We start from the raw sequence: 89,995 nt of genomic DNA, 5'->3' as shown, positions 1-89,995 counted from the left end.
ATAACACTACCCTACTATAAATAGTAAGTGGCGTCCCCAAGGGGATTCGAACCCCTGTTACCGCCGTGAAAGGGCGGTGTCCTAGGCCTCTAGACGATGGGGACACTAAAAAGTGTCACTAGGACAACTGAATGGTTTGACTCGTTTCAGGCGAGTTTTATTAATAACACTACCCTACTATAAATAGTAAGTGGCGTCCCCAAGGGGATTCGAACCCCTGTTACCGCCGTGAAAGGGCGGTGTCCTAGGCCTCTAGACGATGGGGACACTAAAAAGTGTCACTAGGACAATTGATAAGTTTAACTCATATCATGAGGTGCTAAGGTAATACGTTTAATACACATAAAGACTCGAGCTTTAAGTGTTACGCTATTCTCTTGGTAAAACCACGCCTAACTATTTGTTAGATGGCGTCCCCAAGGGGATTCGAACCCCTGTTACCGCCGTGAAAGGGCGGTGTCCTAGGCCTCTAGACGATGGGGACACAGAAAACTGCTACCCTAGGACATGCACAAAGACTTGGTGGAGCTATGCGGGATCGAACCGCAGACCTCTTCGCTGCCAGCGAAGCGCTCTCCCAGCTGAGCTATAGCCCCAAACCTTTTAATACCTAACGCGTTTAACACGTTGTGTATCGCTGAGTGCGGGGCGCATTCTATGCACCCCCCAAAATAAAGTCAACAGTTTTTTATGCCACTTTATTTAAATGGTTTAATTTTCAACAAACTGACTATCAGACATGCAAAAAAATACAATTTCGACAAAATTTGGCCTGTACTTCATCTCACAGTACTATAAACAGGTTAATTATCTATTTATACCTCGTTGATGAAGTAATAATGTTTAACATAAAAGGTATACATTTATATGCAAATTGAGTTGGGGTTAAAAAAGTACTAAAACCAAGGCTAAACCCCGCATTTAAGTGTGTTATTAAAATGCGAGGGCTCTATTCGATAGCCTTATTATTAAATGCTCAACCCCTCCCTTTTTAAGTTGCTTGTACACACATATAAAAATTGAAGTGAATTAGGCCGTCGTTAAAAGTGCTAGCAAATAATTCGTGCTGTTTTTAAACACTATGTTCCAGTTTGGGTAATAGGCTCTGTTTTGTTGTCATTGTGCCAAAACCCATGGCGTTAATTAAAGTTTATTCGCACTAATGGCAATACAGATAACTGCTTATGCCCTTTAACGTGTTCGTACCTTTTAAAAAGTACCGTAAAAAGTACCGTATACCAGTTCAATAATTTAAAACCTTATATAGTCATAAATCTTCTTTTTGATAAAACGTCACGCGTACTGTATCAATTTCAACATCGCCTTTTATTAGCTTATTTAAGCAATGCTTTTTATTGTAAGTAAAAATAAGGCAGTCACTTAGTTCAGATTCAGCTGTTAATTTACCCTAACAACTTAAATTTGATGATAAAGTAAACGCCAACCACCCTACGCTGTTTATAAAACCTTCATTCAGCACATTTTTATCATTCAAGTGTTGACACATTTGCAACTCTATCTATAATAGCGCCCCACAACAACGCAGCAATGTAATGTTGTTTAGATGTGGGTGATTAGCTCAGTTGGGAGAGCATCGCCCTTACAAGGCGAGGGTCACTGGTTCAAGTCCAGTATCACCCACCACTTTATTAAGTGTACACATCTAAAATTCTATATGAGTTGTTAGCTCAGTTAGAAAAGAGAGCGTCACTGCTTTAAGTAAAAGAAGGTGAGGTTCACTGGTTAAAGTCCAGTACTATTATTTAATAGTAGCGTTTTAATTTATATGTGGGTGATTAGCTCAGTTGGGAGAGCATCGCCCTTACAAGGCGAGGGTCACTGGTTCAAGTCCAGTATCACCCACCACATATAAATCTATTATTATATTAATAGACGCGTTTTAAAATTGTAATATGGGTCGTTAGCTCAGTTACAAGAAAAGAGAGCATCACCGCTTTTTATAAAAGATGGCGAAGTTCACTGGTTAAAGTCCAGTACTATCTACACAGGTAGTAGCATGTAATATGGGTCGTTAGCTCAGTTGGGAGAGCATCGCCCTTACAAGGCGAGGGTCACTGGTTCAAGTCCAGTACGACCCACCATTCTTAGAATGGTGCATATTACACAAATCTAAATGGGTCATTACTCAGCTAGAAAAAGAGAGCATTACCGCTACTTCCAAGTAACGGCGAGGTTCACTGGTTAAAGTCCAGTACTATTTATTTAATAGTAGCGTTTTAATTTATATGTGGGTGATTAGCTCAGTTGGGAGAGCATCGCCCTTACAAGGCGAGGGTCACTGGTTCAAGTCCAGTATCACCCACCACATATAAAGCCTATTATTATATTAATAGTCGCGTTTTAAAATTTAATATGGGTCGTTAGCTCAGTTGGGAGAGCATCGCCCTTACAAGGCGAGGGTCACTGGTTCAAGTCCAGTACGACCCACCATTCTTAGAATGGTGCATATTAAATATATAATTTGGGTGATTAGCTCAGTTGGGAGAGCATCGCCCTTACAAGGCGAGGGTCACTGGTTCAAGTCCAGTATCACCCACCAAATTATACAAAACGTTAAATTGATAAAGTCATACCTATTATATGTGGGTGATTAGCTCAGTTGGGAGAGCATCGCCCTTACAAGGCGAGGGTCACTGGTTCAAGTCCAGTATCACCCACCACATATAAACACTTCAAAATACCTAAGTTAAAAACTTCCATAAATATCACTCTTGATTTGTCTTTTGCAAAACGATTAATCTATACGCTATAAAATTATATAAAGGTAATTAACTCAGTTATAAGAAAAAGAGAGCATCGCCGCCCTTTACAAATAATGGCGAGGGTCACTGGTTCAAGCCAAGTAATCACCCACCACATATAAACACTTCAAAATACCTAAGCTAAAAACTTCCAAAAATATCACTCTTAGTTTGTTTTTTGCAAAACGATTAATCTATACGCTATAAAATAATATAAATGTAATTAACTCAGTTATAAGAAAAAGAGAGCATCGCTGTCCTTTACAAATAATGGCGAGGGTTACCGGTATCAAGCCAAGTAATCACCCACCACATATAAACACTTCTAAAGCATCTAAACTCTTCTGAATAATTATTATAAAAATCCTATTTGGGTAATTAATCTAGCTGTAAGAAAAAGAGAGCATCGCCGTCCTTTACAAATAAAGGCGAGGGTTACCGGTATCAAGCTAAACCATCTCCCACCACATATAAAGACTTCTAAAGCATCAAAACTCTTCTGAATAATTATTATAAAAATCCTATTTGGGTAATTAATCCAGTTGTAAGAAAAAGAGAGCATCGCCGTCCTTTACAAATAAAGGCGAGTGCCACTGGTTCAAGTCCAATATCACCCGCCACGTACAAACACTCCACAAAAACCTAGATTATTTTAACTATTATTTAGAGCTGCTTTTTACCTATTAATTAAACATTGATTTTAAATCGCTAAGGCAAGGATAATATGAAGCCATCTAAACGTATGAAAATAACTTAATCTTCTAATAACCTCGGCTAATAGTTAAATTCCCTTGTAAGCAGCTAAACTGTTGATTATAGTCTGTGATAAATCAAACAACATGTAAGCCAATGCCAACTAAGATCTACGCCAAAGCCAAAATACTGATAGTGGAAGAGCAGCCCCTCGCTCAAAGCTATATGAAACAGTCGCTAGAAAGGCTTGGCTTTCGGCAGTTGCACTTTGCCGATCATGCAATTGCAGCAAAAGAGCAATGTTTGGCTGAGCAATTTGATTTAATTGTATGTTCATTTAATTTAAGCAAACACCAAGACGGCTACCAACTCTACGAAGAACTCCGTGTTAAGCAACTGATAAAAAACTCCACCGCGTTTATTTTTATTTCTGCAGAAACCAGTGGTGCGCTAGTGCATAGCGTTTTAGAGCTTCAACCCGACGACTTTTTGGTAAAGCCATTTACGGTACAAGAGTTAAAAACGCGGATTGAGCGTATTCTAAAACGTAAAAATGAGCTTCAGAGCATTTATACATTAGTAGATGATGGCAACGACTCTAAAGCAATAAAAGTAATCGATGCCGCTTTAAATAAAAAAAACAATATATACAGCCCTATCCTCCTTCGCTTAAAAGGAGATGCATTGCTTAGGCTAAACCGCAGTGAAGAAGCTAAAGACTTTTTTACCTCGGTGCTAGACATACAAAAATTTGCCTGGGCCAAAGTTGGTTTAGTAGAAGCCCTGATTGCTAATAATGAGCATATTCTTGCTCAACGCATGTTAAAAACCATGCTTGAGCGCCATGAAACACGTTTAGTTGCACTGGATTTACTCGGCCGATTAGAAATAAAACTAAACCAATTTGAATTGGCACAAGATTTTTTAAGCCAAGCAGTCGATATCGCGCCACGTAATATCCAAAGACAAAAATCGTTAAGCAATGTTTCGTTAATAAACCACGATTACGAAAAAAGCTACTTAACCCAAAAAGACATAGCCAGCTATGCGCGTCATTCTATTCATGACAGCCCCGACATCTATCTCAATGCAGCCCGTGCCGGTATAGACTTTGCTTTAACCACAGATCAAACAGACCAAATACAACGTATTTCGCGTCAAACTAATAAATACATAAATGATTTAAAAAAGCAGTTTCCTAACAACGCAAACCAATCTCAAATTGATGTACTTAATGCGCGTTTGCACTATTTAAAAGACGAGCATCAAAAAGCCAAGCGCTTGATAGAGCAACTCGACGATGACGATACGTTAATACGCTCTGTAGATGGGGCGCTTGATAAAGCAAAAGCGTTTCACGAGCTGGGTTTTCATCAAAAAGCACAAACATTATTTAGCCAAATAATTAGCCATTGTGAGCGCCACCCCAATATGAGTGATACAACTTACCTGCGTTACATTCAACAGCAGCAAAGTGAGCGTCGTGACATTAAAATGGGTCCTAAAGAGCTTAACAACCATGCAGTAACTCAATTTAATAGAGGGCAATTAAATACGGCGTTAGAGGCGTTTACGCAAGCATTTAGAGTAATGCCGCGTAACCCAAGCATTGCGCTTAATTTATTACAGTGTTTGTTTGATTCGACAAAACAAAAAGGCGGCACTTTTAACTTGGTTATTGCTAAAAAGTGTTACGCCCTTTTGAGTAACTCTACACTGCAGCCAGATCAGTCGCAGCGATTAGATAAAATTTTGCATATGGCAAAAGAAATGAAACTCGATATTCAATCCCCCTAGCGCTAACTAGCGGCTAAAATAGCTGTTTTATCTAGATTGAAGGCTAACTATATAATTAAAGCTTTTTCATTGCAGCGGCATTTACACAATAGCGCAAACCCGACGGTGCTGGCCCATCAGGAAAAATATGCCCTAAGTGTGCATCACACACATTACACACCACTTCAACGCGCTGCATACCATGGCTTAAATCGTTCACATAACCAATTGCATCGACAGTTGCAGGCTGCGTGAATGATGGCCAGCCTGTGCCGCTATCAAACTTTTCATCGGCATCAAAAAGTAAATTATCGCAGCATACACACGCGTATTTACCCGGTTCTAGTAATGTGCAACTTTGTGAGCTGTGAGGGCGTTCTGTGCCCTTTTTACGTGTCACATAATATTGCTCATCACTTAGCATTGCCTGCCATTGCGCGTCTGTTTTTACAACCTTTTCGCGTGGCGTAGGATTGCCATTATTGGCAAAATTTATAACATCATTCCAAGTAAGCATAATAGCCTCCTTCGGTATTAATAAGTGATTAGGGTCTGTTGATCTTTTAAGGTTAAATTTGCAGCAGTCTGTTTGGTATTTAGGCAAAGCAGAGCCTATGCAGTGTGGTTATTCCCCATAATTGGGCGATAACGTAGCATTAATGCCAAACAGGCGCTGCCCAACGGGTTCTTCCTAGGGGCTATTTACTCTTTGTTGCTCAGCTTTTACTTAGCCCACTAGGTTACAAACTTCGCGCCGCGATTAAATAGCCCCTAGTTTGAACAAACTTTAATCCGCAAAGTTCAACAGCCCCTAACTAAAGCGAATAGTTTGCTTTTCGTGATCTGAAAGTATGCGCTTCATGTAGGCGTCTATGTCATTTTTTTGTGCGGGTAAAGTTACACTAAATTGTCGCTCGTTATTGCTATAAATAATAAGCTCATCGTTCTTACTTTCTATATGTTCAATGTTGCCAATAACAAGCCATTGCGGGCCAAATTTTTTATCAAAAAAACCTGCCAAGCTAAATAACATTAAGTGCTGTGCATCGCGCTGAATAAAATTATCAAGCGTATTGCGCTTTTTAAAGGCGGGTGTCAGCCTGTAACAACACGAACAAAACACAAATAACCATAATCCTATTACGGCAGAAAACCAAATATGATCAGTTAACGATGTAAACAACACTAAAGCGCCTAAAATAATGCCAATACCAAGCACTACAATGGCAATTTTTTTATTAATGTTATCCATTTAGCTCCCTTTTATTTAGCGTTTTTATCATCTGCTTTTTCGGTAGGCTCTGGCCAATCGTTAAAAAACACCTGCAAATAACGACTCTTTGCCAAGTACCACATTACCCAAAACACAATCACCATTTGCACAGCTAAAAATAGTGAAAACCTGTAATGACTATGTGCAGCTTGTATTGTTAACCAGCTTAAGTCAGTTATTGCGCACACCAGTAACGGCCAGCGCATGTAGCGCCACACCATCGCTAAACGCGCACTTTGTTGATGAGAGTCGCGCGGGCGTCTTAAGCAAAATAAAAAAGTGGGCACTATCGCAATAGCGCCAATCGAAATTGCGATAAAAAAATCGTTTTTAGATTTAAAAAATAGCGACATTAAATCAAGCTCAGGGCGACGACTCAGCGCCGCTATAACCCAAATAAAATACGCACGTAGTAACACCAATAAACTCAGATGAAATGCAATTGGCGTACGGTAGCTTCCGTATTTATCCCAGTACTCGGGTCCATATCGGCTCATTTTATTACCCTAAGCATTGTACTTATCAAACAGTGCAATTAAGTCATCTTCGCTAAGTATGTCTATGCCTAAATCTTGTGCTTTAGTTAATTTAGAGCCGGCTTTTTCGCCCGCCACCAATGCATCTGTTTTAGCCGACACACTACCGGCTACTTTTGCACCTAACTGTTGTAAGCGTGCTTTAGCATCGTTTCGGTTTAAAGTATTAAGAGTGCCAGTTAATACATAGGTTAGCCCAGCTAAGGGTTGCTCATCCTCTGAAGGCGGCGTTAGCGCTGGCCAATTAATGCCTTGTTCAATTAAAGCATTAACTACATCTACATTATGTTGCTCATCAAAAAAGCCACGAACATGAGTTGCTACAATAACCCCTACATCGCTCACTTGTGTAAGGCTTTCAATACTGGCTTGGGTTACCTTTTCAAGTGTTAAAAAATGATTTGCTAAGTTTTGCGCTGTGGCCTCGCCAACCTCACGAATACCCAGCGAATATAAAAACTTTGCAAGCGTAGTTGTCTTTGCAGCTTCAAGCGCATCTACTAAGTTTTTAGCCGACTTAGGGCCCATACGCTCAAGTGACTCAAAGTGACCTTGTTTTAATATAAATAAATCTGCGGGGGTTTTTACCAACTCTCTATCAACCAGCTGATCAACTATTTTGTCGCCTAAGCCATCTATATCAAGCGCTTTGCGTGATGCGAAATGCTTTATCGCTTGTTTACGCTGAGCTTGGCACACTAAGCCACCGGTACAACGAGCCACGGCCTCGCCTTCTACTTTTTCAACGTGTGAGTCACAAATGGGGCAACTGGCAGGAAATACAATGTCGCGTGCATCATCTGGGCGGCGCTCAAGTACTACTTGTGTAATTTGCGGAATAACATCGCCGGCGCGGCGTATAATTACTGTATCGCCTACCTTTACGCCTAAACGGGCTATTTCATCGCCATTGTGCAGCGTTGCGTTTGATACCGTAACGCCGCCTACAAATACAGGCTCTAAACGCGCTACCGGCGTTATAGCGCCTGTGCGGCCAACCTGAAATTCTACATCAAGTAACTGGGTTATTTCTTCTTGCGCAGGAAACTTATAAGCAATTGCCCAGCGCGGCGCACGTGCAACAAACCCTAAACGCTCTTGTAAGGCTTTTTGGTTTATTTTAATTACTACACCATCAATTTCATATTTAAGCTCGCTTCTGCGCGTTAAAATATCACTGTAGTAATCTAAAGCCGCTTGCGTACCTTCAACTAACTTTGTTTCTGGGCACAGCGGTAAACCCCAGTCGGTTAATTTTGCCAATTGTTGGTAGTGATCCTCAGGGATTGTGCCATCGGCCACCAGCCCAGTGCTATACGCATAAAACATTAGCGGGCGCTTAGCGGTAATTTTTGAATCAAGCTGGCGTAAACTACCTGCGGCTGCATTTCGTGGATTTACAAATACTTTTTCGCCACGTTTTTCGGCTTCGCTGTTTAGCTTTTCGAACCCTGCGCTATCCATAAATACTTCGCCACGTACTTCAAGCTCTGCGGGGTAATCGCCACGCAGCTTAAGAGGCACGTTACGGATTGTTTTTACATTTTGTGTAATGTTCTCGCCAGTAAAACCATCGCCACGAGTTGCGGCCTGCACAAGCACGCCATCACGGTAAATAATTGACACAGCCAAGCCATCTAACTTGGGTTCACAACAAAAAGTGAGCTCATCTTGGCTCATTAAACGCTCTTTAATACGGCGGTTAAAGGCGCTAAATTCTTCTTCACTAAAGGCGTTATCAAGCGATAACATAGGCACTTGGTGAGCAACTTGTTCAAATTTACTCAGCGCAGCGCCTCCTACCTTTTGAGTGGGTGAGTCAGGCGTTAAAAATTCTGGGTTTTCTCTTTCAAGGGCGCTTAACTCGCGCAATAGTCTATCGTATTCTGCATCAGGAATACTGGGTGTATCAAGGACATAATAATTGTAGTTGTGTTGCTCTAACGTACTACGAAGATGATTAATTTGCTCACTAATGCTGCTAGACATTTAAACCTCAAAAAACATAAAAAAAGCCACTTTTAGGTAAGTGGCTTAATAAAAATAATGTGTGCGTATAAATTACGCAGAAAATGCACGAACCTGCTCAACATATTGACGAACGCGATCAACGGTCATTTCTTCACGCTCGGCATCTAAAATTTGTGCACCAAATTCATCGGCAATTTTCTTAGCTGCGCTATGTAACATATTAAAAGCAGCTAGCCCGTCGCCTTCACAAGGTAAAGTCATAAATAAGCTAACCCCTGCGGTGCTAAACTGTTCCATATTATCAATATCAAACGTACCTGGGTTATACATATTTACTAATCTAAATAACACTGGACCTTGCCCTGCAGGGTCTATGTGGCGATTAAAAAAGCCTTCTTCTGAATATTTAAATCCTAAGGTATTTACTGCAGGCAATAACTTACTGCCTTGCATGCTTAGCCCCTCAGGCATTTGAATATGCACAATAACAAAGTCAGACACATCTGCTGGCGCTTCTTTTTCGCTCTCTGGCTCTGGTTCTAGCTCTGGCTCTTGAACTACTTGCAGGTCGTCTTCAATGGGTGTTTGCGCCACGCTAGTATCTATTTGCGGCTCGTTTGCATCAAAGTTTAGCTCACCAAATTGCGGCTCATCTCGCTGGGCAACAACCGGCTCTTTAGGTTCAACTGGTGTATGCGAAGGTGTGTCTTGCATTGGTTCAACCCGCTCTGAAGGCGCTACCTCTGGGCTGTCTTTTTTTCTAACTGACCATAAACCATGTACTAATAAGCCACCTATGACAAGTACACTGATCACAATTAAAACCAATCTTAGTTCTTCGGCCATCCCCTCACCTTTTATTATTTGTTATGCCTAAACCCGTGTATTAATTAATACTAATACGCTTAAAATAAACTGTTATGTGTGTGCAAGTTGCACTGCTTGTTCTATATCTACTGCTACCATGCGTGATACGCCTGGCTCTGCCATAGTAACGCCAGTTAAACGCCCTGCCATTTCCATTGCAATTTTATTATGACTAATATAAATAAACTGCACCGATTGTGACATTTCTTCAACCAAACGGCAAAAGCGTACCACGTTAGCATCATCAAGCGGCGCATCTACTTCATCCAGCATACAGAATGGAGCTGGATTGAGCCTGAATATAGAAAACACCAATGATAATGCGCTCAGCGCTTTTTCTCCACCACTTAACAGATGAATTGTCGAATTTTTCTTGCCTGGTGGCTGTGCCATTATACTAACACCACTTTCGAGTAAGTCGTCACTGGTTAATTCTAAATACGCGCTACCACCGCCAAATACTTTTGGAAATAGCTCGGCAAAGTCGTTGTTCACTTGATCGAAGGTAGCTTTAAAGCGTGTTTTGGTTTCGCTGTCAATTTTACGAATCGCCCCTTCAAGCGTATTTAACGCTTTGGTTAAATCCTCAAGTTGATTATTAAGATAATCACTGCGCTCTTTAGCTTGTTCAAACTCATCTATTGCGGCTAAATTAACTGGACCTAGCTTATCTAATTGATGCACAAGCCCACTGATCTGATTTTGCGCTGCATTTAAACTCAGTGAATCAGGCAGTGTATCTAAAACACTTTTTAAACTTTGCTTTAATTCTTCAAGCGGCTCAAGTGCTGCCTGCGCTTTTATAATTAGGCTTTGCTCTTCAATACTTAGCTTTTGATGTTGTTCTTGCAAACCTGTCAGCTCACCTTGAGAGTGCTTAAGGCTGGCTTGTTTACTTATAAGTGTTTGCTTTGCCTCGTTAAGCTTTTTTTGTAACGCAACCAAGCTAGCTTCGCCCTGCTGATGTTTTATTAAAAGCTGTGCTATTTGCTCAGTGAGCTCTTGCTCGGGTATAAGCAACGCTTCCATTTGCGATTGCAGCTCTTGCGCTTCTTCTTGCGCACTAATGAGCTCTTGCTCAGCATGATTAAGCTTTGTTTGACTAAGCTGCCACTCACTGTGTGCTTTTTGCTCTTTTAACGTGGCCTGATGCGCTTGTGTTTTATATTGCTCAAGTGTAGCTGCAGCTTGGTTGTATGTAGTATTACTGCGTGTGCAAGCAGCGTCGGCGCTTGCCAGTTCGTCAGCTAAATTACGTTGCTGTTGCTGTAACACTTCAAGCGCACTGTTGTGCTCATCGCGCGTTTTTAATAATTGTGATTGCTCAGTGGTTAATGCACGCTTTTGTTGCTGGTACTTTTCTAGTTGCTGTAAAAATTGTGCTACTTGCTCTTTTAACATGTCGCTGCGCGTAGTGGCCACGGCAATGTTTTGTGCTAATTGATGAATTGCATTTTTAAGTACTGCTAATTCATCACTCAGCTTTTGCTGCTGTGTTTTTAGCGCATTAAGATTCTCAAAATTCCTTGCAAGGGTACTTTCGGCCTCTACTAAGCTCGCTGTTTTTTGCTTTAACTGTGTGTGTTTTAAAAGTTGTGAGTTTTCGGCGTTTTTGTCTGCGCTACGGTGCCAGTTTCGAGCATGTAAAGCACCGCTTTTATCCATAACCGCAATATAAAACGTATCATTTAACGCAGCGAGTTCGGCGTTTTCGCTGTACGCAATACGGGTCAATAAATCTGGGTAAACACCCTCAGTAATCAACGCCGCAACGCTATTTACTGGTATTTCACTTTTGTGAGGCCACACACTATTGTTGCTTTGCACATCAGCTACGTTTAGGTGCTCAAGCGTTTGCAGTGCCTGTTCAACTATATGTTCAAACCCTGGCTTTACTTTTAATTGATTAAATAAAGTGTGCTGCTTATTGTCATCTTCAATCCCTAAACTGCTTTTAAGTCCAGCAATGCGAGCTTTTAGCTCATTAACGTGCTGTAAGCTTTGCTGATGCTGTTGCTCAGAGTCATTTACTAAATCGGTTTGCTCTTTAAGCGCTGCGGTGCATTGTGTTTGCGCCGTTTGCTTACTGGCAAGCTCTTGAGTTAGGGTTTGTTTGTATTTTTGTTGCTCGGCTAGTTGCTGTTCTAATTGGCTACTTTTAATATCGTCAATTTGGCTATTTAGTTGGCTAAGCTGTGCGTTTACATGGGCTAAGGCTTGCTCTGTTTGCTTAACACTATTTTGCTGAGCCTGTACTTTATTATTAAGCGCGTGCTGTTGTTGATTAAGGCTTTGCCATGCGTTTGTGTGCTTATTTTTTTCATCAGCTAAATCTGCAAGTTTAAGGGTAAGCTCTTCAACTTGTTCGCTGTACTCTAAACTGTACTCGCTTATCTCTTGGTGGCTCATAGATAACTGCTCACACACATTTTGTTGCTGTGTTTTTAGCGCTTCACTTTGCAGCTTTCGCTGCTCAAGCTTAACCACACTTTGTTTAAGTGTTTGCGTTTGCTGTTTAATATTAATGTGTTGTTGTTCGGCGCGGGTCAACTCTGTGTGGGTAACGTGTTGCTGATGCTGCGCATCGTTAAGCGCATCTTGCTCTGCATTTACTTGAGCCTCTAGGCTTGCAAGCACATCGTCGTGGCCTGAGTGGGCCGTTTTAAAAAAGGCGATTTGCTCATTAAGCTTTTTGATTTGCTCACTTTTTTCAAGCTGTTGTTGATGCAGCTTTTGCCATTTTAATACAGCTACTTGGCCTTTTAAGGTACGCTCTTGCGCTTTTAAATCGCGGTATTTTTTCGCATCAACCGACTGCACAGCCAGTTTATCTAGTTGCGCTTGCAACTCTTTACGCACATCAAGTAAACGCTCAAGGTTTTCGCGGGTACTCTTAATTCGGGTTTGCGTTTCGCGGCGGCGTTCTTTGTATTTAGACACACCCGCGGCTTCTTCTAAAAATACGCGCAGCTCTTGAGGTTTGCTCTCGATTAAACGCGAGATCATCCCTTGCTCTATAATTGCGTAACTACGCGGGCCAAGCCCGGTGCCTAAAAATATATCGGTAATATCGCGCTTACGGCATTTGCTCCCATTTAAAAAGTACAACGATTGGCCATCGCGTGTTACTAAACGCTTAATTGCTATTTGGTTTCTGTCGGCAAATGTATTAGGTAAATCACCTTGAGTGTTATCAAAAATAAGCTCTACTGAGGCTTGCGAGATTGGTTTACGATTAGTTGAGCCATTAAAAATAACATCGGTCATGGCATCGCCACGCAAGTTTTTAGCTGAGCTTTCACCAAGCACCCATCGCACAGCGTCAATCACGTTTGATTTGCCACAGCCGTTAGGCCCAACAACACACGTCATTTGATCAGGGAATGGAATTTTAGTGGGCTCTACAAACGATTTAAAGCCCGCTAATTTAATAGTGCTTAAGCGCATCTTATTGTTATTACCGATTATTATTGTTATTACTTACAAACAATTTAACTCATAAACAGTTAAAAAGTTAAGCTTGGCGTTTAAAGTTATCTAAAATAATACCTGTAGCCATTGCCACATTAAGTGACTCTGCCTCACCAAAAGCCGGTATGGTTATTTTGTCGCTTACTAATTTTGCACACTGCTCGCGTATGCCATGCGATTCACTGCCCATAAGCAATACACCCTTTGCACTAAGGTCCGTTGTATGTACGCTTTGCCCATCTAAAAATGCCCCATAAATAGGCATATTTAATGTTTGTAAGTATTCAGGTAGCTCTACTTGGCTTACCGACACTCTGACAAATGAGCCCATGGTAGCGCTAATTGTTTTAGGGTTGTAAGCATCGGCGCTGTCGGTACTTGTTACTATATGTTGAATGCCATACCAATCGGCAACTCTGATAATAGTACCTAAATTCCCCGGATCAGAAACCCCATCAAGCGCCAATATTAAGCCGGTATTATTAGGTAAATCAGCCTTTGGCATATCAACCACTGCAATGGCCGCGTTATTACTTACTAAGGTACTGGCTTTAGTCAGCGACTCTTCTTCTGCTGGCGTAAAATCTACTTCTGGAAACTGGTTTTGGTGAGTATTTATAAACGCCTGTGTTGCAAATATATCAACCGCCTTTAATGGGCTGTTTAACAACTCAAGTACGTTTTTTTCACCTTGTACAAGGTATTGATTATATTGCTTCCGGTACTTTTTTTGGCCAAGTTGGCGAATAAGCTTGAGTTGGTTTTTTGAAATCATAACAGCCCCATAAAATTATCGCCCTAGTATACCAGAGATGATTTAAAGTGCAGCACCACATATATTAAAAGCAGCGCCATTGTAGGCTGTAAGGCTATTAAAGATTGAGCTTTGCACCAAATTTAGGTAAATTAACAAAAAAACAACATGGATATAATTTTAATGGAATCAATACACCCTACTCCCCCAGAAACCACCCCTGCAGTAAATGAACCTACGGCCCCTATTTTTAGCGGCAAAGTACAGTTTAGCGGTAAAGGCGGTGAGTTTTTTGGTATTTGGATAGTCAATATTTTACTGAGCGTACTTACTTTAGGTATTTACTCGGCTTGGGCAAAAGTGCGCACAATGCGATACTTTTATGGACACACTCGCATTGACGGACACAGCTTTGACTACTTAGCCACCCCGATGCAAATTTTAAAAGGCCGTATTTTAGCGGTTATTGTATTTTTAATTTACTCCTTTGGTAGCAGCTTTTTTCCTCTTGTAGGCTTACTATTTGCGGTTGCTTTTATCTTTTTAATGCCGTGGATTATTAACCAAGGCCTGCGCTTTAATATGCGTATGACCCGTCATCGAAATGTACGCTTTGCATTTAAAGGCGATTACGGCGAAGCCTTCATTAACTTTATTCTTTTACCTATTGCCAGTATTTTTACCCTTTATTTATTAATGCCGTATGTTTTAAAACGTATCGACACGTACATACATAGCAATATTAGCTACGGTGACACGCCATTAACCGTAAACCTTAAAGGTGAAACCTACTACTTAACCGCCCTTATTTGCTTTGTGGTGAGCTCTATCACTATGGTGATATTTATGGCTGTATTAGGCTTATTTGGGCTTGATTTAATGAATGTAGAAAACCAACAAGCTGCACAAGATCCAGCCAAAATGGGCATTATGTTTGGTGGATTAATGATTGCTTACGTATTTATGATTGCGATAGTAACCGCTGTGTGGGCTGCGGCTATTCGTAACCATATTTTTGATAACAGTCAATTTGAAGACGTAGCATCATTTAAATCAGAGCTTAAGCCTATTCCTTTTGCCATATTACTATTAACCAATATGCTGGCAATCGTGTTTTCTTTAGGGCTTGCCTACCCGTGGACCAAAGTGCGTACATCGAGAATGCTTGCCGAGGTTACAACCGTTAATATTTACCCTAGTGCGCTAAATTTAGTGGATACCGCGCAACAAGAGCAGTCATCGTTTGCTGAAGAAGCAGCCAATGTATTTGATATTGACCTATCGCTAACCTAAGAGCTTATTATGCACGTACAGGGACATTACTTCCCCAAGGCATCAAGCAATTACCAGCAAGGTGTCGCTAGCATTAGCGACACCTGTGTTGAGATTAGCTACGATGACCAGCTTATTTCAAGCCATGCAATAAGCGATATAACACTCACCTCTGGCCTAGCTGGGCTTGCTGATGAACTAAATTTTAATGATGGCAGCCGCTTTATTCCTACTGATGTAAATTATCGCTGGCCTTTTAAAGCAAATAAGCATGACCTACTAGAGCGCCTTGAAAAAAGTAAATGGGCTATTATCGCGGCCGTTATTTTTACACCGCTTTTTATGTGGTTAATGCTTTATAAAGTTGTGCCCGCTATTGCTGTTTACAGTGTTGATACTCTGCCGCGCAGTGTAGTAGAGCAAATGGGTGAACAAAGCTTTACCCTAATTGAAAAGCTCGCGCTTGATGACAGTGAGCTGCCTAATGAGCAACAAACTAAAGTACACCAACACTTTAATACCATGCTTAATGCGCTCTCGCTTGAGCCATCGGTTTATAGGCTATCGTTTTATAAATCAGAGGCCTTTGGGGCGAATGCGTTTGCAATGCCCCATGGACGTATTGTCGTGACCGATGAGTTAGCAAATTTATTAGCTGATAAGCCCAACGCATTAAAAGCCGTATTACTTCACGAAATTGGCCACGTAGTCCACCAGCATAGCGTACGCATGACTGCGCAATCGGCAGCCAGTACCATTGTACTTGCGGTTATATTTGGTGATTTAGAAGGCATAGCAGAAGTGGTACTAGGTACGGGGGCATCTTTTGCACAGCAAGGGTTTTCTCGTGATATGGAGCGCGAGGCAGATAGCTATGCACTCATTCAACTTGAAAACTTAGGGTATTCAAGCCACGACTTTGCCGATGCCATTGAAGCATTACAAGGTGCGCACACCAGCGAAAACGAACACCTTGAAAAGGTAAATAATTTGCTCGAATATTTATCTAGCCACCCAAGTGCACAAGAACGAATAGACAATGCGAGGAAATAACCCCGGTTATATACAAATTGCTCGCTATATTGTGGGGCTGAGTTGGATATACCACGGCTTTTTTCCAAAGCTTTATCATATTGCCCCGCTTGAAAAACTAATGACTGGCAGTGCGGGTTTTTCAGCAGAAGTGTCTGACTTAATTACACGTTCGGCGGGTATTGCCGAAATTATATTTGGCGTGTGCTTATTAGTGTTTTATAAAAATAAGCACATCGTTATTTTAAATGTTTTAGCGCTTGTAGGGCTTTTGTTAGCGGTTGTAGTAATGCAGCCACCATTACTCATTGAAGCATTTAACCCAGTAACCACTAACCTGCCGCTTATTGGCTTAAGTTTTATTTGGTTAAAAGAAATTAAGCTGCAAAATAATCGACACCTCTAAAATAAAAAAGGTATGCCAGTACATACCTTTTTGTAGTACTTAACTTATGGCGTTAATACTTATTTTTATGTGTCCACAGATGCAATAATTCACTGGCAATTGTTGCTGCAGCAATTGCGGTAAGCTCACTTTGGTCGTACGACGGTGAAACCTCTACCACATCCATACCCACCATATTTATGCCTTTGAGTGCGCGCAGTATTTTAAGCACTTTATCAGATGTTAAACCACCGCATACAGGTGTGCCTGTACCTGGTGCAAATGCTGGGTCTAAACAATCTATATCAAACGTTAAGTAAACGGGTAAGTCGCCTACTCGCTCACGTATTTGCGCTGCTATTTCATTAGCATGCAAATCGTTAGCTTGCATTGCATCAATCACTGCAAACTCATGCTTTGATTGGTCAAAGTCGGTACGAATACCTATTTGGATACTATGCTCTACATCAATCAGCCCTTCCATGGGTGCATGATAAAACATAGTGCCGTGATCAAAGCGCGAGCCATTGCTGTAAGTGTCGGTGTGCGCATCAAAATGAACCAGTGCCATTTTGCCATGTATCTTTGCATGCGCGCGCAATAGCGGAAGCGTTACAAAGTGATCGCCACCCAAGCCTAACAGCGTTGCCCCTTGGCGAAGTATTTGCTCTGCAGCCATTTCTAGCTGTGCCGTAAAATACTCAGGATCGCCTACCGGATAAGTAAAGTCCCCTGCATCTGCAACCGTTAAACGCTCAAACAAAGGAAATGTCCACGGGTATTTAGTGTCTTCCCATGCTAAATGTACCGACGCACGGCGTATGGCATCGGGCCCTAAGCGTGCACCGGGGCGGCCCGAAGTTGCTAAGTCAAAGGGTAAGCCTAGTACAACGACATCTGCATCAATGGCATTAATGTTTTGCACCATAGGACGACGTAAAAACGTCATCCCGTTTGAATACAATGAGTGGTCAACATGACCAAACAAGCTAGACATTGCTTATAACTCTTCTAAATAAGTGTAGCCATTAAGGCCGCTCTGCAACTCGTCTAAAACGCTTTGCTGTTCATTTTTATCTATTTTTGCAGACACTAACTGCGCGTACGAATGTTGAAAGCTCTCAACATCTAAATGTACATAGCGCATCATATCGGCTACCGTATCACCTTGGTTTATCTCACTAATACTGGCAACGCCTTGCTCATCCATATTGATAATAGCGCTGTGCGTATCGCCAAATAAATTGTGCATATCACCTAAAATTTCTTGGTACGCACCCACTAAGAAAAAGCCCATTAAGTAAGGCTTATCTGCACTGTACTCAGGCACGGGTAAAGTGCTTTCAATGCCTTGGCCATCAACATAGTGCTCAAGTGCGCCGTCTGAATCACAGGTAATATCAAGTAATACAGCACGTTTTTTTGGTGCTTCGGTTAAACCACTTAATGGCAATACCGGAAACACTTGATCAATCCCCCACGCATCAGGAAGCGATTGAAAAAGCGAAAAGTTTACAAAAAACTTATCGGCTAAACGTGCGTTCAACTCGTCAATAATCGGACGATGAAAACGGTTTTTGTTATCCATGTGTTTGTTAAGCTCATAACAAATACGTAAGTTAACTTGCTCTGCCCACGCACGCTGCGTTAAATCTAAAAGCCCAAGTGCAAACTGGTTATGCGCCTCAGCTAAATCCCCTTGGCTGTCGTGGTAAATTTCAATCAGTGCGCGGTCGTCAGTTAAATCGGTTAACTGCACAAACGATGCCCACATATTATTTAATAAAAGCGGTGCATCGCCAGCAGGCGCTACTAACTCTTCTGGCGTGTAACTTTCAGTACCAATAACATTAGAAATAAGCACGGCATGGTGCGCCGTTAGTGCACGCCCCGACTCAGAAATAATCGTCGGCATGGGCTGCGCGTACTGCTTACAAGTATCGCCTATGGTGTACACAATATTATTTGCATACTCAGCTAAGCTGTAGTTCATTGAGTTATGTGATTGGCTGCGGGTACCATCGTAATCAATAGCTAAACCGCCCCCTACATCTAAGCACTCAATGCTTGCACCTAATTTGCGTAGCTCACAGTAAAAACGCGCGGCTTCGCTCACACCTAAACGCACATCACGAATGTTTGCCATTTGCGAGCCTAAGTGAAAATGCACAAGTTGCATTAAATCAAGTTGGCCTGCCTCTTTTAAACGGTTTACTACATGTAAAACTTGCGACGCTGATAAACCAAATTTAGATTTTTCACCGCCACTTGCTTGCCACTTACCTTTGCCTTGCGATGCTAAACGAACGCGAATACCAATACGTGGTTTAACATTTAGCGCCTTTGCTTGGCTAAGTACCATGTCGAGCTCAGAGAGTTTTTCAAGCACTATGTATACTTTGTGGCCTAGCTTTTCGCCAATCAGTGCTAAGCGCACATATTCTTTGTCTTTGTAGCCATTACATACAATCACTGCACTGGTTTTTTCTGCCATTGCCAAAACAGTTAATAGCTCTGGCTTGCTGCCCGCCTCAAGGCCTAATTGTTTTTTTTCTAATTCGGCTTGGCTTGCTACTATTTCTTCAACCACTTCGCGTTGTTGGTTTACTTTAATTGGGTAAACTAATAGGTAATCTTTTGGGTAACCATAGTTTTCAATCGCGGTATTAAATGCACCACATAAACTGTGCACACGATGATGTAAAATTTGTGGAAAGCGCACTAAAGCCGGTAAGCTTAAGCCTTTTTCTTGAAGTTGTTTTGCAATATCTGTAAGTGCAATAGTTTGCTCTGGGGCGTGAGCCTTTGGGGCAACATACACATCACCTTGATCATTAATACCAAAAAAACCTTGGCTCCAATGACGAACATTGTAACTCGTGCGAGCTTGTTCTAGTGATGTTGTCTCTTTCATTTATCTTTCTCTTGTATTTAATGAATGCCGGTTCGGCTAGTTACGCGCATTAAAAGAAAAATAGACTTTTAAGTCCAACAAGTATTTTTACTCGTAACGAGTGATTTTTAGTGTTGAGAGAAAAAACACCTACACCTTTACTTTTACAGCTAACCGCCTTTAGTAAAGCAAGCTGGTTATGCGGCTAAAAAAATAAGTACAGTTGTACTTATTTAAGATAAAATAGAACAACTGTACTTATTTGGTATAAACATGAAACAAATTTATTTTAATCAAAACAAGCCACCTAAATTTTCTAAAATAACAAAGGCTGCCACTTTTGGTTTGACCAAAACATTTCCTAAACTCAGTGCCCGCCTTGCCATGAAGGTATTTTGTAACCCACATAGCCGACGCCAATACGAATTTAGAACATGTATACAGCCAATTAATATTAAACTTACTACCGAGCTTGGCGCTGTAAACCTGTACTATTTTAGCCTAGCCGAAAACACTAAAACGGTATTTTTATCTCATGGCTGGGCCGATAGCACTAATCGGTTTACTGCTTTAATAGATGAACTACTTGAAAAAGGCTTTAATGTTTACTCAATTGATCACATAGGCCATGGCTATTCGCACGGCAATACCTCGCACTTATACGGGTACATGCAGGGGCTAACAGCGGCTTTTGAGTACTTTAATGGGCAAAATATTACAATTAATAGAGTCGTTACACACTCTATGGGCGGTGTTGCTTTGTTAAACTTAGCGCCTCATTATTTAGAGAATAAAAAAATTGTGATGATCTCTGCCCCTGCACAAATATTTGAAGCCATGTTTGCTAAGGTCAGGCAAGTGGGTATTTCTGAGCTCATGCTAGAAAATATGCTTAATAGGGTGTCAGACAAATATGGTATTAGCTGGCAAAACCTTCACCCTGATCATTCTAAAAATAAAATTAACGAAAACATGTTGTTTATTCATGATAAAAATGACTCAGTGGCAAGCTTTGAGGCAATAAAATTATTAACTGAGAACACACCTGCAACACTTGTGGCCACACAAGAGCTGGGGCACGTGCGCATTTTAAAAAGCCAATACGTGTACGACCAAATAACACGCTTTATGGATTAACGATGAAAAAAAGTGAGAGCACAAAACGCAATATTTTGCACAAAGGAATGGCCTATGCGGCTGCACATGGTTTATATAGCTTGTCGATAGGAAAAATAGCGGCAGTGACTAACATGTCGCGTACTGGGGTGATCTCACACTTTGCCAATAAAGAAGATATGCAAGTGGCTATTTTGGCCTACACCGAAGAAGAATTTAGAAAACAGGTTGTTGATATATCTGTTGATGAAGATGCGTTAATTCATTTAAATAATTTTCAGCAACGTTGGCTTGAGTGGCTCAATTTTTTAGATACGGTATCGCCTGGTAAGCAGGCAAGTTGCCCGCTCATTAAAGCGTCGGTAGAGTTTAAAGCAAGCCCGAACTGTTTGGTAAGGCAGTTTATGCAAGACCAACACTTAAAAATGATTAACTACCTCACTAAACTTGCAGTTAACTGCCAAGCACAAGGCTACTTTAGCCAAGACAAAGAGCCGAGCATTTTTGCGTATGAGTTTTATGGCTTATATACCGGGCATGTTGTACAAACAAGCTTAATAGATAATCCAGCTTTAACGCTTACTTATAAAAAAGTGGTTGGCAATTTAATTGCGCGATATATGCGTTAACAGTGGCCTGTAAGGCGTTTTTTACCTTTAATATGGCTTAATTTTTATGCGCTTTTAGGTGCAAAAATAATAATAGCCATGCCCAGTAAGGCAACCGCCCCGCCCACTACATCCCACATTGTAAGCTTTACGCCATCAACTGCCCATAACCACAGTAAAGCCACGCATATGTACACACCGCCATACGCGGCATACACCCGTCCAGCGGCTGCTGGGTGTAACGTTAGCAACCACGCGAATAGCGCTAAACTGATTGCTGCAGGTATTAAAAGGAATATGGATTTATCTTCTTTAAGCCAAAGATAAGGTAAGTAACAGCCAATAATTTCTGCCAGTGCGGTAATAATAAATAGCGCGATAGTTTTTACTTCAAACATAAAACCTCACGTGATTTAAATAACGAGAGCATAATAAAGCTAAGTAACTGCAAACTAGTTACTTAGCTAAAATAGTGCGAATTCTGGGTAAAAAATTTTTACCCATATTTAAGTAAAACAGGTTACTCAGCTAGGGCCGCGTCGGCCAGCTTCATTGTACTTTCGAACGATTTAGTACCGGCTATAAATAAACCATTGTGGCAAAATACGGCGTCGTCTAAGCCTGTTTCAGCTTGAAACTCTTCATCAGATAAACCGGCCCACGCTTTAGGCAGTGACTTTCTGTCTTCAAACGAGCCAGGCTCTACTGGTACAGTTTGAATAATCCATTGGCCGTTTTGCGAAGGGTAAACCATAAATAAAGCGTCGCTTGATAAATGGTGTACTGTTTTTTTCCATGGTGTGTATTTTTCTAAAATAATCACGCGGGGATCTTTTGCCTCTTCTATTGCTTTTGCAACAATATCTTTGGCGTTAATGCTTCCTTTTGCTGAGGCAATAAAACGGGTTAATAAACGCGCAGCAAACTCAACGGCTTCATCAAAGCATTCATCAAAGTTGCCTTCCTCTTCCCATGTTGGATTAAACATAGAAAGCGTTTGGCTAAGCGTTATGCCCTCAACCACACCTTTAACGTAACCACAATCTATGGCATCAATTGTAGAGACTAAACCAGCGTCTACTCTATCAGCCACCGCTTGGTTATTATCACACAGCGCTAAACCATACTTTTTCCAAATTAAGCCAAATGACGAGTATGGCGTGCCATTTTCGCGCTCGCCTGCGCCGCCGCGTTGGTGGTGATCAAAGCGTCCTGTGTCAGGGTTGTATTCACCACCTACATCAACAACAATATCGGCACTTTCTATTACTGCTTTATCGCGGGTTCGTACCAAGTTAAAGGCAGGCAATACATGCTTAAGTACCGCAATACTAAACACGTCATCGGCATGGAAATTACCACTGTGGGTTACTACTGTTAAATCGCTCATTGGTTTTGGGCTACTTTTAAAAAAGATAAAATTCTCACTTATGAAGTGCTAAATAAAGGTTTATACCCGTTTGCTTAATCAAGTAATTTATTTTTATGCAAAAAAGCTTGTTTATAGCCAGGGTTTGCCTCTTAAAATCATTAAGTATTACTGTGCACAGGTATTAAATATACGTGGCGAATTTTATACGAAGATAGCAGTGAAAAACAGTGAAGTATTTTTTGCGCCTACAGAGTCAGCTATAGGCACACAGTAGTAAATAGCTTATTTATTCTGGCTCAGGGCTCAGGGCAAGCTCCATAAATACACTTTGTGGGTTATCTTGATACGAGCCAAAGCTTGCACAGCGCGCAAAACCTAAATCTTCATATAAACTAATTGATTCGGTTTGCTTTGGGCCTGTTTCTAATCGGATAAGTGGAATTTTTGTTTCGCCGGCGTAATGCAGTAGGTTTTGCATTATGCGTCTTGAAAAACCTCTACCACGGTAACTTGGTTTTACGTATAAACGCCTTATTTCGCCATATAGCGCGCCGTCATTTTGCTTAACAATAGCGCCACAGGCAATAATGCCATCTTCGTTTTTTAAACCAATTGCATAAACGTTGTCTTTGCTTAATTCTTCTAATTTGAGAGATTGGGCTGTAGCCACGGGGTATAAGGAGTTTATCAGTCTATCTATATCTGCAAACACATTAACTACATCAGGATCCTTAGGGGTTAATTCGACTAACTGCATCTCTTGTCGTCCATTTTATTATTTTGAATCGTTATAGTGACTTCATAATATATACTTAATACGCGTGTTCCTAGTGTTGTTTAAACAAAATGTTTTAATAAGGTAAAAATGGCTTTATTAAAACGTTAGCTTAATTTACAAAAACGACGCACAGCCTGCTAAGCACTTAGGCTTTGCTTTTTTAATTGATGGGCATGCCACTTAATATAATTACTGGCATTCATAGGTTTTGCGACTAAATAGCCTTGTATGCAATCTGCATTGAGCAAGTTTAGTAACTCAAATTGCGCCTCTTGCTCTACACCTTCAGCAACAACGGTAATGTCTAAACTTTTGCCTAGGCTTATAATCGTATTAACAATATTAAAGCCTTTGCCTTTATCTAAAATCTTATCGATAAAGCTTTTATCAATTTTTATTTCCTGTACGGGGAAAGCATTTAAATGAGCTAAACAGGAGTACCCTGTACCAAAGTCGTCAATAGAAAACACAAAACCTTGTTCTTGTAGCTCCGTCATTTGCTTTATTGTGCTGTCAATATCGCCCGATAGCATGGTTTCGGTGATCTCAAGTTTAATATGCTGCGGCTTTATGTTGAACTCTTTAATTGTAGAGCAGAGCTCACGGGTAAGCTGCGCAGAATTAAACTGTATGTGACTAATATTTATAGATACGCTAAAGTGCTCATCTATCATGTTTTTTTCATTAAGTTGATTAATAAGGCTGCATATATTGCGAAGCACTATGTTTTGCAGTTTTTGAATCAGCCCATATTGCTCTGCAATAGGAATAAACTGATTAGGCGCAATAACCCCTTTATTAGGGTGTATCCACCTTATCAGGGCTTCTGCACCTACTATCTTTCCTTGCATACTAATTTGCGGCTGAAAATACGCACAAAATTCGTTATTAGCGATTGCTCTTACAATATCCGTTTCTAATTCGGCTTGGTTTTCGAGTAAAGTTTGCAGTTTAGGGTCATAAAAGCTGCAGCTATTGCCACCTTTTGCCTTAGAGCGGTACATGGCGGTATCTGCAAATTTTAATATGTTATCGGTGGCTGTGTGCTCTTCGTTAATTAAGCAAATACCTATACTGCAGCTAACTTGAAATGCCAGCTCCCCTATTGCAAACTTATCATTAAACACGCCTTGTACTTTTTTAGCGACTATTTCAGATTCAATACAGGCTTGGTGATTATGCTCGCCAATGTATTCGAGTAAAATAATAAATTCATCACCGCCCACTCTAGCTAAAGTATCAGATGATCGTATTACGCCACCTAAGCGTTTTGCTAATTCTATTAATACTTGATCTCCGGCGCCGTGGCCTAATGAATCGTTTATTCTTTTAAAGTTATCAACATCTAAAAACAGCAATGCGCCCGTTTTTTTGGTGCGTTTAATACGCTCCACACACTTTGCTAGGCTGTCGCTGAGCATTCGTCTATTAGGGAGCCCTGTTAGTGGATCAAAAAACGCAAGCCGTTGAACTTCTTGCTCGGCTTTTTTGCGAAGGGTCACATCTCTTGCCATCCACACTACGTGCTTAAGTTCTGGTTTTTCTGGCTGATAGTTAGTAAGTGCAGCCGCTCTTCCTTCAAAGGTTATGTGGCCTTTGGGCACGGCTAAATCGTACTCAAATATTTGCATTTCATTGGTGAGAATGGTTTTTTTAATAATCCCCATGATCATGTCGGCATCTTTTTCTGGGAACAAGTCTTGCACATTTTGACCAATTAAATCGGTGGGCGATTCAAGTAATAAGTCACTCGAGGTTCCGTAAATATCGGTATAGACGCCCTCTTCGTTCAAAATCAAAATAAGATCGGGCATCACTTGCGTAAATGCTTTAAATTTTTCATTACTTTTTTGCAGGTCTGCCACTAGCTGCCTAGCTTTGAGCGACTCTGCGTTTTTTTCTAGTGCTATGCTAGAAAAGTGTACAAAATAGTCAATGAGTTCTAAATCTTGCTGTGTAGGTGCTTTAGGGGTGCCGTGGTAAATAGCAAAAGTACCTAATATTTCATTGGTGGTTGAAATAACCGGGGTTGACCAACAAGAATATAAACCGTACCTGTGCGCTAAATCTTTGTAATCTTCCCACAAGGGCGAAAGGTCAATATTTTGCGCAATAACTCGCTCATTTTTATAGGCTGCGGTGCCACAAGACCCTACATTAGGGCCTATAAACACACCATTAATTGCCTTTAAATATTCATCGTCAATATTTGGGGCAGCACGATGAAATAACTGATTACCTGTTAAAGACAGTATTGAGCATCTTGCAGAGCTGTCTTCAATAACTTGCTCTATAGCTAAACAAATATCTTGTAAAACATCGTCTAAGGCAATGCCTAACGCGATTTTAGATAATATATCCTGCTGGTGAGATAACAATTGTTTTAGTTTTGCAGTATTCATACTTCACCATGCATCTAGGTACTTTTATGTTGCTACGCACTTTAAAAAAGTGCAGTGCATCAACAAATTCCTGCTCTTAGTTCATATATTTAAAATGAGTATAGTTAATAAACTTACAGCGCGAGTTTTATTATTACGATTATGGAAATTGTTTTTTAATAAAATAGCTAAAAAACAACTTTAGTATGCGTTAAGCCTACATTATTTTGCAACAAAAAATAAACATCCATAACAAAAACAATCCAGCCAACACACTCTAAAACTTTTTAAAAATTTTGCAGGTTTAACACTTTGTTACTTAAAAAGGCTGTTCAAAATTATCAGTCTAATTATACTGCATGCAGATATGAGTCTTTTTTGAGGTTACTGTGCAGATCATACAAGGTATGGAATATTTTTTTTCAGGCTTTAAATTAATTAGCCAAAAAGGCCTTAAGCGCTTTGTGCTTATTCCACTTTTACTTAATATTTTATTGTTTGGTAGTTCATTATTCTTTTTATTTGGTTGGTTAAGCGACAGCTTTAATTATATAAACAACATGTTACCTGAGTGGCTAAGCTGGCTTGAATGGTTAATGTGGCCTATTGCCGTGCTTGTGGTGCTATTTAGTTACAGCATGCTATTTACGGTCATAACCAACTTTATTGCGGCCCCTTTTAACGGACTACTCAGCGAAAAAGTAGAGCTTTATTTAACGGGTCAAAAAATAAATGACGACGGTTTTGCTGATTTAGTAAAAGACATTCCACGCATGGTAGGCAGAGAGTGGACAAAGCTTTGCTATTACTTACCCCGCGCTATTGGCTTTTTTATTTTGCTGTGGATTTTACCCGTTATTGGACAAGTGTTATGGGTTTTATTTACATGTTGGATGTATGCTGTGCAATACAAAGATTTTGCCTTTGATAACCATAAAGTAGGCTTTAAACAAATGAAAGACGATTTAAAGTCTAAACAAGGTTTATCTTATGGCTTTGGCTTTGCTGTTATGCTGCTCACTGCAATCCCATTTATTAACCTAATTGTTATGCCCGTTGCTGTGTGTGGCGCTACTCGTTTGTGGGTAGATAATTATCGCTCTAAATACCGAGCGGGCTAACAAACACTATGGCAAATAATAAAAGCACCTTTTGGTGCTTTTATTTTATCTATATCAACTTAAGTGCAGTGTAATTTAGTCTAGCGCGCCTTGGCAGTGCTGCATTTTTTTCATCTTGTAAAGTAAACGCTGTGATCACTATCGAGAATAACTGCTTTTTAAAAGTAATATTAATGACTTCGCCTATTTTAGTTTTATAAGTGTGTTGCTGATTAAACAGTTTAAGTTCACCGTTTGCTAATTGCTCAACATACAAATAGGGGGTGTGCAAAGGCAGTTTTAACCTTATAACATTTAAACTGCTTTGCTCCTGTACTGCTACCCACTCCCCATCTTTATAAAGCGTATTAAAACGCGTTATGCCCTCGGGCTGAAGTACAGAGTCGTTTTGTATTGAACACGTGCTACACCCGTTTACTCGCCTTTGCTGCCAATTTACTGGCTTGTTATCATAATAAAGCGCATCAGTTAGTAACCATTCACTACTATGGCTACTACTGGCTTTATTAATAGCGCCTTGGCTACAGGCAGCAACTAAACAAATAATAGCTCCTTGTAAAAGTGCAGCATTTATAAATCGGTAGCTCATTTAGCGCTCTTTAATTGCTTTAATTTGGTTAATTATAGCCTCGCTTGGCGCTGCTTCTTTTATATAGCTAGGCAATGAAGTAGAAACAGCGTGAACACGCTGCTGTTGATACAGCTTATGGCTCATCGTATTTGCCACACCAAATCGGTTACCTGCACTTTGTGAGTAAAACTGTAAGTTAATCATGCTCCACTCATCGGTATCCGTTAATACAGTAATTTGCGAGTCTTGGTTTGCATCAAAGTTAGTTAATGTATCGCCTAAAATTGCATTACAATTATAATCGACCGCCTCAGAGCCAGGCCTGTTTAATCCTGCGCTTTCATCAATAGCACTTTCATTTATATTTGCAGCGCTGCCGTTTGAATAATCAATGATAAAATCATCCGTTGATCCTGTTTGATTATTGGTATTTGGCACAAGGTCGCAGTTAATGTTGTTGGTATAAAACCGGTCGTAATAACGATCACCTTCGTTATTACCTATGCTTGCAAGCCCCGTTAATTGATATAGATAATTCATAGAGCTTAAATGATTTGGCTTAAAGTTCACTTCTTCGTCGCCGCCATGATAAAGCCCTAAATTATGCCCCAACTCATGAAAAATAGTAGACGCTTGGTAATTATTCGTCACATTTTGTGATGTTTGATCATCAACCGATAACCCCCATCCGCCCATAGTCAGCATTAGGTCATTACCATTTATTTCGGCAATACCTGAGCCACTAATGCTGCCATCTTCGTTACCACTGTTTGCCATTAATAAATAATGAAAAATTGGGCGGCGCGTTGTATCGGCATATTCCATTTTATAGGCAAATAAATTAGCAGTACCTTGGTCATATTCAAAGGGCGTGTAGCTGTTAAACGGTACGGTTGTACCGCCTCCTAAATCAAAGTTAGCGGTGGAAATACCTGTGCTTTGGTCAAACAAATCGCCTACATCAAAATGCACTGTGTAACCGTTACTTGCAAATACGCTCACTACTTTTTCTAATGCTGTACGCTGTGGCGTAATACCTATATCGGTACTGTCCATATAATCAATTTCTATAAATATATCTTTTTGATTTTCCCGTGCGCCCCATTCATATAAAGGCAGCCCGCCAAATGTTGTGCCTTCTTGCTCACTGCAATCAGGGATCCCATCTAAATCTGTATCGGTATCACAGCTAATATCATTTTGCCCTGCCGGCGTATTAAACACTGAGTAAACCCAATCACTTGCTTGATTAGTATCTGTTGCATTAAGCGCACGTTTTAAGCTTGACCCTTGTTCGGCCTGCATTTGAGGTGCGTTATCGCCTTGCCATTGCGTGGCACTAACCGGTTGCTGGGTAGAATTACCAAATTTAACAAAGTCGATTGTTTGTGTGGCGGCGCTATTTAATAACTCTGCAAAGCCATTTATATACCAATAAGGACGTAGGGCATCGCTTTGGTTACCCACCAGCACAATTTTAGGGTTATTAAGTGCCGCACTTGCTAAAAACTCATCACCAAAACGACTTTGCAGTAAAATATAACTGCCGTTTTCTAATACTTTGTTGGGTAATGTAAATACTTGCTCTGCGCTCACTGAGCTATCAAGCATATTAATTGCGCGCGTTTTTAATGAATAGTTTTGTAAATTAACAGCCTCTCCAGTGCCGTTATAAATCTCTACCCAGGGCGTATCATTAGTAAATTGCACCGATATGAGTTCGGTTATTTTTAAATCTTGGGTTGAGGTGGTAAATTCACTCACTTGGCCTGCTGTCGCAGCAGTACCAGAAAAATTAACTAATTGATCATTTACACGCACTTTGTAAAGCGTGTTTTCTGAAAAATCAGCGCTTAAGTTAACGTTTTTAAAATAGTCACTCGTCTCATCAGGCGCTCCAGATACGCTCTCTACATTAAGTGCAACACAGCTTGAAAAATCATCACTTGATACCTGAACACTGCCTTCACAGCTCCCCGCGCTACTATTTACGGTTAACGAACTGCTCAGCATCACATCTGAAAACGTAATGCTGATGGGGGTGTCAACCAATACCGGTTCATCTGCCCCATTAGGCGTTATTTCTGTCACCGTTGCAGCGCTGGTATCAATAATTGTCGTATTAAGCAAAAAGTTGGTGCTGTCTTTACCATCACTAGCAGTCAGTGTGTAGCTTTTTGCAGAAATACTATTTACAGGCGGTGTATAGCTAAAGCGCAGCGCTTGGGCATCAATAACGCTCACCTGCGCCCCTTCTAGGTCATTTGGAAAAGTAATTTGTACCGTATCGCCATCGGCATCATTTACCGTCAAATTAAATTCAGCACTTAAGTTATATTGCACCTCAACGGTTACATCATCTGCCACAGGCGGATTGTTAGGCGGCACCACAATCACCGTTTTTTGGGCGCTATTAGTTGCATCGTCGTTATCTCTAACGGTGGCTAAAAAGGTAATATTGGTATTTTGAGCAACTGTTGGAGCATTAAACGTAATGCTGGAGTCGGTTTGCGTAAATTCGACCACGGGGCCGTTTGTTTGCTGCCAGCTTAGCTCGCTAATGGTGCCATCGCTGTCCTGCGCTGTAGCTGTTATTGTCACTGACTCATTTTGCATTGCCTCGTCAGGCCCAGCTAAGGTAACACTAGGTGCGCTATTTAATTGCGTAATAAGTACCGTGGCACTGCTTTGTACAGTGCCCCCGGCATTGTCGGTTACAGTAACACTAAAACCAAGCGTTTCATTTTCACTTACATTTGGGGCGGTAAAGCTTAATTCACCTTCAGTTTGGCTAAATTCGATGGAGGAGCCAGCAGATTGTACCCACACTATGGCGCTAATTGTGCCATCTATGTCTTGTGCATTAGCAATTAAACTCACTTGGGTATTAGCCAGTGCACTGCTTGGGCCTGTAATATTAACTGTGGGAGGGGTGTTTTGAACCGTGATAGTCCCAGAGAACACTTGCTCTGTAGTGGCGCCGTCATTATCGGTTACTAGCACCGAAAAACTAAAATCAGTGTCGCTTTCTACACTGGGGGCCGTTGCTGTGAGTATGTTGCCATTGGCAGTAAAGGTAAATTCAGGCCCCGACAGCTGCTGCCATTGATAACTAGACACCTGCCCGTCACTATCGCTTGCCTGAGCCGTAATAGTAAAGGTTTGGTTAGCAACAATAACGCTGCTGCTTACATCAACACTCACAGTAGGGGCGGTATTGCCAGTTGAGCCACTATCGGTGGCGTCACTATCGCTGCCACCGCCGCCGCAACCGGCTATTAAAAGTGATAAAAAAAGTAATCCTAGCCATTTATAAACATTATTTAATACCACTTTTATGCCTCTATGATTTAGCTATACAAATTTTGGGGCACCTTAACAACGTTTAAATGAACGGTGATTTCCTCACGATCATGATACAAATGCTTAGCTTGCAACTCATAGGTTATACCGTACTCAGTAAGCTCTTCTTTGATCATCGTTAGGCATTCATAAACACTATCAAAGCGTTTTTTCATAGGCAGCTTTAAATTAAATATCAGCTCTTTGGCGTATGCGTTTACTGCCCAGTCAATCATTAGATTAGTCACTTTGGTTGGTTTTTCCACCATATCGCACACTAACCAGTTAATATTTCTTTTTTCTGGGCGGTATTTAAAACCATCGGCTCTAAAGTGTTTAACTTGGCCTGTTTCCATCAAACTATCGTTCATTGGGCCATTATCTATTGCGCTAACAAACATCCCTCTGCGTACTAATTGATAGGTCCAACCGCCTGGGCAAGCGCCTAAATCAACCCCTCGCATGCCTGGTTGTACTCGCGCTTCTCGCTCTTTTTCAGGGATAAAAACATTAAAGGCTTCGTCAAGTTTTAACGTTGAGCGGCTCGGTCCGTCACTTGGCATACGTAAACGTAAAATGCCCATAAAAAACGGCGAATTATTATAACTATACGAATACCCTACATACGCGGCATTGTTTGCTAAAAATAGTACATGCATTACCGGGCGGTTTACCTTTGGCTCACGTAATACCGTGTTTTGCTTTTCGAGTGTTTTTTTTAACGGCGTTGATATTTTTTTACAAAAGGTCAGTAGCTCTTTACCTTCGTTAGTATCGGGGGTTTCTACGCGCAATTCACTACACAAAGGAAAATCCTTTGCGGCTTCTTTTAATGCAGTGACCCTATCTTCTACCGGCATATTTTCGATTAACGTGCCAGCAAACCACTGCCGCGCAAATACCATATTTTTAAAGTCGACCTTTTTGATTATTTCGTCGCTGTGTTGCGCTTCAAAACATTCATAAATCACGTAGCCGGTATTTGGTTTGGCTTTTACATAGCCGGCAAAACCTTGCTCGGCAGCATGAAACGTTATTTCAGCAGCCGCATCGTTTTCAAAACCACTACGACAATAAATCACAACACTAGACATATTAACCCTTAAACTCTTTAAAACTTAAATCGTGCAACTTGCACTAAAATAACAACCCAACCAATTATAAAACATAACCCACCTAATGGGGTTATTGGGCCTAACCACTTCATGCCGCTTAGGGCTAGTAAATATAAGCTGCCACTAAAAAGCAGTGTACCGGCAATAAAAAAACCTCCCGCCACGGTTAAATTAATACCCCACTTAATAAGAATCGCCACGGCTATAAGCGCTAAACCATGCACCATTTGATACTCAGCTGCGGTTTTAAATACCCCGAGAGAATACTCAGTTAGACGGCTTTTTAAGCCATGCGCGGCAAATGCCCCTAACATAACCGACAGCATGCAAAAAAAGCTGCCCGTGAGTAAAAATAATTTAATCATAATTGCTCCACTCTATTGGCTATAAATTTACCTGCTTCAAGCGCTGCAGTTTCACGATTTTGCAGCTCGCTCACACCACTTTTTTTGCGTGGTTTGAGTGAATGGTCGCCATCGCTAAGCCACACATAGCTTGGCTGTTTTGGCATAGAAAGCGTTTTAAGCTCTTCACGGGTGCCAAAGGTATCTCGCTCGCCTTGTAAGACTAAAAACGGGCAAGGTATGTCTGCAAAATGATCGGTGCGTAGCTTTTCTGGCTTACCGGGCGGATGAAACGGATAGCCAAACGCTAATACACCTGCAATCGGTTGTGTAGAGCTACAAGCAAGCATAGAAGCCATACGCCCGCCCATCGACTTGCCGCCAATAAATAACGGTAAATTAGGTTGCGCATTTGTTAGTACTTGCTCGTAATAAGCTAACAGTTTAGGGGCTCGCTCTGGCGGTCTACGTTTTTGTGTTTTTTTAGCAATTTGCATGTATTCAAAATCAAATAAACCTACATCAATACCCTGCGCACTAATGAGTTTAGCCATATGCTGCATAAAATCAGAATCTGATCCAGCTCCGGCACCATGCGCAAATATAAACTGTGCAATAGCCGGCTGCGTTGCGCTTTTAAACCATTCAATCATTATTAATACTCTTGTTCTTGTTCAACTAAGCTCAGCATCCAATCTTTAAACGAGACTATTTTACCCAGCTCTGTTTGCGACTCTCTAATCACTAAGTAATACGCGTTTTTACTCTCTAAGCTGTGGCTAAATGGGATCACTAAACGGCCCGCGTCAATATCGGGTTTAGCAAGCACACTATTGCCTATTGCTACACCTTGACCGTGCACCGCGGCTTGGAGCACCATTGATGAGTGGCTAAATATAGGGCCTTGATTCACTTGTACATTACGTACACCCGCCGTTTTCATCCAGGTTTTCCAGTTACGGCGCGTGGTATCGTGCAACAAAGTGTGCTGAGCTAAGTCACTCGGTTGATTAAGCGGTTTATGCCCGCTTAATAACAGTGGGCTACATAAAGGCACTAAATACTCGGTGTGCAATTTGTAAGTTTGAACCCCACTCCAGTGCCCTCGGCCGTAGTAAATGGCAATATCTACATCATCGGTTAACGAGTTTTCGTCTTGGTCTTGCGCTTTTATACGCACATCTATTTCGGGGTGGAGTTCGTTAAATAAACTTAATCGAGGTACCAACCACTGAATTGCAAAACTCGGGGTCAAACTTACGGTAAGTGAGCCTTTTGCACCGCGAGCAAGTAGCTTTTCGGTGGCATCTATCAGCTGGGTAAAAATCTCTTTAATATCTAAAAAATAGCCTTGGCCTTCTTCGGTTAATAATAACGAGCGATTTTTACGTAAAAACAATTTTAAGCCTAAATGCTCTTCAAGGGTTTTAATTTGATGGCTCACTGCCGCTTGCGTTACATACAGCTCTTCTGCTGCTTTAGTAAAGCTTAAATGGCGTGCCGCGGCTTCAAAAGCTTTAAGTGCGTTTAATGGGGGGACTCGTCTTGACATAGTAACCAAGCTTAGAATTAGTTTTTCTTATGCGTAAGATTATATACAGCATCGTTGTGTGTGTATATTAATGGAATAAAAAAAGCGACCTAAGTCGCTTTTTAAACATTACCTAAATAGGTGTTAAATTATAAATCGCTTGCGCTTGTATCAAGTGGTGCAAAGCTTTTAATTAAGTCATCTACTGCTTTCATTTGCGATAAGTACCCTTCAAGCTTGCTAAGTGCTAATGCACATGGGCCATCACACTTTGCTTCATTAGGGTTAGGGTGCGCTTCAATAAATAGGCCCGCAATGCCCAGTGCCATGCCGCTGCGAGCAAGCTCGGCAGCTTGTGCACGGCGTCCATCAGCAGAGTCTGCTCGCCCGCCTGGGCGCTGTAGTGCATGAGTGGCATCAAAAATAACTGGTGCCATGGCTTTCATGTCATCCATACCTAGCATATCAACAACTAAGTTGTTGTAGCCAAAGCTTGAGCCGCGCTCACACAGTGCAACATTATCATTACCTGCTTCATTAAATTTAGTAATGATATGACGCATTTCGTGCGGCGCTAAAAACTGTGGTTTTTTCACATTAATAATGGCACCCGTTTTTGCCATAGCTACCACTAAATCGGTTTGGCGTGCTAAAAATGCAGGTAACTGAATTACATCAACCACTTCAGCAACAGGCGCTGCTTGGTGTGGTTCGTGCACGTCGGTTATAAGCGGGATATTAAAGGTATTTTTAATCTCTTCAAATATTTTTAAGCCTTCTTCCATACCTGGGCCGCGGTAAGAATTTATTGATGAGCGATTCGCTTTATCAAACGAGGCTTTAAATACATAAGGAATATTTAATTTAGACGTTACTTCTACATAGTGCTCTGCAATACGCATTGCTAAATCGCGCGACTCTAAAACATTCATACCACCGAATAATACAAATGGTTTGTCATTTGCCAGCTCAATGTTATTAATATCAATTACTTGGTTGTTCATTTAAATTCCTTAAGGTGCAACTGCTTGCATCATTAATCCACAAATGTAGGCCATATATGTACCTACACCATACCCTAGTACAGCTAATAAAACGCCCACTGGCGCAAGCGAAGGGTGAAACGCAGAAGCCACCACAGGCGCCGACGCAGCGCCGCCAACGTTAGCTTGCGAGCCCACCGCCATATAAAATAACGGGGCTTTTATTACTTTGGCTACAATCAGCATTAAACTTGCGTGTGTTAGCATCCAAATAGCCCCAATTAAAAATAACCCAGGGTTACTAAATATAGCGGTTACGTTCATATGTAAGCCAATTGATGCCACTAAAATATATAAAAAGCTTGAAGCAACTTTTGATGCGCCAAACGCTTCTATTTGCCTTACTTTAGTAAATGATAAACTAATACCAATAGTGGTTGAAATAACAATTAGCCAAAAGAATTTACTGTTTAAGCTGTACTCTTTAGCCCACGCATAATTGTTTGCAAAAAACGGCCCTAAAAAGTCGGCACAAAAATGAGCTAGCCCCGTTATACCAAATGCTATGGCAATAATGGTCATGTAATCATTGAGTGTCGGCATGCGGGCATGCTCTGCATGGTATTGCTCAACACGGTTTTTTAAATCTTCTATGGCGGTTGTATCAGCCCCTGTTGCGGCATCAATTTTTTTATGGTTTGCGGCCATTAGTAATAAAACAGCCATCCAAATATTCGCCACAATCACATCAACGGTCACCATAACCGAAAATATATCGCCGCCCACTTCAAACATTTCTTTCATTGAAGCTTGGTTAGCGCCGCCGCCAATCCAGCTGCCGGCAACCGTTGTCATACCACGCCAAACAGCATCAGGGCCGTGGCCGCCTACTAAATCAGGGCTAAATACACTAACCACTAAAATAGATAAAGGCCCACCAATCACAATGCCCAACGTACCCACTAAAAACATAATTAGCGCTTTGGGGCCTAAATTAATAATCGCTTTTAAATCAATACTAATAGTAAGTAAGATTAAACATGCTGGCAGCAAATAGCGCGAAGCAACATAGTAAATATTTGAACTATGACCATCTACAATGCCAAACGTATTGAGTAAAGAAGGTAAAAAGTAACACAGCAATAATGCTGGTACATATTTATAAAATGCTTTTAGTTTGGGGTTTTCGCTGCTAGAGGTTTTAAAAATGAACCCTAAAATTACAGCAAGCAAACCCAGTACAACAGCATCATTGGTAATTAATGCAGTGTGAGTATCAGCCATATTTGTTCCTATTCTTAATGGTGTGTTTTATTATTATCTTCAAGTTCTTCTAGTTGATGCTGAATAATTTCGATTGCCGGATCGTCCGGGCACTCATCAATAAAAAACTGTAAATCATCGCGTGCCATTTTAGGACAATCTAACTGATTGAGTAAGTAACCTCTGTCGCGTCTCTCGTACGGATCATCGCCTAATAGCTCCATTAGCAACTCAACACATACCAGCGCGTGGCCAAATTTATTTTCGCTAATAAACGACCATTTTTGCTGCGCTAAAAACAATTTATAAACTTCATCGTTATAAATAAGCTCAAGTGGCTCTTGCTCTTGGCCATTTTCTTCATCCGCATTTTCAGGAATGATGTACCAGCTCTGTTGCCCACTGCTAGGCTCAATAATGTAGCCTTCTTCATCACTTATTGCGACATGCACGCTAATATCGCCCTGATTAATACACACACTGGCATCTAATTGCGCTTGCTCAAGCAAATGGCTCAATAAAATACCTAATGTGGTTATAGAGCCGCTGCGCATAGTGAGTGTATAGCTTAAGCTATTTATTTTATGCTCTGGCACCTTTAGCCCAGAGGCGCTAAATAGCCATTTGCTATAAAAAATATCAAGAAGGGCTTCTAATCTATCGTGTGGGTCTTTTTGCTTTGCGCACATAGCAGTGATCTGCTGCTCAAAGTCAGTTAATACAGAAAAAGTTGGTGCTAAATCTATTTGAGGGTCCCATTTCGATTCTGCATTAATACACCGATAAAGTGGCGGTGGAGTAAATTCATCATATGCATCATCTAAATAAGATTCGTCGTGTTCGTCATACCCGAGGGTGGTCATCAATACTACAACATTTATTAAAAAACGAAGGCGTAGTTTACCTAATTTTACGGATAGTTACCAATACAGCGAAGCTCCCACCCATAATTATACCCCAGAGGTGTGCTTTATAGTAAAAGGAGTAGGCCAGCCTGGCTGAAAAATGGTGAAGGCTATGAGACGGGCAAAGGTGTATTAACTGTATTAACTGTTACTCAAGTTCCTTGGGGGTTTAAGTCCCATACTTATAAGTATCGTGCGTGTTTAAAAAGCATATACACGCACCGACACTTAACTTGCAACAGAGTAGCTATTATAAAAGTAGCGGCGATTTTGCCGTTGCCAAATACCCTATCGCTAAAATCATAACCGTGTTAACTACCACATACATAATTTTTGGCAGCGTATTAGTTTGTTTAGAACTAATAATACCTATCGCAATATAAATCACTACAAGCACTATTTTTTCTAATAACCATAGTTGCTCAAAGGGGTTTATTTTTGCCATGAACACCAATGTTATTGCAGAAATAAGTAATAAAGTGTCAATGCTGTGACTGCCAATAAAAACCAGTTTATTTTTGGCAAGCTTGCCACTGCCCATACGCGAAAAAGAGCGGATGTAAAATAAGATAACGCTTAGCATAGCAATTGCCATGTGTGAGTGTTTTACTGCTAAATAATCCATAAGCCTCAGTACTTTTTGTTTTGTTAAATTTAGTTAAGTGCGTTTAATACCAATCCGCTTAATTAAGTGATCTATTTTGAGGATGGAAAAACGTGTTGATAGCTAGGCAAAAAATTTGCTATTTAGTTGTTCTAAATGAGAATTTTTTAACGCTGATAGCAACACGTTTAGCCCCCTCAAAATGATTAAGTATTATTGCTGCTTGGTATAATACCAAGTACTACGCACTGCTTTGGCTATTATGCCTCACAAACTAAAAAGCACATAGTCGCAAGGCTATGTGCTTTTTAAATTTATAGTAACGATTAACGTTGTTGTCGTTGCACGTTCTCAAATGCTAGTTGTACATTTTGCGAAAAAATCTCAATTAAATTACGTTGCGTATCGGTTATATTTTTAGGGATCCCCGATATAAATAACATCGAATTGTGATTGTACTCGCTGCTACAATAAGCAAATAAATAGTTATCTTTATAAATTATGCTTTTATCTTTAAGTGCTTGATGACACGCCTCTAGTTGCTCGTTTTGCAGCACAGCATCTAATTCTTTACCCTCGCTTTGCTCAAACTCACCCGTACCAGAGCGTACTATTAGCTTATCATTACTATTTTCTTGCGTATTTTGCGCCACTAACGTAGTGGCATACACCGCTTGATCAGCAATGCCTAATAACGAGGTAAGTTGCTGCATCACCCCTTCAATAAACTGCTCTATTGAACGTGTGGCAAATATATCGCGCGAGGCAACAATAATTTTTTCAAGCCCTTCGCGAGATTGCTCTATAGAAATAATATCGCGATACGAGCGTAAGCTCGACATAATCACAGTAAACAGCTTTTGCGCTGTCAGCTCTGTTTTCGATTTATAGTCGTTAATATCGTAATTAATAATGACTTGGCGCTCAGGCGCCTGCCCAGGCTGACCGGTTCTTAAAATAATGCGAATATGATTATTTTTAGCTTCTTCGCGAATAAATTTAGCAACCTGTAGCCCAGCGTCATCTGTTTCCATTACCACATCTAGCAGTACAATAGCGGCATCTGGGTGCGCATTTATTAATTCTTTTGCTTCAGCGCCCGAGTATGCGCTTAAAAATTCTAAACGTTTGTTCTGAAATTCAAAATCACTCAACGCAAGCTTTGTAACAGCATGAACTTCAGGTTCGTCATCAACGATTAATACTTTCCAAGTGCCAAGCTCTACTTCACTTTCTAACTCATCTGGCTCATCTGAAAATAAAAAATCACCCATCATATTAAAGGTTCCTTAATGCATTTATAGAACACACAATCATGGCTGTTTATTATCAAATTAAGGCCACTGTGCGAGCGTTACACGATCGTTATTTCCCAAGTCTTTTACTGTTTTAATATTTATATACGCCATTTGCTTAAACAAATGCCGAACAGCTTCACCCTGTTCAAAACCATGTTCTATTAAAAGATAGCCACTAGGGAGCAAATAGTCACGTGATTGTGTAATTATTTGTTTTATATCAGCCATTCCTGCCTCATCGGCCACTAACGCAGAAAGAGGCTCAAAGCGCACATCCCCTTCTTTTAAATGTTTATCGTCGTGTTCAATGTACGGTGGGTTGGTCACAATTAAATTAAACTGCTCATTTTTCAGTGCGCTAAACCAGTTACTTTGCTTAACTTGCACATTATTAATGGCTAAACGCTGCTGATTACGAGTCGATAAGGCCACCGCATCTGCTACTTTGTCGACTGCTGTAATTTGCCATGTTGGCATTTCACTGCCAAGTGCAAGTGCAATAGCGCCGGTGCCAGTGCCTAAATCAAGCACTTTTGCTTGCTCAGGCACGGTAAGTGCTAAAGCTTGCTCAACGAGTGTTTCAGTATCAGGCCTAGGAATAAGCGTTGTAGCATTCACCTCGAGCGCTAAGCTCCAAAATTCGCGCTGGCCAATAATATGCGCTACGGGTTCACCATTTAAACGCCGTTCACAAAATTCATCATATTGGCGCTGTTCGTCGCTGCTAAGTAGGTTATCTGGCCAGGTAAATAAGTAACTGCGGGGTTTTTGAAGAATATGTAATAGCAGTACTTGTGCGTCTAATTTAGCGCTGTCGCTAGTTGGTGCAAGTTTAGTTGCACCAACCGCTATTGCCTGCTCAAGCGTGTGGCTCACAATTACTCATCGCCCATTGCGGCAAGTAAATCAGCCTGATGCTCTTGCATTAATGGATCGATAATTGCGCCTAAATCACCAGTTACCACTTCGTTTAAGCGATAAAGCGTTAAATTAATACGGTGATCGGTAATACGCCCTTGCGGGTAGTTGTAAGTACGAATACGCTCAGAGCGATCGCCACTGCCCACTAAGTTACGACGCTCAGAGGCCTCAGCCGCATGACGTTTTTCATCTTCGGCTTGCTGTAAACGCGCGGCAAGTACCGACATCGCTTTAGCACGGTTTTTATGTTGCGAACGCTCATCCTGACACTCAACCACAACACCCGTTGGAATATGAGTAATACGAATTGCCGAGTCGGTTTTATTTACGTGCTGACCACCGGCGCCGGAGGCTCTAAAGGTATCTACTTTTATATCGGCGGTGTTTATTTCAATGGCTTCAGCTTCTGGAATTTCGGCCATTACTGCGACCGTACACGCAGAGGTATGTACACGCCCTTGCGACTCAGTCTCTGGTACACGTTGTACACGGTGAGCGCCCGATTCAAACTTAAGCTTACCGTACACACCTTCACCGCTAATATTTGCAATAACTTCTTTGTAGCCGCCGTGTTCACCTTCGTTGGTGCTCACTACTTCAACTTTCCATTTTTGTGTTTCGGCGTAACGGCTGTACATTCTAAATAAATCGCCTGCAAAAATAGCCGCTTCGTCACCACCGGTACCCGCACGTACTTCTAAAAATACATTGTTGTTATCTTTAGGATCTTTAGGAAGCATAAGCACTTGTAGCTCATCTTCTAATGATAAAATTTGCGCTTTAGCTTCTTTGTATTCTTCTTGCGCCATTTCACGCATATCTGGGTCTGAATCTTTTAGCATTTCTTCAGCAGTCGCTACATCGTCTTGCGCTTGTTGGTATGCTAAAAATGTTTTTACAATTTCTTCAAGCTCAGAGTATTCTTTTGAAAGAGCACGAAAGCGGTTTTGATCACTAATGACCGACGGATCGCTCAGTAGCGCTTGTACTTCTTCGTAGCGCTCTACTAAGGTTTCTAATTTACGATATACAGACTCTTTCATTTAACTGTTATTCCTGATCAATACCTAACATTTTTTTCAACTGAGTTAGTTGTGCCACTTCACCTTTTTTAGCCGCATCTTGAATTGCACGGGTAGGCGCGTGCATTAAGCGGTTGGTTAATTTATTGGCCAACTCTAATATAATTTTTTCTGCGTCTTTACCTGTATTTAGCTGGCTAACCGCCCGCTCAACAAGTTCTGACTTAATGGTTTGTACGTCGTTTCGGTAGTGGCGAATTAAATCAACCGAATCGAGAGAGCGAACCCACATTTCAAATTCTTTTACGCGCTCGCTTATTATTAATTGTGCTTGTTCTGCCGCCTGTTCACGCGCGGCCATATTCTCGCTTACAATGGCTTGTAAGTCATCAACGGAATATAAATAGGCTGCGTCAAGCTCGCCTACTTGGCTTTCTATATCGCGCGGTACGGCAATATCAATAAACAGCATAGGTTTATGGCGGCGCTGTTTTAATGCTTGCTCCACCACCCCTTTACCTATTATTGGTAACGTACTGGCGGTTGAGCTAATAACAATATCGGCTTTGTGTAAACGCTCAGGTAGTTGTGCCAGCGCAATCACATCGGCCGACACTTCCTGCGCTAAACCGCGTGCACGCTCAATGGTTCTGTTGGCAACCGTAATTTGTTGCGGCTCATTTTGATATAAATGTTTAGCTACAAGCTCTATTGTTTCGCCGGCACCAATTAATAACACATTGGTTTTATCAAGCTTGCCATAAATATGTTTTGCTAAATTAACCGCAGCAAACGCCACCGACACAGCACTGGCACCAATATCGGTGTCGGTACGGACCTGCTTAGCTACCGAAAAGGTTTTTTGAAACAACCTGTCAAACTTAACGCCTACGGCATCGTGTGTTTTGGCGCTATGATAAGCTTGCTTAATTTGCCCTAAAATTTGCGGCTCGCCCAATACCAATGAATCTAAGCCGCACGCAACACGCATTAAATGATTAATGGCTGCATCACCTTGGTGGCAATATATATTTTTGCTCAGTTCGTGTTCATCCAAACCATGGAAACTGGCAAGCCATGCTAGCAGTGCTTGGGAATTTGACTGCTCAAGGCTACAATAGATTTCGGTACGGTTACAGGTAGATACAATAACGGCTTCGTTAAAGTCGGCATGACCGCTTAATTGCTGGAGCGCCTCAGACATTTGCTCAGGCGAAAAAGCCACTTTTTCACGTAATTCTACGGATGCGGTTTTGTGATTTATACCAAGTGCTATGATGGTCATATTTGCCAAATATTGCTGCGCCCTACTTTAAAGGCGGCAATTTTACCAAAAATCAGCGGAATATGGAAAGTAAGGAACAACATTTGATTAGACATTATTTAATTTTATTCACTCTTTTTTTGTTTTTAGCGGGCTGCGCCCACCAAATTGATACAAAAACAACGCTTTACGATGATTGGAAACCACGCTTAGCAGCGCAAAAAACCTGGCAAGCACAAGGTAAATTAGCGTTTATAAGCCCTGATGAGCGCCAATCTGCAAACTTAAATTGGCAACAAGACGAAAAACAAAACAACTTAGTGCTCACTACGTTTATTGGTACTCGTATATTATCGCTTAAACAAACCCGCACAGGTGCGGTACTTGATTACGACGATAAAACATACACAGATACTAGCGCTGCGTTATTATTAAAACGCTTAACCGGTTTTGACCTGCCAGTTGATAACGCCGATAACTGGTTAAAAGGCACATTAACGTCGCAAACATTAAAAGTAGACGAACTTGGCCGTGCACAACAAGTTATTTGGTACGATAACAGCAATAAAAAGTGGCAAATAACGTATTCAAACTATAAACAGCAAGGTGGCTTTTGGGTTCCTAGCAATGTCACGCTAAAACATCAGCAAATTAAAATCAAAATTCAACTCTACAATTGGCAATTTAATTAAGTATGAATACTAAAACAGCTTTTTCGGTCATTGCACCGGCAAAACTTAACTTATTTTTACACATCAATGCGCGCCGTGATGACGGTTATCACGAACTAGAAACCTTATTTACCTTTTTAAATTTTGGCGACACACTCGACTTTTCAGTTAACGAAGCGCCCACTATTTTAATAACGGGTGATACGAAAGGCATAGCAGATTGCGATAATCTCATCTATAAAGCCGCGTTATTGCTTAAAAATCACTGTGGCACTTCATCAGGTGTAAAAATAAATCTCACGAAACGTTTACCTATGGGTGGCGGTGTAGGAGGCGGTTCATCCGATGCAGCCACCACGTTACTTGCACTTAATAAAATGTGGAATACACAACTAAATATTGATGAATTAGCAAACTTAGGCCTGCAATTAGGCGCCGACGTGCCGGTATTTATTCGTGGTAAAAGCGCCATAGCACACGGTATTGGCGAACAATTGGTTGACGTAGAGCTTGAACAAAAATGGTATTGCGTTGTGCACCCTAATCAGCATGTCAGTACCGCTAAAATATTCACTCACCCAGATTTAAAACGCGATACACCAAAAATTTCAGGTGATTGGCGAACCCATAAATTAACCAACGATTGTGAGCCTTTAGTTAAAAAGCTCTGCCCCGAGGTTGAAAAAACCCTGCAGTGGTTGCTAAAATACGCCCCGTCGAAGATGACCGGAACAGGTTCATGTTGTTTTGTCGAATTTGCTAGCCAAGTTCAAGCACAAGATGTACTTGATAACCTCCCCCATACTTGGCAGGGTTTTGTTGCTTCTAGCGCAAATGTCTCACCTGCTCATACGGAGCTTGCCGCCATATTCGATCAATGAAGTAACGTACAAGTAATCATAAGTTAACGCGTAGTGGGTTTTACCTATTTACCCGTTAGTCCAAAAATTCAGTGCCTGAGGAACCCTACCGTGCCTGACATGAAGCTCTTCGCTGGTAACGCAACACCTGAGTTAGCTCAAAAAGTTGCAAAACGTTTGTATATTGAATTAGGCGATGCTGTTGTTGGCCGTTTTAGCGACGGTGAGATCAGTGTTCAAATAAATGAAAATGTTCGTGGCTCGGATGTTTTTATCTTGCAATCAACCTGTGCCCCTACTAACGATAACCTAATGGAACTTATCGTTATGGTTGATGCTCTACGTCGTGCATCAGCAGGTCGTATTACTGCCGTCATTCCTTATTTTGGTTATGCACGTCAAGACCGTCGAGTACGTTCTGCGCGCGTTCCAATTACCGCTAAAGTTGTTGCCGATTTCTTATCAAGTGTAGGTGTTGACCGCGTTCTTACGGTTGATTTACACGCTGAGCAAATACAAGGTTTCTTTGACGTACCAGTAGATAACGTATTTGGTAGCCCTGTATTACTTGAAGATATGGAAGAGCGTGAGTTTGAAGACGTTGTTGTAGTATCACCAGATATTGGTGGTGTAGTACGTGCCCGTGCTATTGCAAAACTACTTCACGACACAGACCTTGCTATTATTGATAAACGTCGCCCTCAAGCAAACGTTTCTCAAGTAATGCATATTATTGGTGATGTTGAAGGCCGCGACTGTATTATCGTAGATGATATGATTGATACCGGTGGTACTTTATGTAAAGCCGCAGAAGCACTTAAAGAACACGGCGCTAAACGCGTATTTGCCTATGCAACGCACCCTATTTTATCTGGCAAAGCTGCAGAGAACATTCGTAACTCAGTAATTGATGAAGTAATTGTAACTGACTCAATTCCGTTATCTGATGAATTAAAAGCGCTTGATAAAGTAAAAGTACTGACTCTTGCTGACATGTTAGCCGAAACAATTCGTCGCATCAGCAATGAAGAATCTATTTCAGCGATGTTTGAACACTAAAATCACACATTCGTTGGAACATATAAGCGCCTTTTGGCGCTTTTTTTGTATGTGTTGTTTATTTTATTGGGGGGCGGTGTTATGATAGCGCGCCTTTTGGGTAGGGACCTTGGTCGCAAAGGCCCTAACACTTTTAATTATTGGAGACATTATGTCTAACGAAACTTATACTTACAACGCTGAACTTCGCGTAGAAACTGGTACTGGTGCGAGCCGCCGCCTACGTCGCGAAGACAAAGTACCTGCTATCCTTTACGGTGCAGATAAAGAAGCGGTATCGCTTACTCTTGCTCATAAAGACATGATCAAAGCACAAGAAAGCGAAGGTTTTTACACGCACATTCTTACGCTAAATGTTGGCGGCGAGTCTGTTGAAGCTATCTTAAAAGATATTCAACGTCACCCATTCAAGCCAAAAATCACTCACCTTGATTTCCAACGTGTAGATGCAACTCACAAATTAGTAACTAAAGTTCCTCTTCACTTCATCGGTGAAGAAGCAGTTACTAAAGCTGGCGCAACTGTTGTTCACCAGTTAACTGAAGTTGAGATTTCTTGTCTTCCTAAAGCACTTCCAGAATTCGTTGAAGTTAACGTTTCTAATTTAGTAGTTGGTGATTCAGTTCACATTTCTGACCTTGAACTTCCTTCAGGTGTTCAGTCTGTTGAACTAGGTAAAGGCGAAGGCCACGACCTGTCAGTAGTTACAATCAAAGCTAACAAAGCAGCTCCTACTGAAGAAGAAGCTTCAGACGCTGCTGAATAATATTTAAGGTCTTGCACCTTGAATTCTATTCAAATGCTTGTGGGCCTGGCTAATCCAGGCCCCGAATACGCAAACACACGCCACAATGCAGGTGCTTGGTTCATTGAAGAACTCGCAGCACGCTACAACTGCACGCTCAAACACGATCCTAAATATCACGGCCTAACTGGCAAAGTGATCATCCAAGGCCAAGAATTCAAATTATTGATCCCCACCACCTACATGAACTTAAGTGGTAAAGCGGTCGGTAGTTTAGCCAATTTTTTCAAAATCCCCGTGGAAAACATACTTGTTGCCCATGACGAAATGGATTTAGACCCAGGCGTTGCCAAACTTAAAAAAGGTGGCGGTCATGGCGGTCATAATGGCTTAAAAGACATTATTGCAAAAATGGCAAACCAAAAAGATTTTATGCGTTTACGCATAGGTATCGGTCATCCAGGGCATCGTGAAATGGTTACCGGTTGGGTGCTTGGAAAAGCAGCCAAAGAAGACCAAGAAAAAATGGATGCAGCGGTTGATGAAGCAGTTCGTTGTATGGAAATACTTGCAAAAGATGGTGTGTTAAAAGCACAAAACAGACTACATTCTTTTAAACCATAATCGTTTAAACGAATCTTAACAAGGTATCTTACTATGGGTTTTAAATGTGGCATCGTTGGCTTGCCTAATGTTGGTAAATCAACGCTTTTTAATGCACTAACTAAAGCGGGTATTGAAGCCGCTAACTTTCCTTTTTGTACCATCGAGCCTAACACAGGTGTAGTACCGGTACCCGATCCTCGCTTAGACGAGCTAGCAAAAATTGTAAATCCTCAACGTATTCTACCTACCAGTATGGAATTTGTTGATATTGCTGGTTTAGTAAAAGGCGCATCAAAAGGTGAAGGTTTAGGAAACCAATTTTTAGCAAACATTCGTGAAACGGATGCAATTGGCCATGTAGTTCGCTGTTTTGAAGACGAAAACGTAATTCACGTTGCAGGTACTATTGACCCTGCTGACGATATTGACGTTATCAATACCGAATTAGTACTTGCCGATATGGACAGCGCTGATAAAGCAATTTTCCGTAACGCTAAAAAAGCGAAAGGCGGCGATAAAGACGCTAAAGAGCAAAATGCAGTACTTGAAAAAGTTAAAGTACACTTAGACGAAGGGTTAACACTTCGCTCTTTAGAGCTTACTAAAGAAGAAAAAGCAGCAATTAGCTCAATTAACTTCTTAACTATTAAGCCTACTATGTACATCGCTAACGTAGCTGAAGATGGCTTTGAAAATAACCCACACCTTGACCGTGTACGTGCTATTGCAGAGTCTGAAGATGCTGTAGTAATTCCGGTGTGTGCTGCAATCGAATCTGAGCTTTCTGAACTAGATGAAGAAGACAAGCTTGAATTTATGGCAGACCTAGGTTTAGAAGAACCAGGCCTAAACCGTGTTATTCGCGGTGGTTACGAGCTATTGCATTTACAAACCTACTTCACAGCAGGTGTAAAAGAAGTACGCGCGTGGACTATTCCAGTAGGTGCAACTGCGCCACAAGCGGCTGGTAAAATTCACACCGACTTTGAACGTGGCTTTATTCGCGCACAAACCATTGCTTATGACGACTACATTGCCTTTAATGGCGAAGGTGGCGCTAAAGAAGCCGGTAAAATGCGTCAAGAAGGTAAAGAGTACATTGTTAAAGATGGCGATGTAATGAACTTCTTGTTCAACGTATAATTACGCCTAAACAATCTGTTTATAAAAGCCCGCTTAATGCGGGTTTTTTTATGCCTTTATCTAAATAAGTTTTATCCCAAAAGACAAATGGCCTTAATCACTTTTAGCTTTTTAAACCAATTAGCATAATTAAGCGATCTATTTTGGGGATAGAAAAACCTGTTGATAGCTAGGAAAAATTCGCTATTTAGTTGTTCTAAATGAATTTTTTAACACAGATAGCCACACGTTTAGTCCCGCAAAATGATATAAGTCTTATTACGGATTGGTATTATAATAACGAGCTAAGTTAAATACTTTATTTAACGTAAGAAATACGTATCAGTGATAAGCAAATTACCCTACCAACTACCCCCACGCGGTGATTAATATGTAATTTTTAACGCAACTAGCGCAAGTTATGCCTACTTAAAATGATTGCATAGCCTGGTTATTAAGTATCATAGCTTCATTCAATAGCTAAAATACTCAAGAAACTAAGCTTTAATACGACTTGATCGCAAAACGACTGCTGAAATACTCAGCAGTTTTTATATTAACGGTTTTAAGTTGTTATTACTTAGTGTACTTTGACAGTTGATTTACAGTTAAAAAAACAGCAAATTTATTAAAATTTAGCCTCTTAGCTTAATTTTCCTGCAAACAAACCCTGTTAAGTGTTTTTTTGCAAAAAAGGTGTTGACGGATTTGGGTCATATCAGCATAATACGCCCCGCACTCAGCGATGAAGTGATGACAAAAGAGATGGCTAAGTAGCTCAGCTGGTTAGAGCACATCACTCATAATGATGGGGTCACAGGTTCAAATCCCGTCTTAGCCACCATTTTTCTTTTGTTGCTCAATGAAGAGTTTAAAATAACTACCTTCCTTTGATTATTCAAAGTGAAAATGCGGGAGTGGCGGAATTGGTAGACGCGCTGGATTTAGGTTCCAGTATCTTAGGATGTGAGAGTTCAAGTCTCTCCTTCCGCACCATGTTCTGATATGAACTAAACTATCAATTGTTTTCTGTTGGGATATCGCCAAGCGGTAAGGCACCAGGTTTTGATCCTGGCATTCCCAGGTTCAAATCCTGGTATCCCAGCCAACAATGGCTAAGTAGCTCAGCTGGTTAGAGCACATCACTCATAATGATGGGGTCACAGGTTCAAATCCCGTCTTAGCCACCATTTCTTTTTTAGAAGTGGCTCTGCAAGAGTTAAATTGCAGCTCAATGAAGAGTTTAAAATAACTACCTTTCTTTGATTATTCAAAGTAAAAATGCGGGAGTGGCGGAATTGGTAGACGCGCTGGATTTAGGTTCCAGTATCTTAGGATGTGAGAGTTCAAGTCTCTCCTTCCGCACCATGTTCTCGATAAGAACTAAAATAATCAGCTAATTCTTTGTTGGGATATCGCCAAGCGGTAAGGCACCAGGTTTTGATCCTGGCATTCCCAGGTTCAAATCCTGGTATCCCAGCCAATTTCTTATACCAAAGAAATTGCTATAAAGAATGACAATATGCGGGAGTATCGGAATTGAAAGTAGTCTTGAATTAGACGCTGGATTTAGGTTCCAATACATTAACACCTGTGTATGTTAAATGCGGGAGTGGCGGAATTGGTAGACGCGCTGGATTTAGGTTCCAGTAACTTAGGTTGTGAGAGTTCAAGTCTCTCCTTCCGCACCATGTTCTCGATAAGAACTAAAATAATCAGCTAATTCTTTGTTGGGATATCGCCAAGCGGTAAGGCACCAGGTTTTGATCCTGGCATTCCCAGGTTCAAATCCTGGTATCCCAGCCAATTTCTTCTACCAAAGAAATTGCTATAAAGAATGACCATATGCGGGAGTATCGGAATTGGCAGTTGTCTTGAATTAGACGCTGGATTTAGGTTCCAATACATTAACACCTGTGTATGTTAAATGCGGGAGTGGCGGAATTGGTAGACGCGCTGGATTTAGGTTCCAGTATCTTAGGATGTGAGAGTTCAAGTCTCTCCTTCCGCACCATGTTCTTATCTAGAACTAAAACTATTCCAAATTTAGCGTTGGGATATCGCCAAGCGGTAAGGCACCAGGTTTTGATCCTGGCATTCCCAGGTTCAAATCCTGGTATCCCAGCCAATTTCTATATTATCCTGTACTCTTCCTCATTAGCATATTTGTGTATAAACTCATTAATGTTTACTGGCTTGCTAAAATAATACCCTTGCAAATAATCACAATCCATTAGCGTTAATGTTTGTTTAAGATCGTTATCTTCTATTCCCTCTGCCACCACTTTACAATTAAGTCGCGTCGCTAAAAACAATGTCGATTCAACAATCGCGTAATCTGCTATTTGAGTCAGCATGTCTTTTATAAATGACTGATCTATTTTTATTTGGCTTATTGGTAATTCTCGCAGTAATACCAAAGAAGAAAAACCAGTACCAAAATCATCTACACTAAATTCAAACCCTCTGCTATTTAGTTTTTGCATCATCGTGCGGGCGGCTTCTAGGTTTGTCATCATGGCGCATTCGGTTATTTCAAAAATAATTGCGTCGCTTAACGTTGGGTCATGCTTTACTAGTTCTTCAACAAACTCATAAAACTCCGGGCTTTCTAAATCTTTAGTAGAAAGGTTTACATGCAACGAACCTATAAACCCAGCTGCTTTTAACACCTTTAAGTGCTTTATTGTTTCTAGTAGCACCCATTTAGAAATAGTTAATATCAACCCACTTTGCTCAGCAATACCAATAAATACCTCAGGGCTAATAAATGAGCCATCACTTTGCGGCCAGCGTATTAATGCCTCTGCACCATGTACTTCATCGGCTCTGGCATCAAAAATAGGCTGTAAATAAAGCTCAAATTCGTGGTTTTTAATGGCGTGCTTAATACGTGAGGTCATATTTGAAAGCTCATTTGCTCGGGTGCTCAGCGCCTCAAAGTAATGTACATACAATTGCTGTGTGTCTTTAGCCTCATGCAGTGCTAAGTCTGCTTGCTTTAATAGCTCATTAGCGTGCGACGAGTGATTCGCAAAGGTTGTTATTCCCACAGTCACGTGTACACGTAAACTATGCTCGTAAATATGAAATGGGTGTTTGGTTGATTTTTTTATTGCTTCAATACATAAATTAATTGCCTCATTGGCTGAGTTATCAACAATAAGTGCAAATTCATCGCCGCCTAAACGGTACAGCTTGGCTATTCCCACAATATTATGGCTGAGAGTTTTTGAAAAAATGCTTAACAGCATATCCCCTACTTTATTGCCGTATGAATCATTAATCGATTTAAAGCGGTTTAAATCTATAAGCATTAAATAAAACGAAGGCTCGTACTTAACTTGTTTGTTAAGCACCTGAAAAAACTTTTTTCGATTAGGGAGGCCGGTTAAGCTGTCGTTTTCGGCAAGGGTTCGTTGACGTTTTGCAAAGCGGTCTATTTTTAAAATACTTTTATAACTAAGCTGAATAACTAAATATACAAAAGCGCCCCCGCCAAATAAAATAAGCGATACGCTCATAGCAATAAATCCGGCTATATCGTTATTTACAAAATAATAAAGTACATACCAATAACCCACTATAAAGCTAAAAATAAGCGCCAGTAGCAAAATCCACGAAACACGGTTAGTTTTTTTACAAATTTTTATTGTTGGCACAATGCTCAGCGTTAGTAGCAAAGCGCCGACAATGAGTATAAAAATAAAAAAAATATCCACAAACACACAACTTTTAATTGGTTAGTAGTTTGAGTATGGCAAAAAAACGCAATAACGGAATAAATTAATAGTGACAACTATGCAGGTGCCCAAGTGGCATAAGAAAGGGAGTGATTGGCTGTGCATTTATTAAATTAGCCAATCACTTAAGCGGATTTAATTAAGCTCCCCACTAATGGCGTATTTTAATACCCAGTTTTTTAAAGGACCGGTATTGTTAGCCATTTTTAAAAACTGGCTGCGTGCCCATTTTAGTGGCGTAATTTGATTAGAAAAACCAAAGTAACACGCATCCATCATGCTCATCATTAATAGGTTGGCTTTACGGCGGCTTCGCTCGTATTCTTTTAGTTTTAGCGGACAACCTATATCATCAGCGTCTTCAAGTGCCTGTGCGAGTGCTACCACATCTTGAAAGCCTAAATTAACGCCTTGCCCGGCCAGTGGGTTAATTGTGTGAGCTGCATCGCCCACTAACACCAAACGCCCATTAGAGTAATTATTTGCATGCTGACGGGTAAGCGGAAATACCGCATGGCTTTGCACCTCAAAATCTCCTGCAAGCAGCGGAAACTTATTTAACACATGCGCTTTAATTTGCTCGGCCGTTAACCCTTTAAAGTTTTGTAAGGTATTGGCGCTGTCGTACCAAATTAAATTAGCGTATGGCGCCTGCATAGGTAAAAAGGCTAACGGGCCTGTAGGGGTAAATTGTTGCCACGTTTTTACTTGCTGCGGCGCATCTAGCTTTATTAGCACGCCCATGCAGTGCTGCTGATACTGCCACCCTGTTACACCAATATTTGCCTTGGCACGTAGCTGCGATTGCCCGCCATCGGCTGCAATAACTAAATCAGCAGTGTAACGGGTATCACCATAAATGAGGGTGATTGACGTTATGTCTTGCTCAATAGCGCTTAAAGGTGCTGACTGTTCAATAACCTCAATATTATAATGTGCAAACTGCTGCCAAAGGCTTGCTTGTATTAAATTGTTTTCGATTAAATGACCTAAGTGCGAAGTATTAATATCGGCGCAATCAAATAATAGGTTGTCGCCACCGCGCTCAAATGCTTCTAACTGCGTGTAAGGTGCTAATCGATTTTGCCTTAAAATAGGCATAGCCCCTAGCTCGTCCAGCAGGTTTTCTGAAAAACGGTTAATAGCCGATACCCGTATATCTACCTGATCACTTGCTAAAATGGCGTCGGCGTTAATCAGTTTTTTTTCTATTATTTGTACTGATTTTCCTTGCTGTGCAAGCTTTATGGCCATGGCCGCACCGACCATCCCTGCGCCTACAACAATCACTTTGTTTTGAGTCATGTTTTTCATCATTTGGTTAATACGTGAAACTGTTTTGATTGTACCGTAACTCGCCGCATTAGTGCGAGAGTATATAACTATCACGCTATTAAACTGCCTGTGTATTGATTTGAGATCACAAACATGAAAACTATACTTGGATCTGGGCGGGTATCCAGCTAAAATACGCGTCCTTTAAGTGAGCAACCTTGCTCCTTAATCCCGTTTTAAGCACATTTTTGTGCCACTACCGAATTGAACACGAGGCTATATTTCAATGAGCAAAAAGCTGCATATCAAAACTTGGGGTTGTCAGATGAACGAGTACGACTCTCAGAAGATGGCTGATCTTTTAGATGCAACCAACGGCTACCAGCTAACGGAAGAAGCAGCAGACGCCGACGTTATTTTACTTAACACCTGTTCAATTCGTGAAAAAGCCCAAGAAAAAGTATTTCACCAATTAGGTCGCTGGAAGTTATTAAAAGACGACAAGCCAGATTTAATTATTGGTGTAGGTGGTTGTGTTGCCTCACAAGAAGGTGACTCTATTCGCCAGCGCGCACCGTTTGTTGATGTTATTTTTGGCCCACAAACATTGCACCGTTTACCAGAAATGATTAAACAAGTGCAAGGCGACAAAGGTTCATCGGTGGTTGATATTTCGTTCCCAGAAATTGAAAAGTTTGACCGTTTACCAGAGCCAAAAGCAGAAGGCCCGTCTGCATTTGTATCAATAATGGAAGGTTGTTCTAAGTACTGTACTTTTTGTGTTGTACCTTATACCCGTGGTGAAGAAGTTAGCCGCCCATTAGATGACGTATTATTAGAAGTTGCGCAACTTGCCGAGCAAGGCGTACGTGAAGTAAACCTGCTTGGTCAAAACGTAAACGCATACCGCGGTGAAACACACGATGGCGAAATTTGTTACTTCTCAGATTTAATCCGTTATGTAGCAGCGATTGATGGCATTGACCGTATTCGTTACACCACCTCGCACCCGGTAGAGTTTACGCCAGATATTATTGATGCGTACGCTGATGTACCAGAGCTTGTTGATCACTTACACCTACCCGTGCAAAGTGGTTCAGACCGTATTCTTAATTTAATGAAACGCGGCCATACAGCGCTTGAGTACAAATCAACAATACGTAAGCTGCGTAAAATTCGCCCTAACTTAAGCATGTCGTCAGACTTCATTATTGGTTTCCCAGGTGAAAGCAAAACAGACTTTGAAGCCACAATGAACCTAATTAACGACATTGGCTTTGATATGAGCTTTAGCTTTATTTACAGTGCGCGTCCTGGTACGCCTGCCGCCGACTTACCTGATGACGTATCAGAGCAAGAGAAAAAAGAGCGCTTATACCTATTACAAAACCGTATTACACAAATGGCACAACAAATTAGCCGCCAAATGTTTGATACAGAGCAACGTATTTTAGTTGAGGGGCCTTCTAAAAAGAACCCAATGGAATTACGTGGCCGCACCGAAAACAATCGTGTAGTTAACTTTGTTGGCCCACATACAGTGATCGGCCAGTTTGTTGATGTACGTATTACCGAAGCGTTACCAAACTCTTTACGTGGCGATTTAATTCGTACAGAATCAGAAATGAACTTACGTCGTGATATTGCTCCTTCAGCTATTTTAACAAAAGCTGCAAGCGTTGAGCCAAAAATCGATACAACCAACGAAATTGGCGTAGCTACTTTCGTACCGTAGTTGTATAAATTCATTGCGCCAGTAACCCTTACTGGCGCACCCGAATAGGAAGTAATTTTGAGTAATCAGTTAAAAACATTAGAGATTTATTTAGAACCTGCCGACAACAAACGCCTTTCTTCTTTATGTGGCCCGTTTGACGAAAACATCAAACAAATTGAACGCCGCCTAGGTGTTGAAATAATCCACCGCGACAACTTTTTTAAAGTAACAGGTAAACTGCACTCAAGTGCCGCGGCCGTAGACATTTTAAAAAACCTTTATGTTGATACTCAACCTGTTCGTGGCGAAATTGGTGAAATAGAGCCCGACAACGTACATTTAGCCATTACCGAATCAAAAGCCCTAGAACAAGAAGTGCCGCAAAGTGCGTACGGCAAAGAAATGTTTATTAAAACCCGCCGTGGCGTAATTAAACCGCGTAACGACAACCAAGGTTTGTATGTTGCTAATATTTTGCATCACGACATTACCTTTGGTATTGGCCCTGCCGGTACAGGTAAAACATACCTAGCAGTTGCAGCCGCAGTAGATGCCCTAGAGCGCCAAGAAATACGTCGTATATTACTTACCCGCCCAGCGGTAGAAGCCGGTGAAAAACTGGGCTTTTTACCAGGCGATTTAAGCCAAAAGGTAGACCCATACCTGCGCCCTCTTTACGATGCGCTATTTGAAATGCTTGGCTTTGAAAAAGTAGAAAAACTTATTGAAAAACACATTATTGAAATTGCCCCACTTGCTTACATGCGTGGCCGTACACTAAATGATGCGTTTATTATTTTAGATGAAAGCCAAAATACCACCGCCGAGCAAATGAAAATGTTTTTAACCCGTATAGGCTTTAACTCTAAAGCAGTAATAACGGGCGATATAACACAAGTTGATTTACCACGCGGTGCGCGCTCAGGCCTTCGTCATGCAATAGAAGTACTTAGCGATGTTGAAGAAATTAGCTTTAACTTTTTCCAATCGCACGACATTGTTCGCCACCCTGTTGTTGGCCGTATTGTCGAAGCCTACGAGCGCAATGACGAAAGCGAGCGACTAAAGCGGATAGAAAAACAAAAAGCCAAAGAGCAACTTGCCGCTCAACAGCCGCCTTCAACTAAAGAGTAATACCGTGAGCACCGAATTAGATTTACAAATAGCGTGTGAGTTTGACAACCTCCCAAGCGAAGAACAATTTGCACTGTGGGCCGATAAAGCCCTGAGCAAGTTTCGTGATGAATCTGAGCTGAGCATCGTTATAAGCGATGAAGCCCAATCACAACAATTAAACAACGACTACCGTGGTAAAAATAAACCAACCAACGTGTTGTCGTTCGAATTTGAAGCACCGCCAGGCATTGATTTGCCATTAGTAGGTGATTTAATAATTTGCCCAGCCATTGTACTGGCCGAGGCAATCGAACAAGAAAAGTCATTTCATGACCACTTTGCCCATATGGTTATTCATGGATGCTTGCATTTACTTGGATTTGACCATATAAAGAGTGAAGACGCTTTTGAAATGGAAAGCATAGAAAAGCAATTACTTGCAGAGCTAAACATAGCTGACCCATACCGGGACGAAATTTAAATTAACGGAGCATTTAGACGCAATGAGCGACGATAACTCGCAATCTAGCCAGGGTTCTTCTGGCAAAACGTGGATGGGCCGCATAGCCCAAATGTTGCAAGGGGAACCCCAGAATAGAGAAGAGCTGGTTGAAGTAATTGCCGACGCGCAAGAGCGTGACGTAATCGACCCAGAAACCAAAGAAATGATTGAAGGTGTGCTTGGTGTATCCAAGCTTAAAGTGCGCGATATAATGATCCCGCGCTCACAAATGGTCACACTTGAGGTCGACAGCCCCCTTGAAGATTTGATCCCCATGATGGTCGACTCCACCCACTCGCGTTTTCCGGTGGTGTGTGAAGACAAAGACCACGTTGAAGGTATTTTGCTCGCAAAAGACTTGCTGCCGCTTATTTTAAATAAAGATGAGCACCTACCCTCACTGCGCGAATATTTACGCCCAGCCATGGTAGTGCCAGAAAGCAAGCGCGTAGACACCCTACTAAATGAATTTCGTCAGCAACGCTACCACATGGCTATCGTCATTGACGAATACGGCGGTGTATCGGGCCTTGTCACCATTGAAGATATTCTTGAAATAATTGTCGGCGAAATCGAAGATGAACACGACGAAGAAGAAGATCAACAAGATATTCGCCAACTTGCTAAGCATGTATACGTAGTACAAGCGCTCACCCCTGTAGATGACTTTAACGAGTACTTTAAAACAGGTTACAGCACCGATGAAGCCGATACCATTGGCGGTACGGTACTACACGCATTTGGCCATATGCCAAGTCGCGGCGAAACAATTGAAATAGACGACTATCAGTTTAAAGTAACTAATTCTGATAACCGTCGTATTTTACAACTGCAAGTCACCGTTCCTAAGGTTGATGAAAACGACAGTGAAGAAACTACTAACTAAACTCACCCTGTTAGTAAAAGATAAAAAAGCATGGCTCGCACTGGTTGCGGGCCTTATTTTAACTTTTGGCTACGCCCCTTACCAAATTTGGCCCATCGCATTTTTTAGCATTGCCGCCATTATTTTTTGTATTAACCCAAACAACACAGGTAAAACGCACGCGAAAAGCGCCGCTAAATATGGCTTTATATTTGGCTTAGGCTGGTTTGGCGCGGGTATTAGCTGGGTGCACGTATCTATTGCCACCTTTGGCGGCATGCCGCTTATAGCGTCGCTCTCGTTAATGACTTTACTGTGCTCATATTTAGCCCTGTTTCCGGCGCTGGCGTTTTGGGCTGCAACTCGCTTTGCAAGTGGCCCTAAAAGCATGGGGGCACTTCTAATTGCCAGCATAGCCATTAGTGAATACTTACGTGGACACTTACTGACTGGCTTTCCGTGGCTAAGTTTTGGCTATACACAAACAGATGGCCCGCTTAGGCTGCTTGCCCCTTATATTGGCGAATTTGGCTTAACGCTTACCTGTGTTGCCATTGGTTTTGCCCTTTACAGGCTCACCCAAAAAGATTTTAAAACCCCATTAATAAGCGCAGCCGCTTTAGCGTTACTTATTATTGGCGCATTAAATACCGGTAATAATCACTACTCTGGCAAAGAAATGTCGACCTTATTGGTGCAAGGTAATATTAAACAACACCTGCGCTTTGAACCCAGTGAGTTTTGGACCACCATGAGCAAGTACCAAGACCTAACACGCCCACATTGGGATGCCGACCTAGTGGTATGGCCCGAAGCCGCCGTGCCCGAAATAGAAGCCCTTGCCGACACGTACTTAGCCAATTTAGACAGCGCGGCCTCGTTTAATAAAACCGCATTAGTTACCGGTATTGTTGACTACCAGCTCGACACCAAAACCATTTACAACACCCTTATTGTGGTAGGTAATAAAGAGCACAACGACGAGCACGGCCATTATCGCTACCTAGACAAAAACCGTTACCGTAAGCACCAGTTGTTACCTATCGGCGAATTTGTACCATTTCAGGATATATTGCGCCCTATAGCGCCATTGTTTGATTTACCTATGTCATCGTTTACCCGTGGCGATAGAGTGCAAAACAACCTACGCGCCAATGGCTTTAACCTGCTACCTGCCATTTGCTACGAAATAGTATTTTCCGATTTAGTACGCGGTAATTACCAAAGCGACTCTGACTTGCTGTTTACCGTAAGTAACGATGCCTGGTTTGGCGATTCAATTGGGCCATTACAACACATGCAAATAGCCCGCATGCGCGCATTAGAGTTACAACGCCCGCTGGTACGCGTTACCAACAATGGCGTAAGCGCCGTATACGATCCAATAAGCCACACTCAGCAAACCATGCCACAGTTTGAAGCCGCGACCATGAAAGCCGATATAAAGCTTATACAAGGCGACAGCGTGTACAGTCAATACGGAAACGTCTTTGTGTGGGGGGTTGTGTTGCTGCTGGGAGTTGGTGGGTTTGGGGTTAGGTTTAGGAAATAAAATAGGGTTAGTAGCTGTGTAAAAAACAGCTATTAAAAAGAAAGGTGTTTTTTGTTGGGTTTCGCTTCGCTCTACCCAACCTACAATAATTACTTTTTGATCCAACCTATGCTTAAAATATAGCGAGTACCTTGCTCTATTTTTAATACTTGATGCCGCTCAATATCGGGCCTGAAAAGTTTAATTCGACTGTAATTTATAATCGGGTTTTCACACATAAACTCACCACCCCTAGCGGCATGCTTCAATACAACATTAAGCCTATAGTGCCCGCCAGTTTTAACTTCATCGGTATGCGGCTTTATTTCGCTGCCCTGCGGGAATTTAATTAAGTATGCATCCAATTTCAAAGGGAAAAGCATGTAGCACAATAACATTTTATCGTAACCCGACTTTTGTCGCCCACGTTGCCAACTAAATAATTTATTTGCCATAAACTACACTTTCACTTGTTCTGAAAATCCCTTAGAAAGAATATCAAAACCACTTAAATTTCAGTTTGGCAGAGTGTACTCTGCTCGCCTGTGGTCTTAGTAGATTGCAGTGAATATCAATATAGCTACTCTTATTTGATTCTATAAATATGTCATCGCTTTTACCTAAACAATTACCAACAAACTTGCCGTTCTTATCAAATGTAGAAGCAATAACTCCACCAGCATATATACTTTCGTTGGTTATATTTTTTAGCTCTGCAGTTATTCTTACGCGCCCATTTTCTTAAAAATATCAGAGAGAGTAAGTTTGTAATCATTGCTTAAATCAGACGTGCTATCTAATGTTTTATTAGAAACCTGCTCTTTAAATCCACTCTCCACCTCAGCAGCTATTGTGAGCGCGTACACACTAATACCACCTAGAGTTGCTATTACAAACCCTGCTCCCCAAAAAAAAACCTTTATAATCTCATTAAAAATATTACTCATTTAATTCCCTTTTAATTTCCCCACTGAATTTAGTAAATAATATACCCAAAGCAACTCTTTTTTCTTACCAAGTTTATGAGTTAAGGTTTACCTTTTTAATAACTCTTTAATCCCATAATACCAACTAAGCGCAGCGACTGTGCCATGAGTTTCATCTTTAAAGTAACGTTGATTAATAATTAGATTATTGCTTGGGTGCGCTTTTAACTTTTTAGCAAACGCTACACCCCATTGGTAATTTGTTTTACCAATTTCGCCAAACGCTTCGTCATTATTTGCAAAGGTAAAATATACATTGCCATTAAGCGGCTTATTTATAAGTTGTTTCTCATCAAAATAATGGTTTAGGTAGTTATTATCCCACAGGTAGGTTGCATCAATTATTAAGTAATCTGTAAATAGCGCATGGTTGCTAAGTAATACATAACTTGCAAACAAGCCACCGAAGGACTCACCTATTAATACGCGTTTAGTTGATGTTCGATAATTTTTATTAATGAGAGGAATAAGTTCTTTTTCAAAAAAGGCACTGTAATTTGCGGCGTTGCCAATATTTTCAAACTTTTCTAGAAGTTTACCGTTAAATGTCCAATCAACATTGGTTGGGGTAAAATCCCGCTCTCTTATCGCATTTTTACTATTAGGAATGGCTACTATAATTGCTTGTTGTATTTGCTGCTCAAGCCGCTGAGTACTAAGTGCCTCGACTAGCCCAGCGACAGCTTTTAGGTGTGTTTGGTCACCATCGAGCAAGTAAATAACTGGGTATGACTGATTGGGGTTTTCATTGTAGCTTGGCGGTAAATAAACGCTAAAACTGCGTTGTTCATTTAAAGTAACAGACTTAAGCTGATAGGTTTTGGCTAAAGTAATAGGCTCTGAGGCATTTACATTTATTGTAAAAAATAAATATAAAAATATTATTGATAAGACTTTCATACATATCCTTGTATTAAATTAATAGCTAACCAAGAAGAAACGCCCGCCCTTCTTTCAACAATCAAAACACCGCTTTTATTGATAAGCTATTCCTTAGCTCTTGAGGCTAACTTTTTATATATTGCATCTTTATCGCGTCTACCAATTGCGAGTACATATACCACAACTTCGTCATCAATAACTTCGTAAGCAAGGTGGTACCCTGCCGTACGCAATTTTATTTTATAAACATTATCAAAGCCGCGTAATTTAGAGGCTGGGACATGCGGATTATCTAAGCGCTCAGCAAGTTTCTTTTTAAACTGGCTTTTAAGTAGTGGTGCAAGTTTTTCCCACTCTTTTAAGGCTGCTGGTAAAAACTTTAACTTATAAGTCATCTATACTAACTTCAACCGCTTGAGATAAATCGCCTCTGCGGCTCTCAACAACTTTAGTTAGTTCATAATCATCCAATTGTTCCATAAGTTGCTCATACATTTGTGCAGGCACCAAGTAAGCTGCAGGCTTATTATGATTTAATATGGCTATTGCAGCGCCATCAGCTTCATTTAAAAGCGCAGTTGGGTTTTTTTAAGTTCTGAAATACTTGCCGAACAATCAGCTAAAACCTGTCTCATATAACACCTATAAAGAACTAAATTAAGACCTTATTTTAGCCCTTTTTTATCTAAAGCTATATATTTTATAATTGCTTATTTTCTAAGTAGTTTTTAAAGTCTCTTCTACCGTTTGTGCATTTACAACCTGGTTCACACTGCCCTGAATAACTACAGTCGCTGATATTTTATCTTGAATAGCTTGCCTGTTTGGGTCCCAGTACACTTGTAAGAAGCCTAATAAACCTGTTGCAAAACCGGCGCCGTATCCGCCGTATCTGCCAAAACAATCAAGCATACCTAGTGGCTCGCCATTTAGTGAGACCACCCGAATATTACATACTTTTTTACCTGGGGTTTGTCCGCGCCATAATAACGAGAACAACGTAAAGTATACGGCAGCCCAACCAAAACCAAGGCCTAGGTCTTGAATAATGCCTTTACCCCACTGCAAAATGCTGGTGACAGGTTTGGTTTGCTCGCTTTTAGTTTCAGCTTTTTCAGTGATATTGCTTTTATGAGTTACTTCGTCCGAAATACTTTCTCGCTCTGTCTCATTATTTTTAAAATCATCTGCCGCAACGGGTTCATCATCAGGTATGGCCATTAAGTGCAATAATGTGCGCGTAACTTCAATTCCTCCTACGTTTTGCATTTCAGCAAGCGCTGGTAATTGGCCAACTAAATTAGCTCGAGCAACGCTTTGGCAAGCGTCATCGCAGTTTTTATCGTCGTCTGTTTGCGTTAAATAGGTGCGTATTATTGCTTTATCATGCTCGCTTAGCTCATCGTTTTGCTGTGTTTTTTCTATTTGAGGTGTTTGTATAACGGTATCGCCTTCAAAAAAATCAATCGCTAACGAGAGTACGGTTAATGAACTTACAAATAAAAAGCTCGCGGCAAAAAGTTTTAAGGCTCTGCGCCAAAACGACGACATTTTTGGAAGATATTGCTGCGCAGTGCCTTTATAAAAAGCCATTGCAGCCACAAAGGCAATTAAAGTGGCGCTTAGCTTAGCAGCCATAAATATTAAAGTGACATCAATAGTCATCGCCAATGCACGTTTAATTGGGCTCGCTAATGGAATACCTAATAACGCTTGGTCAATTTTAAAGGCATACGGGGTGATCACGTCTTTGGTTTCAAAGTCTGATAACGCGAGTTGCTCTATCTCTTTGGTTTTCATTTTTATTTTTATGTTTTTAAAATGGGTAAGCTATTTAACTTACGCGCTTTTTATTGTTATATCAATCCGCTTAATTAAGTGATCTATTTTGAGGATTGGTATTAGCTCAAGTTAAAGCTATTGATTTACCAGCATAAAAAAAGGGCTGCATACATGCAGCCCTTAAAATACTTTATTTATAAATAATTAAGCGGTTGGATAATCGGTATAGCCTTGCTCTGCACCACCAAATAAGGTGTCGGGGTTGTGGCTATTTAGCGGTTTACCTTGCTTTAAACGTGCTGGTAAATCTGGGTTAGACACAAACGGGCGACCAAAGCCAATCATGTCGGCCCAGCCTTGTGCTAGGGCTTCATCGGCACGTTCTTTAGTGTACTTACCTGCATAAATTAATACGCCGCTGTACGCTTTACGAATAGCCTGTTTAAATTCAACGCTCATTAAAGGGGCATCATCCCAGTCGGCTTCAGCAATGTGCATGTAGTCCACGCCAGCGTCGTTTAGTGCTTGAGCAACGGCTAAATATGTTTGCTCTGGGTTATCATCAACCGTGCCGTTAAGCGTGGTAAGTGGCGCAAGTCTTACACCTACTTTTTGACTACCAATTTCATCGCTTACTGCATTTACGACCTCTGTTAAAAAACGCAAACGATTTTGCACACTGCCGCCATATTCATCAGTACGGGCATTTGATTGCGAGTCTAAGAATTGGTTAATTAAATACCCGTTGGCGGCGTGTAGCTCTATGCCATCAAAGCCTGCGTCTACTGCATTTTTAGCCGCTTGGCGAAATTCGGCTAGTACATTTTCAATATCTTGCTTGCTCATTTCGCGCGGTAACTGAGTTTCAACAAAGCCAGGTTCGCCGTTTGTATCTACAAATACTTTTACGCCTTTTGCAGCAATGGCCGATGCCGATATAGGCTGCACACCGCCTGTGTTATCGCTGTGTGTTACGCGCCCTACATGCCAAAGCTGCGCAAACATAACGCCACCAGCATCGTGCACTTTGTTGGTCACCGTGCGCCAACCTGCTACTTGCTCGTTTGTGTAAATACCTGGTGTCCAGGCATAGCCTTTACCCAGCTCACTTATTTGTGTGCCTTCGCTTACTATTAACCCAGCACTTGCTCGCTGCGCATAATAAGTGGCCATTAAATCATTGGCAATGTCGCCAGGCTGCGTTGAGCGCGAGCAAGTCATTGGTGGCATAACAATACGGTTTTTTAAAGTTTTACCTGCAAGTTCTATGGGTGAGAAAAGTAACGTCATAATGCCTCCTAAGTTTGATGGCGCTCATAATAGCGCAGCTATATAAATTCAAAAATAGCAAAAAACACAAAATAGCTTTGTTGTATTTGCAAAAGTGTCTACTTATTCTTCTGCTGAGCATTAAATACAAACCATTTAAAAGTGATGCTAGTGCTAGAAAATTTAATTGATACAATATAACATACCAATATATACCTATTAGTAAGTAAAATTAAATGATCAATAAACTGCCCGTCACAGTGTTATCAGGCTTTTTAGGCGCTGGTAAAACAACCGTACTTAGCCATATTCTTAATAACCGACAAGGAAAAAAAGTGGCAGTTATAGTCAACGATATGAGCGAGATAAACATAGATGCAGCCACAATTAAAAACGATGTGTCGCTCAATCACAGCAACGAAAAACTCGTCGAAATGAGCAACGGCTGTATTTGCTGCACACTACGAGAAGATTTACTTGTTGAAGTGGGTAAACTTGCCAAAGATGGCCGTTTTGATTATCTCGTCATTGAATCAACAGGCATTTCAGAACCTCTACCGGTTGCCGAAACATTTACCTTTGCCGACGAAAACGGGGTTTCTCTTGGTGATGTTGCCACCCTCGATACCATGGTAACCGTGGTTGATGCGGTTAACTTTTTAACCGACTACGAACAAGCAAACGATTTACAAGATACTGGCGAATCGTTAGGAGAAGACGACGAGCGAAGCGTGGCCGACCTACTTGTTGATCAAGTTGAATTTGCCGACGTTATTTTAATTAGCAAAACTGATTTAGCCACCAATGAACAGCTCAATAAGCTTATTGCCATTTTAAATACGCTTAATACTCAAGCTAAAATGATTCCTATATCAAACGGCAATATTAATATTAACGAAGTGCTCAATACGGGCTTATTTAATTTTGCACGTGCCCAACAAGCGCCGGATTGGCTTAAAGAAATGCGTGGTGAACACATCCCCGAGACCGAAGAGTATGGTATTAGCAGCTTTAATTATACGGCGCGCCGCCCATTTAACCCTGAAAAGTTTTATCACTTTTTGCACAACACCGAGCAATTTGGCCAGCTCATTCGCTCTAAAGGATATTTTTGGCTCGCAACGCGCCCTTTATTTTGCGCGCAGTGGAGCCAAGCCGGCGGTATAGCTCATTACGGGTTTGCTGGCATGTTTTATAAAGCAATTCCTAAAAAAGACTGGCCCACAGAGCCCGAGCTACTTGCTGGTATAAACAGTAAATGGGTAGAGCCCTTTGGTGATATGCGTCAAGAACTTGTATTTATTGGTCAGTCGTTAAATAAACACGCCATGATTGAGGCGCTTGATGACTGCCTACTACCAGAAGAAGCCGTGCTTAAAGGTAAAGATTTTTGGAAAACCTATAACGACCCGTTTCCTATTTGGGAGGAAGTGTAATGAATGCCCTAGCTCCAATAACGGCGCAAATAAAACCCACTGAGCAACTCCACCGAAGAGCAGCTAAAGACAGTAACGCCAATGTATTGCCACACATTTATGACCAAAACACTAACATCGTTATTTGGCAAAGAGACCTTGAACAAGCATTAACAAATGCCGTTAATACACTCATTAGCACTAATGCCATAAAACCACTTGAGCTTGCGGTATCACCCGATGATGCGTTTGATAAGTTAGTTACTGCACTTAAACCAAATGATAATAACCGCGATGAAACTGATGCGCTGTGTAAAGACATAACATTATTAGTTGAAATGTTTTGCTGCCTATTTGACTTAAAACGCGCCGGTTTAAGGCTAAAAATATTAGATAAACCTATGTGCCCGCGTTTTCATGTAGACAAAATTCCGTGCCGATTAGTGACTACTTACCAAGGCGTTGCAACGCAGTGGTTAAATCACAGCGATGTAGAGCGCTCAAAGCTTGGAACTGGTAATTTAGGTAAGCCTGATGAAGAGTCTGGCTTATTTAAAAGCCTAAATAATATTAATCAACTCCAGCAAGGCGATGTTGCGCTACTTAAAGGCGAGTACTGGGATGAAAACGAAGGCGCAGGGCTTGTACATCGCTCGCCACCGGTGGCTGCAAACGAGCAACGCTTGTTGCTCACCCTCGATTTTATTTAAAGTTTGTTATGGTGATAAACGCTGCACTAATGCGTGTTTATCACCCTCGCGATTACTTCATACAACCCTTGTGTATTTACCGGTTTAGATACAAAATCATCCATGCCTACACTTAAACAGCGCTGCTTATCATCTTCGTAGGCGTTTGCGGTAATAGCAACAATGGGCACATGTGCCTTTGTGTTTACCTCGTTAGCCCGTATTGTTTGGGTGCACTCGTAGCCATCCATATTAGGCATTTGGCAATCCATTAAAATTAAATCAAAGCGGTTACCTTCAAGTACTTTTAGCGCTTCTATGCCGTCGGTTGCCATCACTAAGTTTACCTTTGTAGGCTCTAGCATTTTTGCAATTACTTGGCGGTTAATGGGGTTATCTTCAACCAGTAAAAGTGTTTTATCGCTTAAATTAGGCAACGACTTCGGCTGTTTTACGGGCTCTGGTTTGTTGGACTGTGCTTTAGGTGCACTTACGTAAAATTTAAGTACGCTGCCTTTGCCTGGTTCGCTGTTGAGGGTAATTTCACCCTGCATTTTTTTAATTAACCCTTGGCTAATTGCTAAACCTAAGCCTGTGCCACCATACTTACGTGCCACACCTACATCTGCTTGCGTAAACTCACTAAATAACAACGACTGCTGATCTTTTTCAATACCAATGCCGCTATCGGCTACGCTTATTAAAAGTTGCTCGTTTTCGTAATCAAACGATAAACGCACAAAACCACGCTCAGTAAACTTATACGCATTAGAGAGCAAGTTAATAATGACTTGGTTTAAACGTAGGTCGTCTACTTTTACGCAATCTGGCAGCCTGTCGCTTTGGCTAACAATAAACTCGACGTGATCAGAACTTACAATGGGAGAAAACAACGACTTTATATTGGCAATAAACGGCGCAAGGTTAGTCGCCCGTGGGCTAATTTCCATGGCGTTAGCTTCTATTTTAGAAAAATCTAAAATATCGTTTAAAATTTTCAGTAAGTTTTGTGCGCTTTTTTGCTGCGTATTTAATAGCTCCCGCTGCTCATCGGTTAATGAATTATCGCGCAATAAAACCTCTCCCATGCCTAAAATACCGTTCATAGGGGTGCGTAGCTCGTGGCTCATATTGGCTAAAAATTGCGACTTTGCAACATTGGCTAAATTAGCCCTATTTACCGCTTTTTTAAGCTCGGTGGTTTGCTCTGCTACTTTGCCCTCTAGCTGCTGATTAAATTCGCTCAGCTGGGTATTTAACCCTTGGTTTCTGATATTAGAGGCTTGTAGGTTTTCTATTGAACGCTGCAGCGCATTAGCTAGTAATTCAAATTGCTGTTGCAGTTGCAATACCTCATGCCAGCTTGAGTCTGTATTAAACTTATGTGTTTTGGTTTTGCCAAAGCTTTGCATTAGCGTAGTTAAGCTAGTGATTGGCTGCACTAATAAATTAGCAAGTTGGTGTATAAAAATAACCACCATAAGCATCAATATCGCACTTAACAAAATAGTGGGTAGCCAAGCTTTTGCCACCGACATACTTAAATGCTTACGATTATAAAAGGTAATAACTTGCCAGTGATTTTGTGGATCAATGTACCTAGAGCTGTGGTACACCTCGTTTTTGCTTGAACGAAATAGGTTTTTATCACCTAAGTTACTGGTATTAAAGCCCTCCCCGTTAAAATGGCTCAGTATTTTAAATTCATCAAGGGAGCTAAATACCACTTTTTGCTGCGCATCTAGCACCACTAAATCGCCCGTGTACTCAAATAAGTTAGGTATAAACCGCTCTAAGCGGTCTAACTTTAACGAGCCCTCTACCACACCATAAAACGTATTGTTACGGTATATAGGTGCCGACAGCGCCACAATGGCCTCGTTACCTAGGCCGCGACCTTGAAACACACCACTGGTATAACCCAGAGGGAACTGCTGAGCTTGAGTAAAGTATGCTCGGTCTTTAACACTACGCTGCGCAAGGCTAAGCCCCTCTATTAAATCGCTGGGCGAGCTAAGCTCTACAAAGCCATCTGGGTTTGCATACAAGCTGGTTGTAAAGCCTGGAAATAACGACATTAATCGTTTGAGCTGCACATCGCTTGCAGTGCCCGCACTTATTGCGTCGCTACTCATAACAATGGCGTTTTTATGAAATGCTAAATAATCATTTAATTGCGTGCTAATAGACTCGGCTTTTTCTTTTAGTTGAGCGTTTACTTCATACTCTAAGCGCGCATGATGATCGTTTACTAAAATTACACTGGTTAGCAATACCACTAAAATAATAATGACACTAACCACATAGCTTAAAATTTTTGCCAGTGGCCTACCCTGATACGCACGGCTAGCGTAAGGTACAAATACACTAACTAAATCAACCACCGCCAAACTTATTAGCGCGTTAATTAAGTACTTTGATATCGCTACTATTAGCGTTAACCAGGCCAAGCCAATAACAAATTGGCCTATAACCCATACAAAGGGTAAACCAATACATAGCCAAAATACGCTACCCAGAGGAAGAATAGGTTTAGAGCGGCGTAAACAAAAAGCATAAAGCCAACAAAGCTCGAGTAAATACACAATACTCGGCCAACAATGGCCCCACCTATAAAGTAAAAAACCAGAAACAATAGCAAGGCTTAGGCACGCGTAACGCAGCCCAGTAAATACTAAGCTGCATAAAACAAACAATTGCCCAAACAAAAATTCGGAGCTGTCGAAAAAATACAATGGCGAGAGATTTACTAACCCGCCTAATAACCCTAATAAAACAGCGAGTGTCCACTTACTTCTTTGCGGCATTAATCAACCTTGGGGCACTTTGTTAACACTTTATATGTTAAAATTAATGTAATTTTTACATTATTACGTACAAGGCAAGGGTTGTCTAGCAGCAATAAAACAGGAACAGATACACATTACCCCCTGTCAAAAAGCGTGTTATGTGTTTTTACACTTACTCTTTTTATGACTGTCACTTAAATTTAACTTAATATCCTTAAGCATAGGCTTAGCATTTGCGATTGCTAAATAGGCATTAGCTAACGCTTCTGGAGCTGCGCAATAGTCTACATCGAGTATTACTGTTGAAACATTGAGTGACTTTAATTTATTGCCAAGCTCAGTAGATGTGAGTTTTGCTTTAGCGTTGCTAATTAAGTAATTTGATTTTTTTACATAAATAGTGAATGTTTCATCTGCTAGTGCAGTAAACGGCAATAATAAAAACAGTGTGAATGTAAAAATGAGGTAGAGCGGTAATAGTGTAAAATCGACACTCGAAATATTAAATATTTTACGGTATTACTAAGGAATAATTTAAAAAGGAATGTATTTTCACCCAAATTGTTGTTTGAAGTATAAGTTGACATAAAAACATACGTTTCTACTGGGCTACAGCGCCATAGGTGGAGTGTAACTTGGCATAAAATTGAAGTGTATAATGGCATAAAGTTACCAAATATAGGCTTTATGAGGTCAATCCCATAAAAATACTGCCAAGTTTAGTTGGCTGCTATGTGCCATGAGCGGACATTGAAGATTTTTAAAGTATGAATTCAAGATTTGACCCCATTCACTTACAGTTGCTGACAGAGGCGTCGAATATGCGCGTATTAACCCTAATCATGATAAGTCTGTTAACATTAATGATTAAGTAAATCACAGCTGAAATAGATTCAGCTATTTTTATTATGCTTCATAAATTGATAAAATTGCCTCTTTAATAATGATTTAGAAACACCGACTTTACTACTACCCAATTTTATCCCTGCAAAATTTTTGTAGTAGGTATCTTTTACTTTATCAGAAACAACTATTTCTAGGGTCTGCGGTTCAATTGATATTAAAAACTTATCGAATAACCGATGGAGATCAACTCTAAGACATAAGCCATTCTGTAACACGTTAGATTGTGCCCCTTTGTAAGGCATAATGTGTGCAGCCTCAAGCAAGGCTTGTTCTTCACTGCCAGATATAGCACATTTCAAATAGAAATTATCCAGAATAAGTGCTCGAAATCCCTGCTGACCGACCCTAGTTACCTGACTTCTAGTAACTCTACTCCGGTTATCCTCAGATAAGGCTTCTAAATCCAAACTCTCTTTCTGAATTAGCTTGGCAAATCTATCTTTCTCTTCAGATTCATCTCCCGCCTCGTCATAATCGTACTCTAAGTCAAGAATTTGTGGGTGTTCAAGAAAAGCTTTCCAGTGCTTCTTTTGGTTATCAATTTTATTGGTATAACGAATAATTGCTAAAGCTTCACAAGCGGCTGCAACTGAATTAAAAGAATAATCTCGTTCTTCCCATAATTTTATAATCTGCTTTAAAGGCAACTTAATGAGTTGCGATCGGCTATGTTTTTTTCTATCAAATGGATTATCAACTTTAATCGCTTCTTGACTTGCACAGTGATCAGCCCGAACGAATGCATCACTTTTTACTTTATTTTCAAATTCAGTAATATAGTCATGATTTAAATAACTTTCCCAGCCTTGATAGCTATCAACATTTCCATCATTTATATCCTTAAGAGCAAGCACCTCTGCCGCAGCTTCTTTTGTTCCACATAGCTCATACCTATGCAGCCAAACCTCTGAGATTTCATCAAGACTAAGTTCATTTACATCTTCTGGATCATAAACATATAGATGAAGTGGTACCTCATCACTTGGGCTATTTAAGTCAGGCTCTTTTTGCTGAAGCTCATCTAACTCATAAGAAAATGTTTGGGACGATATGAGCGAAGCATCACGGTCTATTTCGAGTGAACTACTCAGATATGAATCAGAGCTCTCCTTAGTTAGAAGATACCGCTCTACATTAAACTTAGGGCCGTAGCTTTTCTTTTCGAGCTTTCTACTAGCTAACTTTCTCTTACTTGTTTTCTTACTTATTTCATAGTTGCTTTTCGCGTCATCAAAATTTAATGAGCCTATAAAGTCACTTAAATCTTCTTTGCTTGATTTATTTGCATACTTCTCTCGAAACACTTCTTTCTCAGCTTTACTCAACTTCATCCGGTGTTTTGAAAAAAGCTGAAAAGCGTCATCTACTCTATTTCCTTTTGAATAAAGCGTTAAAATTTCTTGCTTAACCTTTAAAGAATAATCATCCATAATTTGCCTTCAATTTAATCTAAACAATTCTATTTTAATTAAAATTTAGCATGACCAAAAGCTTATTCCTTAGATCACATTTACCACTATGGTGAAACAAAAACCTTCAACTCAACATCATTATCATGAGCTGTTGCCAACCAACTATTAAATAACTGAAAAGCTTGTAAGGTTTCGCCATTAGCCTCTGGACCTAACTTTAATTGCCGCTCAAAATGTTTGGCTGAAAAGCCATTGGCAACAACAATCCAAATTTCTTTTTTTACTGCTGTTGAGCGTCTTCTTGCAGCAACTGTGCCCCATAACTCATTTAATTTTTCTAACCTTTCCTGCTCATTTTGAGCACTAAACTTTTCACCTTGAAAAACTCTAATTCTTTCAACAATATTTTGTGCGGCATCAGAATCTGGCCAAGCTGTATGAAGCCTATTCCAATTAAAAGGCTTCAGTTCAATATCTCCACTAATAAGCATGTCAATGTTTTTTATGGCTTGGGAGCCAACCTCTGCTAGTGCACCAGCCGACGATTTTGGCATTTTTGTAGCTTTGCCACATTTAACGTGAACAAAAGCCAATTTATTTTTTGACGAAACTATGAAGTCAGCAGGCTCAGTTCCCATATCCGTGTTAATTAACAAATCAGCTTCGGGTATATAAGGAGCAAATGGACCTAATTCGTTTTTAGTTGGGTTATCAAACCCGTTAGCTTTTAATTGATCCACTAAATAAAAAACAGAATGCGGACTAAAGCCATCATCCACTATTTGATGAAAACCCTTTTTATCCTTTTTCTCTTTTTGCCATCCCTTCTCATCTAAATCTTCACCAATAAGTGGTTTAAGCCCAATAACAACATTGGCAAGATTTGAAGCACCTAGTACGAAACTATCAGCCAGAGGAAGTGTTAATTGATAGAACTTACCGTTTGAAAAGCTTATCCCGTTAGCCAAAAGAGCTTTATGTAAGTGCTCGTTGAGAAAGTCAGTTATGTCTTGGTGTTCCCCACCTTCAAGTGAATATAGTATTTCCACTTCTGGTGTAATTTCTAGATAAGGTTCTTCTTTATTAAAGTTGACTAAGATTTTACTTTCCTCAACACCATCAACAAGTAAAGCACCGTTATCATAAATTAAATACAAAAACGAATTATCGAGTTTATATTTTTCCTCAGCTATAAAAATACTAATCGGAGACTCATACTCTGTTAAATCAAAAATCAAACTGTGAGCTTCAAAGTTTTCATCAACAGATATTGGCTTTGCATATGAATGTATTAAGGCGTTCTTTATATTAATATTTGCAGATATGACGCTATCAATATCTGTAAGCCAATCATTAAGATCACCCAAAGTAAACGATGACTCTTTTTGATCTGAGATTCGCCCAGAATCTGCGCCTACATAATAACTACCTTTCTTTTTATTGGATTGGTCATAGGTATCACAACGCATCGTGGCTAACCGATATGAAGCATTAGCTTGCATGTCAGCCATTTGCTCTAAGTTACGTCCTTTTACCGCGATGCTTTCAGGACGCTTTCTAGCAGAACTAATCGATTTACTACTCGCTTCTTTCGTTGAGGCTGATTCACCTAATGACATTACCTTAAGCAGTTTATCTAGAGATACCGCAGAGCCGAGTTTTATATCTTTCTCACCATTAAATCTGCGACCTCGGCTATCATAAATTGCAACAACGTTGTTCGAGAGCTGTTTATACAATGTTATTTCAAGTGAAGGCTCAAAGAAAAACTGGTCTGTTAAAAACCGAGACTTATTGAATGCGATTGATATAACACCATGAATACCAGTTTCTGTAGCAAATATTCTCGCGAGTTCACCAGCATTATTACATCGCCAATATAGATGATCAGATAAAAGCTGAACGCTGAATCCCTGTGATTGGTTCAAAAAACAAATTGATGCTGTTGGGATATTAAGAGAACTTTCCGGCTCGAAGGTATTAAGGTCAAACTTACTTACAAAGCGGTTCCCGTAATAACTCACATCAGGGAACGCTTCTAGGTAACGCTCAATCAACTTATTACTGTCTAGTGATGCTATGAATTTTTTTACTGAATCAGCACTATCTAGTGAACGATCAAATTTTCTGTAGTTTTGCCACATTTGGCTATTTGCATCGCTTTCAATTTCCAAAATTTTAGGTTCAATAGCACCATATAAACGAACTACTCTTCCGATTGTTTGAACTAGTTCCCGACCACTATTGACTGCATAGGCCAAAACCAATAACTTCGCCTCCGGAATATCGACCCCTTCATCCAGTTTCCTCTGGTGAATAATGACTTGGTAATCAGAACCTTTAAGGTTCGCTGGTACAGAAACTTTTACATTATCTCGTTCATCTTTAGTAAATTGCTCGTGTATAGCTAACACCGAAAAGTCATCGTTTAACAAATAGTAAAAGCGATTAATATCTTCAAACTTTTCACACTTGATAATGCACTTTGTGCCCTCATTAGCCTCTAAGAACTGTGTGATTTTACCGCTTAATTCAGCTAAAAAGATTTGTTCAAAAGTTGGCTCTTTCAAAACACCGTCTGCAAGCGCTCTTTTAAAGGTATAAATATAACTAGCGTCTTCGGTAACATCGAATTGATACAAATCATTCCTGTACGGAGTAGCTGTAATAACAACTTTATGAGCGTCAATACCACGCACCAATGTACTCCATACTGGAGAGGGTTCAGCATGACCCTCATCAATAATAATAAGGTCGATATCTTGCTTTAATCGCTCAAGTTGATTGCTATCAAAGGTTTGCAATTTTTGGAATGTAGAAACGTAAACACCATTTTTAGATGTATCGTTCACATCGCTGTAAACAGTCTTACGTTTTATAACCTCGCCTTCAACACGGTCACTAAAGAACTTGCCATCTATTTCTTTAAAGAGTTGGTCGCAAACGGCACGTCGGTGACATAAAACCAACACCCGTTTTTGGGTCGCTTTGTGAGATACAATACTTATTACACCAGACTTACCCGCACCTGTTGGCAAGCTAATCAGACAAGAGTTCGCATTTTCATTTACCGGCTTTTTTATGTAACTAAGCGCCGTTTGAATACTTTCTTTCTGGCAGTGTCTAAGACTTTGCCACAAATCTTGATTAACAGTGAAACCACTAACTTTCATTTAAACACCCTTGTTATTATTTTTATATTCCAATTATTTAGATTCTTAGTGATGAACACCTTTTTTGATTAATCAAGCTTTGCTCCAACATCATACATCACGATTAAAAACATTTACTTTCATCAAATGAAAAAGCCAACGATAGTCAAATCTTGACTTCAGGTATCAAAATTTTTGACTGACTGGTTCTCGCTCTTTGCGAGGTTCGGCGCGGTGCCAATTGCGGACTTGGTAACGGGCGCGTTTTTGATGGAGATTGTTAGGTACTTTATTTATCATCTTCTTTAATACCTTTTATCCAAGACTTAGGCATGAACGCAATGGCGATGAACAATAAAACGCCGCCTATTTTTCCAAAAACTTCAATAGCTAACAACATCGCAAAAATTAACCCAGCAATCACTGCACAATATACAATCAGAATCCTCACTGCTGTATGTTCAAAAATTCCTCTCCAAAAACCATGTTTAGCTATCGATGTAGAAAGAAAAAGAAAAAATAATACAAGCAAAGTTAAGCCAATCAATCCCCCTGTAAAATCACAGACAGCGCTCTGACAAATGCCACCGCGTGTTTGTGCATTTACAGTTATTGGTATGAGCGCCCAAAAAATTAGAGGTAAACAACGGTTTGATTTCATAGCACCACCTAATAATTAAATAGCGCGTTCATCGCGCATATTTCTGGGGACTTAACGCTCATTTATTTACTTTATATAGTTTTAACAAATTACCTAAGGTATTACTATCACTTAGCTTTCTAAAAAAGTAAAATAGAACAATCTGCGCGCGTCGCTCATATTCATGAATATATGCGCAAAGAGCAGTTTAACCAATAAACTAGGGATGATATTAAGCAAATATCAATGTCCGGTTATCGCTCTAATCCGACTATCAGCTGGATAACAGAAGTGCTATTATTAAATATAACTTTTCTTGGCTTTGAGGTATGTATGCCTAGTGATATTCAACCTAGTGCTAATCATAAATTTGTAGATATACTCAGCAATGGAAAAGTTAATTTAAGCTCAAACCCTTTAGATGAAATTGAATTAATTCAGCGTGGTTTAGATATAAAGAGTGTTGAGGAGTTTAGGCTTCAGTTAGGTTGGGATATTCAATCCTTTGCTAAAGCAATTGGTACAAATATTAGAACTTTGGAACGTCATAAAAAAGAGTACACACGTTTAAATGCAACTTTGAGTGAAAATACCTTTGAGTTAGCTCATCTAGCATCAGCTTGTATTGATTACTTTGAAAATATTGAACGATGGAATAAATGGCTAAATACGTACTCCTTACAATTTAGCTCTAAAACACCTTTAACATTTGTAAATACAATTGCTGGTAGAAGGTTAATTAAGAACGTTATAAATAGCCTTAAATACGGTTATAACGCTTAAAAACATCCCAGCTTTTGCTGGGGTCTCTCTATTTAGCCTCTGCCTTTTCGGCAGTTAAAAGTCACAATTTGTGGTTATTCACTTCCCGGCCTAACTTCAGCTGCCTACTCGGCAGTTCACATCCATCTTTCGTTAAACCTGGTTGACCTTCAATTTCCAGCTGCCTACTCGGCAGTTCACGTGTAAAGCATCCCTATGATCCAGTCCTCTTCATTTCCAGCTGCCTACTCGGCAGTTCACTATTAAAAATAGTTTAAATTTCTATAAATACCAAACTGTTAAACGCATTTAAATTATTTACCCTTATTTTTAACCAACCTTATAACCAGTTGAAAATTAAAAGAGTGTTTTATAACTATTAAAAAAGGGTATTCAAAGAGGGAACTGTGCCTTGAAATGTTTGATTTGTAGCAAAGCCATAATTATTAAATTGATTTCCTACCGCATTAGCATTTTCAATTCTTTGTATATGAAGTATAAAATTTTCCCCGTTGCCTTTGCTTGATACGGGTATTGAATGAAAATGGCCTATGTCTTTTGCCTCAAATTGATATTCTGGATTGTAGACTTCGCCTCTGGCTTCAGCTCGTTTTTTAGCGCGTTTTAACCGCCTTTGCTTTTCGCCAACAAAAGCTTTGGCTACTGATTGATTGCGAATAAACATAACCTCATTTTGCTCTGTTGGTACTTCGAGTATTTTTGATAAGCCAAATAACTTATCATGAGCCATCATCTCAAAATAGCTTTGCTGAGATAGGTTGTTTAATTGCTTTTTATCTATTGATACAAACGCTATTTGATCACCTACCGTTTGCTCATTCCACTTAGGAAAGCACACACCAATATTACTTATTCCGCGTGAACTCATGAACCCGTGTAAAATGCCGATACACCTCCCAGCCAGCAGGCTTACATCACAATTTTTAGGTAGATAAGTAATGGTAAAGTAATAGCGCTTCAAGCTTTACTCCTTTGGAACAAGCCACCTTTGATCAACACTGACGCAATAAAGTGAACTGCGTTTGATTGTTCACTTTGATCTAAACCATGCTTTTCCATGTGTTTAATATGCAAAGCAATGCGCGGGAGTAATGAATAAAAGTCTGAATGGGTCTTAGGTGTTCTGTGTGCAACTAATATTTGCTTATCTGCGCCATATTCATGGGTGCGCAAAGGTTTGTAACCTCCCTCATACCAATCATCGATAGTTTGAATAGCGGCCCCTACTTTTTGCGAGTTTAAACTTGCTGCTTTTTTATCGCCTACTTGAGTATATGCAAGTTGTTTAGATGACATGCCCTGTTCAACAGTATCTACAAACTTTTGACTTGGGTGAACCTCTTGGCTAAATGCATTTTTAATTTTTGCGGTTATATCTAAATAACAATAATTTTGAGGGTTACTAAGCCCTTCTTGAATAGCTTCTGACAACGTTAATAATGCCGTTTGATTATTCTACCAATTGTCTTGCCATTTTAGTTTTTGTGCACCTTCAACAATAATTGGGTCTGCATGTTCTGTGAGGATTTCAATATCAACGTTCGGTGATTGACGGTTGCGCCAAAGCCAATTGCCCATCAGTATATTTTTAGCGTAACGGGTAGCAACTTCATTAAGGCCATTGTGCTTTTTATAGGTTTCAAAAAAACGTTTTAACCAATAAATAACTTTAGGATCATCACAAACATGTGGCTCATTGCTATTAGCCTCAACCCTGAGTGAAAAACGGCAAAGTAGCTCATTTACTGTTGGAGGCACATAGCACACATCAATTGTTTGAGGGTTCCCAAAAGCGAGATCTTGTGGCGCTAAGTTTTTAGCCACATTTTGCTTTTGATACGCATCGCCAAACCCTGACTTTTGCCCAACTAATTTATTTTGCTCTATTTGTAGCGGTTCAAAGTCAGACTCTGGTGTTTTATAAAAAAACACCGCTTTACTGGGTGAGAGAGAACGCGTGTAACTTAAGTGCCGAGGTAATTGCATTATTCATACTCAAACTTAGACTTTTTCATAAGCATAGACTCTTTTTGAACATCCATAACCCAAAATGCGTCATGAAAGAACTGCTTAGCGCCTGCGTACTTTACTGATGTATTGCTAACACACTCTAACAACCCGATTACGGGCTCAGCATAACAATGGTATTCATGTAGGGCTGTATCTCGCTTTACGGGTTCTTCAAGCGCAGCAAAACCAATTGCAGCGGGTCTTAAATTAAAGTTACCGTTAAGGGCATCAATCAATTGTTCAAAACTTTTAACTACTTTTTTCGAAGGGTATAACCAACTGCCATTTGACGATTTTGCCTTTATATTTTTAAACAGCTCACTTGGTTTAGTATGTAAATGGCACCAATCTATATTTTGATATAACGAAGGTGGATGCATAGTCCCGCCCTCAAACATAGATGGTAGTGCGGGCTTTATAAGCTGACTATTCAACTTATCTAAAAGCTCAATATTTGGTACAAAAAGCCTAAATACTAAATCGAGTGTTATATCGCATTTAGGCTTATCGATAATACCGGAACTTATCACATGAGTATGGCCAGCAACTTGTTTTAACTTACTTGGCTCGGGTAATGGTTTACCTGTATGTAGCTGATAGTTTTCAATGTAAATGGCACTACCAATACACTTAATTGAAGGGTCTATAAAATTTTTTAGCTTACGCTCAAAGTTATGAGCAAGCCCATTTAAAGCAGTAAGTGACGGCATGCCTTGAATATATGGGTTAGCCATTGCCTCGGCATCAAACACTCGCATATCTTGGCAATGTACATACACTATTTGCTCATCATTTAATGTTTCCTCTTCCGTTGCACAGTGAGTAAACACATAGTTTAACTGCGTTTTGAACAGCCCCATTAAATTAGGGTGATACGCAAAGCGTTTGAGCTTACTTAAATTACTAAGGCTCTCATTTAATACGTTACTAAATTGGCTAATGCAGTTAGTAATACTCTGATCTAAGTAATGCTTTGCCCACTCAGGGTAAGCTTGCCCTTGAGCGTTATTTTTAGCTTCCAGAATGTTATCAAGCCATAACTGCAAGCTAATACGTACTTGCCTAATAGCCGCGACTCCCGCTAATCGCTTTTGCCTTAACGTATTAAACTGCTTAATACCCACTAACACCAAAAGCGCCTGTTGAAATTGACTGCTTAATAGCGCACGAACTTTAAATGCTTTCTCAATATCATCATTGGCTACTTTAGGGCGGTTAATAGCCTTTGAATTTGTTTTAGGAAAGTAACGCAAGGCTCTTATATTGCCACCTACTGAGCTTGCTAAATCGCCTACATTGGCTGGCCTTGAGTGCTCAATTAAACCAAAGTTTAACTTACGCTCTGTTGTTAATTGCTGAATTTTAGCTAGCATTGCATGGCTTACTACAGGCGTAATCGCAAGGTAGCTTTGCTGGAATGGCATTTGTAGTTGTGGTGAAAAAGAGCTTACTTCTAATGGGAGTTCTGCCACTGGCAACTGTTGTTTTATTTTAGCCGCGATGTCTAAAACCGCCTTTTTAGTAAACCCGTAGGCTCTTATTAAATTAATCCAAACAGGCTCTTCAGTTATTAATAACTTTGCTAAACAAGTCAGTTCACCTTGCCAATTAAACGAGGTTAAAAATAACTTTGCATGATTAATTTCAGCACTGTTGTGCGACCAGCCAAAACTTAAAGGTAATGACCGGCTGCAAATACCCGCAATATCTTCACTTACAACCTCACTAATTAAACGTTGATGGCTTACGCGTATATCGGGGTATTTTAAGTTATGAGTATGAAACCATTTAACTTCGTTAATGCACTTACTCAGTAACACTTCATCGCGCAATACACTTTTAGCAGTTCTTACACTTGTTAAATCATCAATCTCACTGCGCTTATAAACTAGGTTAATGAGCACAGTCAGCGCTTGTTCTTCAAAGCCATCTACCGCAACATGAGGCGTGTATGGGGCAAACAACTTTCTAAGTGCTGTGGTTTTTTCTTTTAGTGATTCAATTGCAAATGCATCTTGTAAGTTCATAAGTTACCACGGCGCTATAAATTGTTTTTTTGTTTGAGTCTTTTCAGCTGCGAATGCTTGCTGTAGTTCAATTACTTGGCGTAAATAAAAAACATGGCTATCAGCTCTGAGCTGTTCGTGCTTTTTTTGTGGGTAAGCACAGTTTAAAAAGCCTTCTTGGTGAAGCCTGTAAACTTGCTCTGTGGTGGTGTTTAATAATACTGCGGTGTCAAAAGTACAAAGCAGTAAGTCAGCAATATTTGGATGTTTAGCTTTAGGATTACTATCAACTAATTCGACAAAGTAATTAATAATCTCATCAAGAACTTTGTTTTTACGGTTACTTGTTGCAGCTATTTGACCATCACGGATCACACTGCTATACACAGAGTTAAACTTAGTTTTATTAAAAGGGTTAAGTTGTTTGAGCCGCGCATTGTTTGTGAGTAAGTTTAATTCAGCTGTAAGACCATCAGGCCAAGTACTAAAATAATCAATAAAAGTACGGTTAAAGTCAGCATCACTTACATCAAGTTGCTTAACCTTCGCAAACCACGATATTAACCCCACTATTTTTTGGCTGCTACTACTTGCAAGCGCAGATGCAATTTTAAAGTCTGCATCGTTTAACTGTTCACTACTGGTTAGTTTACAACCACAATCACACTCTAAAAACGCCTCAGAAGCTCTATAATCAATTAATTCATGGCATTCACCACAATGTGTAGTTAATTGTGTTTTATGCTTATGGCACGTCTTATAGGGCTTTAAATGCCAATAAAAAGGAACGTAAGAAGATTCAAACAAGCATTCAATGCAAACAGGTATATTATCAGTGCGAAGTAGCTCAAGGGGAATAGTCAGCTCATTACGGCTTACTGCGGCAAGATTGCCAAATTTAAAGTTACTGCGCCGCCATGCAAGCGCAAGAATATTACCAGCGTTTACATCAGCTAATTGGGCTACTAACTTAAGCGCTCTTATTCTAAAGCTGCTCGCTTGCCTAGCATGATAAACATCAACTTTACTCAGCTCTAACGGCAACGCACCTTCAAGTTCATGATCTTGCTCTGCAAGCCATTGCCATAAAATATCAGCAAGCTCACTATAGCCATCGTATGAGTTATCACTTGCAAGCCTTAGTAAATAGCTTTCAAGCGCCTCATCTGGGTAAGGTTTTGTTTGAACTAAAAAATGCATCGCCAACCTAAACTAAGAAAATCTTAGTTTAGGTTTAGGCTAAATAAATTAGATAGTCAAAATAATTATCGTTAAATCATTCGTACTTCACAAAAGTACAATATCTGATACTGTAGAGAGCGTTACGGCATTTCTAAAGGATGTATTAATGGCCAGTAACATAATAAAAATTCAAATTTGATAATACAAAGCTAACTTATAAGGAGATTTTTATGGCTTGTAACTGCTGTGGCAAAGCTTTAAATAGCGGTATGGTTCAAAAGAAAGATTCATCAACCGGTCAAAAGTTTAAATCATGCCCTCATTGTTCTGACGCTAATGGTTCTGAACATATATTCCATCCATATCCGGCTTCTTTTGGAATTACTCCTGCTCGTAAAACAGCTCGCAACCCTGATGGATATCAAAGCTATTGCAGTGATTGTCGAAGATTAAAAAAGGGCATTGCTTCGAAAGCTTTTCACAATGGCCGTTTGTGTAGCACACTTTAGCTAAAGAGATTTAATGCAAGTACATAAAGATGATGCGGTAAATTGGTTATCAACACTTTCAACCGAGAGTGTTGATCTTTTAATTACTGATCCACCCTACGAATCCTTAGAAAAACATCGAAAAATAGGAACCACCACTCGCCTAAAAGTAAGTCAATCGTCAAGTAATCAATGGTTCGACATATTCCCAAATAATCGCTTTGAAGAACTACTAATTGAAATTTACAGAGTGCTTAAAAAAGGTTCTCATTTTTATCTATTCTGCGATCAAGAAACAATGTTTTATATTAAGCCAATAGCTGAAAACGTAGGTTTCAAGTTTTGGAAGCCAATAATTTGGGATAAAGTGACTATTGGAATGGGTTATCATTACAGAGCTAGACACGAATATATTCTTTTTTTCGAGAAAGGTAAGCGTAAGTTAAATGATCTAAGCGTGCCAGACATCCTCACTTGTAAAAGAGTATATAGGGGCTACCCTACTGAAAAACCAGTTAAGTTAATTGAAACGCTTATCTCTCAAAGCAGTAATGAAAATGAACTCGTCGTCGATCCTTTTTTCGGCTCAGGAGCTACTTTAGTAGCAGCCAATAACTTAAATCGACAAGCTATCGGATGTGATATTTCAGAATCTGCCCATTCACACCTAAAAGGTCGAATCACATAAGCAGTTATTGATTATGTGATTCAATAAAGTCCCAGACCCTTTTACATAATAAAGTTAGCTCTGGCGTTAATTTCCAATCATCAGATTCATTCATTAGTGAAATTGCAGTATGACAAAATTTAACTTTGTCTTTAATTGTACCTGATTTGTCAGAGTAAAAGTTCCGCTTAAGTCCTTCAGCTTTAACGACATTACGCTCTAAAACCTTACCGATACCAACATCTTTTTTTCTAAATGAGCTTTCTTTAATTTTATTAAATTTATCGATATCACAATCGGCTCTTTGGGTAAAAGTTCCCCATCTAGCTTTAGCAGTATCAATCAAAATATCAAAGGGTATAAAGTTTTCGATTTCCTTATATTCAAGTAAATAAAATGCCTCACCCAAAGCTACTCGTAAGCTTTCAACACGCTCACCTTTGCACTCAATATCTGCATCAGCAATTAGTAAGATATTTCTGTTGAGTCTTTTAGCGGGGGTTTCACTACCATCGCTTTCAAGACCGTCACTGAAATCCCAATGAGTAATATTACTGCCTTGGTACTCTGTGAAAACAAAATGAAGATTTTCATGATAACTTTTCAGCTTACTTTTCTTATCTTCATCTTCAAGCTCTTCGATGTATTTATTTAGATAGGCTCGCAAGTATAATTTATCAGTAACGCCCTCCACCCAAATTGAACAATTAGCAAGAAGTACCGACGATGCACGTACACCAAGCTCATTAAGTAACTCACCGTAATCTAATGAGGCTTGTACTTTACTCTCACCTTTTACCCTTGAAACTTGTTGAATAGAAATATCGTCACGCTCTTGAGCCAAATCTAAAAAGTGGTTTGAATGGGTAGTCATAAAAAACATATGTTCTTTATGCTTTGCAAATGTTTCAATTAATGTTCTTTGAAGTCCAGCGTGTAAAAAGTGTTCTGGCTCTTCAATAAAAAACATTGTCGGTTTTTCAGCCATAAAAACTTTATAAGTTAATAATATAATTGATTGAATACCATCGCCTAAATCATAGATAGGCCTGTCTGCATCATCACCTTCTTTGACATATACAACATCTTTATCAACCATTGGAACTAACGAAATATCCCTGCCAAAAAAGAAGTTTTCAGATAGATACTTTTCATACTCGCGGACTTTTTGCCGTTTTCCGTAAGAGCCTAGTAAGTGTTGTGTGAGATCTTTATAAAGGCTGTGACCTGTAAAAACCTCACATTCACCTTTTTTTAATTTAGGAAAGTAGTCTGAGTTTGTTCGAGCTTCAAAAATATCTTCCACAGCAACATGGCGCAATCCCCGAAGAGTTGGAATATATATATTACTCCATCCGGCAACGTTAGTACTTTCTTTGAGTTTCTCAATATCTTCATGTTCATAATATGAACTAAACACACTATCGAAGAACTTACTAAAACGCTCCTCTTCCGAATGAGAATTGTAATTTTCTGGTTTGCCAAGTTTGTATATCTTTTTACCAATGTCCGCAAGCCCTATTGGTGCTTTGATAAGTGCAGGTAGTTCTCTTTGAATTTTATTAGTATCTACATTACCAAAACTGGCTATTTGGCTAGACCATTTCCTTTGAGCAAGCCCATCTATAAAAAAAGACAACAACTCCTCCGCTATATATTCAGAAAACTCAAAAAACCACCTACTCTTCTCATCTATGAATAACTTTCTTAACTCTCTGCTTTTACCCGAATTATTTGGACCTATAAAAAAAGTTAACTGGCGCACGTCTTCTAAAAGCCAAAATTCATCTTCAATTTTACCAATATTTCTGATTGAATTCACATTTACCTCCATGTTACCTGATCCTTATAACTTATTAATTCTAATGGTATTTAATAATTCAATTTGCTCTTCTTTTTTTAACTTACCTAAAGCACAAATTAATTCCGCCAATGTATCTTCTTCACAGTAAAAGTAGGCAACTGGTACATCTAGCTCTTTAGCAATGCGTTTCATGGTTAAGAAATCAGGGGCATGTTTGCCTTTTTCGTATTGGTTCATGCGAGCACTAGCCGTGTTTGGCTCCATTCCTAATGCCATACCTAGCTGTTGCTGAGTAAGGCCTGCTGCCTTTCTTGCAGATTTTAGGCGTGAAGGTGTTGGAGTTTCCATGTGAACCTTAGCTATAAAACATATCTTGCTAAGATTCTCTTAGTATCTAACCTATAAGTGTACTAAGGATATTTTAGTTTTTAAATATAAACTTAATTAGTAATGTCTTAATGTATATATTTATGAGTTAAAAGGAATTTTATGCTTGTTTTTGCTAGTGATGCGTCTGGTAAGATTGTTTCAATAAGTAATGTCAAAAATGGTAAAGCATGTAATTGCTTCTGTATCGCATGTAATGACCCTTTAATTGCACGCAATGGCGGAAAAATAAAAGCACATTCATTTGCTCATACTACTAAAGAAGAATCTAGAACATGCTTAATGACCGCTTTGCATCGGTACGCTCAAGAATATTTTTTAACGGCTAAAACAATAAACCTCCCAGCGATTACTATTTCCCATAGAGGTTACAGCAAAACTGAACCTAGTAGAAAAGCCTTAATAAAGTCTGCAAAACTTGAATATAGCATTCATAACAAATACATAGCCGATGTGAAGTTAGAAACTGATGTCGGTGATTTATTAGTTGAAATTAAGGTAACATCGCCTTGCTCAGCAGAGAAAATTAACTTTTATCGTGAAAAGAAAATCGCTTCCTTAGAGTATGATTTATCAGTTTATATTGATTCAGATTATGCTGATTTAAATTGTGCTCTTAAGCATAATGATGATACGTCTAATTGGTTATTTGGTTGGTGTGAGGATCAATTAAGAGAAGAAATAAATCAAAAAGTTGAACTCAACCAAATAGAAATGAATAAAAAAATTCGACAACAAATTGAAGAATCAAGACAGCGATCGCTTCGTAAATTTAATAACTTAAAAAAGCGACAGCAACTAAAAATCCCCAGTCACAGCATTGAATTTAATCATAATGTCAATGGTAAAAATTACGATTTATCAGCCCAAGTAGTAAAAAGTAAAAGTATAAAGTTCGAAAAAGTGTCACTTGAAGTAGAGCATGAACATTTTTTACTTTTAAAATGCATTGCTTTCAATAAATCTAACCAAGAACGAGTGCTAAATATTGCTCTTTTATTTCAACATGATATTCCCGATATCCTCAAAAAAGAATCAGGCCAGATCATCGTAGGTCGAATAAAAAAATCAAAACATTTTAAATTCGAATGGCTTAACTTTACACCTCCACGTTCGGCTTTAGAAAGAGCAAAACTTACAGCTATTACTGAAAAAGAAAAGCAACTAGAAAAATATAAGTTTATAGAGCAGGTAACAAACTATGCTGACATTTATGCATCAGAACAAGATAGGTATTTTTCAAATGATTACCCTAAATGGAAAATATGGCTAGCTTCACAAAGCGATATGACTCACAACGAAAATTTTAATGTTAAAAATCCCAAGTATCCAGCTTTATTAAAAACAAATAATTCACACCCTCAGATTTGGATGTTTGATCGCTGGTATATATTAATATTTAGTAAGTTAGCAGAGTTTATTGACAGCTACCCAATCAATACCCCCATAGATACAAAATACATATTTGAGCTGTTAAAAAACGAATTTCCACCTTCCCATAATTACAACCTCTTTGTCGAGCAAGCAGAAAAAATGAATGTTTCATATAAATTAGAGCACTTACTAAAGCCTGAAAGCATTATAAATACTTGCTTATCATTTTTTGAGGAGACACTCGCTGTTGAAAAAATCTCTGGTGTTTTTTTTAGAAATTACAACTTGAGATTGCAAATGTCCCCTGCAATCAAATAAATTAAGTACTGGAAGGTTGCAGCCCTAATACTTCGAATGTATTTTTAAGCTCTAGAATGGCGTAGCCAGGGTCTATGCCCCAATTAAAAAAGCCGTCATTTATTGTTTTTTCCCAACTATCCTGATCTTCTTTAGGAATAAATTCAGCGGCATTAACATCACAATCTTTAGCTAAAATGACCATTAGAACTTCATGAACCGAAGGTCTATTATGACCTTCAGGATATGGGTTAACTTTCTTTATTCCTAAGATATTAGCAATCTCTTTAGCATCATACTTAGAGTTGCTTATTTCATTAGCTAAATCGGGCTTGAAACAATAGATAACAACAGCTAGTGTATTTAACAATAAATACCCCAAATAATTACCTTCTGAAAATGCATTTCCCTCGGTTAAGACTTGCAACACTTCCAGATATCTAACAAGCGTTTCGACTTCTCGTAAAGATAGTTCTAGGTTGATAATTATCGACTCAATAAATTTTTTAGGTAACTCAGGTGAGTAAAGGTTTGTTGGTAAATGCTGATTTTCCCGAACTAACTTTTCAAATAAGGTCATGGAAGCAAAAATTGGTTCAAGTCTATTTGGTATAGTCTTATTACTGAGTTTAATAGTGAATTTTAAAAACTTATCTAAATACTTTTGAGAGTCAACATCAGTACCATAACAATGATTTATTGATGCTCTCAATTGTTGGGAGTTAGTAATCAGTACAAATTGAACATTGTCGATATCAAACACGTGTTTAATCAGTTCTAGAACTTCTACAGCAAAGCTAGGCTTACACCTATCAAGCTCATCAACAAAAAACACTATAGCTTTTTCTTCTGCTACTCTGGATATCGCATCTTTAAGGGAAGTTAGATTTTTTTCAGCTTGTACCTGATCTTTTATAATTGACTCAACTGTAGCATCAATGGCTTTATCCGCGGCTTTTTGAATATCTTTGTCATAATCATCGGCGACACTAGCAAAATCTTGCCTAAGAATATGTCCAACAAAAGCTTTTCCTCCTGTTTTAAGTCCAAACTTTGTAGCTGGTATAATTTTTTTAATAAAGCCTGGCTGCTCTTTTTCTGGCAGTAACTTAATTATCTCTGATAGAAGCGTGACAAGTGGTTCACCTACATGATCAGCTTTAAATGCATCTACATAGATTAAATGGTGAGTGTCCTTTAATTTGAATAAATTAATTGTTTTTTGACAAAATTCAGATTTCCCCGTTCCCCAACTGCCATCAAGCATCATAGGAGATACATCCAAAGATGAACTCAAAAGTTTAATCATGTTTTCTGCTACAGGCTTACGATGAAACTCATCACGACTTTCAAATGTGTTATTCATATTTTCCCTAATAATTTAATTTTTAAATATTCGAATAATAGTAATCTAGATTCATGACTCCGTATAACCTATTTCCTCAACAACTGACTAATCGGCATCCGGTCAGTAAACTTGGTCGCTATAAACGGATCTTCATCTAGGGCGCTTTCAGGTTTGTATAGTGAATAGCGCTCAACTTCAGTTGCTGTAATTTCTGAAACGGGCAAGGTAAATAGGTTTGGTACGTCAGGAAACAGTACCTCAAATGCTTTAACTAAGTGCTTGGTTGTGAGTGTTTTTGCGCTGTCTATTAATGCATAAAGTACGGCATCATCTAAAAAGTATTTTAATGTTCTGAAACAACCTTTTGATAGTGAGAACAAAGCAAATACTGTTGCTTGCTCACTTAAGTTTGGCTTTTCGGTAAATGGCATACGGTTGGCTAGGCCAATTATTAGCTGTACAAAATGCTTTGGATTTTCTGATAATTTAAAATATGGCAGCTGCCGCCTTACTAATAAACGCGATGACCATTGAGGTTCGTCTGCTATTTTTTCTGCCCACGGCATTCCTACCAATACAATTGATACACCCGCTTCGTCGTTAATATACTTTAATCGGTTAGCAATCTCGCGGCGCTTTTTACCTTGGTTGTGCTCAATTAGCTCTTGGAACTCATCAATAATTATAAGCTCAGTACCACACGTTTTTAAATTTTCAATTAATGATTTCGTTAACCGAGTACCGTTTACTCGCAATTTACGCTCTGTGCTGCCTACTTGCCCTAAGTCTTTAAGAAGCTCGGCTAAAGTAGATTCTAGTGTCGGATTACTAGGTATGCGGCTGACTAATACAGGGTGATTCGTCACTCCATTAATAAATTGCGGTAAATGGCGTTCTTTATACTGTTTTATTAGTGCTGTTTTACCTGTGCCTGTATCGCCATTTAACAGCATACAAGGCTTTTCGCCCGCTAACCCTTTACCAAGTCTTAATCTGTCGAAGTCGTTAAATACAGTGCTTATTATTGGATATTCAATAAATACATCACGAAATTCATTAAGCTTTTCTTTTTGTTTGTCGGTCAGCATAATTAAAATCCATCTAGATCTGAGATAAAGTCATCCCAGCTATCAGCTGGCTGCTCTTTAGGTGTAACCTTTTTGGGTTCTACTGGCTCGCTCTGAGCTATTGATTTCTGCGAGTCGCTACTAACATTTTGATGCTTAGCTAACGCTTTACCCCCTTTTACCTTTGAGTGTTTTGGCGCATTTTTTAACTCTTCAAACTCGTTTTGAATTTTATCATGAATAAACATACGCGCTTTTGCTAAGCCTACATTATCGATAGAGCCCGAAATAAAATCGCGATGAATACGTATATTTATTTTGTGCTGATTCAAACTTAAATTTTGGGTGTAACCGTTTGGATCTATGCATGGCACTTTTATGTAATGCTCTAGCTTATCAAGGTACACGTAGATATAAGAGATATCATCTGGGTTTAATTTAATTAAAACTTCTTGAGATACTTTGTGGCTAAACTGCTTTCTATAGTTGGCTAGTTCAGTACTGTCGTAGCTTAAGTTTTCTAGCCGTATTCCACCTTTACGAAGCACCCGATGCTTTGAAATACTGAGCACAACATCCAATTGTTGAAGATCAGCATCACTCAGCATTGTTGGTGGTAACGTATTAAAGCCTTGATCCCATAATTGGCTTGGTATGTACTTAAAGCGGCTGTCGGCATCTTGATGGTAAACGTCTACTACCCATTTATGAAATAACTGCATAAAGGTCGTAAAACGCATAATTGCATCTTTTTTGGGATTGTATTCATACTTTTGTAAAATGTTAGAAAAGGTTTTACCAGGCACAGGGTCTAATAATTCAGTATTTATTGTGCCGAACATACGTTCTACAAATGGTTTTAACCACGGCTTCGCAACAGGATTATATTGAGTATTAATGCCTATTTCTTCACAAGCAAGCTCAAGGCTGTTACTCCAAAATTCAGCGCCATTATCAACAACAAGTGTTTCAATTTTGCCAGCGCACTTCCACTCATTAATCGTATCGGGGTATAGTTTTGCCACTTCACTTTTAGGTTTCATCGCATTTAGCATTGCTCGCCTTACTGCATCATAGCTAGGCTCACTGAAACTAAAGTAATAGCCAACAATACAATGGCTATACACATCGACTAACATGGTGAGTGTTGGCCGACCAAGCGGGATATGTAGCTCATCATCTAATAAAATAAGATCAAGCGGTGTATGGTCAATTTCAACTTTTTCGAGTACTCGGGTAGGCCGTGTATGCCCTTCTACTTTATTAAAAGCAATATCAGCAAGGCGCTTACCATAACGAGCGATCATTACTTCGTATTGTGGTAAGTTATCAATTCTGTTTTTAAACGCTTTGTATGTTAAAGGCTTTAGTGTGCTACCAACAACGCTGTCGTTTTCAATAGTCACTAAGTCTTTATAGAACTTGTAAGCCGAAGAGACAAAAGGCTTTTCTTTTACTAAGTAACGCTCAAGTGCTTTTTCGAAAAACTTATCGGTGGCTGTATCGCGCTCCCTGTTACCCTTTTTTTGATGGCTTGGTATTAGCGCCATGATATTTTTATCTGCATTTGTATAAGCGCTATACCATCGTGCTGCTGTTCTCCAGCTGGGCTTCTTTTCTCCCTCAACTTCAGGCATTACTTTCAATAAAGGCTCAAGGTTTTTTTGTGTCCAACCACCTTGAATATTAGCCTCAAGCCATTGAATATATTTAAGCTTAGCAAATGTTGTATTTTTAATTTTTTCAGGAAGGGCTTGTAAATCTTTGGCGTAATTTTGAGGTAGTTTGGTTTCTACTTTTGGTAATGGCTGGTTAAACTCATCATCAAACAAACCGTCATTAAACATTGTTAGACCAAATTGCTGTTTCTATTGATATTTCATTTGTAGTTAAGTCGGCAAATAACTGCCCTAGTGATAATAAGCGTAGCACAGTAGCAAGTAGCTCACCGGCAGTTACTTTTAAAAAGTTAACTAACTGGCCCACTTTAATAGAGCCGTATTGCTTAACAAGTTCTAGCACCGATGCTTGCAGCTCTGTTAAAGACTGAAAACCAGAATAGCGATGTAAAAGCTTTAAGTTATTGAGTGTTGGGTATACACGGATTTGTTTATCAGTAACCAGTATTAAGTCGCGTCCATCTTGCTTAGCTATGGTTTGCTTTTCAATAAAACGTGCACGAAAGTCTTCGTCAGTAATTTTGCTTTGCGGTTTTACTTCTATAAATTTTTGCGTGCCGTCTGTGTGGGTAAGTAAAAAGTCAGGTGTGTAACGGCATGTACGGTTATCAAACTGATATTCGTAACCGAGTGGTTGTGCCTCAAATGCGGCTATTGATGGTGAAAATTCAAAATGGAAACAGGCATCAAACTCTAAAGAGGATTCAACTAAACAGGTAGATTTATTTTTTTGACTAGCAAATTTATGGAGGTTTTTTACACGGGAGTGTTTGAGTTTTCTTCTGTACATGTGAGTCAACCATCTAACCATTTGGTTAAATACTAGACTATGCCACCTTATACTTCCAATTTATGCCATCTTTTAGTACAAATATGTCAACTTATACTTCAAACAACACAAATGAGGAATTTGGGTGGCAGTCTTACCAGCCACATCTCGGCACA

General features: G+C 39.9%; 71 protein-coding genes, 21 tRNA genes, 1 other RNA gene and 3 pseudogenes (1 of these 96 running past the window's edge). 41 read left to right on the top strand and 55 right to left on the bottom strand.

Going from position 1 to position 89,995, the window contains the following annotated elements:
* Positions 1–28 precede the first annotated feature (28 nt).
* The 4 genes from PSH48_RS10100 to PSH48_RS10085 form a co-directional block, all read right to left on the bottom strand.
* A tRNA-Glu gene (locus tag PSH48_RS10100) sits at positions 29–104 on the bottom strand.
* Positions 105–191: 87 nt separating this feature from the next.
* Positions 192–267 (bottom strand) — tRNA-Glu (locus PSH48_RS10095).
* Positions 268–408: 141 nt separating this feature from the next.
* Positions 409–484 (bottom strand) — tRNA-Glu (locus tag PSH48_RS10090).
* A 36-nt stretch (positions 485–520) separates the two neighbouring features.
* A tRNA-Ala gene (locus PSH48_RS10085) sits at positions 521–596 on the bottom strand.
* A gap of 972 nt (positions 597–1,568) precedes the next feature.
* Between PSH48_RS10085 and PSH48_RS10080 the strand changes: the two genes are divergently transcribed.
* The 8 genes from PSH48_RS10080 (at position 1,569) to PSH48_RS10045 (ending at position 5,252) form a co-directional block, all read left to right on the top strand.
* Positions 1,569–1,644: transfer RNA gene (locus PSH48_RS10080), tRNA-Val, on the top strand.
* A 146-nt stretch (positions 1,645–1,790) separates the two neighbouring features.
* Positions 1,791–1,866: transfer RNA gene (locus PSH48_RS10075), tRNA-Val, on the top strand.
* A 160-nt stretch (positions 1,867–2,026) separates the two neighbouring features.
* A tRNA-Val gene (locus PSH48_RS10070) sits at positions 2,027–2,102 on the top strand.
* A 148-nt stretch (positions 2,103–2,250) separates the two neighbouring features.
* Positions 2,251–2,326, top strand: a tRNA-Val gene (locus PSH48_RS10065).
* 49 nt (positions 2,327–2,375) lie between these two features.
* Positions 2,376–2,451, top strand: a tRNA-Val gene (locus PSH48_RS10060).
* Positions 2,452–2,484: 33 nt separating this feature from the next.
* Positions 2,485–2,560: transfer RNA gene (locus PSH48_RS10055), tRNA-Val, on the top strand.
* Between the two features lie 45 nt (positions 2,561–2,605).
* A tRNA-Val gene (locus tag PSH48_RS10050) sits at positions 2,606–2,681 on the top strand.
* 930 nt (positions 2,682–3,611) lie between these two features.
* Positions 3,612–5,252, top strand: a complete 1,641-nt coding sequence (locus PSH48_RS10045; protein WP_024034162.1) for a response regulator — start codon at positions 3,612–3,614, stop codon at positions 5,250–5,252.
* A gap of 55 nt (positions 5,253–5,307) precedes the next feature.
* Here the strand turns inward: PSH48_RS10045 and msrB are convergent, their stop codons facing one another.
* The 7 genes from msrB to PSH48_RS10010 all read right to left on the bottom strand — a co-directional run bounded on the left by msrB (position 5,308) and on the right by PSH48_RS10010 (position 14,124).
* Positions 5,308–5,748, bottom strand: a complete 441-nt coding sequence (gene msrB / locus PSH48_RS10040; RefSeq protein WP_004588868.1) for a peptide-methionine (R)-S-oxide reductase MsrB — start codon at positions 5,746–5,748, stop codon at positions 5,308–5,310.
* A 294-nt stretch (positions 5,749–6,042) separates the two neighbouring features.
* The gene (locus tag PSH48_RS10035; protein ID WP_273611488.1) at positions 6,043–6,483 is read right to left on the bottom strand and encodes a hypothetical protein; all 441 of its coding nucleotides are present in this window, start codon (positions 6,481–6,483) and stop codon (positions 6,043–6,045) included.
* An 11-nt stretch (positions 6,484–6,494) separates the two neighbouring features.
* Complete coding sequence (locus tag PSH48_RS10030) at positions 6,495–7,001, bottom strand: DUF2919 domain-containing protein (RefSeq protein WP_004588866.1); 507 nt, start codon at positions 6,999–7,001, stop codon at positions 6,495–6,497.
* A gap of 9 nt (positions 7,002–7,010) precedes the next feature.
* Positions 7,011–9,029, bottom strand: coding sequence for an NAD-dependent DNA ligase LigA (gene ligA, locus PSH48_RS10025; RefSeq protein WP_121637717.1), 2,019 nt, complete (start codon positions 9,027–9,029; stop codon positions 7,011–7,013).
* Between the two features lie 72 nt (positions 9,030–9,101).
* Positions 9,102–9,857, bottom strand: a complete 756-nt coding sequence (gene zipA / locus PSH48_RS10020; RefSeq protein ID WP_273611487.1) for a cell division protein ZipA — start codon at positions 9,855–9,857, stop codon at positions 9,102–9,104.
* Between the two features lie 72 nt (positions 9,858–9,929).
* Complete coding sequence (locus PSH48_RS10015) at positions 9,930–13,325, bottom strand: chromosome segregation SMC family protein (RefSeq protein WP_273611486.1); 3,396 nt, start codon at positions 13,323–13,325, stop codon at positions 9,930–9,932.
* A gap of 67 nt (positions 13,326–13,392) precedes the next feature.
* Positions 13,393–14,124, bottom strand: a complete 732-nt coding sequence (locus PSH48_RS10010; RefSeq protein ID WP_273611485.1) for an RNA methyltransferase — start codon at positions 14,122–14,124, stop codon at positions 13,393–13,395.
* Positions 14,125–14,286: 162 nt separating this feature from the next.
* On the opposite strand from PSH48_RS10010, the gene PSH48_RS10005 reads away from it, so the two are divergent.
* The 3 genes from PSH48_RS10005 to PSH48_RS09995 are packed head-to-tail and all read left to right on the top strand — an operon-like array spanning position 14,287 to position 16,813.
* Positions 14,287–15,396, top strand: coding sequence for a YjgN family protein (locus PSH48_RS10005; protein ID WP_138611403.1), 1,110 nt, complete (start codon positions 14,287–14,289; stop codon positions 15,394–15,396).
* Positions 15,397–15,405: 9 nt separating this feature from the next.
* The gene (locus PSH48_RS10000; protein WP_273611484.1) at positions 15,406–16,428 is read left to right on the top strand and encodes a M48 family metallopeptidase; all 1,023 of its coding nucleotides are present in this window, start codon (positions 15,406–15,408) and stop codon (positions 16,426–16,428) included.
* Positions 16,415–16,813 carry a DoxX-like family protein gene (locus PSH48_RS09995; protein WP_273611483.1) on the top strand — a complete coding sequence of 133 codons (399 nt, stop codon included), beginning with the start codon at positions 16,415–16,417 and terminating at the stop codon, positions 16,811–16,813. The genes PSH48_RS10000 and PSH48_RS09995 overlap by 14 nt, the downstream gene beginning before the upstream one ends.
* Positions 16,814–16,865: 52 nt before the next feature.
* Here the strand turns inward: PSH48_RS09995 and speB are convergent, their stop codons facing one another.
* Together speB and speA are read right to left on the bottom strand one after the other, a co-directional pair.
* Positions 16,866–17,789 carry an agmatinase gene (gene speB, locus PSH48_RS09990; protein WP_029772730.1) on the bottom strand — a complete coding sequence of 308 codons (924 nt, stop codon included), beginning with the start codon at positions 17,787–17,789 and terminating at the stop codon, positions 16,866–16,868.
* Positions 17,790–17,792: 3 nt separating this feature from the next.
* Positions 17,793–19,706, bottom strand: a complete 1,914-nt coding sequence (gene speA, locus PSH48_RS09985; protein WP_273611482.1) for a biosynthetic arginine decarboxylase — start codon at positions 19,704–19,706, stop codon at positions 17,793–17,795.
* A gap of 252 nt (positions 19,707–19,958) precedes the next feature.
* On the opposite strand from speA, the gene PSH48_RS09980 reads away from it, so the two are divergent.
* Positions 19,959–20,822, top strand: coding sequence for an alpha/beta hydrolase (locus PSH48_RS09980; RefSeq protein WP_126007632.1), 864 nt, complete (start codon positions 19,959–19,961; stop codon positions 20,820–20,822).
* Positions 20,823–20,824: 2 nt separating this feature from the next.
* Positions 20,825–21,430, top strand: coding sequence for a TetR/AcrR family transcriptional regulator (locus tag PSH48_RS09975; protein ID WP_064384866.1), 606 nt, complete (start codon positions 20,825–20,827; stop codon positions 21,428–21,430).
* Between the two features lie 44 nt (positions 21,431–21,474).
* On the opposite strand, the gene PSH48_RS09970 is transcribed toward PSH48_RS09975, so the two are convergent.
* From PSH48_RS09970 to PSH48_RS09955, 4 genes are all read right to left on the bottom strand, one after another.
* The gene (locus PSH48_RS09970; RefSeq protein WP_029772735.1) at positions 21,475–21,807 is read right to left on the bottom strand and encodes a YnfA family protein; all 333 of its coding nucleotides are present in this window, start codon (positions 21,805–21,807) and stop codon (positions 21,475–21,477) included.
* 122 nt (positions 21,808–21,929) lie between these two features.
* Complete coding sequence (locus tag PSH48_RS09965; RefSeq protein ID WP_054983440.1) at positions 21,930–22,799, bottom strand: MYG1 family protein; 870 nt, start codon at positions 22,797–22,799, stop codon at positions 21,930–21,932.
* 268 nt (positions 22,800–23,067) lie between these two features.
* Positions 23,068–23,538, bottom strand: coding sequence for a GNAT family N-acetyltransferase (locus tag PSH48_RS09960; RefSeq protein ID WP_004588851.1), 471 nt, complete (start codon positions 23,536–23,538; stop codon positions 23,068–23,070).
* 158 nt (positions 23,539–23,696) lie between these two features.
* Entirely contained in the window at positions 23,697–25,961 is a 2,265-nt protein-coding gene (locus PSH48_RS09955; RefSeq protein WP_273611481.1) for a sensor domain-containing phosphodiesterase, read from the bottom strand.
* Positions 25,962–26,347: 386 nt separating this feature from the next.
* Between PSH48_RS09955 and cysZ the strand changes: the two genes are divergently transcribed.
* Complete coding sequence (cysZ, locus tag PSH48_RS09950) at positions 26,348–27,061, top strand: sulfate transporter CysZ (RefSeq protein WP_004588849.1); 714 nt, start codon at positions 26,348–26,350, stop codon at positions 27,059–27,061.
* Positions 27,062–27,110: 49 nt separating this feature from the next.
* On the opposite strand, the gene PSH48_RS09945 is transcribed toward cysZ, so the two are convergent.
* From PSH48_RS09945 to hemA, 14 genes and pseudogenes are all read right to left on the bottom strand, one after another.
* The gene (locus PSH48_RS09945; protein WP_273611480.1) at positions 27,111–27,650 is read right to left on the bottom strand and encodes a hypothetical protein; all 540 of its coding nucleotides are present in this window, start codon (positions 27,648–27,650) and stop codon (positions 27,111–27,113) included.
* The gene (locus PSH48_RS09940; protein WP_273611479.1) at positions 27,651–30,965 is read right to left on the bottom strand and encodes a PKD domain-containing protein; all 3,315 of its coding nucleotides are present in this window, start codon (positions 30,963–30,965) and stop codon (positions 27,651–27,653) included. It lies immediately after the preceding gene.
* A gap of 17 nt (positions 30,966–30,982) precedes the next feature.
* On the bottom strand, positions 30,983–32,068 hold the full coding sequence (gene rlmM / locus PSH48_RS09935) for a 23S rRNA (cytidine(2498)-2'-O)-methyltransferase RlmM (protein WP_273611478.1): 1,086 nt from the start codon (positions 32,066–32,068) through the stop codon (positions 30,983–30,985).
* Positions 32,069–32,085: 17 nt separating this feature from the next.
* Positions 32,086–32,454 carry a DUF423 domain-containing protein gene (locus PSH48_RS09930; RefSeq protein ID WP_024034182.1) on the bottom strand — a complete coding sequence of 123 codons (369 nt, stop codon included), beginning with the start codon at positions 32,452–32,454 and terminating at the stop codon, positions 32,086–32,088.
* The gene (locus tag PSH48_RS09925) at positions 32,451–33,086 is read right to left on the bottom strand and encodes an alpha/beta family hydrolase (RefSeq protein ID WP_273611477.1); all 636 of its coding nucleotides are present in this window, start codon (positions 33,084–33,086) and stop codon (positions 32,451–32,453) included. Before PSH48_RS09925 ends, PSH48_RS09930 begins: the two co-directional genes overlap by 4 nt.
* 2 nt (positions 33,087–33,088) lie before the next feature.
* Entirely contained in the window at positions 33,089–33,985 is an 897-nt protein-coding gene (locus tag PSH48_RS09920; protein ID WP_004588843.1) for a transcriptional regulator GcvA, read from the bottom strand.
* 128 nt (positions 33,986–34,113) lie between these two features.
* Positions 34,114–34,968 carry a 3-deoxy-8-phosphooctulonate synthase gene (kdsA, locus tag PSH48_RS09915; protein ID WP_024034184.1) on the bottom strand — a complete coding sequence of 285 codons (855 nt, stop codon included), beginning with the start codon at positions 34,966–34,968 and terminating at the stop codon, positions 34,114–34,116.
* Between the two features lie 9 nt (positions 34,969–34,977).
* Entirely contained in the window at positions 34,978–36,231 is a 1,254-nt protein-coding gene (locus PSH48_RS09910) for a DUF819 family protein (RefSeq protein ID WP_138579197.1), read from the bottom strand.
* Positions 36,232–36,245: 14 nt separating this feature from the next.
* Entirely contained in the window at positions 36,246–37,073 is an 828-nt protein-coding gene (locus tag PSH48_RS09905) for a tetratricopeptide repeat protein (protein ID WP_004588840.1), read from the bottom strand.
* A gap of 292 nt (positions 37,074–37,365) precedes the next feature.
* Positions 37,366–37,740, bottom strand: coding sequence for a SirB2 family protein (locus PSH48_RS09900; protein ID WP_273611476.1), 375 nt, complete (start codon positions 37,738–37,740; stop codon positions 37,366–37,368).
* Between the two features lie 314 nt (positions 37,741–38,054).
* Positions 38,055–38,996, bottom strand: a pseudogene (locus PSH48_RS09895) (DUF3369 domain-containing protein); the annotation flags it as partial.
* A 57-nt stretch (positions 38,997–39,053) separates the two neighbouring features.
* Positions 39,054–39,893, bottom strand: a complete 840-nt coding sequence (prmC, locus tag PSH48_RS09890) for a peptide chain release factor N(5)-glutamine methyltransferase (protein ID WP_273611475.1) — start codon at positions 39,891–39,893, stop codon at positions 39,054–39,056.
* A 2-nt stretch (positions 39,894–39,895) separates the two neighbouring features.
* Positions 39,896–40,981 carry a peptide chain release factor 1 gene (gene prfA / locus PSH48_RS09885; protein WP_004588836.1) on the bottom strand — a complete coding sequence of 362 codons (1,086 nt, stop codon included), beginning with the start codon at positions 40,979–40,981 and terminating at the stop codon, positions 39,896–39,898.
* A 7-nt stretch (positions 40,982–40,988) separates the two neighbouring features.
* Positions 40,989–42,245, bottom strand: coding sequence for a glutamyl-tRNA reductase (hemA, locus tag PSH48_RS09880; RefSeq protein ID WP_004588835.1), 1,257 nt, complete (start codon positions 42,243–42,245; stop codon positions 40,989–40,991).
* 83 nt (positions 42,246–42,328) lie between these two features.
* On the opposite strand from hemA, the gene lolB reads away from it, so the two are divergent.
* The 16 genes from lolB (at position 42,329) to PSH48_RS09800 (ending at position 49,415) form a co-directional block, all read left to right on the top strand.
* Positions 42,329–42,916, top strand: coding sequence for a lipoprotein insertase outer membrane protein LolB (gene lolB / locus PSH48_RS09875; protein WP_273611474.1), 588 nt, complete (start codon positions 42,329–42,331; stop codon positions 42,914–42,916).
* Between the two features lie 2 nt (positions 42,917–42,918).
* Entirely contained in the window at positions 42,919–43,776 is an 858-nt protein-coding gene (ispE, locus tag PSH48_RS09870) for a 4-(cytidine 5'-diphospho)-2-C-methyl-D-erythritol kinase (RefSeq protein WP_273611473.1), read from the top strand.
* Between the two features lie 90 nt (positions 43,777–43,866).
* Positions 43,867–44,814 carry a ribose-phosphate pyrophosphokinase gene (locus PSH48_RS09865; protein ID WP_004588832.1) on the top strand — a complete coding sequence of 316 codons (948 nt, stop codon included), beginning with the start codon at positions 43,867–43,869 and terminating at the stop codon, positions 44,812–44,814.
* Between the two features lie 151 nt (positions 44,815–44,965).
* The gene (locus PSH48_RS09860) at positions 44,966–45,580 is read left to right on the top strand and encodes a 50S ribosomal protein L25/general stress protein Ctc (protein ID WP_004588831.1); all 615 of its coding nucleotides are present in this window, start codon (positions 44,966–44,968) and stop codon (positions 45,578–45,580) included.
* 18 nt (positions 45,581–45,598) lie between these two features.
* Positions 45,599–46,183, top strand: a complete 585-nt coding sequence (gene pth / locus PSH48_RS09855) for an aminoacyl-tRNA hydrolase (protein WP_024033868.1) — start codon at positions 45,599–45,601, stop codon at positions 46,181–46,183.
* Positions 46,184–46,216: 33 nt separating this feature from the next.
* The gene (gene ychF / locus PSH48_RS09850; protein WP_004588829.1) at positions 46,217–47,308 is read left to right on the top strand and encodes a redox-regulated ATPase YchF; all 1,092 of its coding nucleotides are present in this window, start codon (positions 46,217–46,219) and stop codon (positions 47,306–47,308) included.
* A 746-nt stretch (positions 47,309–48,054) separates the two neighbouring features.
* Positions 48,055–48,131: transfer RNA gene (locus PSH48_RS09845), tRNA-Met, on the top strand.
* 67 nt (positions 48,132–48,198) lie between these two features.
* Positions 48,199–48,283 (top strand) — tRNA-Leu (locus PSH48_RS09840).
* Positions 48,284–48,320: 37 nt separating this feature from the next.
* A tRNA-Gln gene (locus tag PSH48_RS09835) sits at positions 48,321–48,395 on the top strand.
* A gap of 5 nt (positions 48,396–48,400) precedes the next feature.
* A tRNA-Met gene (locus PSH48_RS09830) sits at positions 48,401–48,477 on the top strand.
* A gap of 93 nt (positions 48,478–48,570) precedes the next feature.
* Positions 48,571–48,655, top strand: a tRNA-Leu gene (locus tag PSH48_RS09825).
* 40 nt (positions 48,656–48,695) lie between these two features.
* Positions 48,696–48,770: transfer RNA gene (locus PSH48_RS09820), tRNA-Gln, on the top strand.
* 123 nt (positions 48,771–48,893) lie between these two features.
* A tRNA-Leu gene (locus PSH48_RS09815) sits at positions 48,894–48,978 on the top strand.
* A 40-nt stretch (positions 48,979–49,018) separates the two neighbouring features.
* Positions 49,019–49,093 (top strand) — tRNA-Gln (locus PSH48_RS09810).
* A 123-nt stretch (positions 49,094–49,216) separates the two neighbouring features.
* Positions 49,217–49,301 (top strand) — tRNA-Leu (locus PSH48_RS09805).
* Positions 49,302–49,340: 39 nt separating this feature from the next.
* Positions 49,341–49,415, top strand: a tRNA-Gln gene (locus tag PSH48_RS09800).
* Between the two features lie 4 nt (positions 49,416–49,419).
* Here PSH48_RS09800 and PSH48_RS09795 read toward each other — a convergent pair.
* Together PSH48_RS09795 and PSH48_RS09790 are read right to left on the bottom strand one after the other, a co-directional pair.
* Entirely contained in the window at positions 49,420–51,009 is a 1,590-nt protein-coding gene (locus PSH48_RS09795) for a putative bifunctional diguanylate cyclase/phosphodiesterase (RefSeq protein ID WP_273611472.1), read from the bottom strand.
* A 156-nt stretch (positions 51,010–51,165) separates the two neighbouring features.
* On the bottom strand, positions 51,166–52,347 hold the full coding sequence (locus PSH48_RS09790; protein WP_273611491.1) for an FAD-dependent monooxygenase: 1,182 nt from the start codon (positions 52,345–52,347) through the stop codon (positions 51,166–51,168).
* A gap of 244 nt (positions 52,348–52,591) precedes the next feature.
* On the opposite strand from PSH48_RS09790, the gene miaB reads away from it, so the two are divergent.
* Genes miaB through lnt form a run of 5 tightly spaced genes read left to right on the top strand, consistent with a single transcriptional unit; the run spans position 52,592 to position 58,057 of the window.
* A complete protein-coding gene (miaB, locus tag PSH48_RS09785; RefSeq protein WP_029774570.1) occupies positions 52,592–54,040 on the top strand; it encodes a tRNA (N6-isopentenyl adenosine(37)-C2)-methylthiotransferase MiaB in 1,449 nt (482 codons plus the stop codon).
* A 57-nt stretch (positions 54,041–54,097) separates the two neighbouring features.
* On the top strand, positions 54,098–55,156 hold the full coding sequence (locus PSH48_RS09780; RefSeq protein ID WP_004589461.1) for a PhoH family protein: 1,059 nt from the start codon (positions 54,098–54,100) through the stop codon (positions 55,154–55,156).
* A 4-nt stretch (positions 55,157–55,160) separates the two neighbouring features.
* Complete coding sequence (gene ybeY, locus PSH48_RS09775; protein ID WP_024033864.1) at positions 55,161–55,619, top strand: rRNA maturation RNase YbeY; 459 nt, start codon at positions 55,161–55,163, stop codon at positions 55,617–55,619.
* 22 nt (positions 55,620–55,641) lie between these two features.
* Positions 55,642–56,526 (top strand): CNNM family magnesium/cobalt transport protein CorC, encoded by an 885-nt coding sequence (corC, locus tag PSH48_RS09770; protein ID WP_004589463.1) that lies wholly within the window; start codon positions 55,642–55,644, stop codon positions 56,524–56,526.
* Positions 56,507–58,057: an apolipoprotein N-acyltransferase gene (gene lnt, locus PSH48_RS09765; RefSeq protein WP_273611471.1), complete on the top strand. Its 1,551-nt coding sequence runs from the start codon at positions 56,507–56,509 to the stop codon at positions 58,055–58,057. The genes corC and lnt overlap by 20 nt, the downstream gene beginning before the upstream one ends.
* A gap of 89 nt (positions 58,058–58,146) precedes the next feature.
* On the opposite strand, the gene PSH48_RS09760 is transcribed toward lnt, so the two are convergent.
* From PSH48_RS09760 to PSH48_RS09730, 7 genes and pseudogenes are all read right to left on the bottom strand, one after another.
* Positions 58,147–58,491 carry a 2OG-Fe(II) oxygenase gene (locus PSH48_RS09760; protein ID WP_273611470.1) on the bottom strand — a complete coding sequence of 115 codons (345 nt, stop codon included), beginning with the start codon at positions 58,489–58,491 and terminating at the stop codon, positions 58,147–58,149.
* Positions 58,492–58,761: 270 nt separating this feature from the next.
* Complete coding sequence (locus PSH48_RS09755; RefSeq protein ID WP_273611469.1) at positions 58,762–58,983, bottom strand: hypothetical protein; 222 nt, start codon at positions 58,981–58,983, stop codon at positions 58,762–58,764.
* A gap of 87 nt (positions 58,984–59,070) precedes the next feature.
* A complete protein-coding gene (locus PSH48_RS09750) occupies positions 59,071–59,922 on the bottom strand; it encodes an alpha/beta hydrolase (protein ID WP_273611468.1) in 852 nt (283 codons plus the stop codon).
* 86 nt (positions 59,923–60,008) lie between these two features.
* Positions 60,009–60,299, bottom strand: coding sequence for a type II toxin-antitoxin system RelE family toxin (locus PSH48_RS09745; RefSeq protein ID WP_273611467.1), 291 nt, complete (start codon positions 60,297–60,299; stop codon positions 60,009–60,011).
* Positions 60,289–60,539 (bottom strand): annotated as a pseudogene (locus PSH48_RS09740) (type II toxin-antitoxin system Phd/YefM family antitoxin). The gene PSH48_RS09745 and the pseudogene PSH48_RS09740 overlap by 11 nt, the downstream one beginning before the upstream one ends.
* An 82-nt stretch (positions 60,540–60,621) precedes the next feature.
* Positions 60,622–61,704 carry an RDD family protein gene (locus tag PSH48_RS09735; RefSeq protein ID WP_273611466.1) on the bottom strand — a complete coding sequence of 361 codons (1,083 nt, stop codon included), beginning with the start codon at positions 61,702–61,704 and terminating at the stop codon, positions 60,622–60,624.
* Positions 61,705–61,890: 186 nt separating this feature from the next.
* Positions 61,891–62,976, bottom strand: coding sequence for an alkene reductase (locus tag PSH48_RS09730; protein ID WP_273611465.1), 1,086 nt, complete (start codon positions 62,974–62,976; stop codon positions 61,891–61,893).
* 215 nt (positions 62,977–63,191) lie between these two features.
* Between PSH48_RS09730 and zigA the strand changes: the two genes are divergently transcribed.
* Together zigA and PSH48_RS09720 are read left to right on the top strand one after the other, a co-directional pair.
* Positions 63,192–64,391, top strand: coding sequence for a zinc metallochaperone GTPase ZigA (zigA, locus tag PSH48_RS09725; RefSeq protein ID WP_273611464.1), 1,200 nt, complete (start codon positions 63,192–63,194; stop codon positions 64,389–64,391).
* Complete coding sequence (locus PSH48_RS09720; RefSeq protein ID WP_273611463.1) at positions 64,391–65,080, top strand: DUF1826 domain-containing protein; 690 nt, start codon at positions 64,391–64,393, stop codon at positions 65,078–65,080. The genes zigA and PSH48_RS09720 overlap by 1 nt, the downstream gene beginning before the upstream one ends.
* 26 nt (positions 65,081–65,106) lie before the next feature.
* On the opposite strand, the gene PSH48_RS09715 is transcribed toward PSH48_RS09720, so the two are convergent.
* The 4 genes from PSH48_RS09715 to PSH48_RS09700 all read right to left on the bottom strand — a co-directional run bounded on the left by PSH48_RS09715 (position 65,107) and on the right by PSH48_RS09700 (position 73,979).
* Positions 65,107–67,866, bottom strand: a complete 2,760-nt coding sequence (locus tag PSH48_RS09715; protein WP_273611462.1) for a response regulator — start codon at positions 67,864–67,866, stop codon at positions 65,107–65,109.
* Between the two features lie 875 nt (positions 67,867–68,741).
* A complete protein-coding gene (locus tag PSH48_RS09710; protein ID WP_273611461.1) occupies positions 68,742–70,184 on the bottom strand; it encodes an HNH endonuclease in 1,443 nt (480 codons plus the stop codon).
* An 86-nt stretch (positions 70,185–70,270) separates the two neighbouring features.
* On the bottom strand, positions 70,271–73,339 hold the full coding sequence (locus PSH48_RS09705) for a DEAD/DEAH box helicase (protein ID WP_273611460.1): 3,069 nt from the start codon (positions 73,337–73,339) through the stop codon (positions 70,271–70,273).
* Positions 73,340–73,607: 268 nt separating this feature from the next.
* Positions 73,608–73,979, bottom strand: a complete 372-nt coding sequence (locus PSH48_RS09700; RefSeq protein ID WP_273611459.1) for a hypothetical protein — start codon at positions 73,977–73,979, stop codon at positions 73,608–73,610.
* Between the two features lie 225 nt (positions 73,980–74,204).
* On the opposite strand from PSH48_RS09700, the gene PSH48_RS09695 reads away from it, so the two are divergent.
* A complete protein-coding gene (locus tag PSH48_RS09695; RefSeq protein ID WP_273611458.1) occupies positions 74,205–74,741 on the top strand; it encodes an antitoxin Xre/MbcA/ParS toxin-binding domain-containing protein in 537 nt (178 codons plus the stop codon).
* A gap of 358 nt (positions 74,742–75,099) precedes the next feature.
* On the opposite strand, the gene cas6f is transcribed toward PSH48_RS09695, so the two are convergent.
* The 4 genes and pseudogenes from cas6f to PSH48_RS09675 form a co-directional block, all read right to left on the bottom strand.
* Entirely contained in the window at positions 75,100–75,702 is a 603-nt protein-coding gene (gene cas6f / locus PSH48_RS09690; protein ID WP_273611457.1) for a type I-F CRISPR-associated endoribonuclease Cas6/Csy4, read from the bottom strand.
* Positions 75,699–76,727, bottom strand: a pseudogene (csy3, locus tag PSH48_RS09685) (type I-F CRISPR-associated protein Csy3). The gene cas6f and the pseudogene csy3 overlap by 4 nt, the downstream one beginning before the upstream one ends.
* Positions 76,727–78,778: a type I-F CRISPR-associated protein Csy2 gene (locus PSH48_RS09680; RefSeq protein ID WP_273611456.1), complete on the bottom strand. Its 2,052-nt coding sequence runs from the start codon at positions 78,776–78,778 to the stop codon at positions 76,727–76,729. The pseudogene csy3 and the gene PSH48_RS09680 overlap by 1 nt, the downstream one beginning before the upstream one ends.
* A 3-nt stretch (positions 78,779–78,781) precedes the next feature.
* Entirely contained in the window at positions 78,782–79,957 is a 1,176-nt protein-coding gene (locus PSH48_RS09675) for a TniQ family protein (RefSeq protein WP_273611455.1), read from the bottom strand.
* A 212-nt stretch (positions 79,958–80,169) separates the two neighbouring features.
* Between PSH48_RS09675 and PSH48_RS09670 the strand changes: the two genes are divergently transcribed.
* Together PSH48_RS09670 and PSH48_RS09665 are read left to right on the top strand one after the other, a co-directional pair.
* Positions 80,170–80,448, top strand: coding sequence for a hypothetical protein (locus PSH48_RS09670; protein WP_273611454.1), 279 nt, complete (start codon positions 80,170–80,172; stop codon positions 80,446–80,448).
* Positions 80,449–80,461: 13 nt separating this feature from the next.
* Entirely contained in the window at positions 80,462–81,115 is a 654-nt protein-coding gene (locus PSH48_RS09665) for a DNA-methyltransferase (protein WP_273611453.1), read from the top strand.
* A gap of 4 nt (positions 81,116–81,119) precedes the next feature.
* Here PSH48_RS09665 and PSH48_RS09660 read toward each other — a convergent pair whose 3' ends face one another.
* Both PSH48_RS09660 and PSH48_RS09655 read right to left on the bottom strand, forming a co-directional pair.
* On the bottom strand, positions 81,120–82,916 hold the full coding sequence (locus PSH48_RS09660; protein ID WP_273611452.1) for an AAA family ATPase: 1,797 nt from the start codon (positions 82,914–82,916) through the stop codon (positions 81,120–81,122).
* Between the two features lie 24 nt (positions 82,917–82,940).
* The gene (locus tag PSH48_RS09655; protein ID WP_273611451.1) at positions 82,941–83,246 is read right to left on the bottom strand and encodes a helix-turn-helix domain-containing protein; all 306 of its coding nucleotides are present in this window, start codon (positions 83,244–83,246) and stop codon (positions 82,941–82,943) included.
* Positions 83,247–83,387: 141 nt separating this feature from the next.
* Here PSH48_RS09655 and PSH48_RS09650 point away from each other — a divergent pair, with 141 nt between their 5' ends.
* Complete coding sequence (locus tag PSH48_RS09650; RefSeq protein ID WP_273611450.1) at positions 83,388–84,977, top strand: hypothetical protein; 1,590 nt, start codon at positions 83,388–83,390, stop codon at positions 84,975–84,977.
* 1 nt (position 84,978) lies between these two features.
* On the opposite strand, the gene PSH48_RS09645 is transcribed toward PSH48_RS09650, so the two are convergent.
* From PSH48_RS09645 to ffs, 5 genes are all read right to left on the bottom strand, one after another.
* The gene (locus PSH48_RS09645; protein WP_273611449.1) at positions 84,979–86,322 is read right to left on the bottom strand and encodes a KAP family P-loop NTPase fold protein; all 1,344 of its coding nucleotides are present in this window, start codon (positions 86,320–86,322) and stop codon (positions 84,979–84,981) included.
* Between the two features lie 68 nt (positions 86,323–86,390).
* Positions 86,391–87,392: a TniB family NTP-binding protein gene (locus tag PSH48_RS09640; RefSeq protein WP_273611448.1), complete on the bottom strand. Its 1,002-nt coding sequence runs from the start codon at positions 87,390–87,392 to the stop codon at positions 86,391–86,393.
* 2 nt (positions 87,393–87,394) lie between these two features.
* A complete protein-coding gene (locus tag PSH48_RS09635; protein WP_273611447.1) occupies positions 87,395–89,218 on the bottom strand; it encodes a Mu transposase C-terminal domain-containing protein in 1,824 nt (607 codons plus the stop codon).
* Complete coding sequence (locus PSH48_RS09630; RefSeq protein WP_273611446.1) at positions 89,211–89,840, bottom strand: Tn7 transposase TnsA N-terminal domain-containing protein; 630 nt, start codon at positions 89,838–89,840, stop codon at positions 89,211–89,213. Before PSH48_RS09630 ends, PSH48_RS09635 begins: the two co-directional genes overlap by 8 nt.
* Before the next feature lie 131 nt (positions 89,841–89,971).
* Positions 89,972–89,995: signal recognition particle sRNA small type (gene ffs / locus PSH48_RS09625), an RNA gene on the bottom strand (it continues 73 nt past the right edge of the window).

The organism is Pseudoalteromonas sp. Angola-4 (genome assembly GCF_028599265.1).
GTDB lineage: Bacteria > Pseudomonadota > Gammaproteobacteria > Enterobacterales > Alteromonadaceae > Pseudoalteromonas > Pseudoalteromonas atlantica.
This window is presented reverse-complemented; position numbering and strand designations above follow the sequence as displayed.

Bases quoted from the DNA above. Each gene is read 5' to 3' on its own strand.
- PSH48_RS09640 (WP_273611448.1), bottom strand. From the start codon at position 87,392: ATGCTGACCGACAAACAAAAAGAAAAGCTTAATGAATTTCGTGATGTA.
- miaB (WP_029774570.1), top strand. From the start codon at position 52,592: ATGAGCAAAAAGCTGCATATCAAAACTTGGGGTTGTCAGATGAACGAG.
- PSH48_RS09760 (WP_273611470.1), bottom strand. From the start codon at position 58,491: ATGGCAAATAAATTATTTAGTTGGCAACGTGGGCGACAAAAGTCGGGT.
- PSH48_RS09750 (WP_273611468.1), bottom strand. From the start codon at position 59,922: ATGAAAGTCTTATCAATAATATTTTTATATTTATTTTTTACAATAAAT.
- PSH48_RS09730 (WP_273611465.1), bottom strand. From the start codon at position 62,976: ATGACGTTACTTTTCTCACCCATAGAACTTGCAGGTAAAACTTTAAAA.
- PSH48_RS09735 (WP_273611466.1), bottom strand. From the start codon at position 61,704: ATGAAAACCAAAGAGATAGAGCAACTCGCGTTATCAGACTTTGAAACC.
- PSH48_RS09645 (WP_273611449.1), bottom strand. From the start codon at position 86,322: ATGAATAACACATTTGAAAGTCGTGATGAGTTTCATCGTAAGCCTGTA.
- zipA (WP_273611487.1), bottom strand. From the start codon at position 9,857: ATGGCCGAAGAACTAAGATTGGTTTTAATTGTGATCAGTGTACTTGTC.
- PSH48_RS09980 (WP_126007632.1), top strand. From the start codon at position 19,959: ATGAAACAAATTTATTTTAATCAAAACAAGCCACCTAAATTTTCTAAA.
- PSH48_RS09715 (WP_273611462.1), bottom strand. From the start codon at position 67,866: ATGCCGCAAAGAAGTAAGTGGACACTCGCTGTTTTATTAGGGTTATTA.
- PSH48_RS09720 (WP_273611463.1), top strand. From the start codon at position 64,391: ATGAATGCCCTAGCTCCAATAACGGCGCAAATAAAACCCACTGAGCAA.
- PSH48_RS09745 (WP_273611467.1), bottom strand. From the start codon at position 60,299: ATGACTTATAAGTTAAAGTTTTTACCAGCAGCCTTAAAAGAGTGGGAA.
- PSH48_RS09970 (WP_029772735.1), bottom strand. From the start codon at position 21,807: ATGTTTGAAGTAAAAACTATCGCGCTATTTATTATTACCGCACTGGCA.
- PSH48_RS09695 (WP_273611458.1), top strand. From the start codon at position 74,205: ATGTCCGGTTATCGCTCTAATCCGACTATCAGCTGGATAACAGAAGTG.
- kdsA (WP_024034184.1), bottom strand. From the start codon at position 34,968: ATGAACAACCAAGTAATTGATATTAATAACATTGAGCTGGCAAATGAC.
- PSH48_RS10030 (WP_004588866.1), bottom strand. From the start codon at position 7,001: ATGAGCCGATATGGACCCGAGTACTGGGATAAATACGGAAGCTACCGT.
- PSH48_RS09910 (WP_138579197.1), bottom strand. From the start codon at position 36,231: ATGGCTGATACTCACACTGCATTAATTACCAATGATGCTGTTGTACTG.
- PSH48_RS09680 (WP_273611456.1), bottom strand. From the start codon at position 78,778: ATGAACTTACAAGATGCATTTGCAATTGAATCACTAAAAGAAAAAACC.
- PSH48_RS09920 (WP_004588843.1), bottom strand. From the start codon at position 33,985: ATGTCAAGACGAGTCCCCCCATTAAACGCACTTAAAGCTTTTGAAGCC.
- PSH48_RS10045 (WP_024034162.1), top strand. From the start codon at position 3,612: ATGCCAACTAAGATCTACGCCAAAGCCAAAATACTGATAGTGGAAGAG.
- zigA (WP_273611464.1), top strand. From the start codon at position 63,192: ATGATCAATAAACTGCCCGTCACAGTGTTATCAGGCTTTTTAGGCGCT.
- corC (WP_004589463.1), top strand. From the start codon at position 55,642: ATGAGCGACGATAACTCGCAATCTAGCCAGGGTTCTTCTGGCAAAACG.
- PSH48_RS09975 (WP_064384866.1), top strand. From the start codon at position 20,825: ATGAAAAAAAGTGAGAGCACAAAACGCAATATTTTGCACAAAGGAATG.
- PSH48_RS09705 (WP_273611460.1), bottom strand. From the start codon at position 73,339: ATGAAAGTTAGTGGTTTCACTGTTAATCAAGATTTGTGGCAAAGTCTT.
- PSH48_RS09930 (WP_024034182.1), bottom strand. From the start codon at position 32,454: ATGATTAAATTATTTTTACTCACGGGCAGCTTTTTTTGCATGCTGTCG.
- PSH48_RS09945 (WP_273611480.1), bottom strand. From the start codon at position 27,650: ATGAGCTACCGATTTATAAATGCTGCACTTTTACAAGGAGCTATTATT.
- ispE (WP_273611473.1), top strand. From the start codon at position 42,919: ATGAATACTAAAACAGCTTTTTCGGTCATTGCACCGGCAAAACTTAAC.
- PSH48_RS09965 (WP_054983440.1), bottom strand. From the start codon at position 22,799: ATGAGCGATTTAACAGTAGTAACCCACAGTGGTAATTTCCATGCCGAT.
- PSH48_RS09995 (WP_273611483.1), top strand. From the start codon at position 16,415: ATGCGAGGAAATAACCCCGGTTATATACAAATTGCTCGCTATATTGTG.
- PSH48_RS09670 (WP_273611454.1), top strand. From the start codon at position 80,170: ATGGCTTGTAACTGCTGTGGCAAAGCTTTAAATAGCGGTATGGTTCAA.
- rlmM (WP_273611478.1), bottom strand. From the start codon at position 32,068: ATGTCTAGTGTTGTGATTTATTGTCGTAGTGGTTTTGAAAACGATGCG.
- PSH48_RS10035 (WP_273611488.1), bottom strand. From the start codon at position 6,483: ATGGATAACATTAATAAAAAAATTGCCATTGTAGTGCTTGGTATTGGC.
- msrB (WP_004588868.1), bottom strand. From the start codon at position 5,748: ATGCTTACTTGGAATGATGTTATAAATTTTGCCAATAATGGCAATCCT.
- cysZ (WP_004588849.1), top strand. From the start codon at position 26,348: ATGGAATATTTTTTTTCAGGCTTTAAATTAATTAGCCAAAAAGGCCTT.
- PSH48_RS10005 (WP_138611403.1), top strand. From the start codon at position 14,287: ATGGAATCAATACACCCTACTCCCCCAGAAACCACCCCTGCAGTAAAT.
- ychF (WP_004588829.1), top strand. From the start codon at position 46,217: ATGGGTTTTAAATGTGGCATCGTTGGCTTGCCTAATGTTGGTAAATCA.
- PSH48_RS09650 (WP_273611450.1), top strand. From the start codon at position 83,388: ATGCTTGTTTTTGCTAGTGATGCGTCTGGTAAGATTGTTTCAATAAGT.
- prfA (WP_004588836.1), bottom strand. From the start codon at position 40,981: ATGAAAGAGTCTGTATATCGTAAATTAGAAACCTTAGTAGAGCGCTAC.
- PSH48_RS09960 (WP_004588851.1), bottom strand. From the start codon at position 23,538: ATGCAGTTAGTCGAATTAACCCCTAAGGATCCTGATGTAGTTAATGTG.
- PSH48_RS10000 (WP_273611484.1), top strand. From the start codon at position 15,406: ATGCACGTACAGGGACATTACTTCCCCAAGGCATCAAGCAATTACCAG.
- PSH48_RS09635 (WP_273611447.1), bottom strand. From the start codon at position 89,218: ATGTTTAATGACGGTTTGTTTGATGATGAGTTTAACCAGCCATTACCA.
- PSH48_RS09630 (WP_273611446.1), bottom strand. From the start codon at position 89,840: ATGTACAGAAGAAAACTCAAACACTCCCGTGTAAAAAACCTCCATAAA.
- speA (WP_273611482.1), bottom strand. From the start codon at position 19,706: ATGAAAGAGACAACATCACTAGAACAAGCTCGCACGAGTTACAATGTT.
- PSH48_RS09665 (WP_273611453.1), top strand. From the start codon at position 80,462: ATGCAAGTACATAAAGATGATGCGGTAAATTGGTTATCAACACTTTCA.
- ligA (WP_121637717.1), bottom strand. From the start codon at position 9,029: ATGTCTAGCAGCATTAGTGAGCAAATTAATCATCTTCGTAGTACGTTA.
- PSH48_RS09860 (WP_004588831.1), top strand. From the start codon at position 44,966: ATGTCTAACGAAACTTATACTTACAACGCTGAACTTCGCGTAGAAACT.
- PSH48_RS09755 (WP_273611469.1), bottom strand. From the start codon at position 58,983: ATGAGTAATATTTTTAATGAGATTATAAAGGTTTTTTTTTGGGGAGCA.
- PSH48_RS09700 (WP_273611459.1), bottom strand. From the start codon at position 73,979: ATGAAATCAAACCGTTGTTTACCTCTAATTTTTTGGGCGCTCATACCA.
- speB (WP_029772730.1), bottom strand. From the start codon at position 17,789: ATGTCTAGCTTGTTTGGTCATGTTGACCACTCATTGTATTCAAACGGG.
- PSH48_RS09710 (WP_273611461.1), bottom strand. From the start codon at position 70,184: ATGGATGATTATTCTTTAAAGGTTAAGCAAGAAATTTTAACGCTTTAT.
- PSH48_RS09900 (WP_273611476.1), bottom strand. From the start codon at position 37,740: ATGGATTATTTAGCAGTAAAACACTCACACATGGCAATTGCTATGCTA.
- PSH48_RS09905 (WP_004588840.1), bottom strand. From the start codon at position 37,073: ATGACCACCCTCGGGTATGACGAACACGACGAATCTTATTTAGATGAT.
- PSH48_RS09955 (WP_273611481.1), bottom strand. From the start codon at position 25,961: ATGAATACTGCAAAACTAAAACAATTGTTATCTCACCAGCAGGATATA.
- PSH48_RS09655 (WP_273611451.1), bottom strand. From the start codon at position 83,246: ATGGAAACTCCAACACCTTCACGCCTAAAATCTGCAAGAAAGGCAGCA.
- PSH48_RS10015 (WP_273611486.1), bottom strand. From the start codon at position 13,325: ATGCGCTTAAGCACTATTAAATTAGCGGGCTTTAAATCGTTTGTAGAG.
- PSH48_RS09925 (WP_273611477.1), bottom strand. From the start codon at position 33,086: ATGATTGAATGGTTTAAAAGCGCAACGCAGCCGGCTATTGCACAGTTT.
- hemA (WP_004588835.1), bottom strand. From the start codon at position 42,245: ATGACCATCATAGCACTTGGTATAAATCACAAAACCGCATCCGTAGAA.
- PSH48_RS10010 (WP_273611485.1), bottom strand. From the start codon at position 14,124: ATGATTTCAAAAAACCAACTCAAGCTTATTCGCCAACTTGGCCAAAAA.
- PSH48_RS09790 (WP_273611491.1), bottom strand. From the start codon at position 52,347: ATGATGAAAAACATGACTCAAAACAAAGTGATTGTTGTAGGCGCAGGG.
- PSH48_RS09675 (WP_273611455.1), bottom strand. From the start codon at position 79,957: ATGCATTTTTTAGTTCAAACAAAACCTTACCCAGATGAGGCGCTTGAA.